Origin of the sequence: Kitasatospora sp. NPDC058032 (assembly GCF_042885845.1) — a bacterium.
Lineage (GTDB): Bacteria > Actinomycetota > Actinomycetes > Streptomycetales > Streptomycetaceae > Kitasatospora.
This window is the reverse complement of the sequence record NZ_JBHVRK010000025.1, coordinates 1-82639: the sequence shown is the minus strand read 5'-3', so window position 1 is coordinate 82639 and position 82639 is coordinate 1. Positions and strand designations below refer to the sequence as shown.

General features: G+C 73.2%; 61 protein-coding genes and 1 pseudogene. 24 read left to right on the top strand and 38 right to left on the bottom strand.

What is annotated here, in order from left to right; translation table 11 throughout:
- Nucleotides 1–122 precede the first annotated feature (122 nt).
- The 6 genes from ACFVUH_RS30385 to ACFVUH_RS30360 form a co-directional block, all read right to left on the bottom strand.
- A complete protein-coding gene (locus tag ACFVUH_RS30385) occupies nucleotides 123–1406 on the bottom strand; it encodes an ABC transporter substrate-binding protein (RefSeq protein ID WP_387916559.1) in 1284 nt (427 codons plus the stop codon).
- Nucleotides 1407–1435: 29 nt separating this feature from the next.
- Nucleotides 1436–3031 (bottom strand): FAD-dependent oxidoreductase, encoded by a 1596-nt coding sequence (locus tag ACFVUH_RS30380; protein ID WP_387916587.1) that lies wholly within the window; start codon nucleotides 3029–3031, stop codon nucleotides 1436–1438.
- Nucleotides 3021–4058, bottom strand: a complete 1038-nt coding sequence (locus tag ACFVUH_RS30375; RefSeq protein WP_387916557.1) for a LacI family DNA-binding transcriptional regulator — start codon at nucleotides 4056–4058, stop codon at nucleotides 3021–3023. The genes ACFVUH_RS30380 and ACFVUH_RS30375 overlap by 11 nt, the downstream gene beginning before the upstream one ends.
- Nucleotides 4059–4883: 825 nt before the next feature.
- The gene (locus ACFVUH_RS30370) at nucleotides 4884–6434 is read right to left on the bottom strand and encodes a sensor histidine kinase (protein WP_387916556.1); all 1551 of its coding nucleotides are present in this window, start codon (nucleotides 6432–6434) and stop codon (nucleotides 4884–4886) included.
- On the bottom strand, nucleotides 6431–7174 hold the full coding sequence (locus tag ACFVUH_RS30365; RefSeq protein ID WP_387916554.1) for a response regulator transcription factor: 744 nt from the start codon (nucleotides 7172–7174) through the stop codon (nucleotides 6431–6433). The genes ACFVUH_RS30370 and ACFVUH_RS30365 overlap by 4 nt, the downstream gene beginning before the upstream one ends.
- A gap of 58 nt (nucleotides 7175–7232) precedes the next feature.
- Nucleotides 7233–8747, bottom strand: coding sequence for a streptophobe family protein (locus tag ACFVUH_RS30360; RefSeq protein ID WP_387916552.1), 1515 nt, complete (start codon nucleotides 8745–8747; stop codon nucleotides 7233–7235).
- A 609-nt stretch (nucleotides 8748–9356) separates the two neighbouring features.
- On the opposite strand from ACFVUH_RS30360, the gene ACFVUH_RS30355 reads away from it, so the two are divergent.
- Complete coding sequence (locus tag ACFVUH_RS30355) at nucleotides 9357–9803, top strand: DMT family transporter (protein WP_387916585.1); 447 nt, start codon at nucleotides 9357–9359, stop codon at nucleotides 9801–9803.
- Nucleotides 9804–10038: 235 nt separating this feature from the next.
- Here the strand turns inward: ACFVUH_RS30355 and ACFVUH_RS30350 are convergent, their stop codons facing one another.
- Entirely contained in the window at nucleotides 10039–10476 is a 438-nt protein-coding gene (locus ACFVUH_RS30350) for a winged helix-turn-helix transcriptional regulator (RefSeq protein WP_387916550.1), read from the bottom strand.
- 124 nt (nucleotides 10477–10600) lie between these two features.
- Between ACFVUH_RS30350 and ACFVUH_RS30345 the strand changes: the two genes are divergently transcribed.
- The 7 genes from ACFVUH_RS30345 to ACFVUH_RS30315 all read left to right on the top strand — a co-directional run bounded on the left by ACFVUH_RS30345 (nucleotide 10601) and on the right by ACFVUH_RS30315 (nucleotide 19921).
- Nucleotides 10601–12085: a DHA2 family efflux MFS transporter permease subunit gene (locus tag ACFVUH_RS30345; RefSeq protein WP_387916548.1), complete on the top strand. Its 1485-nt coding sequence runs from the start codon at nucleotides 10601–10603 to the stop codon at nucleotides 12083–12085.
- 334 nt (nucleotides 12086–12419) lie between these two features.
- Nucleotides 12420–14066, top strand: a complete 1647-nt coding sequence (locus ACFVUH_RS30340) for an ABC transporter substrate-binding protein (protein WP_387916546.1) — start codon at nucleotides 12420–12422, stop codon at nucleotides 14064–14066.
- 1 nt (nucleotide 14067) lies between these two features.
- On the top strand, nucleotides 14068–15045 hold the full coding sequence (locus tag ACFVUH_RS30335; RefSeq protein WP_387916545.1) for an ABC transporter permease: 978 nt from the start codon (nucleotides 14068–14070) through the stop codon (nucleotides 15043–15045).
- Complete coding sequence (locus ACFVUH_RS30330; protein WP_387916544.1) at nucleotides 15042–15896, top strand: ABC transporter permease; 855 nt, start codon at nucleotides 15042–15044, stop codon at nucleotides 15894–15896. The genes ACFVUH_RS30335 and ACFVUH_RS30330 overlap by 4 nt, the downstream gene beginning before the upstream one ends.
- Nucleotides 15893–17671 carry a dipeptide ABC transporter ATP-binding protein gene (locus tag ACFVUH_RS30325; protein WP_387916543.1) on the top strand — a complete coding sequence of 593 codons (1779 nt, stop codon included), beginning with the start codon at nucleotides 15893–15895 and terminating at the stop codon, nucleotides 17669–17671. Before ACFVUH_RS30330 ends, ACFVUH_RS30325 begins: the two co-directional genes overlap by 4 nt.
- On the top strand, nucleotides 17668–18858 hold the full coding sequence (locus tag ACFVUH_RS30320; RefSeq protein ID WP_387916541.1) for an acyl-CoA dehydrogenase family protein: 1191 nt from the start codon (nucleotides 17668–17670) through the stop codon (nucleotides 18856–18858). Before ACFVUH_RS30325 ends, ACFVUH_RS30320 begins: the two co-directional genes overlap by 4 nt.
- A 25-nt stretch (nucleotides 18859–18883) precedes the next feature.
- Nucleotides 18884–19921, top strand: a complete 1038-nt coding sequence (locus ACFVUH_RS30315; protein ID WP_387916539.1) for an LLM class flavin-dependent oxidoreductase — start codon at nucleotides 18884–18886, stop codon at nucleotides 19919–19921.
- Here the strand turns inward: ACFVUH_RS30315 and ACFVUH_RS30310 are convergent.
- Nucleotides 19911–22808 (bottom strand): BTAD domain-containing putative transcriptional regulator, encoded by a 2898-nt coding sequence (locus ACFVUH_RS30310; RefSeq protein ID WP_387916583.1) that lies wholly within the window; start codon nucleotides 22806–22808, stop codon nucleotides 19911–19913. The two genes, ACFVUH_RS30315 and ACFVUH_RS30310, sit on opposite strands and share 11 nt — an antisense overlap.
- Before the next feature lie 655 nt (nucleotides 22809–23463).
- Here ACFVUH_RS30310 and ACFVUH_RS30305 point away from each other — a divergent pair.
- From ACFVUH_RS30305 to ACFVUH_RS30270, 8 genes are all read left to right on the top strand, one after another.
- Nucleotides 23464–26304 carry an AAA family ATPase gene (locus tag ACFVUH_RS30305; RefSeq protein WP_387916537.1) on the top strand — a complete coding sequence of 947 codons (2841 nt, stop codon included), beginning with the start codon at nucleotides 23464–23466 and terminating at the stop codon, nucleotides 26302–26304.
- Nucleotides 26301–26624: a hypothetical protein gene (locus tag ACFVUH_RS30300; protein ID WP_387916535.1), complete on the top strand. Its 324-nt coding sequence runs from the start codon at nucleotides 26301–26303 to the stop codon at nucleotides 26622–26624. Before ACFVUH_RS30305 ends, ACFVUH_RS30300 begins: the two co-directional genes overlap by 4 nt.
- Before the next feature lie 268 nt (nucleotides 26625–26892).
- On the top strand, nucleotides 26893–27330 hold the full coding sequence (locus tag ACFVUH_RS30295; RefSeq protein ID WP_387916533.1) for a GntR family transcriptional regulator: 438 nt from the start codon (nucleotides 26893–26895) through the stop codon (nucleotides 27328–27330).
- The gene (locus tag ACFVUH_RS30290) at nucleotides 27330–28256 is read left to right on the top strand and encodes an ABC transporter ATP-binding protein (protein WP_387916531.1); all 927 of its coding nucleotides are present in this window, start codon (nucleotides 27330–27332) and stop codon (nucleotides 28254–28256) included. The genes ACFVUH_RS30295 and ACFVUH_RS30290 overlap by 1 nt, the downstream gene beginning before the upstream one ends.
- A complete protein-coding gene (locus ACFVUH_RS30285) occupies nucleotides 28253–29224 on the top strand; it encodes a hypothetical protein (protein ID WP_387916529.1) in 972 nt (323 codons plus the stop codon). Before ACFVUH_RS30290 ends, ACFVUH_RS30285 begins: the two co-directional genes overlap by 4 nt.
- Nucleotides 29225–29396: 172 nt before the next feature.
- Nucleotides 29397–29519 (top strand): hypothetical protein, encoded by a 123-nt coding sequence (locus ACFVUH_RS30280; protein ID WP_387916582.1) that lies wholly within the window; start codon nucleotides 29397–29399, stop codon nucleotides 29517–29519.
- Nucleotides 29520–29642: 123 nt separating this feature from the next.
- Nucleotides 29643–30089, top strand: a complete 447-nt coding sequence (locus ACFVUH_RS30275; protein ID WP_387916528.1) for an Rrf2 family transcriptional regulator — start codon at nucleotides 29643–29645, stop codon at nucleotides 30087–30089.
- An 87-nt stretch (nucleotides 30090–30176) separates the two neighbouring features.
- Entirely contained in the window at nucleotides 30177–31637 is a 1461-nt protein-coding gene (locus ACFVUH_RS30270) for an MFS transporter (RefSeq protein ID WP_387916527.1), read from the top strand.
- A gap of 93 nt (nucleotides 31638–31730) precedes the next feature.
- Here the strand turns inward: ACFVUH_RS30270 and ACFVUH_RS30265 are convergent, their stop codons facing one another.
- From ACFVUH_RS30265 to ACFVUH_RS30220, 10 genes are all read right to left on the bottom strand, one after another.
- The gene (locus tag ACFVUH_RS30265) at nucleotides 31731–33206 is read right to left on the bottom strand and encodes a DEAD/DEAH box helicase (protein ID WP_387916526.1); all 1476 of its coding nucleotides are present in this window, start codon (nucleotides 33204–33206) and stop codon (nucleotides 31731–31733) included.
- Between the two features lie 382 nt (nucleotides 33207–33588).
- Nucleotides 33589–33792 carry a cold-shock protein gene (locus ACFVUH_RS30260; RefSeq protein WP_045694210.1) on the bottom strand — a complete coding sequence of 68 codons (204 nt, stop codon included), beginning with the start codon at nucleotides 33790–33792 and terminating at the stop codon, nucleotides 33589–33591.
- A 639-nt stretch (nucleotides 33793–34431) separates the two neighbouring features.
- Nucleotides 34432–35430 carry an alpha/beta hydrolase gene (locus ACFVUH_RS30255; protein WP_387916525.1) on the bottom strand — a complete coding sequence of 333 codons (999 nt, stop codon included), beginning with the start codon at nucleotides 35428–35430 and terminating at the stop codon, nucleotides 34432–34434.
- 365 nt (nucleotides 35431–35795) lie between these two features.
- Nucleotides 35796–36329, bottom strand: a complete 534-nt coding sequence (locus ACFVUH_RS30250) for a helix-turn-helix domain-containing protein (protein ID WP_387916523.1) — start codon at nucleotides 36327–36329, stop codon at nucleotides 35796–35798.
- Nucleotides 36281–36661: a hypothetical protein gene (locus tag ACFVUH_RS30245; RefSeq protein WP_387916522.1), complete on the bottom strand. Its 381-nt coding sequence runs from the start codon at nucleotides 36659–36661 to the stop codon at nucleotides 36281–36283. Before ACFVUH_RS30245 ends, ACFVUH_RS30250 begins: the two co-directional genes overlap by 49 nt.
- An 875-nt stretch (nucleotides 36662–37536) precedes the next feature.
- Nucleotides 37537–38499: a sugar kinase gene (locus tag ACFVUH_RS30240; protein WP_387916520.1), complete on the bottom strand. Its 963-nt coding sequence runs from the start codon at nucleotides 38497–38499 to the stop codon at nucleotides 37537–37539.
- Nucleotides 38496–39125, bottom strand: coding sequence for a bifunctional 4-hydroxy-2-oxoglutarate aldolase/2-dehydro-3-deoxy-phosphogluconate aldolase (locus ACFVUH_RS30235; RefSeq protein WP_387916519.1), 630 nt, complete (start codon nucleotides 39123–39125; stop codon nucleotides 38496–38498). The genes ACFVUH_RS30240 and ACFVUH_RS30235 overlap by 4 nt, the downstream gene beginning before the upstream one ends.
- Nucleotides 39126–39280: 155 nt before the next feature.
- The gene (gene dgoD / locus ACFVUH_RS30230; protein ID WP_387916518.1) at nucleotides 39281–40426 is read right to left on the bottom strand and encodes a galactonate dehydratase; all 1146 of its coding nucleotides are present in this window, start codon (nucleotides 40424–40426) and stop codon (nucleotides 39281–39283) included.
- Nucleotides 40423–41139, bottom strand: a complete 717-nt coding sequence (locus ACFVUH_RS30225) for a FadR/GntR family transcriptional regulator (protein WP_387916517.1) — start codon at nucleotides 41137–41139, stop codon at nucleotides 40423–40425. The genes dgoD and ACFVUH_RS30225 overlap by 4 nt, the downstream gene beginning before the upstream one ends.
- A 55-nt stretch (nucleotides 41140–41194) precedes the next feature.
- Nucleotides 41195–41962 (bottom strand): SDR family NAD(P)-dependent oxidoreductase, encoded by a 768-nt coding sequence (locus ACFVUH_RS30220; protein ID WP_387916516.1) that lies wholly within the window; start codon nucleotides 41960–41962, stop codon nucleotides 41195–41197.
- A gap of 187 nt (nucleotides 41963–42149) precedes the next feature.
- Here ACFVUH_RS30220 and ACFVUH_RS30215 point away from each other — a divergent pair, with 187 nt between their 5' ends.
- Both ACFVUH_RS30215 and ACFVUH_RS30210 read left to right on the top strand, forming a co-directional pair.
- Nucleotides 42150–42455: a trypco2 family protein gene (locus tag ACFVUH_RS30215; protein ID WP_387916515.1), complete on the top strand. Its 306-nt coding sequence runs from the start codon at nucleotides 42150–42152 to the stop codon at nucleotides 42453–42455.
- A gap of 13 nt (nucleotides 42456–42468) precedes the next feature.
- The gene (locus ACFVUH_RS30210; RefSeq protein ID WP_387916513.1) at nucleotides 42469–44085 is read left to right on the top strand and encodes a trypsin-like peptidase domain-containing protein; all 1617 of its coding nucleotides are present in this window, start codon (nucleotides 42469–42471) and stop codon (nucleotides 44083–44085) included.
- Between the two features lie 23 nt (nucleotides 44086–44108).
- Here the strand turns inward: ACFVUH_RS30210 and ACFVUH_RS30205 are convergent, their stop codons facing one another.
- The 19 genes from ACFVUH_RS30205 to deoC all read right to left on the bottom strand — a co-directional run bounded on the left by ACFVUH_RS30205 (nucleotide 44109) and on the right by deoC (nucleotide 77106).
- Nucleotides 44109–44831 (bottom strand): hypothetical protein, encoded by a 723-nt coding sequence (locus ACFVUH_RS30205; protein ID WP_387916512.1) that lies wholly within the window; start codon nucleotides 44829–44831, stop codon nucleotides 44109–44111.
- Between the two features lie 70 nt (nucleotides 44832–44901).
- Nucleotides 44902–46632 carry a hypothetical protein gene (locus ACFVUH_RS30200; RefSeq protein WP_387916511.1) on the bottom strand — a complete coding sequence of 577 codons (1731 nt, stop codon included), beginning with the start codon at nucleotides 46630–46632 and terminating at the stop codon, nucleotides 44902–44904.
- Nucleotides 46633–46636: 4 nt separating this feature from the next.
- Nucleotides 46637–48313: an AAA family ATPase gene (locus ACFVUH_RS30195; protein WP_387916509.1), complete on the bottom strand. Its 1677-nt coding sequence runs from the start codon at nucleotides 48311–48313 to the stop codon at nucleotides 46637–46639.
- Nucleotides 48310–50751, bottom strand: a complete 2442-nt coding sequence (locus ACFVUH_RS30190) for a hypothetical protein (protein WP_387916508.1) — start codon at nucleotides 50749–50751, stop codon at nucleotides 48310–48312. The genes ACFVUH_RS30195 and ACFVUH_RS30190 overlap by 4 nt, the downstream gene beginning before the upstream one ends.
- The gene (locus ACFVUH_RS30185) at nucleotides 50744–52387 is read right to left on the bottom strand and encodes a Mov34/MPN/PAD-1 family protein (RefSeq protein WP_387916506.1); all 1644 of its coding nucleotides are present in this window, start codon (nucleotides 52385–52387) and stop codon (nucleotides 50744–50746) included. Before ACFVUH_RS30185 ends, ACFVUH_RS30190 begins: the two co-directional genes overlap by 8 nt.
- Nucleotides 52384–52686: an EsaB/YukD family protein gene (locus ACFVUH_RS30180; protein WP_355366245.1), complete on the bottom strand. Its 303-nt coding sequence runs from the start codon at nucleotides 52684–52686 to the stop codon at nucleotides 52384–52386. Before ACFVUH_RS30180 ends, ACFVUH_RS30185 begins: the two co-directional genes overlap by 4 nt.
- A 10-nt stretch (nucleotides 52687–52696) precedes the next feature.
- A complete protein-coding gene (locus ACFVUH_RS30175) occupies nucleotides 52697–53236 on the bottom strand; it encodes a hypothetical protein (protein WP_387916505.1) in 540 nt (179 codons plus the stop codon).
- Nucleotides 53223–53759 carry a ubiquitin-conjugating enzyme E2 gene (locus tag ACFVUH_RS30170; protein WP_355366250.1) on the bottom strand — a complete coding sequence of 179 codons (537 nt, stop codon included), beginning with the start codon at nucleotides 53757–53759 and terminating at the stop codon, nucleotides 53223–53225. The genes ACFVUH_RS30175 and ACFVUH_RS30170 overlap by 14 nt, the downstream gene beginning before the upstream one ends.
- On the bottom strand, nucleotides 53753–54958 hold the full coding sequence (locus tag ACFVUH_RS30165) for a ThiF family adenylyltransferase (RefSeq protein ID WP_387916503.1): 1206 nt from the start codon (nucleotides 54956–54958) through the stop codon (nucleotides 53753–53755). Before ACFVUH_RS30165 ends, ACFVUH_RS30170 begins: the two co-directional genes overlap by 7 nt.
- Before the next feature lie 4 nt (nucleotides 54959–54962).
- Nucleotides 54963–55490, bottom strand: coding sequence for a hypothetical protein (locus tag ACFVUH_RS30160; RefSeq protein ID WP_355366256.1), 528 nt, complete (start codon nucleotides 55488–55490; stop codon nucleotides 54963–54965).
- Nucleotides 55491–55672: 182 nt separating this feature from the next.
- Nucleotides 55673–56101, bottom strand: coding sequence for a hypothetical protein (locus ACFVUH_RS30155; RefSeq protein WP_355366259.1), 429 nt, complete (start codon nucleotides 56099–56101; stop codon nucleotides 55673–55675).
- A gap of 167 nt (nucleotides 56102–56268) precedes the next feature.
- On the bottom strand, nucleotides 56269–58077 hold the full coding sequence (locus ACFVUH_RS30150; RefSeq protein WP_387916501.1) for a hypothetical protein: 1809 nt from the start codon (nucleotides 58075–58077) through the stop codon (nucleotides 56269–56271).
- Entirely contained in the window at nucleotides 58070–63331 is a 5262-nt protein-coding gene (locus tag ACFVUH_RS30145; RefSeq protein ID WP_387916499.1) for a hypothetical protein, read from the bottom strand. Before ACFVUH_RS30145 ends, ACFVUH_RS30150 begins: the two co-directional genes overlap by 8 nt.
- A complete protein-coding gene (locus ACFVUH_RS30140; RefSeq protein WP_387916497.1) occupies nucleotides 63328–66540 on the bottom strand; it encodes a hypothetical protein in 3213 nt (1070 codons plus the stop codon). The genes ACFVUH_RS30145 and ACFVUH_RS30140 overlap by 4 nt, the downstream gene beginning before the upstream one ends.
- Nucleotides 66537–67712: a Kelch repeat-containing protein gene (locus ACFVUH_RS30135; protein ID WP_387916495.1), complete on the bottom strand. Its 1176-nt coding sequence runs from the start codon at nucleotides 67710–67712 to the stop codon at nucleotides 66537–66539. The genes ACFVUH_RS30140 and ACFVUH_RS30135 overlap by 4 nt, the downstream gene beginning before the upstream one ends.
- 57 nt (nucleotides 67713–67769) lie before the next feature.
- Nucleotides 67770–72353 carry a DUF6603 domain-containing protein gene (locus ACFVUH_RS30130; protein ID WP_387916493.1) on the bottom strand — a complete coding sequence of 1528 codons (4584 nt, stop codon included), beginning with the start codon at nucleotides 72351–72353 and terminating at the stop codon, nucleotides 67770–67772.
- Complete coding sequence (locus ACFVUH_RS30125) at nucleotides 72350–74032, bottom strand: hypothetical protein (protein WP_387916491.1); 1683 nt, start codon at nucleotides 74030–74032, stop codon at nucleotides 72350–72352. Before ACFVUH_RS30125 ends, ACFVUH_RS30130 begins: the two co-directional genes overlap by 4 nt.
- A complete protein-coding gene (locus tag ACFVUH_RS30120) occupies nucleotides 74029–76143 on the bottom strand; it encodes a hypothetical protein (RefSeq protein WP_387916489.1) in 2115 nt (704 codons plus the stop codon). The genes ACFVUH_RS30125 and ACFVUH_RS30120 overlap by 4 nt, the downstream gene beginning before the upstream one ends.
- A 264-nt stretch (nucleotides 76144–76407) precedes the next feature.
- The gene (gene deoC / locus ACFVUH_RS30115) at nucleotides 76408–77106 is read right to left on the bottom strand and encodes a deoxyribose-phosphate aldolase (protein ID WP_387916488.1); all 699 of its coding nucleotides are present in this window, start codon (nucleotides 77104–77106) and stop codon (nucleotides 76408–76410) included.
- 353 nt (nucleotides 77107–77459) lie between these two features.
- Here deoC and ACFVUH_RS30110 point away from each other — a divergent pair, with 353 nt between their 5' ends.
- Nucleotides 77460–78629: an alcohol dehydrogenase catalytic domain-containing protein gene (locus ACFVUH_RS30110; RefSeq protein WP_355366285.1), complete on the top strand. Its 1170-nt coding sequence runs from the start codon at nucleotides 77460–77462 to the stop codon at nucleotides 78627–78629.
- Nucleotides 78626–79594: a Gfo/Idh/MocA family protein gene (locus ACFVUH_RS30105; RefSeq protein WP_387916486.1), complete on the top strand. Its 969-nt coding sequence runs from the start codon at nucleotides 78626–78628 to the stop codon at nucleotides 79592–79594. The genes ACFVUH_RS30110 and ACFVUH_RS30105 overlap by 4 nt, the downstream gene beginning before the upstream one ends.
- Nucleotides 79595–79642: 48 nt before the next feature.
- On the opposite strand, the gene ACFVUH_RS30100 is transcribed toward ACFVUH_RS30105, so the two are convergent.
- A complete protein-coding gene (locus ACFVUH_RS30100; RefSeq protein ID WP_355366291.1) occupies nucleotides 79643–80248 on the bottom strand; it encodes a DUF1349 domain-containing protein in 606 nt (201 codons plus the stop codon).
- A 248-nt stretch (nucleotides 80249–80496) separates the two neighbouring features.
- On the opposite strand from ACFVUH_RS30100, the gene ACFVUH_RS30095 reads away from it, so the two are divergent.
- The 4 genes and pseudogenes from ACFVUH_RS30095 to ACFVUH_RS30080 form a co-directional block, all read left to right on the top strand.
- A complete protein-coding gene (locus tag ACFVUH_RS30095) occupies nucleotides 80497–80880 on the top strand; it encodes a hypothetical protein (RefSeq protein ID WP_355366294.1) in 384 nt (127 codons plus the stop codon).
- Nucleotides 80877–81863, top strand: coding sequence for a hypothetical protein (locus ACFVUH_RS30090; RefSeq protein WP_387916485.1), 987 nt, complete (start codon nucleotides 80877–80879; stop codon nucleotides 81861–81863). The genes ACFVUH_RS30095 and ACFVUH_RS30090 overlap by 4 nt, the downstream gene beginning before the upstream one ends.
- Nucleotides 81864–81945: 82 nt before the next feature.
- On the top strand, nucleotides 81946–82323 hold the full coding sequence (locus ACFVUH_RS30085) for a roadblock/LC7 domain-containing protein (RefSeq protein WP_355366299.1): 378 nt from the start codon (nucleotides 81946–81948) through the stop codon (nucleotides 82321–82323).
- A gap of 101 nt (nucleotides 82324–82424) precedes the next feature.
- Nucleotides 82425–82639, top strand: a pseudogene (locus ACFVUH_RS30080) (hypothetical protein); the annotation flags it as partial.

Below are 82639 nucleotides of genomic sequence, written 5' to 3'. Positions count from 1 at the left end.
CACCCGGCGGCGGTGGACCCGGGGGGCGGCGGCCCCCACGGTCGGGCGCGGGGGGGCCCGCGGGGGCGCCCCCCCGTCGGGGCGGGGCCCCCCCACCGCTGTTGGCGGGGAGACGGGCATGGTCACTTCTCCAGCAGCGGGGAGATGTTCTTGCACAGGTCGTCGAGAACGCCCTTGACGTTGGCGTTCGGCGTCCACAGCGGGTCCAGTCCGGCGCGGACCCGCTGGGCGAGTTCGGCCTGGCCGGCGTGGCCGGGCTTGACCACACCCTTCTTGACGCCGTTGACGACCACGCTTTCGAGCTGCTCGTTCTTCAGCAGCGGGTTGGTCTTGGCCAGGTTCTCCGCGGTGAGCTGGGACTCCCGCGGCGGCGGGAAGTAGGCGGCGAGCTTGGCGGAGTTCTCCGGGTTGGTGAAGTAGGCGAGGAAGTCCTTGGCCTGCTTGGTGTGGCCGCCCCGCTTGACCACGCCGACGCCGGCCTGGCCGATCACCGAGTAGTCGCCGGCCGGTCCGGCCGGCAGCGGCACCAGGTCCCAGTCGAACTTGGCGTTCTCCAGCAGCGACGCCCGGCTGATCTGGGTGATGGTCATCGCCGCGTCGCCGGTGAAGAAGTCGGCGGTCTCGCCGGGGCCCGGCATCGCCTTGTCCTCGAAGATCCCCTTGTGCAGGGTGGTCATCGCGTCGACCATCGGCGTGCTGTTGAAGGTGCAGGTCTTGCCGTCGGCGCTCCAGGGCTCGGCCTTCCAGCCGCCCCAGAAGGTGGCCGCGTTGCTCCACTCCTTGTACTCGAAGTCACGGATCACGATGCCGGCCTTGCCGGTGGAGCGGTGCACCTCGGCGCCCTCGGCGAGCACGGTCGTCCAGTCCCACTTGCCCGCCTTGGCGAGCTCGTCCGGGGTTTGCTGGCCGGCCTGCTTCAGCAGGTCGCGGTTGACGAAGACACCGAACGGCGAGGTGGAGAACGGGTACGCGTACAGCTTGTCGTCGCTCTTCCAGAGCTTGGTGGTGCTCGGGATCAGGTCCTCGTACTGGTAGCCGCTGGTCTGCTTCAGGGTGTCGTCGAGCGGCACCAGGGCCCCGGAGCTGACGAAGTCGGCCGCGTCCTTCTCGAAGACCCACGCGAGGTCGGGGGCGTTGCCGCCGGTCATCTGGGTGGTGAGCGCCGTGCTGTAGCTCTCGAACGGCAGCGGGTCGAACTTGATCTCCTTGACCTCGGGGTGGGTCTTCATGTACTCGGCGGCGATGTCGTTGAACAGCTGCAGGTGCGGCTTGTTGGCCGTCCAGACCGTCATCCGCAGGCTCACCGGACTCTTGTCGTCCTTCGAGTCCTCTCCACCGCACGCGGCCAGGACGAGCGTGGCGGACATCGCGGCGGCGACCGTGGCCAGCCCTCTTCGTATCATCATGGTGTTCTCCCTCAGTGGTGCGTGGAGGCCTAGTAGCCCGTGATGTCGGGCCAGCGCAGTTCGACGCCGGCCGCGGTGAGCTGGTCCTGGAAGGCCGAGAGCAGTTCGGGGTTCTCCCGGACCGCACGGGGGCGGGTGCCGTGAGTGAGGCAGAAGGCGGCGAGCGCGCCGGCGGCCTCCCCGATGTTCCACTCGACCGGGTGGACCCGGTAGGCGCCGTTGGTGATGTGGGTGGTGCCGATGTTCTTGCCGGCGGGCAGGAGGTTCTCGACCCTCTGCGGAAGAAGCGCGCCCAGCGGAATCTCGAACGGGCTGCAGCCGACGTCGATGTAGTTGTCGCCGCCCGTCGAGGGGTGCAGGTCGATCCGGTACATGCCCAGGCCGACGGAGTCCGGGTACCGCACGGCGCCCCGCTCCCCGCGGACGGCGAGCGAGAGGTCCTGCTCGACGACGGTGTAGTCGGCCTTGATCCGGCGCGCCTCGCGGATGTACGGGGCCTGGGCCAGGCCGTCGGTGCCGCCGGTGATGTCGCCGCGCAGCCGCAGCCCCGGGAATCCGGTGCCGCCGTCCGGGCGGGGCGCCTCGGTCTGCATCCAGTACAGGAAGGCGAAGCTCAGCTCCCTGGCCCGGCGCAGGTGGTCGGCGGCGTCGGGGACGTCGAGGACCGGGCCTTCGAGGTAGTCGATCATCGGCCAGTTGACCAGGGTGATGTCGCTGGCGTACGCGCCGTCGGTGAAGGTGCCTCGGGCGGCGATCCGGCGGAACGTCCACAGGTTGGCGTTGCCGGGGTTGACGCGCTGGTCGGCGATGACCGACAGCGGGTCGTCGTCGGGGTTGGGGCTGAAGTCGTGCCCGACCCGCTCCAGCGTCCGGGGGTGCGGGTACTGCCAGGACAGCAGCGGTCCGCCCCACACCTCGGGCCGGTAGGACCGCCAGAAGTCGTAGTCCGCGGGCTTGTCGATGGTGTGGTCGCCGTCGACGTGGTCCATGGCGAAGCACACCGACACGGCCTGCATGTTCAGCGGCTGGGCGACCGACGGGGCGCTCGGCTCGCCGGTGTCCACGGAGGACTCGAAGCCGGTGACGTACTCGGTGCCGGTGAGCGGCAGCAGCTCGCCGGTCTCGGTGGCGTCCAGCACGTAGGTGGCGGTGGCGTGGACCTTCTCGCCGGTGTCGCGGTGGGTCAGGGTCACCGCGGTCACCCGGTCGCCGTCGGTGTCGGCGGCGGTCGGCCGGTACGGCTGGAGGACGGTGAGCCGCCCGCTGGCGCGGTAGGGCGCGAGCATCGCCTCGATGACCGCCAGCGCGACCCGCGGCTCGTGGCAGAGCTTGCTCACCCAGCCCCCGCCGGGGTTCAGTTCGAGGCGGGCCCTGGCCCGTTCGGTGAGCGGGTAGTGCCGGCGGTAGTAGTCACGGATGCCGTCGCGCAGGGCCCGGTAGCCGGCCGTGACGCCGAACTGCTCCACCCAGGAGTGCTCGTCCGGCGGCACCGCCTGGCTGGTGAGCTGCCCGCCGATCCAGTCGAACTCCTCGGTCAGCACCACGGTCCGGCCGGCGCGGGCGGCGGCGAGCGCCGCGGCGACGCCGCCCAGCCCTCCGCCGACCACCAGCACGTCACTGCGTATCTCGGTCAAAACGGTCCTTTCTCGGTTCGCCGAGGGTCTGCCCCTCGACGAAGTGGCACGGCAGAAGCCGCTGGAGCGTGGTGGTCGACCGGTCTTCCAGTAAGGCGGCGAGGAGTTCCACCGACTGCCAGCCCATCTCCCGGCGCGGAATGCGGAAGCCGGTGCCCGCGATGTCGGCGTCCGGCGACTCGGCCGGTACGCCGGTCACCACGACCGACAGGTCGCCGGGCACGTCGACGCCTCGTTCGCGGGCCGCCCGGATCAGCGCGACCCCGTCGGCGTAGCCCTCGACCACGGCGGTGGTCACCCCGGCGGCGAGCAGCGCGTCCAGGGTCTCCCCCGCGGATCGGCCGGCCGTCCGCTCGTGCCGGCCGCTCCCTCGGGTACCGGCGCGGAACCCGTTCATCCGGTCGTCGGCGGACTCCGCACCCTCCCCCGCCCCGACGTAGGCGAACTCCCGGTGCCCGAGCTCCCGGGCCCGCTCGACCAGATTCTGGGTGGCGGCGGCGTAGTCCGCCCCCACGCAGGGCACCGGGCCACCCGCGTCGTCGCGTCGGCCGACGGCCACGAACGGGTAGTTCTCGCGATTCAGCCGGGCCAGCTCGTCGTGCGGAATGTCCCGGCCGAGCAGGATGCAGCCGTCGGCGATCCGGAGCCGGTTGTTCTCGTGGAACACCTTGCGCCGCCCGTCGACGACCGGAGCGCTGGTGAACAGCAGCAGGTCGCACCTGAGCTGCTCGGCACACTCCTCGATGCCGCGCAGGAACGGGTAGTAGAAGTCGGCGCTGGTGCTCGGGAACACCGATTCGTAGGTGAACACACCGACGATCTGGTTGAGCTGACGCACCATGCGGCGGGCCACGGGGTCGGCCGCGTACCCGGTCTCCCGGATCACGTCGAGGACACGCTGCCTGGTCTCGGGAGCGATGCGGGTCGTCGCGTCGGTCCTGTTGTTCAGCACGAGCGAGACCACCGCCTGGCTGACGCCGGCGAGGCGAGCGATGTCACGCTGCGTGATCCTTGGCACGGGGGAACTCCTCCGAAGGCTGCGAGGCCATCGCTGATAATACGTATTATCAGCGCGATGATCAGTGACGCTACTCGGGCCGTTACGCGGTGTCAACGGTTCTGAGGGGTTTTGCAGGGGTCTTGAAAATTTGGGGCAGGTGGTCGACATGTCGGAACAACGATCGATTTGCACCACCCCCGCGTTCCCGAGGTGGCCAGCGCCCGTTCATCCGTTGTCCGGCGGGGCGGCACCCGGGCTCCGCCAACCCCTCCTGGGTCCATGCACCGACTACCGCCTGTGAGCCACCGAGGCCGCCGGTTCGCCGCACTCCCCCGCCGCGCACCCTTCCGACAGCTCCGCCTCCACGACGCGGGGCCCTCGACCACGGCCCTCCTCCTGGAACAGGGCGTCGAACCCATCCCGTCAAGGAACTCCTCGACCGGGCGACAGAACCGCCGTCTTCCCGCGGAGAGGCGCCACCCCTGCTTTCGCGGTGACGGATCATCAGGTCGACCGGCGAGGCGGGACCTTGGGGCCGTGGCGATCGCGGTCGGGTCGTCCACCTGACGGGGCCTTCAGCCGGGCTCGAGCCGGCCGGGCCATCGCGCTGGGCCGGAAGGCGCCGGTGCGGCGCCGGCCGACAGGCGACGGGCGACAGCGCCGGCTGCGCACCCAGGACGGTGGCGCGCGCCTGACCCCGCCCGATGTGTGCCCAGAGGAGGGGCGCAGCGCTTCGGGCGCGAGGTGGCGGTCGGTGCTCCGCGGTTCTCCGGGCGGTCTCAGGCCGGGCGGTTCCGGGGCCCGGGGTGGGAGGGCGTCGGTGTGGCGGTGGGCCGGGCGGGATCACCGCTCGGTGTTCGGCGGCTCGCCGGAGGGGAGGGGCAGCAGGATGTGGAAGGTGCAGCCGCGGCCGGGGGTCGTGTCGAGGGTGATGCGGCCGCCGTGGGCGGCGACCAGGGACCGGGCGATGGCGAGGCCGAGGCCGGAACCGCCGGTGGTGCGGTCGCGGGAGCCGTCGGTGCGGTAGAAGCGGTCGAAGACCCGGTCGCGTTCGGCGGGGGTGAGGCCGGGGCCGTGGTCGGCGACTTCGAGGACGGCCTGGTCGCCGGTGGTGCCGACGCCGATGCGGATCGGGGTGCCGGGCGGGGTGTGGGTGACGGCGTTGCCGATCAGGTTGGTGACGACCTGGCGCAGGCGCGCCTCGTCGGCGACGGCAGGGGCGTTGGCCGGTCTCCCGCTGCCGGGGCCGGTGAGGGTGACGGGGCGGGTCTTGTCCAGCGCGCGGACGTCGCGCAGGGCGTCGGCGGCCAGGGTGCGCAGATCCATGGGGGCGAGGTCGAGGGCGAAGGCGGGCTCGGCGCCGGGGCCGGCGGCCGGGTGGTGGGCGTCCTCGTCGAGCCGGGCGAGCAGCAGCATCTCCTCGACCAGCCGGGCGAGGCGGGTGGACTCGGCGGCGATCCTGGTCATGGTGCGGTCGAGGTCCTCGCGGGTGGACAGTGCGCCCATGCGGTAGAGGTCGGCGTAGCCCTTGATGCCGACCAGCGGCGTACGCAGTTCGTGGCTGGCGTCGGCGAAGAAGCGCCGGGTTCTCGCCTCGGCCTGGGAGCGGGCCCGGAACGCGGTGTCGATCTGGCCGATCATCTGGTTGAGACAGGCCGTCAGACGCCCCACTTCGGTGTGCGGGGCGGCGAGTTCGGGGACCCGATGGGAGTAGTCGCCTCCCGCGATCGCCGTCGCGGTCTCCTCGATCCGGGTCAGCGGGCGCAGGCCTGAGCGGACGGCGAACCAGCCGACGCCGGCCAGCACCGCCAGCAGCGCGGCCCCCATGGTCAGTGAGAGGTTGCGGGTCTTGGCGACGGTGCGGTCGACCTCGTCGAGGGTGGTCGCCACGACGACGCTGCCCCTGGCACCGGGCGGGTCCGGCGCGACGGTATGGGCGGGCTGCGCGAGGGCGACGACCCGCCAGGCGCGATCGCCGTCGGAGGAGGGCACGGTGAAGGGGCGTCCCTCGTGGGCGAGCACGGCCGCCTGGTCGAGGGCCGGGAGAACGGGGCGCCCGCCGGACGGAGCGGGGCTCACGTCGAACGCCCGCAGGGTGGCGCCGTCGTCGTCGAGGTAGGTCACGGTCGTGTCCCCGAGGACGCCCAGGGCAGGTACGGCCGTCGGGGTTCCCGGGCCGGTGCCGGCGGGTGGCGAGAGGCGGGCGGCGATCTGCCCGGTCAGGACGAGGCGCTCGTCGACGCGGCCCTGGAGGTACCCGTGCAGGGCGCCGGTGACCAGCAGGCCGGTGCCGAGCAGGCCGACGGCGACCAGGGCGACGGACAGGCACAGCACACGGGTGCGCAGCGACAGGCCGCTGAGTCCGCGCCGGGGCGCTCGTGCGGCGGTGGTCACGGCCGGGGGGCGCGCAGCACGTAGCCGACCCCGCGGACGGTGTGGATCAGCTTGGGTTCGGCGTTGTCGACCTTGCGGCGCAGGTAGCTGATGTAGGTGTCGACGATGCCGGCGTCACCGCCGAAGTCGTACTCCCACACGTTCTGCAGGATCTGGTTCTTGGACATGGTCCGCCCGGCGTTGGTCATCAGGAAGTGCAGCAGTCGGAACTCGGTCGGCGACAACCGCACGCCGTGCCCCGCCCGGGTGACGCGGTGGCCGTCCGGGTCGAGTTCGAGGTCGCCGACGGTGATCCGGGCCGCCCGGTCGCCGCGGGTGCGCCGCAGCACGGCGTGGATCCGGGCGATGAGCTCTTCCAGGTCGAAGGGCTTGGTGAGGTAGTCGTCGCCGCCGATGCGCAGGCCGTGCAGGAGCGCCTGGCGGTCCTCGCGTGCCGTGACAAAGAGGACCGGAACGTCCCCGCCTCGGCCGGGGTGGTCGGACCGGGGCCGGGAGCGCAGCCGGCCGATCACCTCGAAGCCGTTCATGTCGGGGAGCATGACGTCGAGCAGGACCAGGTCGGGGGTGCGCCGCGCGGCGAGTTCGAGGGCCTCGCGCCCGGTGCCGGCGGCGTCGACGTCGAAGCCGGCGAAGCGCAGCGCGGTGCGCAGCAGTTCCCGGACGGTGGGCTCGTCGTCGACGACGAGCAGGTGGTCCGGTCGCGCTCCCGTGGGCCGGGCCGGGGGTGTCGGTGCCGCCATGGTGTGGAATGCCGCCTTCTCGGACGGGGTCGGATGGGATCCTTCCAGGATCACATGCTCAGCAGGTGGGGCCGGAAGCGCTCCGGGAGGAGCCCGCTGGGGCCAGGGCGGGGGACGGTGCCGGGCGCCCGGCCCGCCCGGGCTCCTCGTGGGGCGCCTGCGGGGATTCCTGTCGGCGGCGGGCGCGCCGTCCGTGGAGACGGATGCCGCCGTAGCCGACGGTGGTGGCGAGGAGGGCCGCGGCGACCGCGGACAGGCCCGGGCTCGCGTCCAGCCCGGCGGCCACGCCGCCCATCTCCTGGCCCATGAGGCTGACCCCGATCCCCAGCGATCCCCGGGCCGCCAGGGGCAGCAGGAGGAACGGCGCGCCGACCGCGATTCCCAGCCGCACGGCGATCTCGGTGTTGCGGCCGAAGACGGCCCGCGCCTCCTCCTGCCGGGTGCGCGCGGGGGTGCGCGCCGCCGCGAGGTATCCGGCGATCACCGCCAGCAGCACGACGAGCAGCAGGCCGAGCAGCCACAGCGGCACGCCGGCGCCCGCCCAGCCGCCGAGGTCGACGGACCGGTCCGAACCCGCTCCGCCGAGGCCGCCCAGCATCCCGCCGCCCTGCGGCGTCAGGCGCTGGACGCCCGCCCCCCACGGGGTTCCGAGCCCGGCGGTGAGCAGCACGGCGATCAGGTTCGGGCCGACCAGCAGCAGCGCCCCCGCGGCCCTGGCCGCCTGCTCGTGGCCGGTCAGGGCCGCGAGGCCGGCCACCGTCAGGGCGAGGGCCAGGACCGAGCAGCACAGCACCGCGGTGATCCCGCTCAGCGCCGACGTCACGGCGTGCCACGACCTGCGCGCCTGCCCCAGCGCGAGGTGGCGCGAGGGCGTGGTGCGCCGGGCCGCCACGCAGCCGATGCCGAGGACGACGCAGACCCACAGCAGGCCGAAGAAGACGGTCACCGCGACATCGGTCTCGAAAGCCGCCGAGGACAGCCCGTCACCGAGGCCGCCGCCGAACGGGCCCGGCCCTGGGGAGGTGTCGCGTCGGCCGAACCGCTCCGTCACGCCCGCGGGCAGCCGGGCCGTTCCGTGCGCCGTGCCGGCCAGGAACGGGAAGACCACCGCCGCGGCCGCCAACGCGCCGCCGAAGCGGGCCCACAGCAGCTCCGAGGCGGGCTGCGGCCTCCGATGCAGGGGCCGGAAGAAGCCCAGCGCCAGGACGGCCGTGCCCACGAAGGTGACGGTCAGGGGAATCGTCGAGACCACGCCGGTCAGACCCAGCTCCAGGCTGCCGCCGAGAAGCCCGCCGGACCCGTCCGCGCCGAGGTTCCCGTCGCCGCCCCCGCCGGAGGCCACCGACGTCAGGGTGATGCCGCCGCCGAAGGCCGTACTCACCACCGCCGGTACCAGCCGGGAGGCGGGCGCGATCGCATCGGCGCCGAGGAAGGCCAGCGCGGCCCGGACGACGGCGGCCATCGCCACCGTGGCGGCCACGGTGGACAGCGCGCCTTCGAAGGCGTGGCGCCAGAGCGTGCGGGCCGCAGCGGGGCGCGGCACGGTGAGGCGGCGCGACGGGGCAGCGGACATGATCAGCCTCCTCGTGGGAAGGGCGTGTGCGGGGCGAAGGACCGGCCCGGCGGGGGCACCGGCGCCCGACCGCCGGCGCGAATCGACTCGACGGCCCTCGCGGGACCGCACCGACGCTGTCAGCCCTCTCTGTCCGTTTCCGCAGAGACCCTGTGAGTCCTCTGAGAATGCCGCCCGGGAATCGGAAGCCCGGAACCGCCCGCACCTGGGTACGGCCACCCGTCGCGGACCGGAACTCGCAGAAGGCTCTGCGGCGGACCGGCCCGACGCCCCCGGAGCAGCCGGGCGGGATGCACCCGGCCAGGTGTTCACGACTTCGGTCAGCACGCCGGCCACGCCGTGTTCGATTCCGGCCCCGGTGCTGCGCCGGAGTGGCCGTCCTTGGGGAAGGGGCCCTGTCCCTGCGATGCCGTAGCGTGGAGGGCGTGTCCTTCGCAGCAGTTCTCTCGCCGCCCGTCCTCTGAGGCGGGTCGACACTGGCGCGTAGGTGGGCCAACGGCCGCGACGCGCTGATTGGTTGTGCCCGCAGACGCGAGACCACGACCATCCGCTCCGTCTGGAGATTCCTTCGTGTCGAAAACTGCTGCTGCGGTGACCTCTGTCCCCGTGATGGCGCCCCGATCCGTGCGCCGCGGCCTTTCCTACCTGGCATTCGCCGGCATCACCTGGGGTACTACCGGGGCCGCCGTGGACATCGTCTACCGGTCAAGCGACTTCGGGCCCATGGCCGTCTCGTTCTGGCGCTTCCTGACCGGCGTCGTGCTGCTGCTCGCGGCCCGTGCCTTCCGTCCTGCGTTCAAGACGTCGCGGACCCCGCAGCCGCCGGGCCGCCGCGCCCTGCTGTTCGCGGGCACCGGTGTCGGCCTGGCGGTCTTCCAGACCGCCTACTTCGCCGCCGTGAAGGACACGGGCCTGGCGGTGGGCACCATCGTCACGCTGGGGGCCGCCCCGGTGTTCACCGCCGCCGGTGGGGATGCTCGCGGCCATCGCGGCCATCGCGGGCCTCGCAGTCGCCGAGTCGCGACTGGCCGGGACGGGCACCTGACAGGGCGATGAGGCCGGTCAGCCCTGACCGGCCTCATGCGGTCGCATCGCCAACCGCCGCACGGGGCCGCCCTGTTCGAACCACCTGAGCACGCCCTGCGGTCGAAAGCCGTGAACAGACGCTGCCGAATCCCGCAAACAGAGCCAGGTTCTCGCAGCCGAACACCGCCCTTGTCCCGGCGGGACGGGACGCCGGAACGGAGACGGCCTCGCGGCGTTCGCGAGCGGACTGGTGGAGGGCCGGGCCTCAGAGGTCCCCGGCGCCCGCCGCTTGCTGCTTCCGGTCGTAGGAGTCGCGCGAGCGGGCGATGGCGTCGCGGTGGCGCTCCGCCCAGGCGGTGAGGCCCTTGAGGGAGCTGTAGAGCTCGTCGGCCATCTCGGTGCCGCGGTACTCCACCTTGGGCGGCACGGTCGCGTAGACGGTGCGCTCGATCAGTCCGTCGCGTTCGAGGTTCCGCAGCGTCAGGGTGAGCATGCGGCGGCTGATCCCGGGTACGGACCGTTCGAGTTCGGTGAAGCGGACCGGACCGTGGCTGAGGTTGAGCAGGATCCCGATCGCCCACTTGCCGCTGATCCGGTTGAGCGCCTCCAGGACGGTGCACGCCTCGCGGACGGGGGCCGGGTCGTCGACGCCGCCGTCGGCCTCGCCGATGTCCTCGATCACATCGTTGTTCCCCAGGAACATGAAAGTGCCTCCTTACGGTGGACTTGATGGTCACACAGGATGGTCGCTGTAACAAGAAGTGCCCTCAGGGAGCGCGGGCGCCACCGGGCGCCCCTCCCCGGCCATTCCCCGAAGGACTCCTCCGATGACCACGCAAGCCCCGCCGTCCCTCCAGCCTTCCAGGTCACGCTGGTTGGCGCTGGGGGTCCTCTGCACCGGCAACCTGATGATCATCCTCGACGGTTCGATCGTGACCGTCGCCCTCCCGACCATCCAGACCGACCTCGGCTTCACCCAGTCCGGCCTGGCCTGGGTGGTCAACGCCTACCTCATCGCGTTCGCCGGGCTGCTGCTGCTCTCCGGCCGGCTGGGCGACCTGCTGGGCGGCCGGCGCGTCTTCAGTGCGGGCCTGGGCCTGTTCACGGTGGCCTCGCTGGTCTGCGGCCTGTCCTCCTCCTCGACGGCGCTGGTGGTGTTCCGGTTCGTCCAGGGGGTCGGCGGGGCGCTCGCCTCGGCCGTCGTCCTGGGCATGATCATCACCCTGTTCCCCGACGCCGGCGAGCGCGCCAAGGCACTGGCGGCGTACGCGTTCGTCTCCGCGGCCGGCGCCTCGCTGGGCCTGATCCTGGGCGGCGTGCTGACGCAGAGCTTCAGCTGGCCGTGGGTGTTCTACGTCAACGTGCCGATCGGCCTGGTGGCGCTCGTGCTGACGCGGAGCGTGGTGCCCGGCGAGAAGGGACCGGGGCTGCGCGAGGGCGCCGACCTGGTCGGTTCGGTACTCGCCACCGGCGGTCTGATGCTGCTGGTCTACACGATCATCAAGGCCGAGGAGTACACCTGGGGCGACGGCCGCACGCTGGGCCTGCTGGCCGGCTCGCTGGTGCTGCTGGCCGGTTTCGTGGTCCGCCAGGCCTACGCGGCCAAGCCTCTGCTGCCGCTGCGCATCTTCCGCTCCCGGGCGGTCTCCGCCGCCAACGGCATCATGGTCCTGATGGTCGCCGGCCTGTTCGGCTACCAGTTCTGCACCGCGCTGTACTTCCAGAACGTCCTGGGCTACGACGCGCTGAAGACCGGGCTCGCCTTCCTGCCCGCGCCGGTCACCATCGCGATCGTCTCGCTGGGCTTCGCGGTCAAGCTGAACCAGAAGTTCGGGCCCCGCCGGGTGCTGGTCGTCGGTCTGCTGCTGGTGGCCGCGGCGCTCGCGCTGCTGGCCCGGGTGCCGAGCGACGGAAGCTTCCTCGCCGACGTCGTGCCGCCGTTCGTGCTGCTCGGCCTCGGCTTCGGCGCGGCCATGCCGGCGCTGATCGGCCAGGCCATGTCGGTCACCTCGCCCAACGACGCCGGCATCGCCTCCGGCCTGGTGAACACCACCCAGCAGGTCGGCGCCTCGATCGGCACCGCCGTACTCGCCACGGTGGCCGCCTCCCGCACCGCGACGCTGCTCGGCGAGGGCGACAGCAAGGTGGTCGCGCTCACCGGCGGCTTCCACCTCTCCTACGGGCTCAGCGCCGTCTTCGTCGCGGTCGGCGTCCTGGTGGCCGCCTTCGTCCTGCGCAGCCCCGCGGCCGCCGCCGGGAGCACCCCCGGACCGGACCTCAAGTCTGCGGATTCCCCCGTGCCGCACCTGTGACGGTCCCCGTGCGGCCGTTCCGGACGGCTCCCCGGAACGGCCGCACCACCCTGACGGCGCGCACCGCCGCAGGGGCCGCACCGCACCCCGCGCCACGTCAGAGCCCGCCCGCCGAGCCCGCCCGCCGAGCACACCCGCGAGCGTCCCGCCGCCAAACCCACGGGCCCCGGAAAGGGCCCGCATAGGGGGACGGTCAGGGGGGTCGGATCCGGACGGAGCCAGCAGACTCGTCGCATCGTCCGTGGCCGGGGCCATCAGCGCCTCCCCCTCGGGGGTGGGCGGGCCTTGCGCCGCCCACCGTTCCCCCGCCTCGCGCAGGATCGAGAAAGAACCCATGTACACCAGACGCCGTTTCCTCCGTCTCCCGGTCACCCTGACCGCCGCCGCCGTCATCGGCCCCGCCGTCCTCACGGCCTGCTCCGACTCCTCCGCCCCGCCCTCCGCGAAGAACGGCGGCGGCACCCTGCGCTACGGCGCCGCCGTCGAACCCGACAGCTGGGACCCGCACGCCGCGTCCACCGCCGTCACCGGGCGGCTGCTGCGCCCGGTGCTGGAGTCGCTGGTCGCGATCGCTCCCGACGGGACCGTCAAGCCGTGGCTGGCCGATTCGTGGACGGTCTCGCCCGACGGCCTCACCTACACCTTCACCCTGCGCACCGGCGTGACCTTCAGCGACGGCACCCCGTTCGACGCGGCGGCCGTGAAGGCGAACTTCGACCACGTCACGGCGGCGAAGACGGCGTCCAAGCGGGCGGCCGGCCTGCTCGGCCCCTACAAGGAGACCGAGGTGGTCGACCCGCGCACGGTGGCCGTGCACCTGACGGCCCCTCACTCCTCCTTCCTAGGCTCGGTGGGGAGCACCTTCCTCGGCCTCCACTCCCCCGTCGCACTGCGCGACCACGCGGGCGACCTCTCCTCCGGCGGCGCGTTCGTCGTCGGCACCGGCCCGTTCACCTTCGAGTCGGTGACGCCGGGCCAGCAGGCGGTGTTCAAGCGCCGGACCGACTACGACTGGGCCCCGCCGACCGCCGCCCACCAGGGGCGGGCGAAGCTGGAGAGCATCGTCGTGCTGCTCCTGAAGGAGGACGCCTCCCGGGTCGGCGCCCTGACGTCCGGCCAAGTGGACGCCGCCGAGCTGATCCCCGCCAACCGGCTGGCCGGCCTGCGCGGCCAGAACGGCGTTCAGGTGGTCCGCAAGGCGATCCCCGGCGTCCCCTACACCTACTACCTCAACACCGCCCGCGCGCCGTTCGACGACCAGCGCGCCCGGCAGGCCGTCCGGCACGCGATCGACTTCGCCGGGATCGTCAAGGGCATCTTCCAGGGCGAGTACGAGCAGGCCTGGGGGCCGCTGGCGCCCTCCACCCCCGGCGCCGAGCCGTCGTTCGCCAAGCCGGCCTGGGAGTACAGCAAGGAGAAGGCGGAGAAGCTGCTGGACGAGGCCGGCTGGACCGGGCGGGACGCCGAGGGCTACCGCACCAAGGACGGCAAGCGCCTCACCGCCGAGCAGCCGTACGTGCAGACCTTCGTCTCGGCCCAGAACCACACCTTCGACGTGGGCGTGCAGGACGCGCTGAAGCAGGTCGGCATCGAACTGAAGCTGGTGCCGCTGGACTCCGCGGGCTCCATCGGGCGCACCGGCAAGGGCGACTACGACGTGTTCGCCTTCGCCTGGCAGGGCTCCGACCCGAGCCTGCTGGGCAGCCTCTACCACTCCAGGTCCCAGTTCGGAGGCGGCGGAGCGAACGGCAGCCGGGTCAAGGACGCCGAGATCGACGGCTGGCTGGACCAGGCCGACGCGACCGTGGACGCCGCGCAGCGCGCCGAGCTGTACCGCAAGGTCCAGCGGAGGATCGTCGAGCAGGCGTACTCCTTCCCGGCCTACATCGCCACCATGGACGTCGCCCGGCACGGCAAGGTGGACGGGCTGGTCCTGGACGTCGACGCCAACACCGACTTCTACGGCATCGGGGTGGCCTGAGGTGTCCGACCGCGCCCCGCTCGTGCCGCGACGGCACGTGCCGCCCTGGGCCAGGTTCGTCGCCCGGCGGCTCGCGGCGGGGCTGGTGGTGGTGTGGGGGACGCTCACGGTGACGTTCTTCGCCCTCCACCTCGCCCCCGGCGACATCGTGGACGGACTGATCGGGCCGGGCGCCGCCGCCACCCCGGCCCTGCGTGACCAGGTGATCGCCGAGAACGGCCTGGACGACCCGCTGCTCGTCCAGTACGGCCGTGAGCTCGCCCAGTTGGCGAGCGGCGGCCTCGGCTGGTCGTACCAGCTCAACGAGCCGATCGAGCGGCTGCTCGGCAGCCAGCTCGGTCCGACCGTCGAGCTGGCGGTGTCCGCGCTGGTCACCGCGCTGGTGCTGGCGGTGCTGGCGGCCATCCTGACGGCCGGCCGGGGCCGGGCGGTGCGCGGTGCCGCCGGTCTGGCCGAGCTGCTGATGGTGTCGATGCCGTCGTTCTGGCTGGGCATCATCCTGCTGACGGTGTTCTCCTACCGGCTGCACGCGCTGCCCTCGATCGGGGCGGACGGGCCGTCGGCGCTGGTGCTGCCGACGCTGGCGCTGGCGCTGCCGCTGGCCGGAGTGCTCGCCCAGGTGATCCGCCAGGAGCTGGAGAGCGCCGACGGCCGCCCGTTCGTACTGACCGCGCGCTCGCGCGGCCTGGGCGCGACGGCGGTACTGCTGCGGCACACCCTGCGGCACGCGCTGCTGCCGCTGACCACGCTGGCCGGCTTCGTGCTGGGCAGCCTGTTCGGCGGCGCGGTGCTGGTGGAGAACATCTTCACCCGGCCGGGCCTGGGCCGGGTGCTGGCCAACGCGGTCGGCTCGCGCGACCTGCCGGTGGTCAGCGCCCTGGTGGTCATCTCCAGCGCGGCGTTCGTGGTCATCAACACCCTGGTGGACGTGCTCCACCCGCTGATCGACCCCCGGCTGCGCGAGGGAGGCACGGCATGAGCACCGTGACCGCCCTCCTCGACCGGCCGGCCGCGGCCGCCCGCCGGGGCACCCTGTTGCGCTCGCCGGCCCGCCTGGCACCGCTGGTCCTGCTGGCCGCGATGGCGCTCGTCCTGGTCTTCCCCGGGGTGTTCGCCACCCACGCCCCCGAGGCGACGGACGTCGCGGCGGCGCTGCGCCCGCCCGGTGCCGAGCACTGGCTGGGCACCGACCAGCTCGGCCGGGACGTCTGGTCGCGGCTGGTGCACGGCACCCGGCTGTCGCTGCTGATCGCGGTCGGCGCGACGCTGATCGGGGTGGGCGGCGGCGCGCTGCTCGGCCTGGTCGCCGGCTGCGGCGGACGGCACGTCGACTTCGCCCTGATGCGGGTGGTGGACGTGCTGCTGGGCTTCCCCGAACTGCTGCTCGCGCTGCTGGTGGTGGCGCTGCTCGGCGGCGGCACGGTCAACGTGGCGATCGCCATCGGCATCGCCGGGGTGCCCAACTACGCCCGACTGGTGCGCGGCCAGGCACGGCTGGTGCTGCGCTCGGAGTACGTGGAAGCGGCGCGGGTGCTGGGGGTGCCGGTCTGGCGGTCGGTCCTGCGGCACGTGCTGCCGAACGTCGGCGGCCCGCTGGTGGTGCTGGCCTCCATCGGGCTGGGCTCGGCCATCATCTCGGGCTCCGGGCTCAGCGTGCTCGGCCTGGGCCCGGTCCCGCCGGAGGCGGACTGGGGCTCGATGGTCGCCGACGGCAAGGACTTCCTCCAGACGGCCTGGTGGATCTCGATCGCGCCCGGCCTGGCCGTCTCGGTCGTGGTGGTCTGCACCACGCTGATCGGCCGTTCGATGCAGCTGAGGGCGGTGCGATGACGACGACAACGGAAGCGACCGCGGCGAAGGCGACGGCCGGGGACGCCGGTGCGACGGTGCCGGGCCCGCTCGTGCGGGTGGAGGGGCTGCGGGTGTCGTTCCCCGGCTCGCCGCGGCCCGCCGTGGACGGGGTGTCGCTGGCCGTCGGCCCCGGGGAGTGCGTGGCGCTGGTCGGCGAGTCCGGCTCGGGCAAGTCGGTCACCTCGCGCTCCCTCATCGGGCTGGCGGGCACCAGGGCCCGGGTCTCCGCCCGGACCCTGGAGGTGGCCGGGGCGGACGCCGCCGGCTTCGGCGAACGGCAGTGGCGCGCGGTGCGCGGCCGGCGGATCGCCGTGGTCTTCCAGGACGCGCTGACCGCGCTGGACCCGCTGCGCACCGTCGGCGCCGAGATCGCCGAGGCGGCCCGCCTCGGCGGCACCGCCGGCCCGGACGTCGACGCCCGGGTGGTGGAACTGCTCACGGCGGTGGGCGTGCCGGAGCCGGAGGCCCGGCGCGCCCAGCACCCGCACCAGCTCTCCGGTGGGCTGCGCCAGCGCGCGCTGATCGCCTCGGCGCTGGCCGCCGACGCCCCGCTGCTGATCGCCGACGAGCCGACCACGGCGCTGGACGCGATCGTCCAGGCGCAGATCCTGGCGCTGCTCGGCCGGCTCAAGGCCGAGGGCCGGGGACTGCTGCTGGTCAGTCACGACCTGGCGGTGGTGGCGCAGTTGGCTGACCGGGTGCTGGTGCTGCGGCGGGGCGAGGTGGTGGAGAGCGGGCCGGTCGGCCGGGTGCTGTCCGCCCCGGAGCACCCGTACACCCGGATGCTGCTGGACGCGGTGCCCTCGGGCCGCCCGCCGGCCCGTCCCGCCCAGGCCCCGCCCGAGGCACCGGGCACCGAGGCACCGGGCACCGAGGCACCGGGCACCGAGGATGTGGCCCCGGTGCTGACCGGGCGCGGGCTGGTCAAGTCCTTCGCCCCGGACGGGCCGAGAGCCCTCGACGGGGTCGGGTTCACCCTGCGGGCGGGCGAGGCCCTGGGCGTGGTCGGCGAGTCCGGCTCGGGCAAGAGCACGCTGGCGCGGGTCGCGATGGGCCTGTCCCGTCCCGATGCCGGGGAGGTGCTGCTGCACGGGCGGCCCTGGTCGGCGCTGCCGGAACGGCGGCGCCGGGCCGAGCGCCCGGCGATCCAGTTCGTCCAGCAGGACCCGTACGCCTCGGCGGACCCCCGGTTCACCGTGGCGCGGATCATCGGCGAGGCGCTGCCGGGACTGCGGCGCGCCGAGCGGGCCCGGCGGTGCGCGGAACTCCTCGACCAGGTCGGCCTGCCGGCCGAACTGCTCTCCCGCCGGCCGCACCAGCTGTCCGGCGGCCAGCGCCAACGGGTGGCCATCGCCCGGGCGTTGGCGGGCCGTCCGCAGGTGCTGGTCTGCGACGAGCCGGTTTCGGCGCTGGACGTCTCGGTGCAGGCGCAGGTGCTGGAGCTGCTGGACCGGCTGCGGCGCGAACGGGGCATCGCCCTGCTGTTCATCACCCACGACCTGGCCGTGGTGCGGCAGGTCGCCGACCGGGTGCTGATCATGCGCGGCGGGTCGGTCGTCGAGGAGGGCGAAACCGAGCGGATCTTCGAGGCCCCCGCCCACCCGTACACCCGGGCCCTGCTGGACGCCGTCCTGCGGCTGCCCGGCGCGGGCGGGGCGCGCGGCGCGGACGTCACCGGCCGCGACGACCCCGAGCAGGACACCGAACACGTCGCCGGACAGGACGGCGAGCACGTCACGAAGTGGGAGACATGACTGACACGACGACGGACGCCGTCCCCGAGGCCGCCGAGGTGTGGCTGCGGCGGGCCGAGGAGGTCGCGGCGCGGCTGGCACCCGGCGCCGCCCGGCGCGACCGCGAGGGCACCCCGCCGGTGCGGGAGATCCGGCTGCTGAAGGAGACCGGCCTGGTGACCCTGCTGGGGCCGGTCGAGTACGGCGGGGCCGGCCAGAACTGGTCCACCGCGTTCCGGGTGGTGCGCACCGTCGCGGCGGCCGACGCCTCGGTCGGCGAACTGCTGGCCCACCACTACGTGTGGGTGTCGATCGCCGAGTTCATCGGCACCGACGAGAAGATCCAGCACATCGGCGAGGTGTCGGCCCGGGCCCGGTGGTTCTTCAGCGGATCCTCGAAGCCCCGGTCGGCGCCCCTGGTGATCCGGGACACGGGCGACGAGATGCTGTTCCACGGGCGGCTGGAGCGTGCCCTGGGCCACCCGGTGTCGGACATCACCATCCTGGAGGGCTTCCTGGAGGACGGCGACACCCCGATCAGCGCGCTCGCGATGAGCGACCACGTGGGGCTGTCCTTCGAACCCGGCACCGAGGAGTTCGGGCTGCGGTCGCTGGCTGCCGGGACCGTGCTCGCCGACGGCGCGAACATCCCGTGGACCGGGGCGCTCGGCCACGTCGACAAGACCTTCGTGCCCCGGGTCTACAACACCTTCCTCACCCCGGCCTTCCAGCTCGCCCGGGCCAACGCGCTGATCGGCGCGGCCCGGGGCTCGCTGGACGCCGCCGCCCGGCACGCCCGCGAGCAGTGGTCGCAGGCGCCGCTGACCGAGGCAGCCGCCGCGGACGCGGCCCGGCACTTCGGCGCCCTGGCCTCCGCGCTGTGGGCGGTGGAGGCGTTCGCCGACGCCGTCGGCGCCGAGGCGGACGCCCTGCACGCCCGGCGCCGCACGGTGACCGAGGAGGAGCGCGGCCGGCACGCCGTCCGGGTCGCGGCGCTGGCCGCGCAGGCCGGCTCGGCCGCCGACGCGGTCACCGCCGGCGCGCTCGGGGCGGCCGGCCCCGGCGGCGCCGGGGCCGCGGCCGGGCTGGACCACTACTGGCGGGACACCAGGGCGCGGCGGGTGCACGAGGACGACCCCGGTCGCGCCCGGGTGGTGGGGCGCCACCTCCTGCACGGCGAAGTCCCCCGCCCCACCTGGTACGCGTGACACCCCGAGTAAGGAGCACCCCCGCATGACCAGCAATTCCCCGACCGTCCCGCTGTCCGTCCTCGACATATCGTCCATCGACTCCGCCGGCCGCCCCGCCGACACCCTGCTCGGCACCCGCCGGCTGGTGGCGGCCGCCGACGAACTGGGCTACACCCGGTTCTGGGTGGCCGAACACCACAACTCGCGCGGGATCGCCGGCTCCGTCCCGGCCGTCCTGCTGGCCGCGCTCGGCGAGCGGACCAGCCGGATCCGGATCGGCGCGGGCGGGGTGATCCTGCCCAACCACCCGCCGTACGCCGTCGCGGAGTCCTTCCGGACGCTGGCCGCGCTGTTCCCCGGCCGGGTGGACCTGGGCATCGGCCGCTCGGGCGCGGACCCGCTGCTCTCCCACGCGCTGCGCCGGGCGCCCGACGAGGACTTCCCGGCGGCGCTGGAGGAACTGCTCGCCTTCGTCGACGGCGGCTTCCCGGACGGGCACGTCTACCAGCGGCTGGAGGCCCTGCCGGAGCCGCCGCGGCCGCCCCGGCCGTGGCTGCTCGGCGCCAGTGTGCGCAGCGCCGTGGACGCGGGCCGGCGCGGGCTGCCGTACGCGTTCGCCCACCACTTCTTCAACTCCCGCGGCACCGAGGAGGCGCTGCGGGCGTACCGGGAGAGCTTCCGGCCCTCGGCCCGGGCCGAACGGCCGCACACGATCGTCACCGCCTACACGGTGTGCGGGGAGACCTCGGAGCAGGCGCGCCGGCTGGCGGCGCCGGCGCTGTTCCCGGTGCTGCGGCTGAACGGCGCCTCGCCGCTCGCGCCGCTGCCCACCGTCGAGGAGGCGGCGGCGTACCCGTGGACGGAGGCCGAGCGGGCCGCCGCCGACGCACTGCTCAGCACCCAGGCGGTCGGTGACGCCGAGGAGGTCCGCCGGGCGCTGGCGGACCTGCTGGAGCGCACCGGCGCGGACGAGCTGATGGTGACGAACAACGTCACCGACGTCGAGGAGAAGATCCGCTCGCTGGAACGCGTGCGGGGACTCGCCCCGGCGCTGCCCGTCCCCGCCGGGGTCAGCCCGTAACGGCCGGGCGGCGACGATGGGCGCGGGTGCCGAGGCTGTCGCGGATGCGGCGGTGGTGGGTGACCAGCCAGACCCGCTCGGGCTCCCCGGGCGGGCAGCGGTCCAGGGCGTGGTCGAGGCAGCTGACCGCGAGCGCGTCGTCGCCCGCGGCGGCGGACCGGGCGGACGCCCCGACCAGGGCCTCCCAGGCACGGCGCTCCATCGTCTCCACCGGGGTGCCGTCCGCCTCGGCGAGCGCGATGGCGCGGTCGTAGTGGAAGGCGAGCAGCCCGGGGCGGGGCACGTCCAGCAGGGCGGCCCAGTCGGCCGCCCGCAGATGGCGTTCGACCAGGACGCGGCCGGGCAGCTGGGCGAGCGCGACATCGCGGCTGACGGCGTGCCGGAAGGCGTACTCGACGTCTCCGGGGACGCTGCTGCGGCGCACCCGGCGCAGCAGTTCCCGCGACTCCAGGAGCTCCAGGCTGCGGCCGACCTCCTCGGGGTCGCGCCGGCTGACGGCGGCGACCGCACCGCGCCACAGCGTGCCGCCGACGACGGCGGCGTCGCGCAGCACCGAGCGGGTGGTGCGGTCGAGGCCGTCGAGCTGGGCGACGGCGACGGCGAGGACGGCCGGCGGGTGGCCGGCGGCCGGGTCGTCGCCGACGTCCGCCGCCCGCGCGTAGGCCTGGGCGAACAGCGGGTTGCCGTCGGCGAGGGCCGTGCGGCGGTCGTCGCCGGGCATCGGGTGGCGGCGGCCGGAGGCGGCGCCGATCACGGTGGCGGTGGCCGCGGTGGACAGCGGCGCCACGTGCAGCAGGACCGAGCGGCGCTTGGCGCACCCCCAGGAGGGTCTGGTGTGGAGCAGTTCGGAGCGGGCGCCGGCGATCAGCAGCAGGGCGACCGGGCCGAGCCGGGCGGTGAGGTCCTCGACGAAGGAGCGGACGAAGTCGGCGGCGCGGTGGAGGTCGTCCAGGACGACCACCAGTGGGCGGCCGGCGGCCGCCTCCTCCAGGAACTGCCGCAGCGCGCCGAGGACTTCCTCCCGTGGGACGGCGCCGCCGTCCGGCCCCTGGGCGGAGGCGGCCGGGGCGGGCAGGCCGAGGCAGGCGGCGAGCGCGGTGACGATCGGTCCGGTGGCGGCGTGCGGGAAGAGCCCGCGCACGACGCCGGTCAGCGCGGGCAGGACGACGGCCGCCGGTGCGCCGGCGCGGATGCCCGTGTAGGCGCGGACCACGCTGGCCAGTGGCTCGTAGGGGGTGTGGGCGTCGAAGGCGGGGGTGTCCGCGTGGATCACCCGGGGCACCGGCGGTCCGGCACCGTCGCGCAACGAGGCGGCGAACTCCCCGATCAGCCGGGTCTTGCCGATGCCTGGCTCGCCGAGCACCGTGACCAGGTGCGGCAGTTGGCGGCGGATGGTGTCCTGGTAGGCGCCGCGCAGCAGGTTCAGCTCGTGGGCGCGCTCCAGGAACGGCGGTTCGGCGGGGTGCCCGGACCGCCCGCGGCCGTCGGGGCGGGAGGGCGTGGGGCGGTGGACGCCGGGGACGCCGGGGACCGGGGCGAAGCCGAGGCCCGCGCCGCCTGCCTCGACGGTGGCGTCGGCGGCCCACAGTTCCCCGCGGGGGACCTGCAGCAGCAGGTGGTGGCAGGCGTCCAGGACCTGGCCGGTGACCTCCACGGGATCGGGCGCGCTGTCGTCGTAGGTGACCACCACCTCGCCGGTGCCGACCACGAGGTGGGTGACCGGCCGGGTGGCGGTGGCCGCGGGACCGGGCACCGGTCCGGGCACGGTGGCCCCGGGGGTGGCCGGTCCGGCTGCCTCGAAGTGGCGGCGCAGGGCGAGGGCGGCGCGCAGGGCCCGCTCGGCGTCGTCCTCGTGCGCCCGGGGGATGCCGAAGACGACCAGCCACACCGAGCCGAAGGCGCGGCGCACGTGTCCGCCGAAGGGCGCCATCGCGCGCCGGATGCCGGCGGTCAGTTCCTTGATGGCGTGGTCGACGCGCTCGGGGGCGAGGGCGCCACCGTCGGCCGTCCACCGGGCGCGGACCATGACGACGCTGGCCGGGCGCCGCTCGACCCGTTCCCAGGACGCGCGGAAGGCGTGCTCGGCGGCCGGGGCGTCGGTGGTCCCGGCACGGCCGGCGTCGCGGTCGTCGGCGCGCGCGGGCGGGGCGGGCGCGGTGGGCAGGGCGGGCGTCGGCGACGGCGACGGCGACGGCGCGGCCGGTGCCGGCCGGGGGCGCGGCGGCTGCGGGGCGCCGGCCGCGGGCCGGGGTCCGGCCGGGGACGGGAAGTGCGCCGCGCCGCCCGGGGCGGCGGTGAGCCGCAGCGCCAGGGCCGGGTCGTGGCTGAGGATCGCGCGCTGGAGGCGTCGCAGGTCGCGGCCGGGCTCCAGGCCGAAGCGGTCGGCGAGCAGGTCCCGGGTGCGCCGGTAGCGGTCCAGCGCCTCGGGCTGGCGCCCGCAGTTGTAGAGGACGACCATCAGCTGGGCGACCAGGCGTTCCCGGGTCGGCTCGGCCTCCACCAGGGCCTCCAGTTCGCCGATCAGATCGCGGTCCCGCCCCATCGCCAACTCGGCTTGGATGCAGTCCTCGTGGACGGCGAGCCGGGTGCCCTGGAGGGCGGCCAGCCCGGGCCAGGTGAGCCCGGCGTCGCTCACGTCGGCCAGCACCGGGCCGCGCCACAGGCCGAGGGCGCGGCGCAGCAGTTCCGAGGCCTGCGTCCAGTCCCCGGCCGCCATTCGGGCCCGGCCCATTGTGACAAGCTCATGAAATTCCGTGAGATCGAGCTGTTCCGGCTCGATTCTGAGCACGTATCCGGGCACAGTGGTATTCAGCACGGCCTTCCGGTCCGCCGGCTCCCCGGCCGCCTGGAATGCACGGCGCAGCCCGGCCACCGAGTTCTGCACCATTTTCCGCGCCGTGGACGGACGATCATCGCCCCAGAGTGCGGCAACTATCTCGTTGATACTCACCACGCTGTTCGCGCGGAGCAGGAGGACGCCGAGCAGGGCCCTCTGCTGCAGGCCGCGAATGGGCACGTCAGCGCCGCCGGAGAGCACTTCAAGCGGCCCCAGAACGTTGAATCGCACCCCTGCTCCCTCGATTCCCGGCGATTTCCGGAAGACGCCATTCCTGAATGTTCCCGATGGTACATCAGGTCGACCCGGCCCTTCCATCGACCACACATCAATTCCGGTCTGCGATACCACCGGCGACCCCCCACCGATAATCTCCGCGACAATTCTCCGCCCCCGCCCGGCGCGGCCGATTCAAAGCCGTGGTGATCACGCGAGCGAACAGGTCACGGAGTGTGATGAATTGGTGCCGGGCCGACCCGCCCGGTCGTCACCCCGGGAACGGTGCGGGTCCGGTGGACCGGCCGGCGCCCGGTCGTTCCGGGCGATCGGCCAGTGGGCCGCCCATGGGCGGCCGGTTCCCGGGCGATGGGCGGGGTGTCCCCATGATGGGTTCGACCGGGAGCGGGCGGCCGTCGCCACCGCCCCGGGAGGAGCCGCCGGGGACCGGCGGCCGGACGCCTACAAGAGACGAGGTCGGGGGTACCCGGTGCCTTCCCTGCTGGAACGTGATGCGCACATCGACAGACTCGACCACCTGCTCGCCGAGTGTCTCGGCCGCGCGGGCCGGGTGGCACTGGTCGACGGCCCCCTCGGCAGCGGCAAGAGCGAGCTGCTGCGGGTGTTCGCCGCCCGGGCCGCCGAGCGCGGGGTCCTGGTCGTCGGCGCGGGCTGTTCCGTCCAGGAGCGGGACCTGCCCTTCGGCATCGCCGACCGGATCGCCCGCTCCCCCGGCTGGCCCGCCGGGCACGCCGAGCGGCTCGCCGCGCTGGCCGACCCGGCCGTCCTCGCCGACCCGGCCGAGAGTGCCGGCGGCACCGCCCTCCACGGCACCGCCGCGGCCGGCGACCCGGCCGGCCCGCCGTCGCCCGCGCTGCTGCGCGCCTGCCGCGACCTGACCACCGCCCTGCTCGCAGCCGCCGCCGACACCCCGGTGCTGCTCTGCGTCGAGGACATCGGCCACGCCGACGAGGCGTCCCTGCACTTCCTGCGCCACCTCGTCCGTCACCTGCCGCAGAGCCGGGTGCTGCTGCTCCTCACCGACGGCAGCGCCCCGTGGCCCGCGCGGCGCCGGCTGCACGCCGAACTGCTGCGCCACCCGCACGCGCACCGCCTCGCGCTGGCCCCGCTGTCCCGGGCCGGCGCGCTGCGCCTGGTCACCGAGGGCCTGGGTGAGGAGGAGGCCCGTCACCGCGGCCCCGGCCTGGTGGACGTGGCCGGCGGCAACCCGCTGCTGCTGCACGCCCTCGTCGAGGAGCACCTCGACCGCGCCTACGAGCCCGAACCGCGCTACGGCCCGGCCCTGCTGAGCTGCCTTCACCGGGCCGGCCCCGGCGTGCTGCGGGTCGTCCAGGCCCAGGCCGTGCTCGGCGAGGAGGCCCCGGCCGAGGACGTGGCCCGACTGCTGGGCGAGCGGGAGAGCGCCGGCGGGGTCGCCCGGATCCGCGCCACGCTCACCGCCGCCGGACTGCTGGACGGCGAGGGACGGCTGCGCACCACGGCCGCCCGCGCCGCCGTCCTGGAGGACCTCGCCCCGCACGAGCGCACCGAACTGCGGCTGCGGGCCGCCCAGCTGGCCCACGAGACGGGCAGCCCCGCCGCCGAGGTGGCCCGGCACCTGGTCGAGGCCGGGCGGGCGCCCGCGCCGTGGGCGGTCGCCGCGTTGACCGAGGCGGCCGAGCACGCCCTGCTCGACCACCGTCACCGCACCGCCGTCGCCTGCCTGCATCTGGCCCACAAGGAGGCCGCCGAGGAGAACGACAGGGCGGTGCTCCGGCACCGGTTGGCGCAGGCCGAGTGGCGGCTCAACCCCTCGACGGCGGCCCGGCACCTGGTGCCGCTCACCGCCGCGGTCCGGGCCGGGCACCTCGGGCTCGCCGAGGCGCTCGTCCTCGTCCGGTCCCTGCTGTGGCACGGCCGCGGCGCGGAGGCGCTGGCCGTCCTGGACCTGCTGCGCGCCCGGACCGGACCGGCCTCCCCCACCGAGACGGGCGCGCTGCGCGACGTCGAGACCTGGCTCGCCCACACCCACCCGGGCCTGGCCCGGGGCCGCCGCGTCCCGGCGCTGCCCGCCGACCTGCGGCACGCGGTCGCCCCGGACGTCGACCCCCAGCTGCGGGCCGCCGCCGCGCTCGCCGGGGCGCTCACCCGGGGACGGGCCGCAGAGGCCGTCGACCACGCCCAGCAGGTGCTGCACGACGCCGCCCACCTGCGCGGCAGCACCGCGTGGGCCGAGGAGGCCGCGCTGCTCGCGCTGCGGGTGCTGCTCCAGGCCGGGCGCGCCGACACTGCGGCGGTCTGGAGCCAACGGCTGCTCGGCACCGCCGCGCGCCGCGAGGCCCCGACCGCGACGGCCCTGTACTCGGCGGCGCACGCCGAGGTGGCCCTGCGGCTCGGCGAGCCGACCACGGCGGCCGAGTACGGCCGGGCCGCGCTGACCCACCTCAGCCCCACTGCCTGGGGCATCGCGGTGGGCCTGCCGCTGGGCACGCTGATCGTCGCCGAGAGCCGCACGGGCGAGCACCGCTCGGCGGCCAAGCACCTCACCCACGCCGTCGGCGAGGCGATGTTCCAGAGCCTGTACGGGCTGCACTACCTGTTCGCCCGCGGCGAGCACTACCTGACGGCCCGGCACGGCCACGCGGCACTCGCCGACTTCCTGTCCTGCGGCGACCTGCTGCGCACCTGGGGCCTGGACGGCGCGGGGGTGGTGCCCTGGCGCACCCGGGCCGCCGACGCCTGGCTGCGACTGGACGACCGGGACCGCGCCTGGCGGCTGATCCACGAACAGCTCAGCCGGGCCGACGCCGACCTGCCGCACAACCGCGGCCCGGCGCTGCGGCTGCTCGCCGCGGCCGGGCCGGCCGGGCGGCGCGGGGCCCTGCTCACCGAGGCCGTCGACCTCACCGAGGCCTCCGGCGACCGCTACGAGCAGGTGCGGGTGCTCACCGACCTGAGCCGGGTGTACCACAGCGCCGGCAACAAGCGCCGGGCCCGGCTGCTGCTGCGCCAGGCCCTGCACCTGGCGAACATGTGCGCGCTGAAGCCGCTCGCCCAGGAGCTGCTGTCGGTCTCGGCGGACCTCGGCGAGAGCGACCCGGCCGCCGACGAGGCGCGGGAGCCGGGCGGGGCCGACGCGCTCACCGAGTCCGAGCGGCGGGTCGCCTCGCTCGCCGTGCTCGGCTACACCAACCGCGAGATCGCCGGACGCCTGTACGTCACGGCGAGCACCGTGGAACAGCACCTCACCCGGGTCTACCGCAAGCTCGGGGTACGCCGACGCAAGGATCTGCCGGCCGATCTGCGGACCAGCCTGAGGAAGACAGGATGACGGCTCCGACGACCACGCCGACCGCCACGACCCCGACGGTGCACGACGGCACCGCGCCCGAGGACCGGCACCGCGGCGCTCACCGAGCGGCGTTCCCCTGGCCGGTCGGCGATTGCGGCTTCTTCACCGACGGAGCGCATCTGCTGATCGCCGAGGAGGCCGGTCTGCGGGGCGTCGACATCACCAGCGGACAGCAGGTGTTCGCGATCGACGGGTTCCGCCCGGCGCGTCAGGATCCGCATGCCGGAACGCTGGTCCAGGTCGGCAGCGCCACTGCCCGGTTGTGGACGCCGCCGGAGTGGACTGCGCGCGTCGGCTGAGCTGCCGCTTCCCGCCAGGGTGCCGAGCGGGAGAACATCCGCGAGTCCACACTGGAAGCGCTCCACACCGCCAAGCGCAAGGGGCGCAACCCCTCGATGGCCGGCGTCTACCGGGGCACTGGCCGAGCATGAGATCTCCTCCAAGCCTTGGGAGCCGACGTCACGACAGGCCCCGAAGTCACCAACCGTGTCCGGTAGCGGGCCTGGCGAGGCCCTTTGCGCTCTCTTGACTTGACGACTCGTCACCCAGCCGCTTATCTCTTTACCTATGGAACTAGATAAAGGTGCTGACCAGCCCTCTCCCATCGAGTTCCGCCTGGACCCGGCCTCCGGCGTCCCGACCTACCTGCAACTCGTGCAGCAGGTCGAACAGGCGCTGCGGATGGGCTGGTTGACCGAGGGGGACCGACTGCCCCGGGTGCGCGAGGTGGTCGCCGGCTTGGCGATCAACCCCAACACCGTGCTCAAGGCGTACCGAGAGCTGGAGCACCGGGGCCTGGCCGCCGGTCGGCGCGGCCAGGGCACCTTCGTGCGCGGGCTGCCCGCCGGGGTGGTGCCGCTGCGCGAACGGGCCGCGCTGCGGCGGGCGCTGCTGGACTGGATGCGCTCGGCGCAGGCCGCCGGGCTGGACGGAGGGGGGATGGTCGCGGTGTTCGAGGACGCGCTGCGCGACCTGCGCGAGGGCCGCGACGGGGTGGTGGCGTGATGGCGAGGGACACGGTGATCGACTGCGGCGGGATCGGCAAGCGCTACCGTCGCTCCTGGGCCCTGAAGGACTGCAACCTGGCGATCCCCGCCGGGCACGTGGTGGCGCTGGTCGGCCCCAACGGCGCGGGCAAGACCACCCTGCTCGGCCTCCTGGCCGGGCTCTCCCTGCCCACCGAGGGCGCGATGAACGTCCTCGGTGGCCAACTCCCCGGTTCCCCGAAGGCGTTGGACCGGATCGCCTTCGTCGCCCAGAACGCCGCGCTCTACCCGGGCCTTCGCGTGGGCGACCTGCTCGCGATGGGCCGCCACCTCAACCGCCGCTGGGACGACGCCCGGGCGCGCACCCACATGGCGGACCTCGGCATCCCGATCGAGCGCAAGTACGGGCGCCTCTCCGGCGGCCAGCAGGCCCAGGTCTCGCTGGCCCTGGCCTTGGCCAAGCGACCCGAACTCCTCCTGATGGACGAGCCGTTGGCCGCACTCGACCCGCTCGCCCGGCACGACTTCATGGCCGCGCTGCTCACGGCCGTCGCCGAGGACGGCCTCTCGGTGGTGTTCTCCTCGCACGCCGTCAGCGAGCTCGAACAGGCCTGTGACTACCTGGTGGTGCTCGGCGGCGGCCGGGTGCAGGTCGCGGGGGAGGTCGACGACCTGCTCGTCGGCCACCGGCTGCTCACCGGCCCGACCGCCGAGGCCGAGGAGGTGGCCGCCCGACTGCCCGTCGTGCGCGACCGCCGCGCCGGAGCGCAGTCCCACCTGCTGGTGCGCACCGGCGGCGCGGACGCCCCGGTCTCCGGATCATGGAGCCAACAGCGCGTCGGCCTGGAGGAGTTGGTGCTCGCCTACCTGCGCGAGCCCACCGCCTCCGCCCTCCCCGGCCCACGTGGGGCCGTCCCTACCGCTGAAGGAGCACTGCGCGCGTGAGCACGCCGACCGCGACTCCGGGCGTCTCCGCGCTCGGGGTGACCAAGGCCGCCGCCCTGCGGCATCGCACCGCCCTGCTGACCCTGTTCGGCGTCCTCTCCGCCCTCGGCGCCCTGCTGTGGGCGCACGGCTGGTACGTGCACGACGGCCTGGCGGCCACCGGGGCAGACACCTGCGACCCCGCGTCCGACGAGTGCGTCGCCATGTGGAAGGACTTCCTCCGGAAGTACGGCGCCGCGCTCCAGGTCGGCGACAGCGTGCTCTACGTACTCGGCGGCGCGTTCGGCGCCTTCCTCGGGGGCCCACTGCTGGCCCGGGAGTTCGAGCACGGCACCTTCCGCTTCGCCTGGACGCAGGGCGCCGGCCGCTTCCGCTGGACGGCTGGCGTGACGGCCGTCGCGGGCGCCGCGCTGGCGGCGGGGTCGCTGCTGCTCGCACTGGTGCTGACCTGGTGGAACGCGCCGCTCGCCAAGGAGAGCAGCCGCTTCGGCCGCGACCTCTTCGTCCAGGGGGCGCCGGTCATGGTGGCCCGCTCGCTGCTCACCTTCGCCGTGGCCGTCCTCGCGGGCGCGGTGCTGCGCCGCACCGTCGTCGCGATCGGCATCGCCCTGGCGGTGTCGGTGGCGGTGCCGTTCGTGGCGGAGGCGGTGCGGTTCGACTACCTGCCGCCGATGGAACGCACCGTCCAGACTCTCAACCAGGTCACTACGGACCAGAGTTGGGTCTCCTCCGTCTGGTTCTCGGACGTGGCGGGCAACCGGTACACCTCGGACGAGTTCTATCGCAAGGTCGACACCTACACCCAGGGTCGGGCGCTGTTGCGCGACGGCGCGTTCACCGCGCACGAGGTCTATCAACCGGCTGACCGCTACTGGCCGTTCCAGTACATCGAAGCCGGCTGGATGTTCCTGCTGGCCCTCCTCCTGACCGCGGCGGCCCTGTGGTGGGTGCACCGCCGGGCGGTCTGACCCAGGGGCTTCGGAGATCGCTTGGGGATCAGCCGTCAAAACCCCTGCGGGAGTGCGGCGTGAGGGCGCTTCCTTCTCCACACCGACGTGGAGGACCCCGCGACCGGGCGCGAGCCGGGCAGGGACGAAGATCCGGCCCGCGGTCTGCTACGTCGCCGACGTGGTGGCCGTGATGCGGCACGGCCGGATCATCGAGACGGCCCCCACCGAGACCTTCCTCCGCAACCCCCGGCATCCGTACAGCCGGACACTCCTGGCCTCCGTTCCGACCCTGCCGTCACCCTGGAGCGACTGACCGCCACCACCCGACGGGACGCCGCCCACCCCACGCCCGCGGCGGATTGACACCCGAATCAATCCGCTACTAGCGTGGTTGCAGTTGGATGGGCGAGGCGACCGTCGCAAAGGGGTCATCACCATGAGCATCAGCAGCAGGAGCGCCGTGGCGATCCACGCGCTCACCATGCTGGGGCGCTGGGACCACTCACTGACCTCCGCGGAGATCGCGGAGAGCCTGGCCAGCAATCCGGTTCTGGTGCGGCGGCTCCTCGGCAGCCTGCGGGACGCCGGCCTGGTCTCGTCGACCGAGGGGCGCAACGGCGGCTGGTCGCTTGCCCGGCCCGCCCGCGAGATCACGCTCTACGACGCGTACGCGGCGGTGGAGACGGGGCCGATCCTGTCACGGCACCCGCATCCGCCGAGCGCCGAGTGCGAGGTGGGGCGGAACATGCAGAAGCTGCTCGAGGCGGAATTCCAGGACGCGGAGCGGGCCATGAAGGAACGGCTCGGGCGGACGACGATCGCCCACCTCGTCCGGCAAGTACTGGCCAGTGAGCGCGAGCCGGCGCAACGCGCCACCAGCTGACCGATGGCGGAGGCACTGCCTCCGCCGTCCTTTTACCCTAACTGCAACCATCACGGTGGCAGAAAGTCACCCGGAGGGCGGCCTCGCATGACTTCCACGTCGACACCGACCGAACGGACCGGCTCGGGGACGGGCTTACTCGCCGTCCTGATGCCGGCGATCCTCGCCACGGTCACCGCCAGCGACATGGTCAACCTGATGCTTCCGACGATCGGGTCCGAGTTCGGCGCCTCCGAGGCGGAACTCGCCTGGGTCGTCACCGGCTTCCTGCTGATGTTCTCCGTCGGGATCCCCCTGTACGGCCGCATCTCGGACCGGGTGGGCCTGCGCCGGCTCTTCGCGTTCGCGCTCCTCACCTACGCCCTCGGAAGCCTGATCTGCGCGCTCTCCCCGAACCTGGCCGTGCTCGTGGCCGGGCGGATCGTGACGGGCATCGGCGCGGCCGCGATCCCGGTGCTGTCGATCATCGCCGTCACGACGCTGCTGCCGCCGGAGCGGCGCGGTGTCGGGATCGGCGTCGTCTCGGCCGGTGCGGGCGTCGGCACCGCCGCCGGGCCGGCGCTGGGCGGCGGCATCGGGGAGGCACTCGGCTGGCCCGCGCTGTTCTGGAGCATGCTCGTGGTCTCGCTGCTGCTGCTGATCCCGGCCCTGCGGGTTCTCCCGGACGAGGCTCCCCGGGGCTCGGGCCGGCTCGACCTCCCGGGCGGCGTCCTCCTCGGCCTCGGAGCCGGTCTCGTCCTGTTCGGCATGACCCGGGCGCAGGTCTCCGGCTTCACCGACCCGCTGTCCTGGGGCAGCCTGCTAGTCGCCGTCGCGGCGCTCGTGGCCTTCGGGGTGCGCACCGTTCGGGTCGACCAGCCGTTCGTTCCGCCGTCGCTGTTCACCAACCGCGTCTACCGGACCGGCGTCCTCGTCGCGTTCCTGGCGATGGTCGTCAACCTCGGCGGTCTGGTGTTCGTCCCGCTGCTGCTCGTGGAGGTCGACGAACTCACCCCGGGCGAGGGCGCGTTGGTCATGATCCCGGCCGGCGTCGTGACCGCGCTCCTCTCGCCGTGGATCGGACGCCTCGCCGGCCGCGTCGACGCGCGGGTCCTGGTGCTCGTCGGGCTCGGCGTCATCGGGCTGTTCTCGCTGTTCCTCTCGTCCTTCGCCGGCGGCTCCTCGGTGGTCTTCGCCGGTGTCGGGATCCTTGGGCTGAGCATCGGCTTCATGCTCGTGATGACCACCGTCATCGGCTCCGCGGCGAGCGAACTGCCCCCCGAGCAGGTCGGGGTCGGCCTGGGGATCCTCCAGGGAGCCCAGTTCCTCGGGGCCGGTACCGGCCCGGCCGTGTTCGGTGTGCTGGTGTCCGCGAGGCGGCAGAGCGGCAGCGACGCCATCAACCCGCTCTTCTCCGGCCACCACGGCGCGGCCCACTCCGACGTCTTCCTCGTCATGGCCGCGGTCGTCGTCCTCACGCTCGTCGTCGCGTCCCGGATGCGTCCCACCGCAGCGGCCGAGGCGGCTCCGGCGGTCGCGCCGGCGCGGGAAGTGGACAGCATCCGGTAGGAGCGCGACCCGCCCCGTCCAGGGCGCGCCGGATCCACCGCGTGCTGCTGGACGGGCTTGCGGGCCTCGCCGGTGCCGCGGTGTCCGCGCTCGTCACGGCCGGAGGTCGTCCGGGTGTCGCCGCCCGCCCGGGCGGGACGGTCGCGCCGGCCGGCGGATGCCGGCGGCGTTGCGGCGCGGGCGCTCGAAGGCGGGTTCGGCGATCACGACGGGCACGCCGGTGGGGACGCGGGCACCGGTGATGCGGGCGAGTTCCTCACCGCCGGCGAGGACCCTGGTGGTGACGGGGACGATGCCGGCCGAGGTCATCAGGCGGGCCGCCGCGCGGCGCTGGCTGGGCAGCACCAGCGTGACGACGGTGCCCGACGCGCCGGCGCGGGCGGTGCGTCCGCCGCGGTGCAGGTAGTCCTTGTGGTCGGTCGGCGGATCGAGGTTGACGACCAGGTCGAGGCCGTCGACGTGGATACCGCGCGCGGCGACGTTGGTGGCGATCAGCGCGGTCACCCCGCCGGTGCGGAACTGCTCCAGGGTGTGGGTGCGCTCCGGCTGGGACTTGCCCCCGTGCAGGGCGGCGGCCTTGACCCCCTGCGCGAGGAGAGCGTCGACCAGGCGGTCCGCTCCGTCCTTGGTGTCGATGAACATGATCACCCGGCCGTCGCGGGCGGCGATGTGGGCGATCGTGGCGCCCTTGTCGGCGTTGTGCACCTGCAGCACGTGGTGCTCCATGGTGCTGACCGCCGCCGCGGACGGGTCCACCGAGTGCGTGACCGGGTCCTTCAGGAAGCACCGCACCAGGCGGTCGACGTTGCGGTCCAGGGTGGCGGAGAACAGCATCGTCTGTCCGCCGTCGGCGACCTGGTCGAGGATCTCGGTGACCTGCGGAAGGAAGCCCATGTCGGCCATCTGGTCGGCCTCGTCCAGGACGGTGACGCCGACCCGGTCCAGCCGGCAGTCACCGCGCTGGATCAGATCCTTGAGCCGGCCCGGGGTGGCCACCACGACCTCGGCGCCGCGGTTCAGCATCCACGCCTGGCGGCTGATCGACGTCCCGCCCACCACGGTGGCCGTCCGCAGGCGCACCGCATGGGCGTAGGGGGTGAGGGCTTCGGTGACCTGCTGGGCGAGTTCGCGGGTGGGAACCAGCACCAGGGCCAGCGGGCGACCCGGCTCGGCACGCCGGCCGGCGGTGCGGGCCAGCACGGCGAGGCCGAACGCGAGGGTCTTGCCGGAGCCGGTCCGGCCCCGGCCCAGCACGTCGCGGCCGGCCAGCGAGTTGGGCAGCGTCGCGGCCTGGATCGGGAACGGAGCGGTGACGCCCTTGCGGGCCAGCAGCGACAGGAGTGCCTTCGGCAGGTCCAGTTCGTCGAAGGCCTCGACGGGCGGCAGCGCGGGGGTCGTACTCACCGGCATCGCGAACTCGTCCGGGACGGAGGGGGCCCGGGAAGGACCCCGGCCCTGGCCCCGGCCGCGGGACCGTCGGCCGTCGGCCGGGCCCGACGCGTGCGGGGCCGAACCGTCCCCGGAGCGGGGTTCGGTTCTCCGGTACGAGGAACGACTGGAGCGGTTCATGCGGGAAGACCTTCCTTCGGGCGGCGCGTCACGAGGAAGGCTCTGCGGCACGGGGCCGGAGGAGACCGCAAGGGAACGGGCCGGAGACGCGGCGGGCGGAACGTGGACGGCGGACCCGTGGGACGCCTCGCCCGTGGGCGGAGCCTGCCGCGGAGGGCGGGCGTGGAGGGCCTTGGACCGCGAACCCTCACCGCGGGCGGTCGGACGTCGGCCCGAACGCGGCGGCGCGCGTCCCGCCCATCCGGTGACGGCCACCGGCGGTCGGGGCCGGCGGCCCGACCGGGGGCGCTTCGACGGCGCCCGAAAACGCCGAGGGCCCGCACCGGGCAACATGTCTCGGTGCGGGCCCCTCGCTGCCGGGCGGGTGCCGGAGCAGCAGGAACTACAGCGGGCGGATGTTCTCGGCCTGCGGGCCCTTCTGGCCCTGCGTGACGTCGAACTCGACCTTCTGGCCCTCGAGCAGCTCACGGAAGCCGTTGGCGTTGATGTTCGAGTAGTGGGCGAAGACGTCCGGGCCGCCACCCTCCTGCTCGATGAAGCCGAAGCCCTTCTCCGAGTTGAACCACTTCACGGTGCCATTAGCCATTTAAAATCTCCTTCATGGGCTGTCCGAAACCCGCAGGGCGCGGACTTCGAGTCGCCGCGATGAGCACCCACCCGGGGAAAGAGCCGGGAAACAAAAATGCGCCTGCGAAACATCAGCAGGCGCACACAAAGTTCATGGGAACCACTACTGCAACTGATACCGACTGTAGCAGGCCGGGGCCCACAACGGGTGAACATTTCATCCCGGGTTTCGGAGGAGCCGACTCCGGGGCCGCCACGCCCCGCTGCCGATCCCGCCAACCCTCCAACGTCCCAGCTCACTTGAGGTGCCGATCGCGCGCCCCACGCCACCGGGCCCTCCCGGCAGGACGGGACATCCCGCCGGAAATCTCCCCCGCGGGCCCGGCCACGAGCGACGCCGCGCACCGCGGGGCGCACGGAGCGTGCCGTGGGCCACACGGATTTCGACGGCAACGACTTCCGGCGCTCCGGATGGTTCCGCTGCCGTGCTTTCCGGCGACCGGCCGGAAAGCACGAAACGCGCAGCAGCCCGCCGCCCTCCGCCCACCAGCCCCTTCCAAGCGCGGCCTGAAGCACGGCGCAAGCGTCTCGCCCCTGGTGACCGCGTCAACCACGACGGCCTCGGCCGGGTCATCGGAACGGCTCCGACGGCGCGACCTCACCAGGGCCGGCGGTGCAGGGCCATGTGGACGGTGTCCATGGCCTGGATCAGCGCGGCCCGGCTGGTCCCGGTGGGATGGAGCGCGCCGACCAGCAGGAAGCCGTGCATCACCCCCTGGTAGCGGGTCGATACCACCGGGACGCCGGCCGCGCGGAGCCTGGCGGCGTAGGCCTCGCCCTCGTCCCGCAGCACGTCGGCCTCCGCGGTGACCACGAGGGCCGGAGGAAGCCCCGCCAGCTGTTCCAGGGTGGCCCGCAGGGGCGCCGCGGTGGCCTCGGTCCGGCGGGACGCGTCGGGCAGGTAGTCGTCCCAGAAGCGGCGCATGTGCGCGCGGTGCAGGAAGTACCCCGTCGCGAACCGGTGGTAGGAGGCGGTGTCGAAGTCCGCGTCCGTCACCGGGCAGAGCAGCACCTGGTGCAGCAGCCGCACGTCGCCGCGGCGGCGCGCGAGCAGCGTCACGGCCGCCACCAGGTTGGCGCCCGCGGAGTCGCCGACGGCGGCGATCCGGTCCCCCGCCAGCCCGATCGCGCGGCCGTGCTCGTGGATCCAGCGGGCCACCGCGTAGCACTGCTCGACGGCCACCGGATAGCGCGCCGCGGGCGCCCGGTCGTAGTCCACGTACACGACGGCGGCGTCCGCCCCGAGGGCGAAGTCCCGCACCATCCGGGCGTAGCAGGCGGCGTCGCCGAGCGACCAGCCCAGGCCCGGCAGGAGGAGTACCACCGGGGCCGGCTCGGAGGTGCCGGTGGGCCTGGTCACCTGGACGCGCACCCGACCGGTCGGTCCGCAGGGCAGGACGAGCCACTCCGTCTCGGTGCCGTACGGATCGTCCGGTTCCCGGTCGGCGTCCGGCTCGACGCTCGCGAGGCTGTCGAGGGCGAGGAAGGAGAGGTCCGGCAGCTCCGTCGCCGCCGCTCCGGCGCGGGCGTCCAGAAACTCCTGGAGCTCCCGGTCGAGCACCAGTCTTCGGGCCCGGTGGGGCGTCGGGTCGGACAACTCTTCTCTCCTGGCGTGATCGGAAAGGCGCTGCACGCGGCACGTGCCCCGGATGTCCACCCGGTCCACACCGAACGGAAGGTCACCCTCGGACGCCCCGAGCACGCGGCCCGACGCTACTGCCGGGAGTCGGCCCCAGTGGCCTGATCGTGCACGGATTCTATGCCGGGGCGAACGGCCCGTCATCCGACGCCGGTCCGCAGCGCACCCCGGGGTCCGGGTTCCTCCTGCTCGGCGGACCGGGCCGCCCGTCCCGCGGCGCGATCGTGCACGATGGGGCAAGCCCCGGTGCACGGGGAGCACACGCGCGGGTCACGCGCGCGGGTCACGCGCGCGGGTCACGCGCGCGGGTCACGCGCGCGGGGTCAGCAGGGCCGACGGCCGTCGGCCGGTGCGGCGTAGGCCTGCCACTCCCGGGGCGAGATCCCGTAGGCGTCGCGGAAGGCCCGGCTGAAGTGGGAGTGGCTGACGAACCCCCACCGGTGCGCGACGGCGGCCACGCTGGTCGGCCGGCGGGACGGCCGCTCCAGTTCCCGGCGGCAGGCGTCCAGCCGGCGCTGCCGTACCCACTGGCCCACGGTCGTGCCGTCCTGCTGGAACAGCTTGTGCAGGTAGCGCACCGAGATGTGCTGCGACCGGGCGATCGACTCCGGCGCCAGGCCGGGATCGGCGAGGTTCTCCTCGATGTGAGCGCGGATCCGCGCCAGCAGGTGCGCCGAGCCGCTCGGATCCTCCGGGGCTTCCCGCTCCAGCAGCTCGGTGACCAGGACCGCGAGGATGTCGGAGGTGCTGCGCGCGAGGCAGTCGCCCGGCCGGGCCCGGTGCGCCGGCGCCCGGGTGGCGAGGCTCTTCAGGAGCTGCGAGGCGAGCGACCCGACCCCCTCGCTCCCCCGCGCCACCAGCCCGCCCGCCCGCCCGCCCGCCGGACGTCGTCGCGGCACACGCCCAGGTAGAAGCACGGGACGCGGTACCGGACCATCCGGCACCCGGCGTCCCACCGCAGGCCCGCCGGGTGCGGGGAGGTGCCGATCAACAGGTCCCCGGGAGCCAGCACGGTGCTGCTGCCGTGGCGCCGGACGAGGGCCGGACCGTCGACGTGCAGGACGACGTAGAGGCAGTCCTCGGGGTCGACGCCGGGAGGCGCGGAGAGGATGTCGATACAGCCTTCGGCGTCCCGAGCGAGCCGCAGGTGCTCGTTCTCGGGGACGGGAGAGGGTCCCGACGGGATCACAGGGGGCTCCGATCGGTTCGTGGGGTGCGGGGTCGGGGGACGGCCGCTCACCGAACACCGTGATCAAGGTCGTCCCGGCGCCATTCATACAAGGACCGAAACAGGTCGACAAACGTTCAACAATCGTCGCTTCCGCAGCGCGAACCGGTCCGGACACGTCACCGCCACGGGCGGCGCCCGCCCGTCGGACACGTCCGGAGACGCATGAAAGCGCCTACGGCGCAAGGGCCTTCGGCCCAGGGCGGCACAGCGACGGCAACCGGGGCGGCCCGCCGGACCGGACAGGAACGACGGCAGGGCGCCCCCGATCCGCCCCCTTCGGCCGCCGATCGGTGCGCGGACCGGCAGGTCGCGGTGCACCGCCGGAACATCGACCGCCGACGCGCTTCCCGTGGCGCCCCGCGGGGGCCCGCGCCACCCTGTGGAATCGGCGGGTCGGCCCTGATCCAGGGCGACCTCCGCTTCGCCCCCGCCCTGACCACCACCGCCACCGACGGCGCCCTCGGGTGAGGGGCGGCTCGGACCGGCCCGGTCCGTTCCCGCACCTGGTAGGTTCACGCGATGTCCCGCCGGCGACCGGCCGGCAGGGTCGTGTTCCGGGAGGCACACCAGCGGCAGGAGCGGATTCCACGGCACCCGGCGTTCAGGACCCTGCACCCCGGCGGGCAGCGCACCCGACCGCCGATGGAGGACGAGGACCACCTCGCATGGGTGCGCGAGCCATCGGTTCGTGCGGCAACACCGCGAAGGCACCCGCCGTACTGGTGCCCGCCGCAGGAGATCACCGGGCGGGAGATGCAGGCCGTCACCGGGGGTTCGCCCGGCGGCGGGGGTGGCGGCTGAAGCGGTCCGGCCCGGGTGAGCCCGGGGTCGCGCTACCTCAGGGTCGTGCCGGCGGGGAGGTCGAGCAGTGCGAGGTCGGCGCGCGAGGGCAGGCCCTCCCAGTCGCCGCGCGTTGCGACCGCGAACGCCCCGGTGGTGGCTGCCCGGGAGAGGCGGGCCTCGGCGTCGAGGCCGTCGAGCCGGCCGGAGAGGTAGCCGGCGACGAACGCGTCACCGGCTCCGACGACGTCCACCACGGGCACCCGGCGGGCGGGCACGCTGACCCGGCCGGCTGCCGTGGTGACGGTCGCGCCGTCGCCGCCCCTGGTGATCACGACGTCGCGGCGGCCCTGGGCGAGCAGCGCGGCAACGGCCTCCTCCTCGGGGAGCGAGGGGTCGTCGCAGACCAGGTGCAGTTCGTCGGCCGAGGCGACGAGTACGTCGGCGGACCGGGAGAGCGGCAGGAGGACCGAGCGGGCCCGGTCGGCGTCCCAGAGCCGAGCCCGGTAGTTGACGTCGAGGCAGATCGTCACGCCGAGTGCGCGGGCGTGCTGGGCGACGGCGGCGACGGTGTCGGCGGCGGTGGCGCTCAGCGCCGGGGTGATGCCGGTGAGGTGCAGCAGTCGCAGGCCGGGGGTGAGAGCGGGCAGGACGTCCTCGGCCCGGAGTGCGGACCCGGCCGAGTCACGGCGGTGGTAGGAGACCTGGACGAGGTCTCCGACGCGTTCCTCCCGCGCCATCAGTCCCGTGGGCCGGCCGTCCGGGTCGGTGCGCGCATGGCTGATGTCGATGTTCTCGGCGCGCAGGGTCCGCAGCACCAGGGCTCCGAACTCGTCGTCGCCGACGCGGCCGACCCAGCCCACGCGGTGCCCGAGCCGGGTCAGGCCGATCGCCACATTGGACTCGGCGCCGGCCACGGAGAGCCGCATCGGGGCGCCGAGGCGGATCGGGCCGGTGGCGCGCAGGGCGGCCATGGTCTCGCCGAGGGTGACGACCTCGGGAAGCGTGGCGGTCATGCGGCCTCCGCCGTCCCGGCCAGGCGCTTGCGCCAGCGGGCGGCGCGGGCCCGCAGCGCGGTGAGGTCGCCGCCGTGTGCCGCGTCGCCGATCAGCGGTGAGCCGACGCCGACCGCGACCGCGCCGGCGGCGAGGAAGGCGAGGGCGAGGTCGGCGTCGATGCCGCCGACGGGGACGAAGGGCACCGTCGGGAACGGGGCGCGCAGCGCCTTCAGATAGCCCGGGCCGCCGAGCGAGGCGGGGAAGAGCTTGACCGCGAGGGCGCCGTGCTGCCGGGCGGTGATCACCTCGGACGGGGTCAGGGCGCCGATCAGCAGCGGGAGTTCACCGAGGTCGCCGGGGCGCAGGGCGCCACCGAGCCCGGGGGTGACGAGGAAGCCGGCGCCCGCGGCGGCGGCGCGGGCCGCGTCCTCGGCGGTGACGACGGTCCCGGCACCGAGTGCGGCGTCGGCACCGAGCTCGTGCCGGGCCCGCTCGATCACCCACGCGGCGTCGTGCGTGGTCAGGGAGACCTCGACGGCCGTGATGCCCTCCTGTGCGAGGGTGAGGACGGTGCGCAGCGCCGCTTCGCGGTCGGTACCGCGCACGATGGCGAGGGTGCGGTGCGGTAATGCGTCGAGATCCATGAGGTGAGGGCCTTCTCGGCTCGCGCGGGCGGTGGCGGTGATCCGCAGCTCCCGACGCAGTGGGCCTGCACGGGTTCGACACCGGTGCTGCGGTAGGGGGCGGGGAACCCGGCCGGGGTTGCGCCGGGCGGGGTGGGCCGGTGCCGGGTCGTCGGTCACCATTCCGCGAATGCTCCGTCCTCGTGGTGCCAGACGGGGTTGCGCCAGCGGTGACCGGTCTCGGCGGCGCGTCGTACCGCGTGCTCGTCGATGTCGATGCCCAGGCCCGGGCCGGTGGGGCGGGCGGCGTGGCCGTCGACGAAGCGGAACGGGGTGGGGTCGAGGAGGTGGTCGAGCAGGTCGTTGCCGTGGTTGTAGTGGATGCCGAGGCTCTGTTCCTGGATGAGGAAGTTCGGTGTGGCGAAGGCGATCTGGAGGCTGGCGGCGAGCGCGATCGGCCCGAGCGGGCAGTGCGGGGCCATCGCGACGTCGTACGTCTCGGCGAGGGCGGCGATGCGCCGCACCTCGGAGATCCCGCCGGCGTGTGAGAGATCGGGCTGGGCGACGGCTATGCCGGAGGCCAGGACGTCGCGGAAGTCCCAGCGGGAGAAGAGCCGTTCGCCCACCGCGATCGGCACCGAGCTGGACTCGACCACGCGGCGCAGGTCACGGGAGTGCTCCGGGAGGACGGGCTCCTCGACGAACAGCGGCTGGAGCGGTTCCAGCAGCGGGAGCAGTCTGCGGGACATGGCGGTGGACATCCGGCCGTGGAAGTCGACCGCCACGTCACGGTCGTCGCCGAGGACTTCGCGGACGGCGGCCACCCGGTCGACGACCTCCCGGGTGCGGGCCGGGGTGTCGATGTGCCGGAGCCGGCCGGACCCGTTCATCTTGACGGCCGTGAACCCGGCTTCGGCCTGGGCGCGGGCCTGCTCCGCGACATCGGCGGGGCTGTCGCCGCCGATCCAGGCGTAGACCCGCACGCGGTCGCGCACCGGGCCGCCGAGCAGCTGGTGGACGGGGACGCCGTGGACCTTTCCGGCGATGTCCCACAGCGCCTGGTCGATGCCCGCCACCGCACTGGAGAGCACCGGCCCGCCCCGGTAGAAGCCTCCCTTGGTGAGGACCTGCCAGTGGTGCTCGATCCGCAGCGGGTCCTGGCCGATCAGGTGGTCGGAGAGTTCGTGCACGGCGGCGCGGACGGTCCCGGCGCGCCCTTCGACCACGGGCTCCCCCCAGCCGGTGACGCCCTCGTCCGTCGCGACGCGCAGGAAGAGCCAGCGCGGCGGGACGAGGAACGTCTCCAGTGCCACGATCTTCATCCCGGGTCTCCCTGGCAGGTCGTGCGGATGAGGTTGTGCAGGTCGTCCGTGGCCTGGGTCAGCAGCGCGGCCATGGCCCCGGCCGCGGCGCCGGGGTCCTGGGCGCGAACGGCCTCCAGGACCGCGCGGTGCGCGGGAAGGGGGTCGGCCCAGGTCTCGGCACCGTGCACGATCCGGTCGCGGACGCGCAGGCCCGCTTCGATGACCACGTCCATCCGGGTCAGCAACTCGTTGTGGGCGGCGGCCAGGAGGGTGCGGTGGAAGAGCAGGTCGGCCTCCACCAGGGCGTCGGCGTCACCGCCGGCCGCGGCCATCAGGTGCAGCGCCTCGGTGAGCCGGGCCAGGTCGTCGTCGTCGCGGCGCCGGGCGGCCAGTCGGGCCGCGGCCGGTTCGACGATGGAGCGGACCTCGGCCAGGTTGTCGAGGAAGCCCTCGCGCGGAACGCTCCGGCCCTGCCACCGCAGCAGGTCGCCGTCCAGCAGGCTCCAGTCGGAGCGCGGACGCACATAGGTGCCGCGCTTCTGCCGTGACTCGATCAGCCCTTTGGCGGCGAGGACGCGCAGGGCCTCGCGGACGACGGTCTTGCTGACGCCGAGTTCGTGCTCGATCCGCTCCGGGTACAACGAGGCCCCCTGCGGGTAGGTGCCGCGGACGATCCGCTCGCCGAGGATCTCCACGGCCTGTCCGTGCAGTCCGCGTGGGGGCCGGCTCATGTGCTCGCTCCCGTTCGCCGGTGTGCGGCCGCTCGGCCGAAGCCGGCCCTCCCCTTCATGCGGAGGCCTTGACGACGGACCAGCCACCGTCCACCACGAGGGTGGTGCCGGTGATGTACGAGGCGTCGGAGGAGGCCAGGAAGGCCACGGCCGCGGCGACCTCCTCGGGTCGGCCGAAGCGCTTCGCGGCGGTCCCGGCCACGCTGTCGGCCCGGTCCCGCTCGTCGACGCGGTCCCAGGCCGCCGTCATGATCGGGCCGGGGAGCACGGTGTTCACCCGCACCTGCGGCCCGTACTCGACGGCGAGTTGACGTCCCATGGCACACAGGGCGCCCTTGGCCGCGGCGTACGCGGGGTGGCCCGGGATGCCGACGAGCGCGTGCACCGACGAGGTGAGCACCAGCGCGCCCTCGCTCGTGCGCAGCTGCCGCGCGAAGGCGCGCACGGCGAGCCAGGAGGCCTTGAGCGTGACGGAGAGCTGCCGGTCCCACTCCGCTTCGGTGAGCTCGTGAGCCGGCTTGACGGTCACGGTGAAGGCATTGCTGACCAGCACGTCCAGTCGCCCGTAGCGGTCCTGGACGTGTGCGGTCAGCGCGTCCCACACGGCGGCGGCGGACACGTCACCGTGCCGGTACTCGGCCCGTCCGCCCTCCCGGGCGATGGACTCGACCAGCGCCCGGCCGGCGTCGTCGTCGAGGTCGACGGCGACCACCGCGGCACCCTCGGCGGCCAGCCGCCGGGCCGTCGCGGCGCCGATGCCGTTGGCGGCGCCGGTGACCAGGGCGACCCGGTCCTGGAATCTGCGGCCTGTCTGCTCGGGCATGGCCTCACCGTAGCCCTTGGCATTAATGATGGAAATATCTCGCGCAGGGCTCGGTGGCCGTGGGCTTCGACGACAGGATCCGACTCGGTCGGGCGGCACCCGCAACAAGCCGCGCATACTCCTGACGCACCCTCATGGAATCGAATATCATCGGACATCCGAGTCGCGGACGGGTGGGGAGCGGATCATGACCCAGATCGGATTGACCCAGGCCATCGAGCAGTTGAAGCTCGAACTCCAGCAGGCCATCGCGGCCAATAGGCCCGGGTCCCTCCAGTTCCCGGTGAAGGGCGTGGAGATCGAGCTGCAGGTCGGCATCACCAAGGAGGGCGGCGCGAACGGCGGCATCAAGCTTCACGTGCTGTCGCTCGGCGCCTCCGGCAAGTACGCGAAGGAGTCCGTCCAGACGATCAAGCTGTCGCTCGGCGCGCCGGTCACGGCGACCGGGGAGCCCGTCAAGGTGTCCGAGCGGGCCAAGACGCTGCCCAAGTGAGCAGACGGCACACGTGAGCTCTCCGAGTTTTCAGCCGCTCTACGTCGAGACCGCGCAGCACGACGGCGAGTTCTGGATCCTGGGGTCCGGCTATCTGATCGGCGGCCCCTGGGTCCTGACGTGCAGCCACAACCTGACGTCCGGGGATGTCATGGTCCGCGGCTACGAGGCTTCCGACGAGTCCGGCTGGTCTCCTGACGCGGCGCCGAAGTACACCTGGCAGGCGTCCGTGGAGCTGTCCTGCGATCCGGACGTCATCGACCTGGCCCTGCTGAAGCTCAAGGACGGGCCGGCCGGGATCCCGCGCGCCCGCTTCGCGCGGCTACCGCGCAACCAAGTCGTCCGCAATGCCCGGAGCATAGGCTTCCCGCACTACGGGCAGACGCAGGACGACCAGGGCGAGCAGGTCAGGACCCGGGTGCACCTGTACGGGGACATTCCGACCGAGGACTCCAGGGACAGCGGTCTGCTGACGTTCAATGTGGAGAAGCCGCCGAGGTACCTCCCGGAGGGCTCGCGCTACAGCGGCATGTCCGGTGCCGCGGTCACCGTGGGCGGGCAGGTCGTCGGCGTGGTCCGCCAGGACGCCAAGCGGGATGCCTGGGCCCTCTCGATCGTGCCGCTCACCAGCCTGGGCGCACTGGACTCGGAGACGCTGGGTCGTTGGCAGGAGATTCTGGGCGAGGAACTCGGCACCCTCACCACGGCGGAGAGTCCGCCCGAGGACAGACCGGTGCCCGAATCCCGGGTCCCGCCGAACCGAGTGCCCCTCGCTCCGCCCGGCACGTCCGCGACGGTGCTCGTGGTGCCGGACTTCGCGGTCCTCACCCGCCCCGACGACGCCGAGGTCTTCGAGAGCATGCTCGCCGACCTGCTCAGGCTGCGGGACACGTACGGCTACCTCAAGCCCCAGGTGGTGCTGATACCCGGCGGGCTGGTGCACGAGCCGTCGACCGAGGCGTACCGCACGGGGAGCCTGGCGCTGAGCCGACTCCTGACGGCCCTCGAACTGACGCCGGACCAGCTCGTGGTGGCGCCGGGACCCAACGACGCCTGGTTCATGCCGGACGGGGAGAAGCGCTGGGACGATCTGATCGGCACGCTCAACGGCCTCGGCGCCGTGCCCGCGCCCGACCGGCTCACCCGGGAGCGCCCGTGGGCCTGGCGGGAGTTCGCCGCGCAACGGATGGCCATCGCCGTGCTCAACTCCGGCATGTCCCAACGGGGTGAGCACCGGGCGCGGCTCGGCCGGCTCCAGCTCGACGACCTGGCCGCGCTCGCCCAGCGCCGGCGGGCGGAGGGCTGGCTCTGCGTGGGCCTGGTCCACGGCTCGCCCGCGCACCCCGAGACCGAACGCATCGCCGACTCGGACCTGTTCGGCGAGCTCCTCGGCCCCCACCTCCATCTGGTCGTGCACGGCAGCCCACGGCCCTATCCGCACCGCTTCGACCATCTGGGTTCCCTGCCGGTGATCGGCGCCAGCGGCTACTCCACCGGCGGCTACCAGATCCTGGACCTCGGGCCCAACCCCACCCTCTGGGCGAGGATGTACAACCCCAACCGCGAGGAGTGGACCGGCGACACCGACGTCGGCGTCGAACCGCACCAGTGGTCACGCCGGATCTGGTGAGCCGGGTGTCGCCGGTCGCAGGTCTACTCCTCGTCGGGTTCCCGTGCGGCCGAGTACAGTCGGTTGAGGGCCCGTAGCCGGAAGTTGATCCCCAGGGTCCGGTCGGCGCTGACCTCGGCCAGCTCCTCCTGAACCGCGGCGGCCAGGCTGGGTTCCAGGGCCACCAGACGCAGGGCGATGTCGACCTGGGCCTCGCTGCGGGACGCGAACAGCCGGCTGACGGTCGCCGCCCCCGTCTTGTCGTTGCGCAGCTGGTCCCTCAGCAGGCCGAAGTTCTTCCGGTAGAGCAGATCGACCCGGTTCAGCAGTGCCGTGCGAAGACGTCCCCACCCGCTCTCCGGCCCGTCCTCGGGCTCCAGTGCCGCGGTCATGTCGATGAACTGCTGCCAGCGCAGCAGTTCATTGATCTTCTCGGTCGAGGAGGAGCTCCTTCCGCCGATCCCCCCGAAGGATTCGGTTTCGACGTCCTTGATCCGGGTGAGCGTACCGTCGGCGTAGTAGCGCTCGATGCTGGAGAGCCGGTCCCGCGCGGCCTCGCCCAGTGGGACGGGGATGCGGGTCTCCGGCCCGAACCGGTTCTGGAGGATCACGTCGACCGACAGCTCGCCGCGTGCGAGCCGGTCCCAGTCGAGGTTGACGGTCGGCTTGAGCGTCGTGCCGGTGAAGTCGGCGACGAGTGTGAGCGAGGCGCCCAGCTCCGACTCGATGCCCTGCTCCAGCTCCGCACCCACCTCCTCCTCGGTCACCGGCGCCGACGGCTCCGCCTCCGGCTGTCCCGCCGGTCGTTCGGGGACGGGAAACCGGTCTGCGCTCCGGTCATTCATCACCGTCCTCCTGGTTCTCCGGCGGCTGAACGGGCGGGCGGGGCCTGATCTTCATCGCGAAGTCCGTCTCGCGCAACTTCGGGACGATGACGAAGTCCTCGTCATCGTGCCCGATCCGCCCGATTCCGGTCGCCGCTTCGAGGTACCTGTCGACCACGTTGTTCCACGTGTCGTCCAACTCCGTCGCCGAGACCTCCCGGCGCTCCGAGCGTGGGTGCGCCGACTGCACGATGTCAAGCACCAGTGTCTCAAGCGCCTCCTCCTCGAAGCCGGGGGGAACCGCGTGCCCCGACGCCGCCGGTTCCGCGATGTCTCTCGCGAACCTGTCGAGGGAGGCGCTGTCGGCCGACAGGTCGTTCTGGTCGAGGCTGTCACCGAGCCACAGCTTGACGTTCTGGTAGCGGCGGAAGTGGGATTGCGCGAACACGCCCTCACCACGCCACTGTTCACTCGCCCACTGCGACATCCAGGTCGGGCAGAACAGCGTCAGACGGCAGCTGCTCCTGCGTCGGCACTCCTCCACCCAGAGCTCGGCCGCATTCTCCAGCAGCGTTCGCCAGGAATCGTCGCCCTCGGCCGGCAACTCGCCGGTGTAGCAACCGATCACATGCTGCTCGACGGGTCCGGCGAGCTGAGCCGTCAGGGCGATCAGCAGTTCTCGGAGATGTCCGCCCTCCTTCCGCACGGTCATCCCGCCGCCCACGGCCAGCTCGCGATCCAGCCACTCCGCGGCGCTCCGACGCACCTGCTCGCTCTCCACACCCACGATCCTGATCTCGCGCTGTTCCTGGTGCCTGGCGAGATCGTCCAGCTCGGCCCGGGCCAGCATCGGCTGAACCGGGGAGCTGCGCGGGCGCCACAGGGCACCCGCCCCGCGGCCGTGGGTGGCGGCCACGGAGCCGAGCAGCGGCATCGAGGCCTGGTTGAAGGCGTCGGCGACCCTCTCGAACCAACCCCCGTTCGCCATGACGCGAACTTCCTCGCCTCCCTCGGCCTCCTCGTACTCGAAGAGCGGATTGGCCTGGAAGTCGTCGAAGACCGTGTGCCGTCCGATGCGGTGAACGGTGAGATCGTGCGTATCGGGGACCATCCAGTGCAGCGGCGCGTTCTTGCTGCACCATCCCCAACAGTAGACGTCCCGGTAGTCCTTCAGGTACTCCTTGAGCTCCGTCTCCATGTCCGTGATCCGCGTCTTCAGCCTGCGAAGGTCCTCCGACTGCGATTTCTTCAGACTGTTCCAGTAGTCGGTGAGCAGCGCCGCGCCGATGTCGACGAAGAGCGGCCTCGACCTGCCGCCGCGACGGAAGGCCGAGCGGATGGACTCCCGCGAGTGGGTCTCCAACGAGATCTGCTCGAGGTCGTCCACACCGTTCTGCAGGGTACTGAACAGCCTCAGGCCGGGGTCACCCGCGATCACACAGCTCAGCCGGCCGGAATTGAGCAGGCCGGCGACAACTTCGATCGCCCTGAGATCGATGTTGCCGACGGGCGCGGTGATGCTCCTGGCGAAGTCCAGGGCGTCGCTCACCAGGGCGTTCCGGTTGGTCAAGCCGGCCACGGGGCCTGCGATATTGGCGTAGCTGTCGCCCGCCAGGGTCTCCGTCAACCCGAGGTGGTCGGGATGTCCGAGCAGCCGGGCGGTGCCGTCGAAACCCAGGACGAGCACACCACGGTGGGTCCTGTCGGTCAGCAGGTAGGCGATCAGCTCACTGATTCCGTCCATCGGTTCACCCGCCCAGCTGCCGGAGGAACGAGAGGTCCAGCGAGGGCTCCTCCGTCCAGGCGTCCAGGGGCACCACACCGTTCTGCCGCTCGGCGGACAGCGGATCGAGGTACGGCCCGTACCTGCGGTCCAGATCGGTGGCCATCGTGTCCTGGCCGATCCTCGTGAGCGCGGCCCGCGACTCCCGGACCCACTGCTGCAGGTGCATCCGGCCCTGCCCCTTCTTCTCCTCGTCGAGGGCGCGCATCAGCGCCTCCTGGCCGAGTACGGCGTCCGCGCCACCGTCCGAACCCACGAGCAGGTTGTCGACGGCCCGGGAGACGGACTTCTGGATGTCGCCCGGCGTCAGGCCGTGCGAGTGCCGGGCCAGGGCCGCGACGTCGATGTCGGGCGAGCACAGCCGTTGGGCGACCCGGGCGAGGTGGATCCGGAAGATCTCCACCCGTGTGGACTCGTTCGGCAGTTCCACCGGGATCACCCGGTCGAAGCGGCGCAGCAGCGCGAGGTCCACCGACCACAGGCGGTTGGTGCAGCCGAAGAAGAGCAGCGCGGCGTTCTGCTCCTTGAGCCGGTCCACCTGCTGCAGGAAGTGGCCGGCGAACTCCTGGCGGAAGTCCTGGCTGATGGACTCCCGGTTCATGCCGAGCCCGTCGATCTCGTCGCAGAACAGCAGGGAGGGCTGCGCGTTCAGGGCCCGGTCGAACGCCTCGGCCAGTCTGGACTCGCTCTCGCCGACGTACTTGCCGTAGATCTCCTCCATGCGCAGGCGGAACAGCGGCAGCTCCCGTCCGTGCCGACGGCGGTACTCCCCCGCGAACGCGCGCACGACGTAGGTCTTGCCACAGCCGGAGGGACCGAAGAGCAGCAGGGAGCGGGTGGCCGGCTGGCCGAACTCGGCGAGGCGGCGTCGCGTCTCCCCCACATCGGGGTCGCCGAGGTAGACGTCGAAGATCTTGCGCAGCTCGGAGCTGAAGGAATCCGCTCCGTCGATGCCGCCCACGGTGTCGAAGGCCGGCTCCTGCGAGGCCGGGCCGACCGCGCCCGCGTCACGCGGGCGCGCGGCGGGGAGCGTGGCCGGGAGGCGGGGGTGGTCGGGTACGAGGCCGGCGAGCAGCTGGAGATCGGCCAGCGAGCGGGCCGAGTCGCCGGCGAGCTGCCACCGGTGGGACCTGGCCGCGAGGACCTCGGCGCGCAGGCCGTCGCGGACGACGGCGGGCAGCGTGGAGACCTCCAGCATCCGGTCGAGACGGTCGCAGAGGCCGGTGTCGGCCTCTTCCGTTCCCCGGCCCGACTCGACGTCACCGAGCAGGCCGTGCAGGGTTTCCGCCAACCGCCGGCGGACCTCCGTCTGCTGGGTGCTGCGGCCGAAGGCCATGAGGAGGTAACGGACCGCTTCCTCGGGCTCGCCCTGTCTGAGGGCGACTTCCGCGCGCAGCGCCGCGGCGTCGGAGGCGGCGCCGTTGATCTCCAGTGCCCGGTCCAGGTCCGCGGCCACCAGCTCCAGGACCTCCTCGTCCAGGTCCTCCGCGTCCTGCATGAACACGTAGGCCCGGGCGTAGTAGGGCTCCCACGCCGAACCGTCCTCGATGATCGCCTCGGTGAAGGACTGCATGGCCAGGACCGGGTCGCCCGAGTCGAGGGCCTCCAGACCTTCCTCGTACGCTTCGCTCGACTCGCTCATGCCGCTCCCCAACCCGCCGGCTCCGTGGGCCAGACGACGAACCTCGGGCCCTGTTCCCTGCCTTCGGACATCCTGAAGTGTGCTGCGCCGCCGAGTCCGGGCGGATCGGCGGACAGGCTGTGCAGTCGGGCTCCTGCCGCGATCTCCACGAGCCCGACGCGCTCGCGGGGAAGCGCGCCGACCAGCAGCTCGTCGAAGCCCCGGACCGCACCGAGCGCGGCGGCGGTCGGCTCGACGGCCGAGGCGACCAGAGCGTGCCGCCCCGGCCCGACCAGCGCTGCCGGCAGGTCCGCCTCCACCGCCGCGTCGATCAGCACGCAGACGCCGGGCGGGCTGCCGAACCGCCGTGCGTCGCCGCGCCTCCACAGCCGGGACGGCCGAGGGCGGTCGCCGCCGCTGGCGCTCCCCGCCGGGGACGACGGTTCGGGAGAGGGCGTGCGCTCCTCCGCGGCCTTGGCCGCTTCGATGATCTCCCTGTCCAGTGCTTCCTCGCGGCGCTTGAAGGCGAGCGGAGTGGACATGAAGTCCTCGTCCGCGCTGCTCGGGGACGGCGGGTCCGCGGGCCGGTCGGCGTCCGCCAGCAGGGTCTCGACGCAGAGGGCCAGCTGGAGCGTCGCGGTGAGCCGATCGCCCACCGGGACCTCCAGGCACGCCGCCATGCCCGCCCCCAGGAGCGGCCGGGGCGGAGTCGCCCAGGCCAAGGACAGGGCCCGGGCCACGGCGCGCACCGCGAGCTCCACCCGGTCGACCAGGAACACGGCGCGGCGCAGGTCCAGCGCCCTGTCGTAGCGCAGGCCGGCGGCGCTGTCGACGGCGGCGCACGCGAACTCGCGGACCTTCTCCGCCGAGTCCCTCCACACCGACCGGGTGCTGTCCTCCAGTGCCTCGACGACCGGCTCCAGGCAGGCCGCGGCGGCCGGATCCGGGCACGGCGGCAGACCGTCGGCCAGCACCGACCGGACTGTCGCACGCATCGCGGCGGACCGTGCGATCTCCCCGGCCCACGGCCGGTCGGCCCCGCGCCTGCCGGTCGTGTCCAGCCGGTGCCACCTGTCGTTGACGCCCGCTTCGACCGAGCGCTCGGGCCGCACCAGCAGGACCGTCCAGCCGGCCGCGGCCAGGTGGGCTCCGACCCGGGCCAGTACCCGCCCCTCGAAGGGCGGCCCGAGGAGCAGGACCCTGCTGCCCTCCCCGACCCGCAGCACGGCCTGTCCACCGCCGTCGGTCATCCCGATCGGGATGTCGACCCGGGGCGCGGTCGACGAGGGCCGGGGCGTGCCGCCACGGGCCGGTGGCCGGGCCGGTCGGAGGGGGCGGCCTCCGATCCGGTCCACGGTGCCGATCGCCACGCGCCGCGGGCGTCCGCCCAGGACCGGACCTCGGGGATTCGGCGGGACGGGCATCCTGGGTGCCCGGAACCAGCCGCTCTCCCGGGCGGCCCAGGCCACCTGCCGCCGCAGGGCGTTGTGGTGCATGCCCAGCGGGCCACCGCCGAGATTCCCGAGGAAGTCGGGCACGAATCCGGCGGAGTCGTTCTCCAGGAGCCAGGCCACCAGCCGGAGCCCGCCGTCGAACACGGCGAACTCGCCGTCGGCGGACCGCGGGTCCAGGGTGATGTCCTTGAGGAATCCGAGCTCCCGCGCGCCCTCCGCGAGCACCTCCTCGTCCCGGCTCAGCTCCCGCTCGCTCCGCTCCGGGACCCGGTCGGTTCCCACGGCGAGGCGGAAGCACGCGTAGGATCCCGGCCGGTCCCCCACGCGCTGCAGACTGAGGCCGGCCAGGACGAGCAACTCCCGTCGGTGGGTGCTCCGTACCGCGATCCCGCGGGCGGCGATGTCCAGCAGCACCTGCTCGACCACGATCCGGGGCTCGCCGAGGTAGTGGAAGGCATGGGCCAGCCAGGTGGTGAACTCCCCCTCGGCCCGGGGCAGTCCCCACGCGATCCGGGACAGCGGCAAGGTCCGGTTCTGCCAGGGCTCCAGCGGTGCGTCACCGAGGATCGCGTTGAGGCGCCTGAGGCCCGCATCCGCGTCCCGGGGGCCGATCGGCCAGGGCAGGGCCTGCCGCGGGGGCGGTTCGCCCTCCGCGCAGATGCGTGCCTCGAGCCGGACCAGCGCGGCGATGTCCTCCCACGCCACCGCTCCGTCCGTCCTGAGCTCACGGGCGTGCCGGGCGCACCTCAGTGCGAGCCCCGGCGACCCGCACGCGTACCAGGCGTCCGCGAGCGACCGCCACCACGCCAGATCCGTCCGGCGGTCGTCCGCCAACGCCCGCTCCAGCGTGGACAGGTGCGCGTCGAGGTCGGGGTGCGACGGCTCCTCGCCCTGCGCGGACACGGCCGGCGCAGGCGGACCGGCCCAGCCCATGGTGCCGGCGAACGCCTCCGCGAGCCGGCCGAGGCGGGCCCCGGCCGGTTCCCCGGTGCGCGGGTCAGCCACGGTGGAGGACCCCTTCGGTCTGCAGGTAGACCTTTCCGGAGCCGTCCCCGCTGATCCCGGTGATGCGGTCGTCCTCGTCCTCGCACACGACGTGGTGGACCAGTTCGAGGGTGTGGAGATCGAAGAGGCACAGTTCGCGCCCTCCCCCGTCGTCGAACAGCACGTGCCACCCCAGGCCGCTGACAGCGGCCTGGACGACCGGCTTCCCGTTCCAGGGCCGCGGGAGCTCGGCGGCGGCCGAGGGGGCCCAGCCGTCCTCCACCGCCTTCCAGGTCCGCAGCGTCCCCTCCTCGTTCGCGAGGAGCACGGGCGGCGCGAGCGGGCCTCCGAAGCCGTTGTCGCCGACGAAGACGCTCCCGGGGCCGGGCAGCGGCCCGGACGCGCGGGCGGCAAGGACGATCTTCCCCTCGGGCCCGGCGGTGCACTCGTACCGGTACCAGGTCGAGGCGGAGCGCAGCCAGAGCCCGTCCTCGACCGGCACGATCTGCTCCGGGGCACCGTCCGTGTCGGGCAGGTCGGCACCGTTCACCTCGAAGGTGAGGTCGCCCTTCCGCAGGGCGGCGGTGTCGATGACGGGGAACCGGATCAGGCCCGACCCGGTCAGCACCCAGACGTGGCCGTCCGGCGCGTGGGCGACACAGACCGGGGGCGCCTCGGCGCGCACCGAGAAGGTGTACAGCGAGGTCAGGTCCAGTCGTTGCAGCCTCTGCTTGTCCAGGGAGTAGGCGCAGTAGTCCGTGCCGCCGATCGAGATCAGGCCGCGCAGCCCGGACGCCCTGGCGAGCGGTGTCAGGACGTCCGACGGCCGCCTGAACCGGGCCAGTCGGCGCTCGAACTCCTCCAGGTCCGTGACGGCCCGGGGATCGGCGGACACCGCCTTCGCCGCGCGGACCAGGAACCGCACCGTCGCCAGGCCGGATTGCTCCGCCCGGTCCTCGGCGAGCTCGTGGAACAGGCGGGCGACCGCGCCGTCCGTCGGCATGCCGAGCAGGGGCAGCAGTTCCGCGAGCGCGGGCGGGCCGTCCTGCTGCTCCCGCAGTCCGCAGGAGGCCAGGTACCTCTTCTGCGCCGACGCCGGATCGCCTCCCGTGGCCACCGCGAGCTCGTAGTCGTTGATCTCGACGAGCTCTGCGCCGCGCATCCGCCAGAACCCGGCCGACCGGCCCCGCGAACCGATCGAGGCCACGCAGGAGACGTACCACGGTTCGGGGAAGTGGTCCTGGTGCAGACGGTGGTCCAGGTCCGACATGAAGGGGTCGCCGAAGGTGTGCGAGTGGTACCAGCCGACCACGTACTGGTCCGGCCTCTTCTCCAGCCGTTCGAAGATCGCCCGGATGGACCGCTGGTCGAACTCGAAGTGCGAGGCGCTGCTGTCCCGGCTCGGCATCGCGACGTAGTCGTCGACCTCGACCAGGTAGCGGTCGCCGGTGCGGTAGTGCCGCCCCACCAGGACGCCCCCGATCTCCTTGGTCGGGCTGGCCCCGGCCTGCATGCGGATGCCGTTGAGCATCCGCTCGCGCACCACCAGGCGCAGGCCCGGGCCGGCCTCCAGGAACCGGTCCAGCGGCGGTGGACGGTCCTGCGGCAGCTCCCGCCGCACCGGTGAGATCGTGAAGCCCGTCTCGTCGAGGCTCATCGGGCATCGGCCGCCTGGCCGGCCCGGGCCTGCCGGGTCATGACGAGCGTGTCGTGCGGCTGCACCCCGGCGCCGGCCAGCGTCTCGGTCTCGTTGAGGAAGCGGTCGCCCTCCCGCCACATCAGCCGGTAGGGCACTCGCCTGCCGTTGTCGTCCTGCTCCCGGAAGGGCATGCCGGGGGTGGCGATCAGCTTGACGATGATCGACTGGACGAGCACGGTGTCGGGCAGTTCGAGGTCCCACTGTTCGGTGACCATCGTGGTGGCGAGGACGACGGGGATCGGGTTCTGCGCGGTCATGGCTGGTACCTCACGGGGTGTCCGGTGAGTCCGGGAATCGGTTGGGGGTGATGTCGAAATCGAGGTCCGCATCGGCCAGGGACAGGGGCTGGGCCCAGGCCGGAGGCCGGTTCTCCCCGATCACCTCGTCGAGCTTCTTGCGCAGCGAGGGGTTGGTCGCGACCGCGGCGATCTCCGTCCCGGCCAACGTGCTGTAGCGGCAGACGGCGGTGAGGCAGAGCAGGAACTCGTCCAGGGACAGGCTTCCCGCCGGGATCTCGGCCTGCACCACGACGCAGTCGCCGATCAGCACGAACCGGGCGCGGTAGCTCAGCACGTTCCACTGCGAGACGAGTTGGAGGACGGACTCGCGTTGCGCGTGGTCGAGGCTCCGCTGGAGCAGCGCGCGCACGACGATCCAGTGCCGGCCGAGGACGACCTCGATGCCGACGGCGTAGAAGTAGGCCGGAACCGGGCAGCGGTAGGAGGTGACCACCTGGTTCGGGCCGGTCACCTTGTACGACCACTCGATGGCGTCGAAGTACCCGGAGATGGTGTCAGTCGTCGTCACGGTCCCCCGCCGCGTCCGGCCCGGCGCTGGCCCGGGCTGTGATCTCGAAGTCCAGGTCCCTGAGCGGCCGGGTGTCCACCGGGATGCCGGGATTCTCCTCGTCGAGCCTGACCACGAGCCAGAGGCTCGCCTCCACGTCCAGCGGATCGTAGATGTTGAAGGACTTGTACTGGATCAGATTGCAGATCTCCACGCAGAACTCGGCGACCGAGATCCCCGGGTACCAGATGTCCCCGGTGCAGATGTGCGGAGGTTTGAAGTTCGGGTGGAAGATCGGCGTGCGCCACACCACCGTCGGGGGGAACTTGGGAAAGCCCGCACCCAGGGTGATGTCGAACTCGTGCCGGTCGGTCTCGCCCACCCGGTCGTTCCACCGCATCAACCCGCGGCAGGTCAGGGTGACGCTGTACTGGGTCGGCGGCACACCCGTGCTGGTGAAGCTCAGCATCGAGCTGGAGGCGGCGAGGCTCTTCATCTCCTCGAACTCGCTCTGCAGCCGCCGGTCGCGCGGGCTCATCACCACGGCGAACCTCCTTCCGGTGTGTCGGATCCCGCGGCTTCGGATCCCGCGGCTTCGGATCCCGCGGCTTCGGGCAGCGGTCCGCGGTCTCCCGACAGCTCGAACGTCACCACGGCGCCCTCGGCCCGCAGTTCGATCCACGTCCACGGCGGAACGCCCATCTCCGCCGGCGACAGGTCGATCCACGGCTCGCCCCCCTCCACGTGCGCGGCGAACCGCGGGATCACATCCGCGTCGCAGTGCGGACAGACCGGCGGGCCGTCCGCCGCGTGGGCCCGCATCACCTGCTCGGAGCGCCCGCAGACCGGACACTCCCAGCCCAGCAGCAGCCGGGCCGGGAGCTGGAGCACGCCCTCCGGCAGCCGGGCGGACGCGCGGCAGTGTTCGAGCACCTTCCGCCAGCTGTCCCCGGCGTCGGGCCCGGCGGCCGCGTCCGGCGCGGCCGGCTCCCGGTGCAGGACGCAGTCGGGATCGATCGGCAGCGCATGGTTCCAGAACCGGCAGTTGGCCATGTCGAGCCGGAGCTCGCGGCCCAGCGCCAGTTGCTGGTCGTGCCGGTCCCGGTGCAGGTGCTTCAGCGCCTCCTGCACCATCAGCGCCGCGACGGCCGAGGTGAGCGTCGGCGTGGTCGGGACCCCGCCCTCGGCGAGCGCGCGCCGCTCGTACGCCAGGCAGGACTGACGGAGCGCCAGCTCCTCGACGTCGGCCGAGCTGAGGCCGCAGGCGAAGCAGGGCTGCGGTCCGTCGGCCGTGTCGGGGCCGAAGAGCTGGACCGTGCCCTCCCAGGTGGTGAGCCCGCCGTCGATCATGAGTCGGCCGGCCTGCCGGGCGAGCTGGCTCAGCGCGACCCGCCCGCCCAGGTTGTCCAGGCAGCCGAAGACCACGTCCGACCGCTGGACGAGCCCGGCCCCGAGCAGCAGCCGCAGGTCCCCGTCGAGCCCCAGGACCCGGCAGTCCGGATTGAGCCGCCGCGCGGCCGCGGCGAGGGCCGGAGCCTTGGGCCTGCCCACGTCGGCCTGCCCGAAGAACACCGATCGGCTCAGGTTGCTCTCCTCGACGGTGTCGAAGTCGACGACCACGACCTCCCCCCACCCGAGCATCACGAGGTTCTTGACCACCTCGTTGCCCAGGGCGCCCGCGCCGGCGACGACACAGCGCGCTCCGCGGACCCGTGCGGCGTCCCACCACTCGATCTGTTCCAACCGCTCATACCGGCCGGGCGCCACGCTCGGTCACCCCCTTGTCCGGCTCCGACGGGCTGTATGAACAACCGCGGGAATAGCAGCGGTCCCGATCAAGGAATTTCCAGCAGTCGTCGCAATACGCACCACCGCAGAGCGGGCACTGCACGACACCGCCTCCCGCGGTCAGCCGCGTCCGGCACTGCTGGCATTTCGACCCGACCAACCGTGAGCCCGCGGCGAGAACGACGCGCTGAACCTCGTGGAATGCGACGGTGTGACCCGCGAAATAGAGTTCGTCGCCGTGGTGCAGAATCGCGAGGAAGACCGGCTTCACGGATCCTCGGACGACCTCCAGCCGCACCGGGAGAACGACCGAGGCGCCGGACTCGGTCCGCCCCAGCCAGACCCCGGATTCCTGGGCCGTGGGCGGTTCGTTCTGCGTTTGCCGGAGCGAGTCGCTCCGAAGAAAAACATAATGCCCTCGATCGGGAAAAGGCACGACCCACTCACCGAAATCCAGACGTGGAATCGGAAGGGAGTCCCTGTCCATGCCGCCCCCTCACCCTCGGTGCCGGACGGGACCCGGTCAGGCTAGCACCCTGCCCCATGAAAATGACCAGGCACGGAGAAAATACGATCGCCTCGACAGGCATACCGGGACCCGTGCAACACCGCTGCCCCGGTGCGGGAATCGTTCTCCCGCACCGGGGCAGCGGTGTGCGCTGGGCACGGTCAGGCGCGAGCGGCGCCGGCACCGGCTCTCTCGTCGAGGGGGATGATGCGGCTCTCGGCCGTACCGATGAGCGGGCTCTCGGAGTACACGTCAAGTTGCCCGGTCATGGGCCCGATCCCGATCCGGTGCACGGTGGTGATGCCGATGGTGCTCACCGTCGCGGTGTGCCCGTTCAGGTTGACCGACGGCACCAGCAGGGAGAACGACGTCGATCCGCGGTCGACACTCGTCTCGATCGTCACGCTCACCACCCGGCCGAGCGCGCTTTCGACCACGCTCACTTCGTCGCCCCGGAAGACGCGGGACCTCGTCGGGTCGGCGTACTCGAAGGAACTCAGGCCGCCCGCTCCGAGCGGCATCCAGACGATGTGGAGCGGGGCATGGTGCCCGTGGGAGGAGTGGAACTGGTAGTAGTCCGGCTCGGTCACGGCTTCTCCGTCTCGGTTGGCGATCCCCCCACCTGACGCCCCAGCCTCCGCCGGGTCCGCCGAAGGCCCCCCGAGGGCGCGCGCGCTTGGACCGAACGTGCGACACGGGCTCCTCCGAAGGCAGGCAGCGGGCCCCGTCCGCCGCTTGGGTTCCAGCGGCCGGTGCCTCAGGGCTGAGCGGTGTCGACAAGGGTGTCGAAGACCAGCCCGCTGGAGCCCTCGCCGCGGCCGACGCCGCGTCGGGCGCCGAGCCAGACGGAGACGCTGCCGTCGTACCAGCGGGTGCGGTGGTAGGCGAGGGCGAGCGTGGTTCCGGTCGGAGGCACCTCCTCCTCGTTGACGTAGTAGGGGTTTCCCGCGTCGATGCCCTCCCTGAGCAGACTCGTGTGCGGCCGGACCGGTTTGCCGTCGATCACGCTGGGCATGGCGGCGCGCTGCAAGCGGATGGCCCGGTCGCCGCCGGGGACGTGCACCGCGAGGAAGGGCACCCAGTTCTCGGGGACGACGCTCATCGCCTGGTAACCGATCGGCGCACGGGGCGCGTCGGCCGCCGGGGCGGGAACGAAGCGCCGGCGGTGCTGGAGGATCTGCGCCACGACCTCGCTGCCCCGACGGCCCTCACCGGTGGGCAGCGGGACGGTCTTCTCCACGCCCCAGACCATGTTGGCGTTCTCGTCGCGGATCAGTGCGATCTCCTCCAGCGGCGCTCCCTCGGCCACCTTGGGCACGGTCGGGGGGAGGAAGAGGCTCAGGTCGGCGGGAACGTCGGCGGTGCCGATCGTGTCCAGGGTGTACATCGACCAGCGCTGCCAGTCCTCGTCCTGGCCCGCCCCCGCCGGGCTGATCCACTGCCGCTGCCCGAACACGTCGGTGACCGCCAGGCCCTGGATCGACGCGAGCACTCCGGCCGGGAGGTCGCAGGGCAGCTGGTACCAGTCGTTGCTGTAGACGAGCGCGAACTCGAGGAAGACGAGCTTCGCCAGGTCGGTGCTGTCCGGTTGGACGCCGGCGAAGTTGGTCCGGCCGTCCTCCACCGCCCACCAGCGGGGCAGCGGCATGCCCGAGTACCGGACCGGCGCCGGGAACACGGTTCGGTTGAGGGGCGCCGGCGGCGGAGTCGTCCCGCCGAGCGGCGCACCCGGGTCGACGGAGAACGCGTGCCAGTCCAGGTGGCCACCGGGGAACTCCTGTGCGGTCAGGACCTTCTCGGTGCCGGTCGGCGCGGCGGAGACCGAGAACCGGTGTTCGAGTCTGGTGGCGTCCCAGGTCGCGTCGCCGCCGGGCTGGTCGAACAGGTCGTCGAACCAGGCGACGAGACGGACACCCAGGCCGTCCAGTTGCGCACGCGCCGGCCCCGAGGCGGAGATGCCGTCCGAGGCCTTGCCGTTGTCCACCTTGATGTGCCGGTAGAGCGCGTACCCGTCCATCCGGCGGCCGGCGACCGCCTGCAGGGTGGACCAGACCTGAAGGTCGGACGTGCGCGGGGTGTCGGCGTCCACTCCCGGATCGGGCAGGGCGATCGGGTACTTGGCGATGTAGGCCTTGCGCAGCTGTTTCAGGCCGAGCTGCGGGCCGAGGAGCTTCATCCAGCGCCGTCCGATGGCCAGGCGCAGGTCGAAGGAGATCGGATCCGGGCCGAACGCGAACGGCAGGGCCCGGCGCTCGGCCACCACCTCCAGCGGCCGGTCGGTGGGCAGCGCCTCGGCCGCACCGGATCCCGGCCGGAACCTGGAGGGCACCGAGGTGGCGACGGAGTAGGTCGCGGTGACGGGCGACCCGGCGTCGGTGCCCCGGAACTCGCCGAGCTGCCATTGGCGCGTCAGCATCCAGAGCGGGTCGCGGACCTCCGCGCGCAGCGCACGCTCGAACGACGTGGTGCGCGGGCGGCCCTCCAGGCGGTTCCAGAGTCCGACGGTGGGGAACAGCCGCTGGTCGAGCGCGGCACGGAGGTCCTCGATACGGGTGGGCTCAGGCATCGGCTTTTCCTCGCAGGTTGGCGGTTGCGAGATCGGTGCTGATCGTGATCGGCCGCCGGGTCGCCGACATCACCGTCGCGGGCAGGAGTTGTGCGTAAGGGGTGGTGTCCAGGTGCGCGGGCTCGACGGCGCGGGTCTTCGCCAGGTCGAGGGTCTCGCCGACGGCACCGAGCAGGTCGTCGGCGCTCCAGTTGCCCGTCCGCTGCGGTGGGGTGACGAGGAGCATGGCCTGCGGCGGCTCCGCGTCCGGGCCGTTGTAGTGGAACGCGATCCCGGTGGTCTCCTGCTGGGCCGGGACGACCTCCGTCCATTCGTCGAGCAGCAGCCCGCAGTGCCGGTTGACGCCCAACAGCGGCTCGGGAGCGTAGTGCGCGGTGAAGAGCACCCGGTCCTCGGTGATCCGGGTGCCCGCCGCGAACTCCATGCCCAGCCAGTGGTCGTTCGGGCGGTAGGGCAGCTGCACGGGCACCAGCTCGGGTTCCTGCCATCCGAGGAGGTCACCGAGCAGCCCGCCCGGACCGCGCAGGGCGTCGGCGACGAGGACGGCCTGTTCCCACAACCGCGGCTTCTCGCGCACCCGGGCGATGCCGTGCACCCAGTCGTCGACCGGAAAGTCCCGCCGGAAGTTCTGGACCAGATGGCTCAGCAGCTGGTCCTTGTCGATCCGGGCCTTCTTCCAGTCCGTCTGGAGCTGGTCCGGCGCGGTGAACTCGGGCACCGCGAGGAAGTCGCTGCCGAGCACCGCCTGCAGCGCGTCGGTCGCGGCCTGCACCCGGTCGGGGGCGGTCAGGGCCTGGTCGTACGCGGCCAGGGCCTTGTCCGCGGCGGCGAGCCTGCCGGTCACCTCGGTGAGCAGGGAGCCGGCCCGGTCCAGCAGGTCCCGGGCGAAGCCGACGATCCGGTCCTGGAAGGGCGTCAGGTCGAGCCCCGCCGGGTCGAACGCGCTCAGCGGCAGGAGGGCGGCCACGTCCGCGAGCAGCGCACTGAGCGTGGTGTCCGTCGTCCGGCCGACGGCGCGCAGAGCCAGGAGGCGCGCGTTGAAGGCGGCACGCTCCCCGCCGACGATCGCGCGCAGCTGCCCGGGCTGGGCGGGGCGAGGGGTGGTGGGCTTGGTGGTGAGCCGCCATTCCGCCTGCTGGAGCAGCCCGAACCGCGTGTCGGCCGTGGCCGAGGAGGGGAGCCGGTCGTACGCCGCGATCAGGGCGTCGGCAGCCGCGAGCGAGGCGGCCATGCGGTCCGCGGTCGCCGCGACGGCCGTCAGCACGTCGCCGAACACGGCTCCGCGCCACAGGACCGCCTCGCCCCAGCCGCTGCGCGGCATGCCGAAGCCGCCCGCCGTCCGGGCCAGGTTCGCGTAGCCGGTCAGGAAGGTGTCGATGCCCGCGACGAGGGCGGCCCGGTCGGGCTGGGCGGGCGCGTCGGGGAAGCGGGGAGCCAGCGAGGCGGCGTAGGCGGTGGTGTCCTTGCGCAGTTGGTCGAGGGCGGTGCGAACTGCCGCCGGCCGGCCGCGGTCCAGGGTGACGGCGTCGTCCATGGTCCGGTCGACCGGCTGTCCGCCCGCGCCCGGGACCAGGTCCGTCGGCCGCAGCGGACGGGACCGGGTCAGCAGCGAGCGCAGCGCGGCGACGAGGGGCGACACCTCGAAGAAGGTCAGTTTGCCGGTGATCCGCTCGGTGTGGCGGATCGCCAGCTTCGCATCGGGCCGTGGTCGCTCCTGGGCCACGACCACGGCGACGATCCGGTCGTCCAGGTCGGTGAGGGCCGCGTCGTCCGACGGCTGTACGCCCCACAGCATGTCGAGGGGCTGGAGCCCGAGATCGGCCTGGGTGACCACCCGGAGGCGGTGGGCCCCGGTGACCGGGTCCTGCCATTCCACGGTGGTGGCCACGTCCGTCGGGGACGGCAGCATCGTGGGCAGCCAGGCGTTGACCGCCGGCTCTCCCAGCGCCCGTGGAGCGGTGCCGGGGAACAGCACCGGACCGGGCCCGGGGCCCAGGCCGGGAGTGAACATCAGGCCCAGCCGGTGGGTGAGGGTGACGCCGCTGCGCGGGGTGCGGACCACGGCCGGATCGGGTGGGAAGCCCTCCTTGGCGTACGCGTCGAGGGTCGCCGACGCCCGTTCGGGGTTTCCCCGGAGCGTCTGGTGGGTGGCCTCGGCGACGGCGAGGTCGGACAACGCGTCATGGAGGTCGAGGAGGTGTTGCACTTCGGCGTTCATCGCCTGCTGCTCGGGGTCGGTCGCGGTGGGCAGGTTCGCGACGCCGAAGGGGTATTCGGGGTGGGCGGGTTCCCGGGTCGCGGCGCGGACGAGCGCCAGTCCGTCGACGACGTTCCGTGCCTCGACCAGTTCGACCGGGGTGCCCGGTGCGGTGGTCGAGAGCTTTCCGGAGCGCAGCGGGAACGCCCCGCGCAGCGCCGGCAGGAACTTGTCCAGTTCGACCTCGGGGTGCCCCTCGTGCAGGCCCCGTTCGAACCGGTAGCCCAGCATCGCGCCCAGCGACTGGCCCTGCCGGAGCCCGTCCAGCAGGGTGAGCGCGACCCGGACGCGGTCGGAGCTGAGGTTGACGGCGAAGCAGCCGGGGTTCCCGGGCGAGCCGTTGGCGAGGTATCCGGCCCTCAGGACGGCCGCGGTGGTCGCCTGGGCGGGCGACGGGGCGTGCACGTACCCGCCGTTCCCGGGATCCTGCAGCAGCGGCGTGGAACCGCTCGGGGTGAACAGCGCGCCGAGGCCGCCCGTCAGGTGGACGGGGGTGAGGGCCGCGGTGGCGGGCCTGACGTCCTCCAGCCATCCGTAGGCTCCGAGGTGCAGCCCGGGACGGGCCGGGGAGGTGCCGTCGGCTCCGTACCGCAGTTCGGCCAGGCGTTCGTTGACCAGGCCGAGCCGCCAGGCGTCCAGCCGGTAGGTCGCGCAGTCCAGGTGCTCGGCCAGCACGCGTTCCAGCCGGGCGGTGGGCACGTCGGCGAGCAGCCGGAGGGCGGCGGTCTGCTCGGCCAGCTGCCGGGCCGCGGGATGGGTGGACAGCACATCCGGAATGAAGTCGACGACGAGCTTCGACGGGTCATGGGTGATGGCGGGGTCGGGAGCGTACAGCTTCCGGTACCGGCTCTCGCTGGGCTGGGGCGGCTGGGTGTCGCGGATGTGGATGAACAGCGGGTCGGCGGCCGACAGCGTCTCCCCCGCCGCGGCGGCCAGCCCGCGCGCGGTCTGCTCCCAGCCGAGCAGCACCGCGTGCCGCAGCAGCAGATAGAGCACGGCCGCCGGGGGCCGGTCGTCGGTGAAGCCCTTCTCCAGACGGACCGCCTCCAGGTCGCGCGCCGCGTTGTCGGCGAGCCACTGCAGGTAGTTGCGCCCGTCGGGGACGTAGGACCGGACCGTCCTGCTCTCGGACAGCGGCTGGTCGTCGACGAGGGGGCCGAGCAGCGGGTACTGCTCCTCGGTGAACAGGCGGCGGACGATGGCCGGGTCGACGGCGGGCTGTCCGGGCGGGGCCAGCCGGTGCAGGAGGGCGAGGATCGGCTGCGGCATGCCGAGCCGGTCCAGCGCCGGCAGCACCTGCGGGCCGTTGCTGCCGAGGTTCTCGCGGTTGTAGATGTCCTCGACGCTCTGCGCGTAGCGCTGGTGGTACTCGGCCGAGGTGGGGTGCAGGGCGAGGATGTCCAGCAGCAGCTGGTGCGGATCGGCCGCCGGTGCCCCGGGCCGGGTGTGCTTGCCCAGGTACGACACCTGGGCGGTGGCGTTCCTCCAGTCGTCGGCGGCCGCGGACAGCAGGGCGCCCAGCGCCCGGCGGTGGGTGGCGGCCTGGGGCCAGGTCAGCCGGGAGAAGACGGTCGTCGGCAGGATGCCGTACGGCTGGCGTCCGATCCTGACCGCGGGAATCGGGCCGCGTCCGGAGACGTGGCGGACGAAGAAGTCCCGGGTGTCGCTCACCGCCGGGTCCGGAACCGCCGGGTACAGCATGGTCTGCAGATAGGAGCCCCAGGTGGCGGGCCACAGCGCGAGGTTCGCGGCCCTGGCCTCGCGCTGGTCCGTGCCGTCCGCACCCGCCACCCCGGTCATCACGGCGGGGTCGATGCCGAGGAGTTCGGCGAACCACCGGCCGTCCGTCCTGGTCGTCCAGTCGTCGGCCGCCGCCGCGGCCACGGGAGCGGACGCGGAACGCAGCACCGCGGCGGACACCGCGCGCGGGTCCTGTCCCGCGGGTTTCTCCTCGCTGTTGTTGGTCGGGGTGCCCTGCGGCAGCAGACTGAAGCCGGCCTGGCTGCGCAACTGGCGCGTCAGCAGGTCGGCGAGGTCGCCGGCGGTCTGGTCGGCGGTGCTGTTCACCCGCAGACCGAGGACGACGAGCCGTTCGACGCCGCCCCGGAAGCTGTCCTGCAGCGGCACCCGCACCGCCATGCCGACGCCGACCGCCGCGTCGAAGTCGGTCAGCCAGCGCAGCGCGGTGGGGACGAACAGTTCCCCGGTCTGCTCGTTGACCTTCGGCTTCTCGGCGGAGCCGGGGTCGGGTCCGACGTCCAGCGTGGCCGGCACCGGCGCACCGGTGACGGAGAACACCTGGGCGGCGCCGACGTACCCGGTCACGGTGAACCGGTCGGGCAGCAGCCGGGCCTGGGGAGCCCGGGTCCAGGAACGCGACGACACGGCCGTGGCAGCGGGAGGCGGCAGGACGAGGAACGCCACCAGGACGCCGTCCCCGGTCGCCGTCGCCGCGCCGTCGATCCCGACCGGCCGGCTGCCGCGGATGGCGTCCGCGCGGGCGGCTCCCACCGCCGCCAGCAGGGCTGCGTCGGCCGCGGCGATTTTGGCCCGGTCCCCGTGGGCCTGCCACACGGCGGTCCAGTACGTGGTGGTGGGCTGCCGGTCGGCCGCCGCCACGGGCTGCGGGGTGACGAGCACCAGAACGGCGGTGCCGGGGTCCACGCCGGTGGGCTGTTCCGCCGGGTTGGCGGGGCGCCGGTTCTGCAGCAGCCAGCTCGCCCGCCCCGCCGGCACCCTGGCCGTCAGCTCCTGCCACGCGGCCTGTTCGGCGGGCGCGTTGCCGCCGGCCCGCCACAGCGCGGTCCAGTAGGCGTCGGCCGCGCCGATCTCCGCCGGGGTGGGAAGGGGCTCGAACGACTCCACCGACCATTCGTCGGGGAAGATCCGGACGAGCAGCTCGGCGGCGGTGAAGCGGGTCTCGATGCGGACCGGTCCGAGGAGGACCGGGAAGTCGTCGCTGAGCGGCAGGGCCGCGGTCGGGTGGAGGGTGGTCACGGCAGCATCTCCTGTGCGTGCACGGCCATCAGAACCGGTGCCCGGAAGAGGACGTAGGCGATGTCGGCGGAGCTCAGTCCCGCGTGCCACAGCGGCAGGGACAGGTCCTCGGTGTGCTGGTCGTGCTTCTCGGGGTCGTCCTCCGGGTGGGCGAACTCGCGCAGGACGACGGGCACGGTGTTCTCGTCGAGCCGGACGAACCCGGTGGACGCGGGATCGATGTCCGGCCAGGAGAGGTCGTTCCAGACCTCGACCCGGGGCGGGGTCGCGTCGGGTTCGACGTCCGCGCCGAACCGGGGCTCCCCCGGTCGTTCCTTGATGACGAAGAACCAGCCCGCGCTGCCGGGTGGTTCGGCTCCCTTGGCCTCCGTGGAGGTGAGGTCGAAGCCGAGCAGGTAGATGTCCGGCTCGATCTTCGCCTCGTACAGCGGAAGCCGGATCTCGTCGTGCGAGGGGTTCGCCTCGTCGACCAGGTCGACGGGCAGGCGTTCCTTCGCTGGGTCGGGCTGTCCGTCGGTGAGTTCCCAGCGGGCGCGGTGGGCGTAGATCGCCGCGTTGGGGTACTTCTTCAGCAGCTCGCCGCGGATGACCAGCACCAGCTCGTTCGCCTGGACGCCCGTCTCGCGGTTGTTGTGCTCGCCGAGCTTGGACTCCTGCGTCCAGGTGGCGATCGGCGGGATGTCGTACAGCCGTTCGTGCCGTTCGCCGGCGCTCTCGCCCGGCAGGGCGGGCACCGCGCGGACGTCCCAGAACTGACGGAAGGGCGTGCCCCGCTGGTCGGTGGGGTATTCGCGCCAGAGCAGCTCGTTGGCCATCTCGTGGTTGAGCCCGACCAGGTAGGCCTCGATGAACTCCTGGTCCGTCTCCAGCAGGGTGATCGAGTTGGGCGGGACCAGGTTGATGTTCGGCATGAACAGGTCCACCGACATGTCGAGCAGCGCCCGGTACATCGGCATGTCCAGGACCGGGTACGCCATGGCTTCGAGGAACTGCTCGGCGAAGGGTGCCAGTCGCCCGGGCAGCCGGACGGAGCTGAGCAGGCTCCGCGGTACGGTGTCGTCCGGCCGCAGTCCGGCCAGTGTCGCCGCCGTGGTGCCGAGGACGTTCAGCGGGCGGCGTCCGCCGGCCTGGCCGCCCAGCTGGGCGTCCGAGTAGCCCTGGTAGATCTCGTGCAGCGCCTGCTTGAAGGACTGGGCCTCGGGGCTGTCCGCACCGCCCGGAGAGGGGATGAAGGTGTCCCCGGGGAGCGTCAGGACGAAGTCGTGGCTCGTCGGCAGCTGGTCCACCGGGTCGGTCGCGGCCGCGGTCCCGGCCGCGACCGCGGCGACGGCCGGGGTGGGGTGGAGCACCTGGTCGAGCCGGGTGGGCGTGATCACGGCGGCCGGCCGCACCTTGGGGGGCGCGGCCGTGACGCCTCCGGTGTCCGCGTCCATCCTGACGATGAGGTCCTGCGGCGGCTGGTCCGCGGTGAACGGCAGCCCGCGCACGAGCCGTGATCCGGGCCGGGTGATGCGGCGCATCGGCGCGGACACCGGGGCGGTGGAGACCCGGCTCTCCGAGACGTGGAAGCCGACGGCGACCTGTTCGGCCGGGCCCGCCGACCGTCCGCTCGCCGTCGCCGCCTCCGCCTGGGTGGTCGTGACGACCCGGGAATGGGCCGGCGCGGACAGGGTGAGCGCCCTCCCCGACGCGGGGACCGCGGCGAGGGCCGCGGCCCGCGGGTCCAGGTGCTTGTTCTGCAGCACCGTGCTCACTTCGCGGGCCAACTGCGCCGCCCGGATGCGCGCGTTGGCGGCCAGGACGTCGCCGACCTGGGCCCAGGCGGCCTGCATGAACTCCTCCTGCCGCTTCTGCACCACCTGGGCACCGAGGCCGGCCGCCACCCGGAACCTGGGGTCGAGGTTGAGCCGGTGCACCCAGTTGCGCTGGTTGGCGGCCGGGCTGCCGTCGCGTTCGGTCAGCAGCCGGGAGGCCGGCGCGTGCCAGCGTCCGTACAGCGGCGGGGTGACCACCGGATCGGCGGCGCCGACGGCCGGCGCGGCGAGCGTGGTCGACAGGGCGCTGTGGGCGGCGGCCGGGGTCCGGGTGAGGTAGTCGTCGGCCAGGTTGATCAGACCGGCCAGAGCCTGCTGGAACGGGTGCGGATAGTGGAATCCGAGCCGCTGGAGATCGTCCCAGTTGTCGTAGTCGTCGCTCGGACGGTCCGGCTGCCGCAACGCGCCGCCGAGCTTGAGCACGCCGCCGAGCACCGTCGGCACGGTGATGCCGGGCAGTCCGGGCCCCGCCGACCGGTGCACGTCGAGGTCCCGGCGGCCGACCCGGGGGTCCAGGTCGGGAACGGGGTCCAGCAGACGGACCAGGTACTCGAAGTCGCCCGCACTGCCGGTGGAGAAGAACCAGCGGTGGTAGTACGGCAGCTGCCCCGGAGCCTGCTGGCCGTTGTAGCTCTTCCCCCAGCTGGGGTGGAGCGCGCCCGGCGCCGCGGCCGGGTCAAGACCGAGGCCGGCCAGGCGTCCGGTCTCGAAGGCGGGTACGAGGAAGGCGTGATAGGCGGTGTCCGGAGTCAGCCGACGTGGACACAGCAGCCGGGCGCACGCGTGGTCGGCGTTGGTGCGCAGCACCTGGGCGAGCGCGGGCAGCACTGTGCCCATGTCCTCGGAGACCACGGGTGAGTCGAGCGATCCGTCGACGTGGACGTGTCCCCAGGCGCCCAGCTGGTCGGACGGCGGCAGAGCGCTCGGGTTGCTCACGGCGATGTACGGCAGTGGCCGGCCGGGCGCCCTGCCGTCGGTGAACTCGGCGCCGTCGGTGGAGCGGGAGTCCGGCCCCGCGGCGAGCACGACCAGGGCCAGCCAGGGCAGCAGCCGGCGTGTGGTGGCGTCGGGGGCGGCGGGGCTGTAGCGCCAGGGGAAGTCCTCGTCCTGGAACTCGATGTGCGCCAGGTAGTTGGGTTCCATGTTGGTGATCCAGGACCGCGGCTCGGTGCGCGAGACGGCGCGCGGATCGATCCCGATGACGTCGCCGGGACCGTAGATCTGCACGGTGCGCTGCACGTCACGGCTGAGCGGCCCCGCGCCGGTGCCGTCCTCCGCGGTGACCCGCAGCGCGACCGGAACGCTCGCCCGGGCTGCGGTCCCCGGATCGGTGGTGATCCTGGTGGCGATGCCGGCCCGGAGCCAGGGCAGGAACGTGTAGGCGTTGGCCGTCACGGGGTGACCGCCGCGGCCACGTCGAAGAACTCCGCCTTGACGGTCAGCTCCTGGACGCCGGGGTCGGCCGCGGCCTGTCCGGAGCGCACGACGCCCCCGGCGACCAGTACCAGGGTGTCCGACAGGGGTGCGGCGGCGAACGCGAACCGGCCCGTGCTCAGCCCTGCCGCGGCGCTCCAGCTGCGGGTCGCGGAGTCGAAGAGGGCGGCGCTCGCATAGCCGACGTCGTCACCCGCGCCGTCGCCGCCTCCCACCACCAGGACCTGCGTCCCCCCGAGCGGAACGGCGCGGTGCAGGGCACGGCCGCCGGGCATGTCCGGTACCGCGGTCCACGTTCCGGTGTCCTGGCTGTAGAGCTCCGCCCCGGCCCGGCTGAACGGGTCGAAGGTGCCGTCGCCGGGACCGCCCGGCGCCCGTCCGCCGGTGACGAGCACCGCGGCTCCCGCCGCGAGCGCGGTGGCCTGGTGCTCGGCGCGGGGGGCGAGAAGGGCGCCGGTCGGGCTCCAGGTGGCGGTGCCGGGGTCGAAGAGTTCGCAGTACGCCAGTGCGGTGTCCTCGTCACGGGCCGTGGGCAGGGTGCCGCCGGTGACCAGCACCCGGCCGTTGGCCAGCACGACCGCCGGGTGCCCGCTGCGGGCGTCGGTCATCGGTGCCGTCTCCGTCCACGTCCCGGTGGCCGGGTCGAACAGCTCGGCGGAGGCCAGGGCCTTGACCGACTGGGCGGACCGGATCGTCGTACCGCCCGCGACGAGCACCTTGTCGCCCACGAGGGCGGCGCTGTGTCCCCAGCGCGCGGTGTGCATGCTCCCGGTGCTGCTCCAGGTGCCGGCGACGGGGTCGTAGATCTCCGCCGCGGCCAGGCCCGGCGCCGGGAACTGGGCGGTTCCGCTGATGCCTCCGGCGACCAGCACCTTGCCGTCGGACAACCGGGTCGCGGTGTGCAGCCGACGGGGTGTCTGCAGAGCTCCGGTGGCGGTCCACGCCTTGGTGGTGTGGTCGTAGACGGCGGCGCGGGCGAGGGCCGCGGCCGATCCGTCGGAGCCGCCCACGACGAGGACCTTCGTGCCGGTCAGCACGATCGCGTGGTCATGCCGGCCGTACCAGCCTGCGGCTGCGGGCAGGTCGCCGGTGGCCGTCCACTTCCCGGTCGCCGCCGCGAGGGTACTGGTCATGGGCGCGAACCCCTTCGTCGTCGATGCGTGCCTGTTGATGCGTTCCGGTCGATGCGTTCACGGGGTGAAGATCTCGGCGGTGTCCGTGAGGACATCCGTGCCTCCGGGAGCCGCCGGGCCGGCGAGGACACGGCCACCGGTGGTGAGGACCCGTCCGTCGGAGAGCGCCAGGGCGGTGAAGTCCCAGCGGCCGGTGGCCAGTCCGCCGGTCGGGGACCAGGTGTCCGCGGCGGGGTCGTAGGTGACGGTGCCGCGGAATCCCGCGTGGTCGCCCGGTGCGCCGGTCCCGCCGAGGACGAGGACCTTGCCGGTGGACAGCAGCACGGCCCGGTGCCGGCTGCGCCCGCCGGGCATGGGAGAGACGGGGGTCCACTGGCCGGTGGTGGGGTCGTAGAGCTCGGCGGTGGCCACGCTGCCGGCGCGGTATCCGCCGCGGGGACGGCCGGTGGGGGTGTCACCGCCGGTGACGAGGACCCGGCCGTCGGGCAGGAGGGTCGCCTGGTGGCCGACGCGTGCGGTGGTGAGGCCGCCCGTGGGCTTCCAGGTACCGGCGCCGGGATCGTACAGCTCGCAGTAGGCGAGGGGCGCGGGTCCGCGGCCGGTGGACACCGTGCCCCCGACGACCAGGACGGAGCCGTTCCTCAGCGCCACCGCCCGGTGCCCGGTGCGGGCGTCCGTCATCGGCCCGGCGGCGCTCCAGGTGCCGGTGGTGGGGTCGAACAGCTCGGCGGAGGCCAGGGCGACGGGCTCCGCTCCACGGGCACCGGTGCCGCCCGCGGCCAGGACGTGCCCGGAGGCGAGGGCCGTGACGGAGTGCCCGTACCGAGCGGTGTTCATGGCCCCGGGGAGCGTCGACCAGGTCCCGGCGACGGGGTCGTAGCCCTCGGCGGACTTCAATGCCGCGCCGTCCGTGCCGAGCCCGCCGACGGCCAGGACGCCGCCGCTGCCCAGCCTGACCAGGCCGTGCCCGCGGCGGCCGGTGCGCAGCCGGTCCGCCTGGCTCCAGGTGCCGCCGACCGGGTCGAACAGGAGGCTGTCGGTCCGTGCGCCCCCGGTCTCGTCCGTGCCGCCGGCCAGCAGGACCCGGCCCGTCGCCAGCAGGACGGCGGTGTCCGTGCCCGTGTCGGCCGCGAGGGCCGTCGGGATGTTCGCCGCGCCGGTCCATCCGCCCGGGGTGGCCGGAGTGCCCACCGTCTCCGACTGGGGGATGACGTGCAGGGTGCCCTGCCGGCGCGGGTCGGCGTCCTCCATCGCGGCGAGCGCGTCGGTCGCGGCGGCCTGGCTGAGGAAACCGGCCGGGGCGGCGGCGAAGGCGGGCGTGCCGGGCGAGAACGCCGTCCGGTTGTTGCGCCGGTACGCGACGGCGTAGCGCTGCCCGGTCACCCGGAGGACGTCGTCGGCGAACGGCTGGCGCAGCGTGGCCTCGTGCTGGGAGAGCGCGGAGCGGCCGGTGCTGCTGCCGCCGAGGAGCTGCTGGAACACGGCCGGGCTGACCGCGTACAGCCGCTTGGCCGCCGCCGGCGCGGACGGGTCCGGGATGCGTGTCCTGCCCTCGGCCCGGAGGGTCGCGGGGCGGCGCCTGCTGTCGATCACGATCATCTCGTAGCGGGCGCTGCGTCGTGCGGCGCGGGCGGAGGCGAGCGTCCCCTGGAGGGGAGTCAGCTCCAGCCCGGCGTCCTGGTCCTCGTAGGCGGGGCGGCTCAGCTTCGCCGCGTCGTCCATGTCCTGGAACTGGGCCATGGCGAACCGGTCGGTGGTGGTCGAGGCCTGTGTCAGACCGCTGTCCGGGGCCGGTGCGACGCCGAAGCGGTGTCCGGCGAGCGGCCGTTGGGCTCCGACCCGGTCCACGCGCACGTGCAGCGGGATCACGCGCTGCCGGATGAACAGCGTGCCGAGCGGGTGCAGGACCAGGCCGTCCGTGGCGGGCAGGGTGCGCAGGTTGACCAGTGCCTGGCTTCCGCCGGTGGGCAGCTCGGTCCGCCAGCCCTCCACCTTGCCGATCTCGTCGCCGAGCAGGGCGAGGGCGTCGACCGGAGGGAGCGTGGGGTTGTGGCTGTCGCCCCAGGTCAGGTCGAAGTTCGCGGAGATCTCGAAGAAGAGCAGCGAGATCGATCCGCGGCCGTGGGCCCGCCAGGGCGCCGGGCCCTCCAGCTGGAACTGGAGGTGGACGCCGAAGACGCCGACGCCGAAGGCCTTCAGCGTGAGGTCGGCCGCGATGTCGATGGTGAAGGCGAACGGGGAGAACCGGAACAGGGCGTCGAAGGCGAGGTGCCCCTGGAGGCCGAAGTCGTCGAAGCCCAGGACGAGTTCCGCCTGGGCGCCGAACTGCACGCTGTTGCTGGTGACCGCGAAGTAGCCGCTGACCCGGATGAGGGCGGTGGGTGTGTGGATGATGTCGACCGCGATGCGCGGCGGGACCGGGAAGGGCAGCGGGGGCGGCCGGAACGACGGGTGGAAGCCGCCGACGGACAGGACGAAGTCTCCCCCGCCCCAGCCGATGAGCAGGCCCATCCCGCCCTCGATGGTCATGATCAGGACGCGCGATTCGAACAACTGGGCGTAGAACCACAGCCGTTGCTTGTCGAACTCGATCGCTCCGACGAAGTTGACCTGGAGGACCATGAGGGGCAGGTCCTCGGCGGGCAGGCTGCAGCGCAGGACGCCGACGATGGCGATGTTCCCGGGGATCTCGACGATGACGCCGACGGAGACGCTGATCAGGGTGGGAGTGCCCCAGCCGATCTTCGCCATCGGCCCGACCAGGAACGTCCCCTCCCGAGGGGGGAAGAAGGCCCGCAGGTCGCTGAGGATGCGCGGCGCGTTGGCCACCACGTCCTTGGGGAACATCACCGACTCGATGGCGCCGGTGCGGACGCCTTCCGTCAGCGCGGTCAGGTTCATCGCCCGGTTCAGGCCGAGCAGCCCGCCGACCGCGAGCAGGGTGAACCCGTACCCCAGTTGCAGGCCGATGCCGCCGAACTCGGCCGTCAGCACCAGCAGCAGGGAGAAACCCGGAGTTCCGTCGGGCATCCGGGTCGAGAGGAGTCCGATCGCCTTGACGTCGATGAACCCGGCCAGGCGCAGGGCCAGCGTCCCGGCGTACTCGTGGCGGTCCGCGTCGTAGCCCAGGAAGCCGCCGCCGCTGACGAACTGGAGGTCGAGAGCGAGGCCGACGCCCGTCGGGGGCCGGAAGTCCGGGCGGATGTCGACCGGCCCCAGATTGCCCTTGCCGAGCGGGGCGAGGACCACGGGGATGTCGGTGCCCAGGCCCTGGACGACGGCCGAGACGGGACCGAGGCTCCCCTTCACGTCGGCGGACAGGCCGAGGGCGAAGGTGCCGTCCTTGATGCCCACGGTCAGCGTGAGCGCGCTGAGGTCGAGGGCACCCAGCCCGACGTGGGAGGCCAGTTGCACCTCCAGGCCGCCGCTGCCCTCGAAGCGCAGGCCGTCGGCCACCGTGAACCGGGCGCCCAGCTCGAAGGTGCTCTCGATGCGCACGTCCTTCAGCAGGGTCGCGAGGAACCCGTCGCTGTCGTCGCCGAGGGTGATGAGGACCTTGCCCCGCTGGAGCTGGAGGCCGAGGCCGATGTCGAGGCTGCCGTCCGGCCGGGCCCGCAGCCGCACGGTGGAGTCGACCTGTTCGACCGACACCCTGCTGCCGCCGGGGAGCGACAGCAGCAGCAGCGGGTCGTCCGGGTCGCGGCGGTAGCTGTGGACGACCTCCGCCGTCGCCGCGACGGTCGCACCCGGTGGGGGCTCGACCGCGGAGGCGCCGGGCCGCAGGACGAGGGTGGTTCCCGCCGGCACGTCCGCGTCCAGGCTCACGGTGAGCGTCCAGGCCCCGCCGGACTGCTCCAGCGTGCCCTTGGCCAGGCCCGCCGGCAGTGCGAGGGCGATGCCGTGCGGCTGGACGTCGGTGCGCGGTACGAGGACCGCGAACACCAGGTCGAGGGCCGGCGGCGTGGTGGTGGTGTCCAGGAGCGAGGGAAGCCCGGCATGGGCGGCCAGCCGGTCGAGCACGGTGAGGATCTTCAGACCGTCGAAGCCCGGCGTGCCCCAGTCGTACAGCGCGCCCAGCTGCGCCAGGGGGTTCTGCAGCCAGCCCCCGAGGCGTTCCAGGTGCAGGGTGTTCTCGGTGAAGAACGGCTTCTGCGGATCGAACAGACCGGTGTTGTGATCCGTGCGCACCAGGACACCGGAGAATTCGAGGAGGTCGTTGACACCCTGGCCGCCCTCCAGGTGCTTGACGAGCAGCAGGTTGAACAGCCGCTCCGGCAGGTTCGGGAGGATCTGGTCGGCGCCCGGCAGGTTCAGCGCGGCCAGCGCGGACTTGAGCCCGTCGAATCCGGAGACGATCGTGTTGATCTGCCCGCCGATCTGGACGAGCTGCTGCAGGACGTCGCCCCACTTCTCCGCGGCGATGGCGCCTTGCAGGGTGTCGAGCAGCTCGCCCAGGAATCCGACGGCGCCGGTGGTGGTGCCCAGGGTCGGCGCGAGGGCGGCCGCCTGCGCGTCGGTCAGCGGCAGGCCGACGTCGGCGAAGAGCTCCTGGGCGCCCTGCTGGCTCAGGCCGGTCAGCGGGGACAGCAGCGTGCCGAGCCGGCCGACCAGGATCTCCAGCGTGCCGCGCCGGCCCGTCATGACCGGCCTCCCGGCCGGGCGAGCGCCCCGGGCACGTCGTGCAGGGTGTCCACCGACAGCAGCGCCCCGATCACCGGCCGCCCGTAGCGTTCCAGGTCCCGGCGGAGCGGCGGGGTGGCGTACTGGATGAGCAACGGCAGCATGCCGTCGACCAGTTGGGCACGGCTGACGCCGTTGATGCGGTCGGGGACGGGGTGTCCGGGATGCTCGGCGCCCCGCACGCAGTGGTGGTAGAAGGCGGGTCCCTGCAGGGCGTGCCAGACCGCGGCCACCTGGCGTACCGAGGTCAGCAGCCGTCGCACCTCCTTCTGGTGCTGCGGGATCTTGCCCAGCAGGAGCCGGCCGAGCACGCTGGTGCGCAGTTGCCCGCGCAGCTCCTCCGCGGTGCGTCGCCGGGCCAGTTCGGCGGCGGTCGCGGGCCCCCGCAGCAGGAGGGGTGACGGACTTCCGGCGCTGGCGACCGTGTCCGACCAGCCCTTGTCGACCGCGGGGATCGACACCTGGAGGAAGTTGAGAACCTTGGCGATGGGGGTGGCGATCGCGATGTTGCCGATGCTGGAGAACTCGATGGCGCTGCGGTCGAGTTTGAAGAACTCGTCGATCGGGCCGGCGCGGATGATCATCGCGATGATCATGTTGTCCTGGTTGATCACCATGCTGCCCGAGTCGCCGCCTTCGAAGGTCAGCTCCTCGCCATTGTGATAGCCGTCGTTCAACGACTGGCCAGGAACGGGGCTCGGCCTGGGCAGGATCAGGAACTGGTTCACGTTCGCCTTCGAGCCCGCCCCGTGGTCCCTGGCGTCGGAGATCCCGACCGTGAAGACGAGCGGGTCGGGGTCGTCCTGCGTGGCCGGGTGGCTGAGCATCGTGCCGAACTTCAGCCGGCCGTTGACGGCGTTGTAGATCCGCACGTACTGCTGTTCGCTCGGCAACGTACCTGTTAGCGGCCCCGGGACGATGCCGTGCCCGTCGGTGACAGCGCCCCTGAGAGGAATGGTGGTCGTCGAGCCGCCGAGGTTGACCTGCCAGGCGTTGTGGAACTTCACGCCGGGGTCGAGCCTCGCCGTCGCACAGTCGAACTCGCTGGCATGGCCGTTCACCGCGGTTCCCATGACCCGGACCTTCGCCGGAATCCAGTTGAAGCCGCCGGTCCACGTGCCGTCGTGGTAGCCGCCCACCCATTCGTTGCCCTCCGCGGGCTGGGCCTTGACGCTCCGGTCGTAGACGGGTGTGCCGATCCGCACACCGTTGGAACAGCACTTGCTGTACTTGGGCATGTAGACGGCGAGGTCGTCGATGATCCTGAAGCCCGGGAACAGGACGTGGGAGCAGGTCAGCAGGACGGCCTTGCCGCTGCTGTCCCGCGCGAAGCAGCCGAGGGTGCCCTCGCCCTCGTTGTGATTGGTCTCGATGCTCGCGCCGGCCGTGACGAAGGGCGCGTCGGCGGTCCGGACACTCGCGCGGGCGGTCACGACGTGCACGGGCAGACCGAGCAACGTCGTCGGCACTCCGTCGCGGGCTGCGTCCTGGTCGTCTCGCACGTAGACGCGCCAGACGAGCGCGGTGCTGTCGGTATCCGCCACGCCGAGACCCACGCCCTCCACCTCGGGGAACGTGCTCAGGGCCTCTCTGACCTCGGGCAGCAGCTGTCGCCAGTCGGTCGCGGTGGCGGATGTCATACCGGCTCCTCCCGTCGTGGTGCGTCCTGGGCGGCGCCGCCGGGTGGCAGCGCCCCCACGGGATCGACGCCGAGTCGGTTCAGCAAGGGCTCCGCCGGGCAGGCGACGCCGTCACCGGCGGCCGTGGCGCCCCACAGCAGGCCGAGGACGCGCCCCCGGTCGTCCAGGAGCGGGGCGCCCGAGTCGCCCGGTGCCGAGAAGGCCCGGCTCGGATCACGGGAGGCGACCAGCAGCTGTCCCGGCGCGGTCCATTCCCGCCCGTCGATGAAGGGGCGGTCCGGGTAGGCGACATCGAGCACCGTGCCCTGTGTCAGGCCCGTGGCCGCGCCCCTCTTGTGCGCCGCGGCGCCGGGTTCGGCCCGCCCGGCCGCGGTGGGCCACGCGCCCGCGAGAGCGTCGCGCAGCCACGCGGGCCGGTTCGGCGCGTCGTCCAGTTCGATGAGCGCACCGTCCACGTAGCAGGCCTCTCCGGCGAACTCCACCAGCCCCAGGTGCCCGCGCCGGGCGTGCCCGAGCGGGGCCGGGTCGGCGGGGTCGGCCGGGTCGGCGGGGTCGGCCGCGAGCGGCAGGGCCCACACGATGTCGCCCTCCTCCGCTCCGGCCCCGAAGACGACGTGATGGCTCGCCAGGAGGTACGTGACGCCCCGGCTGTCGCGGACCAGGACACCGGCGACCCCCGGCACCCCGCGGGAGTTCACGATCCGTACCGCCGCCGGAGGCGTGGAGTCCGCGAGCTCCAGGAGGTCGAGGAGGGACGTGGTACGTCCGGCGAGGTCGAGCACCCGGTCCTGGTGTGCGGCGATGTCGGCACGCAGGGACGCGCCGCCCTCGGCCATGAGCACGTCCCGCATCGCGAGCAGCGCCTGCAGCGGACTGACGCCGTCGATCGCCGTGGGCAACGGCCACCGCGGCCGGTCGGCGGTGTTCAGCGCGTGGTTGACGAAGGCGGGCCCCTTGCAGCGGTGCCAGGTCACCATCACCCGGCGGTTGTGGTGCACCAGGTGACGCACCTCGTGCATGTGCCGGCGGACCAGCGCTCCCAGCCGGGCCCCGAGTTCGCTGCCCTCCACCACCGCCCAGGCGCTGCGGACGGCCGACCAGTCCACCGGCCGTGCGCGGGTGATGGCCGTGCCGGGTGCGGCGACCGGGCGGCCCGCGGAGCTCAGCGCGGCCGGGAGCAGTTCCACCTGCCGGAGCCTGAACACCGGGTCGATGAAGAGGCCGTGGGACTGGCCGGTCAGGATGTCCACCGGCTGGGACTGCCCCACCACATAGATCTGCTTGGTGACTCCGCTGGTGAGAAGGCCGACGACCTTGCCGTCGCTGTCGACGATCGGCGCGCCCGAGTCGCCCGGCTCGGAGAACTGTGCGCTCTTGACGACAACCGTGGGCGTGTCGGTGGACCCCCCGGGCTTGACGTCCACTCCCGGACCGCTGAGATCCGCCGCGATGGAGGACGGGGTACTGGTGGGGTCGTCGGTCTTGTACCGATTCATGTCCAGCTTGTACTCATGGACCGACTGACCCGCGGACGCCGCCACCTGGACCTCGAACAGCCAGGCCTGTCCGTCGACCACGGTATCGCCGACCTTTTCCTTGATCGGCACCTTCCGCAGAGCGGCGATCGTGCCCGCGGTGAGGCCGGTCTTCGCGCCGTACTTCCGCACCGCGATCTGGCGTGCCGCCGGCAGGGGTCCGTCGGTCGGCTGGGCGGCGGAGAGCGACCACTCGGAGACGAGGTCACGGACACCGGAGATCTTCCCGATCTTCGGCACGTCGTTCGACGCCGCGGCGTCGCTGCCCAGCTCGACCAGCGCGGCGTCCACGGCGAAGTCGACCTGGCCGATCGTGATCTTGTTCTGGATCGTCTTGAACACGAGCTGCGGCAGCGTGCCGCCCACGACCTTCCCGATCGGGTTGCTGCATTCGAAGCCGCAGCAGGTGCTCAACTCGGGCGAGTACACCACCTTGACATCCGGCGGCGCCGTATCGGCCGGAGCCAGGCCGAGTACGTGGCCGCAGGTGAGGACATAGCGGCCCGCTCCCCCGGTCCTGCGGACGATCAGTCCGGCGGAACCGGTGTCGAACGCGCCGGACTTCCCTCGCGTCACCGCATCACCCGCGTGAACGCTGGGCGAGCTGGAGTGCGGCACCGTGCGTTCGCACAGCCGGCCACCCGGACGCCCGCACCTGCACCTGCACGGGGGCGTGCATGGGTTCATCGACGCCCTCGCAGAGTGCTGGACCGATCACACGTGGTGACCACCATTGCACCGGCCGCCCACCGCGCCGCACAAGCGCCTGTCCGGGTGAAGCCGTGGAAGGCCGGCCGGCCCCGGTGAGGCACCGGCCCGTTCAGCGGCGGGTCCGCGCGGTCAGGGCGCGGCGGCGCGGCGGGCGGCCAGGTCGTCGAGGATGGCGGCCGTGGCGGTGGCGCCGAAGCGGGAGGCTCCCGCCTCGACCATCTCCAGCAGCAGGTCGAGGGTGCGCACGCCGCCGGCGGCCTTGACCTTCATCCGGGGTGGCACGTTGGCCCGCATGAGCCGGATGTCCTCCACCGTCGCGCCGGACGGGGCGAAGCCGGTGGACGTCTTCACGTAGTCGGCGCCGGCCTGGTCGCTCAGCCGGCAGGCCCGGATCTTCTCGTCGGTGGTGAGATAGGCGTTCTCGAAGATCACCTTCACCAGGGCCCGGGCCTCCCGGGCGGCCTGGACGACGGCGTGGATGTCCTCGGCCACGGTGTCGTCCTCGCCACCGCGCAGGCGCCCGATGCAGAGCACCATGTCGAGTTCATGGGCGCCGTCCGCCAGGGCCGCCCGGGCTTCGGCCACCTTGACGGCGGTGAGCGAGGCGCCGTGCGGGAAGCCGACGACGGTGCCGACGAGCACTCCGGTGTCGGAGAGCTCCTTGGCGGCCCTGGCCACGTCGACCGGCTTCACACAGACCGAGGCCACGTCGTAGCGGGCGGCGAGTGCGCAGCCTTCGAGCAGATCTCGGGTGGTCAGCTCGGGCCGCAGCAGCGAGTGATCGATCATCTTCGCGACGTCGTGAACGTCGACATCGGTGTGGTCCACAGGACTGTCCCGGATGTGTGCGCAGCGGATATTCCTCGGGCATCGGCGCGCGGCTCGATCATCTGGCCGGTCGGGCCTCACGGGGCACCTCGTTTCCAACGTAACAAGTGCCGACGGCCGCCACCAGCGGAAACGACCCCGCCTCGACTCAAACCGCTTCGTTCGGAATTCACCCGTTCGGACAGTCCGGCGCGCCCTTCGTTGACCCGGCTGGAAGCATCGGCAGCGATTCCCGATTCCGCCGAAGTCACCGCACCCGGTTTCCGGCACCCGGGAAACCCGCGTCCGCGCCGAGGCCCGCCCCGGTCCTGACGTCGCCGCTCACGAACCCACCCACCATTTGGAGGGCTGCCGTGTTCGCCTATCTGATGAACGCCCCCGGCGAACTCTCCCGCACGGCCGTGCCCGACCCGGTCTGCGGGCCCGACGAGATCGTGCTGCACACCGAGGCCGTCTCGATCTGCTCCACCGACGTCTCGTACTTCCGCGGCCACATCACCCCGGAATCGTGGCCCATCGTTCCGGGCCACGAGTACGTCGGCCGGGTCGTCGACGTGGGGCGCCGGCTCGCGGGCGACGTGCGGACCGGCGACCGCATCGCCTACTGGGGACAGACCGACTTCGACGGGATGGCCGAGTACCGGCTGCTCCGGCCGCTCTTCGCGGGCCGGCCCGAGCTGGAGACCGCCTGGTACACCCAGCGCAACTTCTACGACGCCGCCCAGGCCGCGGTCGTCGCCATACCGGCCGACGTCCCCACCGACCTGGCCTCCGTGGTCGAGCCCCTGACCTCCGTGCTCCGCTCCATCCTGCTCAATCCCTGCCGTCCCGGTGACGTCTGCGTGGTCCTGGGCTGCGGCCCGAGCGCGCTGCTGGCCGTCCAGGTCCTGAACGCGTACCTGGGGGCCGGCTCGGTGACGGTGCTGGACCGCAGCGACCCGCGGCTGGCCACCGCGCTGGTGCACGGCGCGTCGTCCGCCTTCAACACCGACACCCAGGCGGCCGAGCTCGACGCGTTCGTCCATGAGCACCACGACCAGTACGCGGACTACGTCTTCGACGCGTTGCCGCACATCGACTCCTCCGCGACGACGACCGGCAAGGACATCCGCGAACTGGCCATGGGACTGCTCCGGCCGGGCGGGACGTACGTCATCTTCGGCGCGACCTCCGTCCCGCAGCGCATCAGCACCTGGCTGATCCTCGCCAAGGGTCTGCACCTGCGCTCCACCCCGTTCGACGTCCGCCTGTTCTCCATGTCCCGGTCCGCCAACGTCATGAACGTCGCGTTGCGCATGCTCAGGACCGGTCTCGTGGACGCCCGGCCGTTGATCACCGACCGGGTCGCCCTGAGCGACGCGGGCGATGTGCGGCGGGTGTTCCTGGAGTACGGCGCCGGCCCGTCGATGAAGACGTCCATGCTCGCCCCCGAACTCCTGCGGCAGTGCCGGGAACGGCAGTTGGACACCCTCGGACTGCCGACCACGGTCCCCGGACGGCCGCGGACGAAGGAGTCGACATGACGAACTGGGGTTTCCTCGGCGCGGGTTCGATCGCCCACTCCAGCCTCGCACCGGCGGTGCACGCCGACCCCCGCGCCACCCTGCACTCCGTGGCGTCCAGCAGCTCCGAACGGGCCCGCGCGCTGGCCCCGCGCAAGGCCTACTCCTCCTACGAGGCGCTGCTCCGGGACTCCGAGGTGGACGTCGTCTACATCGCCCTCCACAACAGCGCCCACTGCCACTGGACGGAGGCGGCCCTGCGCGCCGGCAAGCACGTCATCTGCGAGAAGCCCCTGGGGCTGTCCGCCACCGAGGTCGACACCATGGTCCGCGCCGCCGCCGACACCGGCCGGCTGCTCGTGGAGGCGGCCTGGAACCGCTGGCACCCGCGGACCCGCGACCTGGAGTCCATGATCGCGAACGGCGCGATCGGCACCGTCACCGGCGTCACGGCGCGGTTCGACGGTCTGGCGCCGTCCCCGGGGAACTACCGTCGCGACCCCGCCCTGGGCGGCGGCGCCCTCCTGGACGTCGGCTACTACGCCGTGTCCGCCGCCCTGGCCGCCTTCGGCTGGCTGGCCCCCAAGGTGGTGTGGGCGAAGCAGGACCGCTGGGACATCGGCTCGGCGGACCGCGAGTCCTCATGCCTGCTGGAGTTCACCGGCGGCGGTGTCGCCGAGATCCACTGCTCGCTGAACGGTTCCCACGCCGAGGAGTTCACCGTCACCGGAGCGACCGGCGAACTCGGGCTGTCGGCACCGGCCTTCTGTGCGGCCACGGCCCCCGCCGTGCTGACCGGCGCCGGCCGGACGTCCCGTACCTACCCGGCCCTCGACCCGTACCGCTTCATGGTCCAGGCCGTGGAGAAGGCCGTCACGGGACGCCCGGGCTACCTCGTCCCCCTCGCCCAGTCCCGGCTCATCGCCTCCACCATCGACGCCGTCAGGAGCCACTGCCTCGCGGGGTCCGACCAGGCGGACGGCTGACGGGGTGTCGCCGGGCCCGTGGGCGGGCGTCGGGCGGGCGGCGCTCGTTCAGGAGTCCGCCGGCTGGTGCAGGGCGGAGTCGGCAGGCCCCTGGGTGAACCGGGTGAAGCGGACGCGCAGGCCGTCCCGCTCGGGTGAGCAGCAGAAGGGGCCTGCCGTCGCGGGGGCGTCCGGGGCCAGCGGTGCCAACCGGACCAGGTGCCAGGGGCCGCTCCCGGAGCGGGCGCGGATCGTCACCGCGTCCCCGCTGCGGCTGGCGCGCACGGTCACCTCCTGCCCCTGCCAGTCGGGAACCGGGGCCAGCGACCAGTCCGAGACACCCCGGGTGACGACCGCCCCCACGTGCGGGACGCCGTCGTTCATCTCGACCCCGGCCTTGATCCACGTCCCGGCGTCGACGCGGATCATCAGACCGGCCTGGTCGTACAGCGTGTCGAAGTCCGCGACGAAGGTCACCTCGGTCGCGCCGCCCTGCGGAAATCCGCTGAGCAGGGCGTGCCCGTCGTCGCGAACGAACCCGTAGCCGGTGGTGCGCCAGAAGTCGCTGCGTCGGCGCGCGGTGACGACAAGACCGCTGCCGTCGGCCTCCGCGTGCTCGGGCTCGTTGAGCCAGGTGGCCTCGTGCCAGCCGACCGCGCGTTGTGGCTGCTGCATGGACTGCCCTTCCGTTCCCCGCCCCCGGCCGTCTCCGGCCCTCCGACCTGCGGCGGAGCCGATGAGTCGGCAGAGAATGGCTGAAATTGTGTCCTTATGGTGTGAATATGCCACTGGCACGTTCAATGCGGCGAATCCGACATTACCCTTCCGTGTCGGACATGCCACCAGTCGCGGCATTCCGGCCGGCACGCGGTGGCCCCGCCCCGCCGTGCCGTTTCCTCCCCGAACCCTCCGAAGGAGCCCCAGTGCCGGGTATCGACGAGTGCCTGACCCAGGCGATGGAGATCGCCGGGGCGCGCGCCGCGAGTCTGATCGACTGGAGCAGCGGGCTCGCCCTGGGCAGTGCCGGAGTCAGTCCGACCGGCGACCACGACACCACGGCGGCCGAGGCAACCGACCTGGTACGGGCGGCCGTTGAGGCCGCGACCTTCACCGCGGGGGAGGACCGCGAGACGCCGGTGCAGGACATCATCCTGACCACCGACCACAGCTACCACCTGCTCTGCTTCATCGACACCGTCTTCGACAGCCGGCTCGTCCTGCACCTCTGGCTCGACCGCGCCGAGGGCAACCTCGCCGGTGCCCGCTTCCGTCTCCAGGCGCTCACCAAGGACCTGGTGCTCGGATGACGAACACCGTCGCGAGCGACCTTCGGGCCGGTGCGGCGGTCGAACGGCTCGCCGGGGAACGCGCCACCGGCGCGCTGCGCGGCCCGGGCGGCGCCGTCTACCTCGTCGACGGCCTGGTCGCCCACGCCGAATCCGACCGTGCCCCCGACCTGGCCACCCTGCTCACCGCCTCCGGCCGACTCAGCCGTGCAGCCTGGCTGAAGGCGGTCCACCGGTTCGGCCCGCACGCCCGGGTCGGCGAGGGCCTGGTCGAACAGGGCCGGCTGACCCGCGGTGAGCTCGAACTCTGCCACCTCGTCGCGCTCTACGACGCCGCCTGCTTCCTGCTCGACTCCCCTGCGCCGCCGGCCTCCTGGACCTTCGCACCGGGGGTGCGGCACTGGCTCGGCCCGGTGGCCGCGGTCGGCGCCCACCGGCTGCGCCGGGAGGCCGAACGCCGACGGCACCTGCTGGACCGGATCCTGCCCTCGGCCCTGTTCGACACCGCGCCGCTGTGCCGGGCACCCGCGAACGCCGTGCGGGCGGTGCAGGCCGCCCCCGCCGCCCTCGGGCGGCACGCCCGCCGGGTCCGCCCGCCGACCCGGCGCCAGTGCGAGCTGCTCGACCACGCGGACGGCCGGAGGACCCCGGCGGAGCTGGCCCGGCTGCTCGGCCGCTCCGGGTTCGTGACCACGGCGGACGTCCGTCGGCTCGCCGCGGCCGGCCTGTTGACCTGGGCCGGTCCGGGCCCGGGGTCGGCGGGTACGGGGTCGGCGGGTACGGGGTCGGCGGGTACGGGGTCGGCCGGCGAGGTTCCGGACGGCGCGGCCGACGGAGTGCCGACGCCGAGGACCCCCGGCGGTCTGCTCCACCGCTCGCCGGGTGCGGCGCTCGCCGCCCTCGGCGGCGACGCGACCGGCCCGCCCCCGATCCCACTCCCGTCCACCGTCCCGGACATCACCCTGCTGATCCGGGTCCGCACCCTTCTGGAGGCCCGACTTTGAACCACGCTCCGCCCGCGACCCCGCCCTCACGGCCATGAGGCGGACGCTCAAGCAGCGTGCCGGAAGGAGACAACTGATCGCCTTGGAGACCGAACTGCTGACCGAACTCCGCGCCCTCAGGCAACGGGTGCCGCATCTCGCGGGCGGCCTGGTCGCCAGTGCGGACGGCCTGCTGATCGCCCACGACACCCACGGGGCCGAGCCCTCGGGCCTGGCGGCGATGAGCGCCGCCTCGCTCGGTCTGGCCCACCGGCTCGCCGACAGCACCGGCCAGGGCGAGTTCCGGGAGTCGCTGGTCCGCGGCGAGCACGGCTACGTCGCCATCTACGCGGCCGGCGGCAGCTGCGTGCTCACCGTCCTCGCCCACCCGGACGCGAACGTCGGCCGCCTGCACCTGGAGGCCCGCCGCTCCGCCCGGCGCATCGCCGAGCTGCTGAACGACACGACCGCTTCCGACTGATTCCTTCCGATTCACGAGCCGTCACTACCGACCGCTACCGACCACCACCGACCCGTGACCGAATCCCCCCGATTCTCGTCCGACCAACTGGAGACACCACCATGACCGACGCCGCAGGCGCGCTGAAGCAGGCCATGACCACGATCGAGGGCGCCATCGGCGCGGCCCTCGTCGACTACAACAGCGGCATGGCGCTGGCCACCCTCGACGGCCCCGGCGGCCTCGACCTCAACGTGGCCGCCGCCGGGAACACCGACGTGGTCCGGGCCAAGATGCGCACCATGGACATGCTGGGCCTCACCGACGGGATCGAGGA

What these genes read in the sequence shown, in the direction of transcription:
- ACFVUH_RS30180 (WP_355366245.1), bottom strand. Translation starts at nt 52,686, where the DNA reads ATGACCGCGCAGAACCCGATCCCCGTCGTCCTCGCCACCACGATGGTC.
- ACFVUH_RS30320 (WP_387916541.1), top strand. Translation starts at nt 17,668, where the DNA reads ATGACTGACACGACGACGGACGCCGTCCCCGAGGCCGCCGAGGTGTGG.
- ACFVUH_RS30275 (WP_387916528.1), top strand. Translation starts at nt 29,643, where the DNA reads ATGAGCATCAGCAGCAGGAGCGCCGTGGCGATCCACGCGCTCACCATG.
- ACFVUH_RS30105 (WP_387916486.1), top strand. Translation starts at nt 78,626, where the DNA reads ATGACGAACTGGGGTTTCCTCGGCGCGGGTTCGATCGCCCACTCCAGC.
- ACFVUH_RS30360 (WP_387916552.1), bottom strand. Translation starts at nt 8,747, where the DNA reads ATGTCCGCTGCCCCGTCGCGCCGCCTCACCGTGCCGCGCCCCGCTGCG.
- ACFVUH_RS30185 (WP_387916506.1), bottom strand. Translation starts at nt 52,387, where the DNA reads ATGAGCCTCGACGAGACGGGCTTCACGATCTCACCGGTGCGGCGGGAG.
- ACFVUH_RS30345 (WP_387916548.1), top strand. Translation starts at nt 10,601, where the DNA reads ATGACCACGCAAGCCCCGCCGTCCCTCCAGCCTTCCAGGTCACGCTGG.
- ACFVUH_RS30200 (WP_387916511.1), bottom strand. Translation starts at nt 46,632, where the DNA reads ATGGACGGAATCAGTGAGCTGATCGCCTACCTGCTGACCGACAGGACC.
- ACFVUH_RS30220 (WP_387916516.1), bottom strand. Translation starts at nt 41,962, where the DNA reads ATGCCCGAGCAGACAGGCCGCAGATTCCAGGACCGGGTCGCCCTGGTC.
- ACFVUH_RS30125 (WP_387916491.1), bottom strand. Translation starts at nt 74,032, where the DNA reads ATGACATCCGCCACCGCGACCGACTGGCGACAGCTGCTGCCCGAGGTC.
- ACFVUH_RS30310 (WP_387916583.1), bottom strand. Translation starts at nt 22,808, where the DNA reads ATGGTGCAGAACTCGGTGGCCGGGCTGCGCCGTGCATTCCAGGCGGCC.
- ACFVUH_RS30350 (WP_387916550.1), bottom strand. Translation starts at nt 10,476, where the DNA reads ATGTTCCTGGGGAACAACGATGTGATCGAGGACATCGGCGAGGCCGAC.
- ACFVUH_RS30150 (WP_387916501.1), bottom strand. Translation starts at nt 58,077, where the DNA reads ATGCCTGAGCCCACCCGTATCGAGGACCTCCGTGCCGCGCTCGACCAG.
- ACFVUH_RS30270 (WP_387916527.1), top strand. Translation starts at nt 30,177, where the DNA reads ATGACTTCCACGTCGACACCGACCGAACGGACCGGCTCGGGGACGGGC.
- ACFVUH_RS30365 (WP_387916554.1), bottom strand. Translation starts at nt 7,174, where the DNA reads ATGGCGGCACCGACACCCCCGGCCCGGCCCACGGGAGCGCGACCGGAC.
- ACFVUH_RS30260 (WP_045694210.1), bottom strand. Translation starts at nt 33,792, where the DNA reads ATGGCTAATGGCACCGTGAAGTGGTTCAACTCGGAGAAGGGCTTCGGC.
- ACFVUH_RS30215 (WP_387916515.1), top strand. Translation starts at nt 42,150, where the DNA reads ATGACCCAGATCGGATTGACCCAGGCCATCGAGCAGTTGAAGCTCGAA.
- ACFVUH_RS30340 (WP_387916546.1), top strand. Translation starts at nt 12,420, where the DNA reads ATGTACACCAGACGCCGTTTCCTCCGTCTCCCGGTCACCCTGACCGCC.
- ACFVUH_RS30265 (WP_387916526.1), bottom strand. Translation starts at nt 33,206, where the DNA reads ATGAACCGCTCCAGTCGTTCCTCGTACCGGAGAACCGAACCCCGCTCC.
- ACFVUH_RS30330 (WP_387916544.1), top strand. Translation starts at nt 15,042, where the DNA reads ATGAGCACCGTGACCGCCCTCCTCGACCGGCCGGCCGCGGCCGCCCGC.
- ACFVUH_RS30280 (WP_387916582.1), top strand. Translation starts at nt 29,397, where the DNA reads ATGCGGCACGGCCGGATCATCGAGACGGCCCCCACCGAGACCTTCCTC.
- ACFVUH_RS30315 (WP_387916539.1), top strand. Translation starts at nt 18,884, where the DNA reads ATGACCAGCAATTCCCCGACCGTCCCGCTGTCCGTCCTCGACATATCG.
- dgoD (WP_387916518.1), bottom strand. Translation starts at nt 40,426, where the DNA reads ATGAAGATCGTGGCACTGGAGACGTTCCTCGTCCCGCCGCGCTGGCTC.
- ACFVUH_RS30195 (WP_387916509.1), bottom strand. Translation starts at nt 48,313, where the DNA reads ATGAGCGAGTCGAGCGAAGCGTACGAGGAAGGTCTGGAGGCCCTCGAC.
- ACFVUH_RS30290 (WP_387916531.1), top strand. Translation starts at nt 27,330, where the DNA reads ATGGCGAGGGACACGGTGATCGACTGCGGCGGGATCGGCAAGCGCTAC.
- ACFVUH_RS30135 (WP_387916495.1), bottom strand. Translation starts at nt 67,712, where the DNA reads ATGACCAGTACCCTCGCGGCGGCGACCGGGAAGTGGACGGCCACCGGC.
- ACFVUH_RS30160 (WP_355366256.1), bottom strand. Translation starts at nt 55,490, where the DNA reads ATGGACAGGGACTCCCTTCCGATTCCACGTCTGGATTTCGGTGAGTGG.
- ACFVUH_RS30100 (WP_355366291.1), bottom strand. Translation starts at nt 80,248, where the DNA reads ATGCAGCAGCCACAACGCGCGGTCGGCTGGCACGAGGCCACCTGGCTC.
- ACFVUH_RS30385 (WP_387916559.1), bottom strand. Translation starts at nt 1,406, where the DNA reads ATGATGATACGAAGAGGGCTGGCCACGGTCGCCGCCGCGATGTCCGCC.
- ACFVUH_RS30325 (WP_387916543.1), top strand. Translation starts at nt 15,893, where the DNA reads ATGACGACGACAACGGAAGCGACCGCGGCGAAGGCGACGGCCGGGGAC.
- ACFVUH_RS30225 (WP_387916517.1), bottom strand. Translation starts at nt 41,139, where the DNA reads ATGAGCCGGCCCCCACGCGGACTGCACGGACAGGCCGTGGAGATCCTC.
- ACFVUH_RS30090 (WP_387916485.1), top strand. Translation starts at nt 80,877, where the DNA reads ATGACGAACACCGTCGCGAGCGACCTTCGGGCCGGTGCGGCGGTCGAA.
- ACFVUH_RS30130 (WP_387916493.1), bottom strand. Translation starts at nt 72,353, where the DNA reads ATGACGGGCCGGCGCGGCACGCTGGAGATCCTGGTCGGCCGGCTCGGC.
- ACFVUH_RS30300 (WP_387916535.1), top strand. Translation starts at nt 26,301, where the DNA reads ATGACGGCTCCGACGACCACGCCGACCGCCACGACCCCGACGGTGCAC.
- ACFVUH_RS30240 (WP_387916520.1), bottom strand. Translation starts at nt 38,499, where the DNA reads ATGACCGCCACGCTTCCCGAGGTCGTCACCCTCGGCGAGACCATGGCC.
- ACFVUH_RS30235 (WP_387916519.1), bottom strand. Translation starts at nt 39,125, where the DNA reads ATGGATCTCGACGCATTACCGCACCGCACCCTCGCCATCGTGCGCGGT.
- ACFVUH_RS30295 (WP_387916533.1), top strand. Translation starts at nt 26,893, where the DNA reads ATGGAACTAGATAAAGGTGCTGACCAGCCCTCTCCCATCGAGTTCCGC.
- ACFVUH_RS30355 (WP_387916585.1), top strand. Translation starts at nt 9,357, where the DNA reads ATGGCGCCCCGATCCGTGCGCCGCGGCCTTTCCTACCTGGCATTCGCC.